The sequence below is a fragment of the Winogradskya humida genome (genome assembly GCF_016862215.1).
Classification (GTDB): domain Bacteria; phylum Actinomycetota; class Actinomycetes; order Mycobacteriales; family Micromonosporaceae; genus Actinoplanes; species Actinoplanes humidus.
In genome coordinates this window covers 1-105,049 of sequence record NZ_BOMN01000054.1, presented here as the reverse complement: position 1 = coordinate 105,049, position 105,049 = coordinate 1, and the positions used below count along the sequence as shown (strand labels likewise).

Below are 105,049 nucleotides of genomic sequence, written 5' to 3'. Positions count from 1 at the left end.
CGCGGGCGGGCGCGGGCGCGGTCAGGCGCGGGCGCGGGCGGGCGCGGGCGCGGTCAGGCGCGGGCGCGGTCAGGCGCGGGCGCGGTCAGGCGCGGGCGCGGTCAGGCGCGGGCGCGGTCAGGCGCGGGCGGTTGCGGCGGCTGCCAGCTCGCGGGCTGCTGCGGCGGCCTTCATGTCGCGGCGGAGCTCCTGGGGGAGGGAGAAGGTGAGGCGTTCCTCGGCGGTGGTGTATTCGGTGACCTCGCCGAAGCCGCGGTCAGCGAGGAACGCGAGGACCTCCATCACCAGGTCGTCCGGGACGCTGGCGCCCGAGCTGACGCCGACCGTCGAGGCGCCTTCGAGCCACTCGTCCTGGATCTCGGAGGCGTAGTCGACCAGGTGGCCGGCGCGGGCTCCGGCGCCGAGGGCGACCTCGACGAGGCGGACCGAGTTGGAGGAGTTGGTGGAGCCGACGACGATGACGACGTCGCAGTCGGGGGCGATCTCCTTGATCACGTGCTGGCGGTTGGAGGTCGCGTAGCAGATGTCGTCGCTGGGCGGGGACTGCAGCAGCGGGAGCCGGGTCTTGAGCCGGGCGACGGTTTCCATGGTCTCGTCGACCGACAGGGTCGTCTGGGAGAGCCAGACCACCTTCGACGGGTCGCGGACCACGACGTTCTCGACGTCGTCGGGGCCGTCGACCAGCTGGATGTGGGCGGGCGCCTCGCCGGCCGTACCGATGACCTCCTCGTGGCCCTCGTGACCGATGAGCAGGATGTCGTAGTCCTCGCTCGCGAACCGCTTGGCCTCGTGATGCACCTTGGTGACCAGCGGGCAGGTCGCGTCGATCGCCTTGAGGTTGCGCGCGCGGGCCTGCTCGTGGACCTCGGGGGCGACGCCGTGGGCGGAGAAGACGACGGTGGAGCCCTCGGGCACCTCCTCGTTCTCCTCGACGAAGATCGCGCCACGGGCTTCGAGCGTGCTCACCACGTGTTTGTTGTGCACGATCTGCTTGCGGACGTAGACGGGGGCGCCGTAGAGGGTGAGCGCCTCCTCCACGGTCTGGACCGCGCGGTCGACGCCGGCACAGTAGCCCCGGGGCTTGGCGAGGAGGACACGCTTCGCAGAAGTCACCCGGCAATGGTACGTGCAACCGGCCAGGAATCCGCGGGCAGCGATGAGCACCACAACCTGGTAGAAAGTCGCGATGCGCGCACTCCGGATCTTCCTCGGCGCCGTCACCCTGGTGCTCGGGCTGACCTGGCTGCTGCTGAACCTCACACTCGACGGCTTCGTCCGCGATCTGATCGTCGGTGTGGTGCTGGCCGCCGCCGGGCTGGTGCTGCTGATGCCGCACCGGGTCGCGCTGCCGCTGGTCCCGACGGCGGTGATCACCACCGGGGTGGCGCTGGTGGGTATGGCTGCCGGGTTGCTCGCCGTACGGTCCCAGTTGTCCGGTATGTGGGCCTTCAACACGTGGCGCGGCTGGCCGTACGAGTGGCTGAACAAGGGCGCGACGGCCGAGATGTCGGATGCCGCTCAGGACCTCGCGGCGAAGGCCAGCTGGGAGGTCCCGGATTTCCTGCACGTCCTCGGCGACCTGTACTTCTGGGCCATGGCGGGGTTACTGGTCGCCGCCGTGATCAACAAGCGGCGTTTCCGCACGTAACCGGACTGCCGGGCGCGATACTCGGGCGATGAGCGCCGTTGGCAACGTGGGTCCCGCCACCGACCACCCGGCGGCGGAGCCCGAGGAGGACGAGGAAGGCCCCGGCCTGTGGGGTTCCTTCGGCGTCGCGCTGCGGCTGATCGTCGGCTGGTTCTCGATCGCGATCGCCGTGCTCAACCTGCTCGTCGAGCTGGACCGCTCCGACGGCACGCCCGACGGCGCGTACGTCTTCTTCCATTTCATCGTCCTGGTCGGCGGGGTCCTGCTGGTCTCGCTCGCCTGGATCGGCGCCCGCCCGGGGATCCTGGGCTATGTCGTGGGGGCGGCCGTGATGGTCGCCGGGGTGGTGGTCAGCGCGATCCCCGCGAACGACACGGTCTGCTGCATGACTGCGTTCAGCGAGCGGCACGGATACCCGTTCACGATCCTGGCGCGCGACGCGGGCTCCCGGTGGCACGTCGACAGCCAGCACCTGATCGCCGACCTGCTCTTCTGGGGCTACCTGGGGCTCGTTGTGCTGCTGACCGTAGCCCTCACCCGCCGGGTAGCGGGGCTGGAGGACGACGAGAGCTGAACCCAGCGGGTGGCCGGCCTGGACGACGACGAGAGCTGAACCCGGCGGGTGGCCGGCCTGGACGACGACGAAAGCTGAACCCGGCGGGTGGCCGGGCTCGAGGACGAGGGAAGCCGAGCCCGTAGGGTGGTCCGGGTGACGGAGCCCGACGCCAAACCGACCGCCGACGAGCCGTGGCCCGTCCGGGTCGTGAGCCAGAAGGTGGGCGCCTGGGTGGCCCGCCTCGGCTGGGTCTGGGTGGACGGCCAGGTGGCCCAGATCAGCCGCCGCCCCGGTGCCAGCGTGGTCTTCCTGACCCTGCGTGACCCCTCGGCCGATCTCAGTCTGACCGTGACCGCGCACCGCGACGTGCTCGACGCCGGAGCTCCGGGGCTCACCGAGGGTGCCCGGGTAACCATGCACGCCAAGCCCGAGTTCTATCCCGCCCGCGGTTCGCTGAGCCTGCGCGCCGACGAGATCCGCCAGGTCGGCCTCGGTGAGCTGCTCGCGAGGCTGGAGCGGCTGAAGAAGCTGCTCGCCGCCGAGGGGCTGTTCGCCCGCGACCGCAAGCGGCGGCTGCCGTTCCTGCCGCAGCGCATCGGGCTGATCACCGGCAGGGCGTCCGCCGCCGAGCGGGACGTGCTGATGAACACCCGCCGCCGCTGGCCGAGCGTGGAGTTCCGCACGATCAACGTGCCGGTGCAGGGGCCGACCGCGGTGCCCCAGATCATCGACGCGCTCAAGGTCCTGGACAACGACGACACCGTCGACGTCATCGTGCTCGCCCGCGGCGGGGGCAGCGTCGAGGACCTACTGCCCTTCTCCGACGAGGCGCTCTGCCGGGCCGTGTTCGGCTGCCGCACCCCCGTGGTCAGCGCGATCGGGCACGAGACGGACGCGCCGCTGGTGGATTATGTCGCCGACCTGCGCGCCTCCACCCCCACCGACGCCGCCAAACGGATCGTGCCGGACCTCGACGAGGAGACCCAGCTGATCACCCAGGCCCGGCGGCGGCTGGACCGGGCGGTGATCACCCAGCTCGACCGGGAGGCGCACCGGCTGGAGTCCTGGCGCTCGCGGCCCGTGATGGCCCGCCCCGAGACCCTCGTCGACCAGCGGGAACGCGAGGTCGGGCAGCTGCGCGACCGGGCCACGCGGAGTCTGGAGAACAGGCTGCGCCGGGCCGACGACGACCTGCGGCACACCCTCGCCCGGCTGCGGGGGCTCTCGCCCAAGGCGACCCTGGAGCGGGGCTACGCGATCGTGCAGCGCGCCGACGGCCACGTGGTCCGGGCCGCGGACGAGGTCGCGGCGGGGGACGTTCTGCGCGTACGGCTGGCGGACGGCGAGCTGAGCACCGAGGTACAGGAGCAGAAATGAGCGACGAGAAGCTCAGCTACGAGCAGGCCCGTGGTGAGCTGGCCACGGTTGTCGAGAAGCTGGAGCAGGGCGGGGCCTCGCTGGAGGAGTCCCTGGCGCTGTGGGAGCGCGGCGAGAAGCTGGCCGACGTCTGTCAGCGCTGGCTGGACGGCGCCCGGGACCGAATCGAGACGGCCCGGGCAGCCCGCCCGGAACAGTGAGGCTCAGCCTTCGCCGTTGAGCATCTCGTAGGCCGATTCCGGCGCGTCGTCGACCTCGGCGGCCGGCGGGACCTCCGGCTTGGCCGAGGAGCCGTAACCGGTGAGGTCGACGGTCCACTTGCCGGCCGGCGTGTTCGTCACCTTCGGCATGTCCAGCACGAGCTTGGTGAGCCGGCCGTCCTTGTCGAGCGTGGCAACGTACGGAATCGCCTTGCCCTGAGCGGGGTCGAGTCCTTCGAAGGCGCTCTTGCCGAGGATCTGGGAGTCGCCCTTGATCCCGGTGAGGTCGACCGTGCCGGTGATGCTCTTGTCATCGCCCTTCGTCGTGGTCGCACCGGCGAGCAGCGCGGCAACGCCCGCGACGTCGGGATCGTCGGCGTTGAGCTGCAGATCCTCCGCCTTGACCTTCGTCAGGTCGAGCTTGAGCCACTTCTTGCCGCTGAACATGTCGGCGGTGGCCTGCACGCCCTCGTTGAACTTCTCGGCGTCGGGGCCGGTGCTGCCGAGCGCCTTGAGGGCCTCCAGCTGCTCATTGGCTTCGCTCGCGCCGGTGGTGATCTTCACGAAGCGGTCAGTGCCGACGACCCGGTAGCTGATCGTGGCCTTGGCGTCCTTGTCGACCAGCGTCTCGAAGTCGACCGACGCGGCGTGGCTCGGGGAGTCCACGACGCCCCTGGCGACGCTGTCGCCCGGGAGGGTGGTGGTGAACGTGTAGTTACCCGCCTTGATCCCCGAGGTCGACGACCCGATCGTCGGGGGGTCGTCGGTGCAGGCGGCGAGGCTGAGGCCGAGGAGGGGAACGAGAACGGCGGCGAACCGTCGATTCATGAAGGGTTACTCCGGAGGCAGTTCGAACGGGACTGCGGGAGCCTAAGGGATCGACGATGCCCGCGCTGTCCCATTACGGCAACGACGAGACCAGGTCCTCGAGGTGCTCCGAGCGGTCCGAGCCGACCACGATGATCGTCCGGCCCTTCTCGATCAGCACCAGGGCGACCTCGCCCTTGCGGGCGTCGTACTTCTGCCAGGCGCGGGCACCGGCGCGGATCGTGCCCGTGGCTTTGGGGGCGTTGCCCAGCTCGGCGGGGATCAGGGTCGCGGTGGCGACGTTGCTCTCGATCAGCTGCAGCGGCTTGTCGCCCGGGTCCACGTAGCCGAAGCGAAGGGTGCCGCCACCATCCCCCCGGCGGAACAGGGCGGTCTGCAGGTGCCAGTCCTTGCCGAGCCCCTGCGGCTCCGCGACCTCGAACAACGCCGCGTTACGGGCCTCTTGGAGCGCGGGCCTCGGATCGGCGGTCGCCGGCTTGTCGCCGTCCAGCACGAACCGGTAGAACAGCAGCAGCAGCGCGATCGGGATCAGCAGGATGGCGAGTGAGAAGGCCATGTCGCGGGGCCTGCGGTCGCCGCGCGTGCTCGGGGCCGGGGTTTCGGTGCTGGACACCTCTCCATTGTTAACCATGTCGCGTGTGCGGGACTTGGCGCAGGTCGACGTGTGAGGATCGGGACATCCGAATCCCCCGCACCGTCGCGAGGAGGCCCCCGCCATGCCCGCTGCAGCAAGCCCCCAGGACCTGGACCGCAATATCGCCCTCGATCTCGTCAGAGTCACCGAAGCCGCTGCCATGGCCGCCGGCCGCTGGGTGGGCCGCGGCGACAAGAACGGTGGTGACGGCGCTGCGGTCGATGCCATGCGCAAGCTGATCAACTCGATCCCGATGCAGGGCGTCGTGGTGATCGGCGAGGGCGAGAAGGACGAAGCGCCCATGCTGTTCAACGGCGAGCGCGTCGGTGACGGCACCGGTCCTGAGGTCGACGTCGCGGTGGACCCCGTCGACGGCACCACGCTGATGAGCAAGGGCATGCCGGGTGCGGTCGCCGTGCTCGCGGTCGCCGAGCGGGGCGCGATGTTCGACCCGAGCGCGGTCTTCTACATGGAGAAGATCGCGGTGGGCCCGGACTGCGCCGACGTGATCGACATCAACGCGGGGGCCACCGAGAACCTGCGCCGCATCGCCAAGGCCAAGCGCTCCGACGTCTCCGACGTCACCGTCTGCATCCTCGACCGGCCCCGGCACCAGGCCCTGATCCAGGAGGTCCGGGCGGCCGGCGCCAACATCAGGTTCATCTCCGACGGTGACATCGCGGGTGCCATCGCCGCGGCCCGCGAGGAATCCGACGTCGACGTCCTGATGGGCATCGGTGGCACGCCCGAGGGCATCACCGCCGCGTGCGCCCTGAAGTGCCTCGGCGGGGCGATTCAGGCCAAACTCTGGCCGCTGGACGACTCCGAGCGGGAGAAGGCGCTGGCCGGCGGCCACGACCTCGACCGCGTGCTCATGACCGACGACCTGGTCACCGGCGACAACTGCTTCTTCGTGGCGACCGGCGTGACCTCGGGCGACCTGCTCAAGGGCGTGCGTTACCGGGGCGGCGGCGCACACACCCAGTCGATCGTCATGCGCTCCAAGAGCGGCACGATCCGCGTGATCGACTCGTACCACCGGCTGGAGAAGCTCAAGCTCTACTCCTCGGTCGACTTCGACGGTCACCTGCCGGCGGTCTGGCCGGAGTCCGTGTGACCCAGGTCGTCGCGCCGCCGGCGGTCACCGCCGGGCGGCGCGCGGCGGGCGTCGTGCTCGCGGTGGTCGCCGGGGTCGCGCTCAGCGTGCAGTCCAGGATCAACGGCTAGCTTTCGGTACGCCTGGACGACCCGATCGGCGCCGCCCTGATCTCGTTCGGCTCGGGGCTGATGGTGCTCGCGGTGCTGGTGCCGCTGCTCCCGGCGGGCCGGTCGGGGCTGACAAGGCTTGGTGGCGGTGGCGGTAACAGTCCCTAGATATCGGTGAGCGTGGTCGTGTTGGGGTCGTAGAGCGCCGGGACCGGCCGGGGCCGGCGGCGCCGGAACGCGACCGCTGCGACCACACCCGCGAGCAGGCCGAACAGGTGTCCCTGCCACGAGATCGCCTCGTTCGTGGGCAGGATGTTGTAGATCTGGTACCAGTAGAGCAGCCCGATGAAGGCCGCGACGGCGAGGTTCCACCAGCTGCGCTCGACGAAACCGCGGGCGAAGAGCAGGCCGAGATAGCCGAAGACCACGCCGCTGGCGCCGACCACGACGCTGGACGGGTCGCCGACGAGCCACACCCCGAACCCGCTGACGAGCACGATCAGCAGGGTCGACCAGAGGAACCGGCGGGTGCCCCCGGCGAGCACGAACGTCCCGACCAGGATCAGCGGGATGCTGTTGCCATAGAGGTGGTCCCAGCCGGCGTGCAGGAACGGGCTGAAGATGACGCCGTCGAGCCCGTCGATGCGGCGGGGGATGATCCCGCCGGCGATGTCGAGCGTGCCGGCGCCCAGCCCCCGGTCGATCGCCTCGATGAGGAAGAGCACGGGGACAACCGCGCACATCACCACGAAGGCCCGGCCGATCGAGGCGAAGAAGGCCTCCGTGCCGAATTTGGTGCTCGCGTCGCTCTCGGGCCCCGGGTAACTCATCCTCCGATGGTTACCGATGGCCGCCACTCTCGCCAACTTCCCGTGCACGATCAGGCACGCTCAGCCCATCCGACCGCCCTTGGCCGGACTGGAGGTCACACTCATTTTCGCGGTCATCTTCTTGATCGCCGGCCGGAACTTCGAGAGCTGGGTGTAGACGCCCGGGTACTCCTTGCGGGCGCAGCCGAGTCCCCAGCTGACGATGCCCACCTGGATCCACCGGTGCCCGCTCACCCCCACGAGCGGGCCGCCGGAGTCACCCTGGCAGGTGTCGACCCCCGGCTTCCCGGCGCAGAGCGATTCGTCCCGGACCAGGGTCACACCGATCTTCCGGTACGCCCTGGCGCACGCGGCGTCGGGAATCACCGGCACGCTCGCGTACCGGAGGCGTTTCTCCTGCTTGACGGAGCTCTCGCTGGTCTGACCCCAGCCCACGATCGTGAACGGGCCCTTCTCGTTCGTGGCGCGCCCCAACTCGAGCGTCGGCAGGTCGAGTTCACGGTCCAGTTTGATCAGTGCCCAGTCGTCGCCGCGGGTCTCGTCGCGAAAGTTGGGGGCACGGACGACCTCGACCGAGTGGGCGGTGACCCGGTCGGCTGAGCGCAGGTCGGCGACGCCGGCGACGACCTCGATGTGGTCGTTCGGGCCGGTCTTGCCGACACAGTGCGCGGCGGTGAGGACGACGCTCGGCGCGGTCAGCGCGCCGCCGCACCCCATGGAGAGCCGGACCATCCAGGGAAACCGGCCGGCGGGCGCGAGGGTGCCACCGACGACGACGCGGGCTCTGTCCTGGGCGGACGCGCCGAGCGGGCTCACGGACAGGACGATCCCGAGCACGAGCAGGAGGGCGACTTTCCGGAGCATTAAGACATTTGACCACCACAAAAGACAGAAAATGGGGTACGCGCCGAAGCGCGTACCCCATTTATCACAAGTCTGTCAGTACCAGCCGACGCTCTCCGAGTGGTCCCAGGCGCCGCACGGGGTGTTGTAGCGGCCCTCGATGTAGCTGAGGCCCCACTTGATCTGGGTGGCCGCGTTGGTCTCCCAGTCGGAGGCGACCGAAGCCATCTTGCTGCCGGGCAGGGCCTGCGGGATGCCGTACGCGCCGGAACTCGCGTTGCTGGCCTTCTCGTTCCAGCCGCTCTCCCGGTTGAACAGCTTGTTCAGGCAGGGGAACTGGTCGATCCCGAAGCCCGCGTCGAGCATCAGGGCACAACCCGTGGCGCGGTTGCCGCTGAATTCGCTGCAGGAGGACGGGATCGGGCCCACCTCGGTCGTCGAGGAGCCGGAGGAGGACGACGACGAGGACGACTTCGCGGCGGCTTCCTCCGCGGCCTTCTCGTCGGCTTCCTTCTTCTCGATCGCCTTGGTCTCCTGCGTGAGCGCCTTGCTGGCGGCGCTCTTGGCGTCGGTGGCGACCTTCGAGGCCGCGTCACCCTCCGCCGCACGCTGGTATGCCCGAGCGGCCGCGTGCTGGCTGTGGCGCTCCTTGAGCAACGACATCTCGTCGAACTCCGTGCTCACGTCCGCCTGAACGACAAGCCGCGCCTGCGCCTGCGCTCCCTGCGGCTGGACATCCCGGCTCTGGCCGAGGTAGACCCCGCCGATCGTGCCCGCAACGAGCAGTCCCACAGAGGCCACACGGATTCCGACCCGGCTCCAGAGCCGATTCACGAAGAGTTTCCCTTCGTAGGGGGCAAGGACGCGACCGGCCCGTTCAGCCGGTCAGCATGGCCCGCGATCGATCTCCGACCGGCCGGGCCACGCCATTCATGCTCGCCAGCCACCATGGCTCACCGTGAAGGCGATGTGAAATAAGAATGCAACCTTGTGAAATGAATCACAGGATGTTTAACATTAAAACGGGGTGAATCGGCTCCATCCACCTCACCCGTACGATGTAGGCTGAGTGACTTTATGTAATTGAACCCACGCATGGCGTGAGGCGGGAACCCGGCCCGGGCGCCCGCCTCACGATGACTCAGGGTCAGAGCGGGATCTCCTCCAGCAGATCGGTGACAACCTCTGCGATGGGTGACCGCTCGGACCTCGTCAGGGTGACGTGGGCGAAGATCGGGTGGCCCTTCAGCGCCTCGATCACCGCCGTCACACCGTCATGCCGGCCGACCCGCAGGTTGTCGCGCTGGGCGACGTCGTGGGTCAGCACGACCCGCGACCCCTGACCGATCCGGGAGAGGACGGTCAGCAGCACGTTGCGTTCCAGCGACTGCGCCTCGTCCACGATCACGAAGGCGTCGTGCAGGCTCCGGCCGCGGATGTGGGTCAGCGGCAGCACCTCGAGCAGCCCGCGCGCCATGACCTCCTCGACGACGTTGGCGTGCGCCACCGCACCGAGGGTGTCGAAGACCGCCTGCGCCCAGGGCGACATCTTCTCCGACTCGCTGCCCGGCAGATAGCCGAGCTCCTGGCCGCCGACCGCGTAGAGCGGACGGAAGACGATCACCTTCTTGTGGCGCTGACGCTCCATCGTCGCCTCCAGGCCGGCGCAGAGCGCGAGCGCCGACTTGCCGGTGCCGGCCCGGCCACCGAGCGAGACGATCCCGATCGAGTCATCGGTCAGCAGGTCGAGCGCGATGCGCTGCTCCGCCGAGCGACCCCGCAGACCGAACGCCTCGCGGTCGCCCCGGACAAGCTTGACCGACTTGTCGGGGGTGACCCGGCCCAGCGCCGAACCCCGGGCCGAATGGATGACCAGGCCGGTGTGGCTGGGCAGGTTCTCCGCGGCCTCCAGCTCGAGCTCTTCGCCCGCGTAGAGGCTGCTGACCTCCTCCTCGTCGAGGGTGAGATCGGCCATGCCGGTCCAGGTCGGATCGCTGGCCTGGCCGTGCAGGTATTCGTCCGCGGTCAGACCCACCGCCGCGGCCTTGACCCGCAGCGGCATGTCCTTGCTGACCAGCGTGACGTCACGACCCTCCGCGGCGAGCCCGAGAGCCACCGAGAGGATCCGGGTGTCGTTGGAATCGTTGCGGAACCCCTGCGGCAGCACGCTCTGGTCGGCGTGGTTGAGCTCCACCCGCAGCGTGCCGCCCTCGTCGTTGCAGAGCACGGGCTGGTCGAGGCGGCCGTGCTTGATCCGCAGCTCGTCGAGCATCCGCAACGATTGACGGGCGAACCAGCCCAGCTCGGGATGGTTGCGTTTGCCTTCGAGCTCGGAGATCACCACCAGCGGCACGATCACCTCGTGATCGGTGAACCGGCGGAAAGCACCCGGATCGGAGAGCAGGACCGAGGTGTCCAGCACGAAGACCTTGCCGGTTGGAGCGGGCTCCGCGTCGGCGTGCCGGTCTCGGGAACGCCGCCCCGAGGAGGCGCGGCTGCTGGAGTCTTTGGCGGCCGGGATCTTCTGCGTTTCCCCGGCGTCATTACGGCGAGATGTCACAGGCCTGCTCCAGCGGGCGTGCAACCCGGCCGCCCGCGGTCCGCCACGTCCGGCGCCCGTCACTTTCACGGGGTCGGGTGCTGGCCCCGTGGCGCACTTGTCGCAGGTCCGGGCTATCGGATGGCCCGGGAGAACCCCGTGCCATACCTAGAACGCTAGCGGTCAACTAGCCCCCGCGGTAGTACCCGCGACATACGCCAATTCCAGGAAGCTCGCGCCGGGATGCATCGCGCCGTACGGCGGGTACGCTGGGTTTCGTGCCTGAGACCTCGCGCCCCGCGCACCCCCTCAGCGTCGACGAGGCATTGCGTTTCACCGCCTCGCGCGCTACGGACACAACATTCTTCTTCGATTTCGACGGCGTTCTCTCGCCGGTCACCGACGACCCCGATGCCTCGCAGCCCGTCCCCTCTGTTCTGGGCGTGCTCGAGGAACTGGCGTCGCGGGTGGCCCGCGTGGCGATCGTGTCGGCCCGGCCGGTGAACTTCCTCCGGTCGCGCTTCGGGTCGTTGGAGCACGTGGACCTCTACGGTCTCTACGGCCTGGAGGTGTGGCACGACGGCGATGTCGTGACCGAGCCCGCCGCGCTGCCGTGGGTGCCCGCGATGGCCGAGCTGGCCGAGCGTGCCAAGGCGGAGCTGCCCGAGGGCGTCTACGTCGAATACAAGCGCCTCTCGGTCGCCCTGCACTACCGCACGGCGCCGCAACTGGCGGGTGAGGTCGAGCGCTGGGGCCATGAGCAGGCCGAACGAGTCGGTCTGCGGATCCAGGGCGGCCGCATGGTGGTCGAGCTCAAGCCCCCGGTCGACCAGGACAAGGGCATGGTCATCAGCGACGCGGTGCTGGGTGCGGGTTGCGCCTGGTATTTCGGCGACGACATGTCCGACATCAAGGCGTTCGACGCACTGCGCGCCCGGGAGGCCGTCGACCCGGCGTTCTTCGGCGTCGCCGTGGCCGTGGCCAACCCGGAGACGGGCGCCGAGGTCTCCAGCGCGGCCGACCTCACCCTGGACTCCCCCGAGGACGTCGCCCGCTTCCTGGCCGACGCCCTATCCGTCCTCAGCGCCTGAGCCGTTCCACAGGCCGCGGGTGAGGGCCAGGAGTTCGTCCAGGTAGGCGGGTGGGTCGTCGCGCCACCAGGCGAGGCGCACCGAGATCGGCGGGGCCTGACGCAGGGCCCGATAGGCGACGCCCGGCCGGGGATACTGGTGTGCGGTCGCCTGCGCTGTGATCCCGACTGCCTGACCTGCGGCGATCAACGTCAGCCATTCGTCGATGCCGAGGGTTTCCCGGATCGTGCCGGGCCGGGCGTCCTGCGGGAAGAGGTCCAGCGACGTCGTCCCGGTGCGCTGGTCGATCGCCACGGTGTAGCGGGCAAGGTCCTCGAGGCGCAGGGTTCGGTGCCGGGCCAGCGAGCTGTCCGTGGCGACCGCGGCGTAACGGGCCTCCCTGCCGATCTCAGCGGTGGCGAAGCGGGGGTCGCCGAACGGGTGGCGGATCACCGCGACGTCCGCCAGGTCGCTGCTCAGCCCGGCGGAAACGTCGTTGACCTGTACGAACACCAGCGGATGGTCGGGGTGCGCGGCGGCCCACTCCTTCTGCAGGCGGCGGGTGTGCCGGCCCAGGGCGGCCCAGGAGAACCCGACCCGGATCTCGCCACGATCGGCGACCAGGTGGGCGAGGTGGGCCACCTCGCTCAGGATCCGGCGGGCCTGCGCGGCCACCCGTACGCCTGTCGGTGTGAGTTCCACGTGCCGGGTCGTGCGCCTGACCAGCCGGGCGCCGAGCTCCTTCTCCAGGGCGGCGATCGTCCGGGACACCGAGGCCTGCGAGATGCCGAGCGGGATCGCGGCGTCGGTGAAGGTGCCCGCGTCGGCGACCGCCACCAGCGCTCGGAGCTGCCCCAGCCGTACATCCATACGTAGAGCGTATAAGTGCGGCGTGGGACGTATTTCTCTTCGGGAGGCCCGCGACCGAGGCTGAGCGCATGAGATCACGCCGGTTGACCGGCATCGCCACGATGCTCGCGAGCGCCTCGGCCAATCAGGCCGGTGCCGCGGCGGGTGCGCACGCCTTCGCCACGATCGGACCGGCCGGGGTCGTCGCCGTGCGCCAGCTCGTCGCCGCCGCCGTCCTGCTGCCCATGGCGCGCCCCGACCCGCGCCGTTTCACCTGGTCACAGTGGTGGCCGACGCTGCTGCTCGCGGGTGTCTTCGCGGTGATGAACCTGAGCCTCTACTCGGCTGTCGAGCGGATCGGGCTGGGGCTGGCGGTGACGCTGGAGGTGCTCGGGCCGCTGGCGGTGGCGCTGCTCGGGTCGCGTACGCGAAAGGATCTGGTCTGTGCCGTTGCCGCCGGGGCCGGGGTCTACGTCCTGGTGCTGCCCGGGGCGTCGAGCGACTACGCAGGAATCGCGTGCGGGCTGGTGGCGGCCGGCTGCTGGGCGGCGTACATCCTGCTCAATCGTTTGATCGGGGCTCGGCTGCCGGGGGTGGAGGGGCTGGCCGTGGCTACGTCGCTCTCCGCGATGGGCTACCTACCCGTCGCAGTGATCCTTCTCATACAGGGCCGGATGACCGGGGCGGCGCTGGGTTGGGCGGCCGTCGCAGGGGTGCTGAGCGCGCTGCCCTACGCGGGTGACCTGATCGCGTTGCGCACCGTTCCCGCGCAGGTCTTCGGCATGTTCATGAGCGTGCATCCGGTTTTCGCCGCGGTCTTCGGGTTGCTGCTGCTCGGTCAGAACCTGCATGCGCACGAATGGGCCGGCATCGCCATCGTCATCAGCGTGCTGGGGGTGAGCAACCTGCCGTCGCGCTCCGCGGGCCGGCGCGGGGGAGATATCAAGCGCCGTAACGACGCTGACGACTCGCGTAGGAGCGCAGAGCCCGCAGGAAATCCGTCCGGCGGAAGTCGGGCCAGTTGGCGTCGTGGAAGTAGAACTCCGAGTGCGCCGACTGCCACAGCAGGAAGCCCGACAGCCGCTGCTCCCCGCTTGTCCGGATGACGAGGTCGGGGTCGGGCTGGCCGCGGGTGTAGAGGTGCTCCGCGATGTGCTCGACGTCGAGGATCTCGGCGAGCTCCTCCAGCGAGCGCCCGGCCGCGGCCTGCTCGTGCAGCAGCGAGCGGACAGCGTCGGTGATCTCCCGCCGGCCGCCGTAGCCCACCGCGAGGTTGACCTCGACGCCCTCGGTGCGGTCGCGGGTCTTCTCCTGCGCGGCCTTGAGGACGGCGGCCGTGTGGGCCGGCAGCAGGTCGAGCGCGCCGACGATGCGCAGCCGCCAGGGGTTGCCCTCCTCGGCCAGCTCGGTCGCCAGGTCCTCGATGATCGTGACCAGCGGGTCGAGCTCAGCCGCCGGACGCTGGAGGTTGTCGGTGGCCAGCAGATAGAGCGTGACGTGCCCGATCCCGGCCTGGTCGCACCAGCCGAGCAGCTCCTTGATGCGCAGCGCGCCGACGCGGTGGCCGTCGTTAGGGTCGACGAAACCCATCTCGCGGGCCCAGCGCCGGTTGCCGTCACACATGACACCGACGTGCTGAGGCACCGGCTTGCCGGCCAGCTTGCCGGCGAGTCGCCGCTCGTACAGGGAGTAGACCAGGGACCGCAGAGTCATCGCGGCCAAGCCTAGCGACCGGACGCTCAGGCTCAAGAGGGCGGCTGGGCGAAATGGAGCATCTCGGCCCCGATCCGGCCGATCGTCCGAAGATCGAAGACCCCGTCACCGAGGCCGAGATCCACCATCCGGCGGAAAACCCGGCCGTCCCGGCGGGCGGCGCGGACCGCGGCGTCGACCACCCATGTCTGCCTGGTGAGCAGCGCCGCCGTTCCGGAGTGCCGCAGATGCCGGCCGAGGCGGGCCCGCAGCGCCCGGGTGTATCCCGCGGCGGCCCGCTGCGGACCGGTGGCCGCGGCCGTACCGGCCAGCGACCCGGAGAGCACGGCGTAGAAAATTCCCTCCCCGGTGAACGGGTTGATCAGGGACAGGGCGTCGCCGGCGAGCAGCACCGGGCCGCGGGCAGGCGCCGGACGGTGGGTGGAAAGAGGCAGGTGGTGGGCCCGCATCCCGGTGGGGACGCTGCCGGGCAGCAGATCGGCAAGACGACCCGTCAGGTACGCCTTCGTGAGCGCCCGCCCCCGCAGCACCTCGCCGTACCCGATGTTGGCGGTGCCGTCCCCGAGCGGAAACGACCATGCGTACGCGGGCCAGCGCGCGCTCGTGGTCCGGATGAGCTGCTCGCTGCCGATGGCGGGCCCATAGCCCCGGATCGCGATGGCCAGGTGCCCGGGCGGGTTGGCCGGATGCCCGAGCCACCGCCGCACGACGGAGCCCGCGCCGTCCGCGCCGATGACAATCCGGGCCCTGATCCGCCCGTCAAGAACCACATCGCCGCGATCGTGTCGCAACTCACGAACCGCGTGCTGCCGCAGCTCCGCACCGCGGGCAACCGCCGCCTCGACCAGCAGTTCGTCGAACACGAGACGGGGGATGGTGTGTGCCGGGCGTGGCAGGGGACGGGCCACCTCGGCGCCGCTCGGGGCGACCAGACGCAGGGACCCGATCGGCGGGAACCCGTCCGCGATGCCGGTGACGCCGAGGTCGTCGAGCACGTCGAACGCCTCGGCGGCGATGCCGTCCCCGCACACCTTGTCGCGCGGAAACGCGGAACGGTCGAGCAGCAGCACCGACGCCCCGGCCCGTCGCGCGGCGATCGCGGCGGCCGAACCTGCGGGGCCGGCACCGACGATCACCACGTCATAGGTCATGCGGCTTTTTCGACCCGCGCCACGCGCCACAACGAATAGACGGTCAGCAGGGACGCGGCGACCAGCGGGGACCCGTCCCGGATCAGGCCATCGGTGCCCAGCAGCAGGTAGCAGAGCGGCAGGTCGATGACGAGGGACCCGATGGTGATCCAGATGAGGTGCGCGCGGGCCCAGGGCTTGCCCTTGAGCAGGAAGTAGGTCGCGAGGAGAACCGCGTAGCTGACGCCGATGCCGGCCGCGAACCAGAAGATGACCGCGAGCAGCCATTCGGGGCGGGCACCGAGCTCGCTGACCGAGATCAGCGCGGGCACGAGCATCAGCGGGCTGTAGGTGAAGGACGCGACCCGCGCGGTGATGGCCCAGGCGGCGAGCGGCGGGCGTTTCGGGGTCGCCTCGCGCCACTCGAACCCGTCGCGGGTCAGCACGATCTTGTTGGGGTGCCGGACCAGATGTTCCTGCACGGCCGGGTGCCGGTATAGCAGCACCACCACGGTCACGCAGAGCACGGTCAGGGCGGCGAACCCGAGGACACCGGCGGTCGGCGGGGTGCCCTCACGCGGGACGAGCAGGCGGCCGACCGCGAAGACGGTGGTGACGGCGAGGATCAGACCGAGGGGACGGGCCGCTGCCCTGCCGCGGCGCACATGCCAGATCAAGATCAGCCAGCCGACCGTACGGAGCAGAGCCCAGCCTGTTCGGACGGCGAGCCCGAAACCGTGCTCGGTCGCGTACCAGTAATTGAGGAGCTCGACCCCCGCGGTGGCCGCAGCCGTCGCGATCAGCAGCCCGGTCAGCACCCGGACAGCCACCGGTCGCCCGTAGTCGACGCCCGGGGTCACTGTCGCGCTCGTCATGACGTTGTTGGTACCCAGTCCGCGCCCGCCTCGAACTTTGTCGCGCGTGAGCGCGACGCAAGGCGGGCGCGGGGCATCACGCGGCGTTGAGGCGGGACTTGAGCGCGTCGAGCTCGGACCAGAGCACGGCCGGGAGCTTGTCGCCGAACTTGGCGAACCACTCCTCGACCTGCGGGATCTCGGCGAGCCACTCGTCGGTGTCGACGCTCAGCACCGCTCGCACGTCGGCCTCGTCGAGGTCCAGACCGGTCAGGTCGAGCGCTTCGGGCGTCGGCACGTGCCCGATCGGCGTCTCGATCGCCTCGCCCTCGCCGTCCAGCCGCTCGACGATCCACTTGAGGACCCGGGAATTCTCGCCGAACCCGGGCCAGAGGAACCGGCCGTCGTCACCACGGCGGAACCAGTTCACGTAGAAGATCTTCGGCAGCAGCTCCGCGTCGCCGGACGCCGCCTTACCCATCTCGATCCAGTGGTTGAAGTAGTCGCCGGCGTTGTATCCGATGAACGGCAGCATCGCCATCGGGTCCCGGCGCACCACCCCGACCTTGCCGACCGCCGCCGCCGTGGTCTCCGACGAGAGCGTCGCACCGAAGTAGACGCCGTGCACCCAGTCCCGGGCCTCGGTCACCAGGGGCACGGTCGTCCGGCGCCGGCCACCGAAGAGAATCGCATCGATGGGTACGCCGCGCGGGTCGTCGTATTCCGGCGCGAGGATCGGGCACTGGCTGATAGGCGTGCAGAAGCGGCTGTTCGGATGGCTGGACGGGCCGGGCGAATCGGGGGTCCAGTCCTCGCCCTTCCAGTCGGTCAGGTGCGCGGGCGGTTCACCCATGCCCTCCCACCAGATGTCGCCGTCGTCGGTCAGTGCGACGTTGGTGAACACGGAATTGCCGCGGGCGAGCGTACGCATCGCATTGGGGTTGGTGTGTTGATCTGTGCCCGGCGCGACGCCGAAGAGGCCGAACTCGGGGTTGGTGGCCCAGAGCCGCCCGTCCTCACCGAAGCGCATCCAGGCGATGTCGTCGCCGACGGTCTCCACCTTCCAGCCCGGCAGCGTCGGCTGGAGCATCGCCAGGTTGGTCTTGCCGCACGCCGAGGGGAACGCACCGGCCACGTAGCGGACCCGGCCCGCGGGTGAGGTCAGCTTCATGATCAGCATGTGTTCGGCGAGCCAGCCCTCGTCACGGGCGGCGACGCTGGCGATCCGCAGGGCGAAGCACTTCTTGCCGAGCAGGGAGTTGCCGCCGTACCCGGAGCCGTACGACCAGATCTCGCGGGTCTCCGGGAAGTGGGAGATGTACTTCGTCTCGTTGCACGGCCAAGCGACGTCCTCCTGTCCGTCATCGAGCGGCGCACCCACGGAGTGCAGGGCCGGGACGAAGTCGGCGTCGGCACCCATGGCGTTCAGCACCGTCGTACCCATCCTCGTCATGATCTTCATCGAGGCCACGACGTAGGCGCTGTCGGTCAGCTCCACGCCGAACATGGGGTTCGGCGCGTCGAGCGGGCCCATGCAGAACGGGACGACGTACATCGTGCGTCCACGCATGCAGCCCCGGTAGAGCCCGGTCATCGTCTGCATCATCTCGGCCGGCGCCATCCAGTTGTTGGTGGGGCCGGCGTCGGCGGGATCGGCGGAACAGATGAACGTGCGTTCCTCGACCCGGGCGACATCCCCGGGGTCGGTGCGGGCCCAGAACGAGTTGGGGCGGCGGGCGCGGTCCAGTCGGACGAGGGAGCCGGCGGCCACGAGCTCGTCGGTGAGGCGCGTCCACTCCTTGTCGGAGCCGTCGCACCAGACGATGCGGTCGGGCTGGGTGAGCGCCGCGGTCTCGTCGACCCAGGCGCGCAGTCGGGTGTGCGGTGTGGGATGGCTGGACATGTGATTCCCTCCGGTCGGCATGACCTGTGACGAATCAGGCCGGTTGTCCGGCCCTCACGTAACGGGGATCACGTCAGCCTAAGCCGATAAAACGTTGGTTTCGTCGGTCGATCCTGTGGAAGACCACACAATCTTCAGGCGTCATGCTCATTAGCGATTGATTCTTCGCTTCCTAGCGCAACTCCGAGCAGGGAGCGCTCCCACTTTCACAAAGTGGACAAAAGGGCATAAGCTGGCTGGTAGTTGGGTCTTTCCTCTCACTCCCCCCGCTTCAGGAGGCAGGAATGACGAACCCGGCAGGCTCGGGCTTGTCAGGCTCGTCGGCCGATGACGCTGACACCGAGTTGCTGGCTGCGGTGCGGGCGGGTAACACCGACGCCTACGGATTGCTCTACCAGCGGCACCGGTCGGCGGCGCGCGCGTTCGCCCACGGGCTGGTCACCGACCCCTCGGACGCCGATGACCTGGTCTCCGAGACGTTCGCCAAGGTGCTCGCCACGCTGCGGGCCGGGCGGGGGCCGATCGTGGCGTTCCGGGCCTACCTGCACACGACCCTGCGGCACGTTCTCTACCACCGGGCACGCCGGGACCGCCGGCTCGAGTTCACCGATGATCTGACCCGGTACGACGAGGGGCAGCCGTTTCTCGACCCCGCGCTGGAACGGCTCGAGCGGACGTACGCGGCGCGGGCGTACAACGCGTTGCCCGACAGGTGGCGTGACGTGCTCTGGCGTACCGAAATAGAAGGCGCGAGCCCCGCCGAGGTGGCGCCGCAGCTCGGCCTGACCCCCAACGCGGTCGCCGTGCTCGCCCACCGCGCGCGTGAGGGTCTTCGCCGGCTCTATCTGCAGCAGCATGTCGCCGTGGCCGACCCACCCGAGTGCCGCTGGGTCGGCGACCGGCTGGGCGGCCGCGTCCGGGGCCGGCTCGCGCATCGTGACTCCGTGCGCCTTGAGGCTCACGTGGCGTGGTGTACGGAGTGCCGGGCTCGATTGGCGGAAGTGACCGAAATCAACCAGCGTCACTACCGACCGTACAGACAGCGGAACCATGCGACCCCCGCGGATTAAGAGTCGCTCACGAAAACAGCAGCGGGTGACGGACGCCGGTACTCTCGAGGCTGTGCCTGCTGCCACGATCCTGCCCGCTCTGCGGGCACGCTTCGGGGCTTTGGTGCGCGAGGTCGGCAAATTCGGCACCGTCGGCGGCATCGCGTTCGCCATCGACCTCGTCATCTTCAACGTGCTGCTGCAGACCGGCGCCGAGTCACTGCTCGCCAAGACCGGCTCCACCCTGATCGCCACGTCCGTTGCCTTCGCCGGCAACCGCTACTGGACCTGGCGACATCGCGAGCACACCAACATGGCCCGCCAGTACACCGTGTTCTTCCTGCTCAACGGTGTCGGCCTGGGCATCGGTCTGGCCTGCCTCGCGATCAGCCACTACGGGCTCGGCTCCATCTGGCCCGAGTTCCAGACCCCGCTCGCGGACAACATCTCCGGCCAGCTGGTCGGCACCGCCGTGGGCACGCTTTTCCGTTTCTGGTCGTACCGCCGCTTCGTCTTCGGCGAGGCCCCGGTCCCGGCTCCGGCCCCTGCGGCCGCCCCGGCAGACCCGGCCCCGCCGGTCGCGAAGATGACGGCGCTCCCCACCCACAAGACGGCGCCGAGCGCCGTCCGGCGAATGTGACGACGAACCCCAGCTTCCGGTTCGGTTCGTCGTCTTATCCCTTCCCCCCTTAAGGTTGCCCAATGCCTTCAGCCCGCCCGCTGTCGGAACGCCTCCGCCACCTCGCCCCCGAGGCCCTGGCGTTCGGCGTTATCGGTGCAGCGAACACGCTCCTCTACATGGCGATCACCTGGGCACTGCTGCCCATCGGCGCCGTGAAGGCGAGCATCATCGCCACCGTCGTCACGACAACGCTGGCCTACCTCGCCAACCGCTTCTGGACCTACCGCAACCACACCCGCACCGCGTTGCGCCGCGAATACACGCTGTTCTTCGGCTTCAACCTCGCGGGCATGGTGATCCAGTCGGGCGCCGTCGGCATCGGCAAGTACGGCTTCGGCCTCAGCGAGGAGAAGGACGCCGTCCTGTTCATGGGCGTCACCCTGCTCGGCATCGCGGTCGCCACGGTGTTCCGTTTCTGGGCCTACCGCACCTTCGTCTTCCTCAAGCCCGCAGTCGACGGTCACGAGGCCAGCGTCGCCGGCATGGACGTCGCGGCCGGTCTGGCCGAGCTCAGCGCCGAGTCGGAGGGCCGCCTGGACGCGGAGATCGCCCAGGAGATCGACGCGCAACGCCGCGCTGTGTGACCACCGGCTCCTCCAGCACTTCCGCCTCATCGTCGTCGTCCGGCCGCAGCTCGCGGTCGGTCTCGATGAGCTCGTAGAGCGTCGTCTGCACCTGCTGCACGTGCGGCACCGACGCGAGCACGGCGGAGCGCTCCCCGATCGAATCCACGGTGAGCGTCCCGCACCCCAGCACCCGGTCGAGCAGGGACTGGGTCGCAACGTGGTCGTTGATCCGGTTGAGCGGCAGATCCCGCCGCTCCCGGGCCACGACCCCGTCCTGCAGCAGGATCCGCTCATCGGTGATCACGTAATGGGTCGTGCGCCACACCAGCAACGGCCACACCCCGCGGCGCACCGCCACGAAGAACGCCACCGCGCCGACCACGCAGACACCGATCAGCCCACCGGTATTCGGCGGCAACATCACCCACACCATGATCATCACGGCGAGGGCTGCGGCCAGCACCACGATCGGCAGCACCGCGGCCCGCGCATGCGGGTGAAGATGGAGGACGACCTCCTCCTCATCGGTCAGGACGTCGTCCGGAAAAGGCACGGCCTCAGCGTACGTGCAGGACGTCCCCAGCCGACACACGCCGCTCGGAGCCCGAAACCGCACGAACGATCAGTTGCCCGTCAGAATCGATGTCCGTAGCCGTGCCGACGAGCTCGCCCCCGTCGGGCAGCAGCACCCGGACCTCCCGGCCGATCGTGGCGCAGCCCTCCCGATAGGCAGCGAGCAACCCGCACATCTCGGCGTCACCACCGGCCTCCCGCCAGCCCGCATACCACTGGCCGAAACTACGCAGCAGAGCACGCAGCAGCGGGTCACGGTCGGTGCTCTTCGCCCCGGACAGCAGCAGCGAGGTCGCCGGCAACCCATTGGTCTCCGGCAGCTCCTCGGCACGGGTGCTGACATTCAGCCCGATCCCCACAACCACGGCATCCCCCGAGACCTCGGCCAGGATCCCGGCTGCTTTCCCCCACGCTGTGTCAACTTTGACCAGGAGATCGTTGGGCCACTTCAGCCCGGCGTCCACCTCGGCGACGCGCTGCACGGCCTCCCGGAGCGCCACCCCCGCGAGCAGCGGCAACCAGCCCCACGTGCGTTGCGGAGCCGCCGGCCAGTCTTTCTCTGCGACGGCGACCCCCGGCCGGAACACAACACTCAGCGTCAACCCCGCCCGAGCCGGCGAAACCCACTGCCGGTCCCGCCGCCCCCGCCCCGAAACCTGCTGCTCAGCAACAACAACAAGCCCCTCAGCCACCCCGTCGAGCGCAGCCCGCGCAGCATCGGCATTGGTCGACCCGGTCTCCCCCACCACATCAAGGCGCTGCCAGATCCCACCCGGAACAACCAGGGCCCGCTGCAGAGCCCGAACGCCCAAAGGCGGCCGAGTAAGGTCGGAATAGGGCGAGGAAACCATCCCCCCACCCTATCCGGCCAGCACTTTCACTGAGCCCCGGCACCAGCCCCACTACTCGGATCAGCCGCATGCCGACTCACATAAACGGTGCTCGACGAATCAGCCTGCCGCCGCCCCCGGTTCCCGATCTCCGGCAGCATCTGCGTGGGCGCATCCGTCGCACTCCGCTGCCTGCGAACCGGCTGCTCCCCCGGCGCCCAGCTCAAATCAGGAAGCACCGCATCAGGAAGATCCGGCACAGTCCAGATCGGCCCTTCCGCACTCTCCTCCCGCCCCGAATAGGCCCCCCGCCCACCATCGCGACTCACATCCCGGTAGACGGCCGGATTACCCCGGCCGGCGTCGTAAGCCGGCCTGTCATGGGGCTGGCTGTCATGAGGTGGCCTGTCATGGGGCAGCCTGTCATGGGGCTGGCTGTCATGAGGCGGCTTGTCGTAGGGCGAACTGTCGTAAGGCGAACTGTCGTAAGGCGGCCTTTCATACGGCGGCCGCTGCGCCGGCCCACCGAGCCTTGGCTCCTCCATCGACCCGCCACGCGCGGGCTCCTGGAACGACCCACTGCGGGGTGGCTGCTGCGTCGACTGACCGCGGGGTGGCTGCTGCGTTGACTCGTTCTGCGTGGGATACGGCCGCCTGCCACCTGTCGGCGGGTGTTGGTCATATCCCTCGGGCAGTCCTACCGGGGCGGCCCAGGGCGCCGACGCGGTTGGCGCGCTCCTGAACGCCGAACCAGCCGGGTTGGTCCGGTCAGCTTGGCCGGGTGGAACGTTCCGGGGTCCTTGACCGGTCGAGTTGTCCCGCTGGCCTTGGCCCGCCGGAACGTTCCCATGCCCTTGACGTGCCGGCGCATTCCGATGTGCTTGGCCCGCCGGAGCGTTCCGATGTGCTTGGCCCGCCGGAGCATTCCGCTGCCCTTGGCCTGCCGGGGCGTTCCGATGCGCTTGGCCCGCCGGAACGTCCCGCTGCGCTTGGCCTGCCGGAGCGTTCCGATGTGCTTGGCCCGCCGGAGCATTCCGGCCTCCCTGTCCAAGCGCAGCATTCCGGTCTCCCTGGCCGAACCCGGCACTCCGGGCTTCCTGACCAGGAGCAGTCCGATCTCCCTGGCCGGGTGGGGCGTTCCGCGGCGCCTGACCGGCCGGATTGTTCCGGGACGGCTGGCCGGACGGAGTATTCCGGAGCGGCTGACCTGCCGGATTGTTCCGGAGCGCCTGGCCGGGCGGGGTGTTGCGGACGCCCTGGCCGGGCGGGGTGTTGCGGACGGCCTGGCCGGGGGGACCGTACCGGGGATGCTGCTCGGGCATGTCGCCCTGGGGGTGGTTCGGTGTTGACCCGGACCGGGGTGGCTGTGGGACCTGGTTGGACTCGGGGCGCTGGAGGGCTCGGCCGAGTTGGGCCGGGCTGATCTGGAGGCGCTGGGTTACGTCGGCCGGGGGGTGTTGACGTGCGGGGCCTGTACGGGGTTGCTGGAGGGGCGTGGGTGGTTGCTGGACTGTGTCGGGCTGGGGTGGGTGGGGGCCGGCGGTGATCTGGCGGCGGTGTGGGGCTGATCCTGCTTGCGGTAGGTACAGGGCTGTTGCCGGTTGGGGCAGCAGGGATGCCGGGCCGGGTAGCTGCGGCGCGGAGGGTTCGGCGGGTGGGGCGGCCTGGGCTTCCTTTCGGGCTTGTTCCAGGCGGGCGAAGCTGGGGGCGTGCCAGCCCTCGGTGGCCCACTGCGGGAGGCCGCCCTTGACCGCCGGCGGGGCTGATTCGCTCTTCGGCTTCTCGGCTGCCACGTCTTCTGCGGACGGCGTCTTGTTGTCCTTGGCTGCGTCCGGCTCGGTGGTGCTCTCGGCCGGGGGTGGCGTTGCCTCGGGCGGTGTCAGCGCAGAGGTCGGATCGGCCTCCGGCGGAGAATCCGGGATGGGCTTCGACCGAGCAGCCGCACCCAACGTACGCCGGACGAGCTGGCCTGCGATCGTGCGCGGCTTGGCCTTCGCGCCCCGGGGGCGTTGCTCCTCGTCGGAGCTCGGCTTGCCGGCCGGGTCCGGTTCGGTGGCGGACTCGGACGCGGCGTTACGGCCACGCTTGGCGGATTTGCCGGCGTTGCCCTTACCGCGCTTCGGACGGTCGGCCCGGGTGGATCGCGACTTCGGCTCCTCGCCGGGTTGCGAGGTCTCGTCCTCGACGGGTGAGAAGAAGCCGGACGACGGCGAGTTCTGCAGCGAGTCACCGGCGTACGGCGGGGACGCCGGACGGTGGGAAACGGGAGGCGGCGGAACCGGGGCCTGGTTGACGGGAGCCGGGGCCACCGGGGGACGGTTCATCGGCGGTGGGGCCACCGGTTGGTGGTTGGTGGCATGGGGGAATGCGGGGCCCCGGTTTGCAGGCGGGAGGTCCATCGGTTGACGGGCACCGGACGTCGCCACCGGTGGGCGGACGGCGGGCGGGCGGGTGCCGAAGGGCGGCGCGGACGGGTTACGGCTACCGGCGGACGATGCGGACGGGTTACGGCTGCTGGCGGGTGGTCCGGCTGGGTGCCAGGGATCTGAGTACGAGTCTGCCGAGAACCGGGAGTCCCCGTAGTCGGCCGGATAGCTGGTGTCCTCTGATTGACCAGCGGAGTAGCGGCCGCCCGAAGTCGAATTGGGCGAGAAGCCGGCATCCGAGGACGGACCAACGGGATAGCGGCCGTCCGTAGGCGAGCCGGATGAGAATTCGGCGTCCGAAGACGGGCGACCCAGGTACCCGGCATCCGACGACGGTCCCACCGGATAGCCAGCCTCCGAAGACGAGCCAGGGGTGAAGCCGGCCGTCGAAGGCGGACCTGACGGGTAGGCGGCGTCGGAGGGTGAGGTGGACGGGGAGTAGGAGGTCGGGGGATAGCTGGGGAGTGGGGAGGTGGGGTGGCGGTGCTGGGGGAGGGGCTGGGTGGGTGGGGTGGGGGTTGAGGACGGGGGGCGGGTGTGGGGGGTGGCTGTGGGGGTGTTGGGGGTTGCGGGAGGCCAGGGGGGGACTACGAGGGTTGGTTCGGATTCGTGGTCGGGCGAGGGGGTGGGGGAGAGTTCGGGGAGGCGTTCTACCGGGGTTGGCCAGCCGTAGCTGGTTTCGGGGATCGGGGTCCAGTAGTCGCCGGATGGCGAGTCTTCGCGGTAGTGGGGGCGGATCCAGCCTTCGACCCGGTCGCCGTGGCGGGATTCGGTGCGCTCCGGGCGTACTGAATAGGGATCTTGAGGGGTGACCGGTTCGGTCGCTGAGAGATTGACCGGTGATGGGTCTGCCGGCCTGGTGCGGGCCGGCCATTGGGGGAAGCGGTCGGGTTCGATGTGTGGGGTTTCGAGGTGTTGGGGCTCGGTCCACGCCTCGTCGGGCTGCTCAGGCGGCCAGGTCTCGTCGGGGTGGTTGGTCCAGTGCTCGTCGGGTTGGCTCGCAGGCCACATCGGAGGCTGCCCTTCGGTGCGGTCGGTGGGATGGGAAGGGTGCTGAGCTGCTGATCGTTCGGATGGTTCCGGGCCGGGGCTCGTGGTCGGCCAGAGTTCCCGGGAGCTTCGGGGGTTCGGGACGACTGCCGCGGTTCTTGTGCCGGTGCGCTGGCGGATGGGTGTTGCGACATGGTCCGGAGAACCTGCGCGTTTGTTCGCGTTGGGTTCGGCGGCTGGGCCTTCCGTGCGGCGGGCCGTACCTCGCAGGTCGTCGGTCTTGCGGCGCTGGGCGTGTTCTCCCAGCTCCGCGGGGCCGCCGGCCGCGTCTTCGGTGCGGCCGAGCCCGAAAAGAGCCCGGCGGAAAACGATGAGCGTGGTGATGCCACCGACGATCAACGCCACCCCGACGGGGGTCATCCATGTCGTCACGGGGGTTGTAACGAATGGTGCATTAGGAACGAAACGCACGCGTACCGACGACTGGCGGGAGCGCGGTGCCGCGCGGGGCTGGATACGATCATCAGCAGCGCCGCGACACGGAGCGTGACCTCAGGACCCGCTCCGGGCGCGGCGGGCGGCGAAGATGTGGCTACTGGAGGTGCTGGGCAGTGACGACCGACATTCACACCACGGCCGGGAAGCTTGCCGACCTGGCACTCCGGGCCGAGGCGGCCACCCATGCCGGGTCCGATCGGGCGATCGAGAAGCAGCGCGCGAAGGGTAAGAAAACCGCGCGCGAGCGGATCGGGCTGCTGCTCGACGAGGGCTCCTTCGTGGAACTGGACGAGCTCGCCCGGCACCGTTCGACCAACTTCGGGCTCGACCGCAACCGGCCGTACGGCGACGGCGTGGTCACCGGGCACGGGACGGTCGACGGGCGGCAGGTGTGCGTCTTCTCGCAGGACTTCACGGTGTTCGGCGGTTCGCTCGGTGAGGTTTTCGGCGAGAAGATCGTGAAAGTGCTCGACCTGGCCATGAAGATCGGGTGCCCGGTGATCGGCATCAACGACTCCGGCGGCGCGCGCATTCAGGAAGGTGTGGTCGCCCTCGGTCTCTACGCCGACATCTTCTTCCGAAACGTACGAGCAAGCGGCGTCATACCGCAGATTTCGCTCATCATGGGCCCATGCGCCGGGGGTGCCGTGTACTCCCCCGCGATCACCGACTTCACGGTCATGGTCGACCAGACGTCACACATGTTCATCACGGGGCCGGACGTCATCCGCACGGTCACCGGCGAGGACGTGGGGATGGAAGAGCTCGGCGGTGCGCGTACGCACAATTCACGCAGTGGGAACGCGCACTATCTCGCGAGCGACGAAGAGGACGCGATCGACTACGTTCGCGCGCTGCTCGCGTACCTCCCGAGCAATAACCTCGACGAACCGACCACCTTCGACCAGCCCGCCGATCTTGCTCCGAGCGCCGCCGACCTTGATCTGGACACGCTGATTCCCGACTCGGCCAACCAGCCCTACGACATCCACACCGTCGTCGAGGCCGTTGTCGAGGACTTTCTCGAGGTCCAGCCGTTGTACGCGCAGAACATCGTCATCGGTTTCGGCCGGGTCGAGGGGCGCCCCGTGGGTGTCGTCGCGAACCAGCCGATGCACTTCGCGGGCACGCTGGACATTGCGGCTTCGGAAAAGGCTGCGCGCTTTGTGCGTACCTGTGATGCCTTCAATCTGCCTGTGCTCACTTTTGTCGACGTCCCCGGTTTCCTGCCCGGCACCGGCCAGGAATGGGACGGCATCATCCGGCGCGGCGCCAAGCTCATCTACGCGTACGCCGAGGCGACCGTTCCGAAAGTCACCGTGATCACGCGCAAGGCGTACGGCGGCGCGTATGACGTCATGGGTTCCAAGCACCTGGGCGCCGACATGAACTTCGCTTGGCCGACCGCGCAGATCGCCGTGATGGGCGCGCAGGGTGCCGTCAACATTCTCTACCGCGGCGAATTGGCTGCGGCGGAGGACCCGGCGGCGTTGCGGGCCTCGCTCATTCAGGAGTACGAGGACACGCTCGCCAATCCGTACATCGCCGCCGAGCGCGGTTATGTCGACGCGGTCATCAAACCGTCCGAGACCCGGGCGCAGGTCACGCGGGCTCTGCGGATGCTACGGACCAAGCGGGAAACGTTGCCGCCCAAGAAGCACGGCAACATTCCCCTTTAGCTTCTATGCCGCGCTGATGCTGGGCAGCCACTGGCCGGCGAGCATGAACCCACCCACGACCAGCGCCGTGAGGTCGACGACCAGGAACACCCCGACCCAGAACAGCGCCGGAATGTGCGTCACCCCGGCCAACTGATCGGCGTCCGACTCCGGCATCCGCCCGCGGCTGCGCAGCTTCTGCAACTCGAAGACCGGCCGGACCCCACCGAACAACAAGAACCAGACGCCCGCGTACGCGAAAGCAGCCTGAACCTGCGGCGTCGCGTACCAGGAAACCGCGAGAACGATCGCCCCGGTAACCACCAGCGACACCACACCGAACACATTCCGAATATTGATCAGCATGAGCAGCAGCAGCACGACGACCAGCCACAACAGCAGCGTGATCCGGTTCCCCCCGAGCAACCACGCCCCGCCGAGCCCCACCAGCGAAGGCGCGATATACCCACCCAGCAACGTGAACATCATCCCCGGCCCGGTAGGCCGCCCCGCCGAAAGCGTCAACCCCGACGTATCGAACTCCAGCCGGATCCCCCGCAGCTTCCGCCCGGTCAGCAACGCCGCAAGCGCATGACCACCCTCATGAGCAATCGTCACAGCATTGCGAGCGACCCGCCACAACGGCCGGAAACTGGCAACAACCAGCCCGATCACCGCCGTAACCAGCACCAGCAAGCCAGGAGGATCAGGCTGGGCGCCCATCAGCGTGTCCCAGAGGTCATTCACCGAGTCGATCGCCACAGCGCGGAAGCGTAGCGGATCAGCTTGTGGACTTCCCCCACAACTGACCCACACCAACCTCGAACTTCATCAACAACCGCCGCAAAAGCGGCAACGACAACCCCACCACATTCCCATGATCCCCCTCGATCCGCTCCACGAAGAACCCACCACGCCCATCAATGGTGAAAGCCCCAGCAACAAAAAGCGGCTCACCCGTAGCCACGTACGCCTCGATCTCGGCATCACTCACATCCGCAAAGTGGACGATGGTGCTCCCGACGGCCTCGGCACTTTGCCCGCTGCCCTGATCAATGAGGTGGTGACCGGTGTGCAGCACGCCGGCCCGCCCCCGCATGGCCCGCCACCGTGCCTTGGCGTCATCTTCGCCTGACGGCTTACCGAGGATCTCCCCGTCGAAGGCCAGGACGGAGTCGCAGCCCAGGACCAGGGTGCCTTGCTCTTCAGGGAGTTCGGAGGCCACGGCTTGGGCTTTCATCCGCGCCAGTGTCAGACAGAGCTCGGCCGCGTCGTCGGTCTTGACCACCGACTCATCCACGCCGCTGACCTGGACGGAGGGGTCCAGGCCGGCCGCTTTGAGCAGAGCAAGCCGCGCGGGGCTGGCGGACGCAAGTACAAGACGAGGCATGAGGGCGAAGGTACCGGGCCTGACTAGGAGGTGGAGCGCGACCTCGCCCGAAGAACAAAGAACAGAGCACCCGCGGCCACGAGGACGACGAGCACAATTCCGGCGATCAGCAGGCCTGAACCACTGCCGCTGGAATTCTCCGCCTCCGGCAGGGCCACAGAGTCCGAGGCGTTTGTGGAAGGGTCACTCGCAGAGCTGGTCGCACCTGCGGAAGGAGCACCGGCGCCAGGCCCACCAGCTTCGAGCGCAGCAACGATGTCAAGCACACCATGCCCGTACTCGTCATCAACGCCAGGTGCACCCTTGTCAACCGCAGTCGACTCCAGCCGCTCGACAACTTCCTTGGCACTCATCTCCGGATACTTGCTCCGCAGAAGCGCAGCAGCACCGGAAACAATCGCCGTGGAATCGGACGTCCCCGTTCCTACCCCGTAGGAGCCGTTTTTTCCCGGCCCTTCGATGTCTTCACCCGGCGCCACAATATCCAGCTCGGGGCCAGCAACTGAAACTTTTGAAATATTGCCTGACTTATTGGTGGCACCAACGGCTACAACGCGAGTAAGCCGCGCCGGAGAGGTAATCGATGAATCTTCAGGACTATTTCCGGCGGCTGCAACAATGACGACATCGGCATTGGCCGCGTCATTAACGGCCTTGTAAAGGTCTGCAGTGACACCCGCAGCACCTACGGACATATTTATGACTTTTGCACCATGCTTTACCGCATAATTAACCGCAGGACCAAAGTCCCTGGCTATGCCTTTCAAATCGAGCTGCACCTTAATAGGCATAATTTTGGCATCAGGAGCTATGCCAAGAGCGCCGCCTCCGCCTACGCCATGCCCCGCGATCAAACCAGCCATCTTCGTTCCATGGCCATCGGTGTCATTCTGACCCGAACCGCCAGGATCAACGAAGTCTGTTCCCTTAAGGATGCTTCCGTCCAGGTCAGGATGTTTACTAACGCCAGAATCGATAACTGCTACCGTAACGCCCTTACCCGTACTGAATCGGTGGGCCTCCGAGACCTTTAAATACCGAAGGTGCCACTGTTTATCACGAATCTGGTCAGCAAACGCTGGGCTGCCGAAAGCCGCGACGCTGGCGAAAGCCAGTGTCGCTGCTAGAACTGCAGTCGGTTTTCGGATCACCTGCGGTAACCGATTGCCGGGCCAGGATCGATCGGTCCAGACTCAGCAGTAGGCATGAGCACAGGATCGACACCCTCGTCAGTCACCCACGGATTATCCGGATCCCAGTAGGTTGCTTCTTCTCGCCCTTCGTTCTTCCGGGAAGAACGGCCCGGCTGGCCAGCCATGGTCCCGGAGGCGGAACGCGTCGAGCCTCCGACTCCCGCAGAACGAAGACCGCCTGCCTGCCGACCCCCGCCGGCGGAACCAGTTCGCCCATTGGCACCTGCTGCCGGCACTGAACCCTGCTGGCCGATGACGCCGCCAACAGGATTGACCCGGGCTGAACCACCAACACGGGATCCTCCGTTCCCGGCACCGGGCATCTGTCCGATAACACCGCTGCCTGGCCTGGCACCGATGACGCCTCCTGACGGCATAGCGGTCCGCGTGATGGGGGCTCCAAGAGCACCGGGCTTGGCAAAACCCCCGGGCGCGATGGTGCCACCCGGCGCCAGTCCGCCGGACGGAAGAAGGCCGGGGGTGGCCATTCCCGGCAGGCCACCCGATGCTCCACCAGGGAACGCCCCGGATGGGGACAGCCCACCCGACACTGGAGAGACCGTGGCAGGAGGGGTTGTAACAGAGCCTGGCCCGACGCCGCCAAGAACCGGACCTGACCCCGGAGTCGTGACCGTCGGTGTCGGACCAGGAGTGTTGACGATCGGACTGTGTCCGACCGGAACGCTGGTCGACGGTGTGACTGGCGTGGAAGCGTGTGTCGGAGTTACGGAAGAGCCCCCGGAACGACTGTTCTCTGCCGCAGAAGCACCAGATGCCGCAATGAAGCCGCCCGCCCCGACTCCGCTCGCCGGGTCATCACCATTGTTGCCGTGGCCTGTCTCTTTCTTGCCCCCGCCGGCCGGAACGTATTCCTTCGGCTCCTGCATCGCAGCGTGGCTACTCAGAACCGTGCTGCTCAGATTGAACATAATTACACGGGCTTGATTGTTCAACTGCTCTTGCTGGGACGACGAGACTGGCGGTGTCGGCGCAACCGGCGACGGGGCAGGGGAGGGGGAAGGCGTCGCTGACGGTGTCGGCGTTGCACTTGCGCTCGCCGCCGTCTTTTCGTTCTGCCAGGCCAGATTGAGCTTTTCGTTGGCCTCGTACTGTTCGAGGATCGGCTTCAGCTTGATCTGAGCCACGGCAAGGTCTTGCGCGACTACGCGAACCGCAGAGATGTTCTGCGACGTTGCGGTCAGCGTTTCCTGGAGGTGACCGATCAACTCGTCGAGACGGGCGATGTAGGCCTCTGAGGCCTTGCTCTTCCCCGGCGGCCAGGCAACCGCAAGATTGTCTCGATAGTCCTGAACGTGCGAGATGTGGGTGCTGATCAGTTCCGCGCTTCCCTGCCAACCTTTGGTCACAAGGTTGAAGTACGAATCGGTGTCATGACCCTCGACCGCCGACCACATGTACTTGACGTCAAAGCCGTTCCAGTCGGTGCCGCCGTAGCCGCCGCCACCGCCACTAGCTGCGAGCATCAGCCCTCCTCATCCAACGTCACAGGGCCTTTTTCCGTGTAAGCGAAGGCGGCTTGGACGTCCTTCACCGTCGCATGCGCAAAGGCGTCGGAGGACCTGTACTCCTGGCTGATCTTCGATGCCGCGTCCGCCGCCTGACCGGTGCCAGTGCCGAAGTTCAGCGTGTTGGTAGCCGTCACGTTCTTGATCGCGTTGTGCCGCTTGAAGAAAGAGCCGAGTTCCTGGAACTGGGGAAGGGCAACCGGTAGATCGACGGCCATCGCGTCGGCGACCTGGTTGGCGTGCGGGGCGTAGCCGTCCGCGACCTCTGCCGTGAGGCCCTTGGCGAAGTCTTCCATCTGTTGGATGTCGGCTTCGATGCTGCCGTAGTCGCTGAGCCAAGCTGGCCCGCGATCCTCCTCAGGAATCATCCGAGTCCCTCCCCCGAGCGTACGAATCTGGTTCGAGGGTAGACGGTGCGGCCTGCAAGTTTCGACCCCGTGTCCGGGGGGTGGGCAGCTGCGGCCGTACCGAGACCTGTCTATACGGGAGGGGGAGTCAGCGGGGGAGGCCCGATTCGCGCCAGGAGTCCGATCTTGGGGTTGGGCGGGCGCGGCGGGTCCAGAGGCTGGGGGAATGGGGGTGGGTGGGTGGTGTTGTGCTGGTCAGGGCTATGACCAGGGCGGCGACCTCTGCTGGGGTCGGATCTCCGTGTACGACGTTGACCAGCGGTTCCTCGTCCATTGATCAAGCGTACGGTCCTGGGGCGGTTACGCGGTGACACGGATCCCACACTCGGCTGATCGATTCGCTGCGGCTCGACATGACCGGGTATTTTCTGCGTGATGTCTACTTCCCCCCCGCTTGTTGTCGCTGATCGTTACCGGCTCGTCGCGCCGCTCGGTCAGGGCGGGATGGGTCGTGTCTGGCGGGCGACCGATGTCGTCCTGCATCGTGATGTTGCGATCAAGGAACTTGTGCCGCCGCCCGGGCTGACGCCTGAGGAGCGGCAGGAGATGCGTGAGCGTTCGTTGCGTGAGGCTCGGGCGATTGCCCGGCTGAACAACGTGAACGTGGTGCGCGTCTTCGACGTTCTGCGTACGGATGCTGATCCGTGGATCGTGATGGAGTACGTCCCGTCTCGGTCGTTGCAGGACATTTTGGCTGCTGACGGGCCGTTCAATCCGATCCGGGCGGCGGAGATCGGGCTGGGTGTGCTCGGCGCGTTGCGGGCTGCGCACCGGGCCGGCGTCGTGCACCGTGATGTGAAGCCGGGCAATGTGCTCATCGGCGAGGACGGCCGGGTCGTGCTCACCGACTTCGGGCTCGCGACGGTGCCTGGTGACCCCAACGTCACTCGTACGGGACTGGTGCTGGGCTCCCCCGCGTACATTGCTCCGGAGCGTGCCCGGGACGGCACAGCCGGACCCGGCGCTGATCTTTGGTCTTTGGGGGCGACGCTCTACGCGGCGGTGGAGGGGGCTTCTCCCTTCGCGCGGCCGTCGGCGATCGCGACCCTTGCCGCGCTGGCGACCGAGAACCCGCCGCCCGCCCGTAACGCAGGCCCGCTCAAGCCGGTGCTGAACGGTCTGCTGCGCAAGGATCCCGCGCATCGGATCAACGCCGAGGAAGCCGAACGGCTCCTGCTGCGTGCCGCGGGCCGCCGGTCGAAGCTGAGCTTCCCGATGAGCCCGACGATGCGCCGCCCCGGCGTGGGCCGCGAACGTCCTCCGGTCGTGCCGGGTGCGGCGGCCAGCGCGCCTGTGGTGCCTGGTCCCCGCCCGCCGGCGACTCCCCCCGTTACCCCGGGCCGTGGAACCGCTACGCCGCCCGGTCGCGCCGCTGCGACTCCTCCGGGTCACGTGGCAACTCCGCCGAGTCGCGGTTCGGCGTCGGCACCCCAGGGACGCGCTGCGGCGACGCCACCGGCAGCCGAGAACCAGCAGGGCCGTCCGATCTTCGCGCCGGGCAAGGCCAGCGTCGGTCGCGCACCGCGCCCGGCCGAAACCCGCATCGACACCCCCAAAACCCCCTTGGACGCCACCCGCCTGGACTCACCAGCGGTCGACCACACAGGTACGCCCAAAGCCAAGCGAACGCCCCCCGAATCCGGACTCGACGCCACCATGCGCGGCGCCGGCCCGCTGGGTTCGTTCACCGCCGCCGAGGTCGCAGCCGCCCGCAAACAGCCCACGCCGCCCCACCAGCCTGCGCCGCCCCACCAGCCTGCGCCGCCCCACCAGCCGAAGGCAGCGGCCTCCGCTCCAGCAATAACTCCCGAGAGCGCCCCCACAGCAATCACCCCAACCACATCCACGGGTACGCCGCCAGCCGCGGACGCCGTTCCCGATGCGGGCACGGTTGTGGAGGCTGGTTCGCAGGCAGCTCCCGCCGACGCTGAGAGCGTTCTCGTGGCGGATTCCGCGCCGAGCAAAGCCCCGGTCGAGCGGGACGCCGTCGGCACGGACAGCGCGGACGCCGAAGCCGCCACGCCGCCGGCCGCCGAGCCTGCCGGGGGCAGCGGCACGCCGGGCAACGTCGAGGATTCCGAGTCGGCTGCGGCTGACGGGCAGGCTGGTGCGGGCAAGGCCTCGCGTAAGAAGGTTCGTGGGCGCCAGGCCGCTTCGGTTACGGCGGTGGACAGCGATGACCTGGACACATCGAGCGAAGCGGCGGACGCGGTCACCAGCACGGGTGACAAGACGCTTGCCGGTTCGGATGTCGGGGCTGAGACCGCCGAGAGCGGAAGCGATGCCGCGGGTGACGACAGGGCCAAGCCAGAGACCACCGACGAGTCCGGCGCCGAAGACAACTCGAGCGTCAGGACCGACCGGGATTCCGACGAAGTACCCGTCGTCGAGAACGAGCTCGAGGCCAAGGACAAACCGGGTGCCCGGGACGAGCTCGCAGCTCAGGACAAGCCGGATGCCGATGAGCTCCGTGCTCAAGACAGGCCGGATGCCGACAAGATCAGTGCTCGGGATGAGGACGAGCTCAGTGCTCGGGATGAGCTCGGCACCGCGGACAAGCACGTTGCTCAGGACGGCGACAAGGACGAGGCGGGCACCGGGGTAGAGCTGGGCGCCGCTGCGTTGCCTGGTGCCAGGGACGAGCCGGGTAGTAAAACCGTAGACACGCCGGGCAGCGAAGCCGCAGATGTACAGGGCGCCAAGGACGGGCCGGCTGCGGTTGCGCCGGTGCGCACCACCGATGAGCCGGAGACGGTCGAGTCAGGCTCTGCGAGCAAAGCCGACCTGGCAAGCGCAGCCGACACGGTCGGCACGGCGAGCAAGCCCAGCCTGCCAAGCAAGGCCGGCGTGCCAAACAAGGCCGACGTGCCAAACAAGGCCGGCGTGCCAAGCAAGGCCGACGCGGCAATCGAACGCGACGCAGTCAACAAGGCCGCAGTCAACAAGGCCAGCGTGGCGAACAACGCCGGCGTGGCGAACAACGCCGGCGTGGCGAACGAAGGCGCCGCGGCGACCAGGGCCAACGTGGCAAGCGACGGCGACGCGGCGGCCGGGGCGACTGCGGTAGCAGGGTCGGGTGCGGTAGCAGGGTCGGGTGCGGTAGCAGGGTCGGGTGCCGCTGGAAGCGCGAGTGGCGCTGATGGGCGGGACGCTGCGGGAGAGCCGACCGCGGTTACGCCGGTGGATGAGTTCGGGGGGAATCGGACGAGGGTGCTTCCTCAGCCGAGCAACCGGCGTATCCCGGCGGGTCGGGCGTCCGATGAGTCGGTGGACGGCAGTAAGCCGCCGCGGCGGACGGCGCCGGTTTTGGGGGCTCCTGTGTCCGGGGCGCCTGTGTCCGGGGCTCCTGTGTCCGGGGCTCCTGGTTCGGGGGCGCCGGGGATGCCGAGCCGGCCGGCGTGGCAGCCGATGATGTTGCGGGAGCCTTCGGCTGGGCGGCGGGGGGTGACGGTTTTCGGGATTACGTTTACTCGGCAGCAGACGGTTATCGGGGCCGGGATTCTGGCTGTTGTGGTGCTGCTTCTTATTCTTGTGATTCCGAAGGCTTTCGGGAGCGACGACGACAAGGCTGCGGGTGGTGGCGGGGTTGGACCTGCGCCGACCACTGCTGCTGTGTCGCCGCAGAAGTCCGGTGGGGCTTCGGCTCCTGGTGGGGCGGCGCCCACGTCGGCGGCTACCAGTGCTCCGGCTGCCGCGCCTGTGACCACTCCTACCAGTAAGGCTCCGACGTCGGCGCCGGCCAGTAGCAGTGGGGCGTTCACGCTGCCGGCGGGCTGGAAGACGTATGGGAGCTCGGGTACCGGGTTCACTGTTCCGTTGCCCAGTGGCTGGTCCTCTGAGGTCCGGGGGGACGAGATCTACTTCCGGGGGGACAACCGGCTGCTGATCATCGCGCAGACCGATCAGCCGAAGCCCGATCCGCTCGCGGACTGGCAGCAGCAGGAGGCGTCGCGGTCGAACGGGACGTACAGGAATTATTCGCGCGTGAAGCTGCAGTCGGTCGACTACTTCCAGAAGGCTGCGGACTGGGAGTTCTACTACACGACGTCCAGCGGTAACAAGCAGCATGCCGTGAAGCGGAACTTCCTGACCAGCCCGAAGAAGGCGTACAGCATCAACTGGTACGTGTCTCCCGACGACTGGAAGGCCTCGCAGGCGGATCTGCAGAACATCTACAAGGGATTCAAGCCGCAGTCGTAACCCCCATTTATGAGGTGAGCGATGAACGGGTAGTTCATCGCTCACCACGGATGGAGGTGCACGAATGTTTCGCCGACACGGAACCAAACCCGCGCTCGCCCTCTGGATGCTCGTCGCAATCGCCGACGTGGCTCTGCTCGCGGCCGCTGCCGGGCCCGTCCTCTTCCTGCTCACGCTGGCCGGAGCGGGCCTGCTCACCGCAGCCGCCGCGGTCCTGATCACCCAGCGCCGAGCCACCCCGCAACCCCAACCGGCCCGCCGCCGCGCCTGACCCCGCCAGCAGGCACCAGGCACCCCGCCAGCAGGCACCAGGCGTCAGCGGATACTGCGGGCGAACAAGCGGGCGGCCCAGGCGACAGCGAGAGCGGCCAGGACCGCCATGATCGCCAACCCCTGCCAGACCGCCGGCGCGCCCAGATCCCCGCGGAAAAGCGCACGCACCCCGTTGACCGCCCAGGAGAACGGGTTCCAGTCGGCGATGCCCTGCAGCCAGCCCGGCGCGTACGTGAGCGGCAGCAGAATTCCCGACAGCAGCAGCACCGGCTGGGCGACCGTGTTCATCAGCGGGGCGAGCGCGTCCTCGCTCTTCACGGCGAGCGCGACCCCGTAGGAGACCGCCGAGGTCATCAACGAGATCAGGGCGAGCATCAGGTACGCCAGCAGCAGGTTGCCGATGAACACACGCAGGTCGAACGCGAGCGCGAGCAGCGTGATGATGACCGCCTGGGCGAGCAGGGACGCCGTGTCGCGCAGGGAGCGGCCGAGCAGCAGGGCGAGCCGGCTGACGGGGGTGACGCGGGATCTTTCGATGACGCCGGCGCGGAGTTCGGAGATCAGGCCGAAGCCCTGGAAGAGGCCGCCGAAGATCGCGAGGAGAACGAGCAGGCCCGGGACGAAGATCTCGTACGCCTCCGCATTGGTCTGCACCCCCAGCGCGGGTTTCAGCAGCGGCGCGAAGAGCAGCAGGTACATCACCGGCTGGAAGACGCCGACGAGGATCCAGACCGGGTTGCGGAGCAGAGCCTTGAACTGGTGCTGGAAGATCAACCAGGTGTCGCGGAGCATCAGTTCTCCCGCAGGGATCGGCCGGTCTTGGTCAGGAAGACGTCGTCGAGGCTGGGGCGGTGCAGTTCGATCGTGCCGAGCGCGACCCCGGCGCTGTCCAGGGCGCGGATGACCAGCGGGATGGCTGTGGCGCCGTCCTCGACGTAGAGACGCACACTGTCATCGTGGAGCTCGACACGCGAAAAACCCGAGAGCGCGGCGGCGGCAGCAGCGGGTAGAGCCACTCCGACGCGTACGACATCTCCGGATATCTCTTTTTTGAGCGCCGAAGGCGTCCCGGAGGCCACGATCGCGCCGTTGTCCATGATGGAGATTCGGTCGCAGAGGGCGTCCGCCTCGTCGAGGTAGTGCGTGGTGATGAAGATCGTCATGCCCTCGTCGCGCAGGCGGCGGACCTCGTCCCACATGTGGGCGCGGCTCTGCGGGTCGAGGCCGGTGGTCGGTTCGTCGAGGAAGACGACCTTGGGCTCATGGATGATGCCGAGCGCGATGTCGACGCGGCGTCGCTGGCCGCCGGAATACGTCTTGCACTTGCGTTCGGCGTAATCGGTGAGCTGGAAGCTGTCGAGGATCCGTGCGGTGCGGGCGCGGGCCTCGGACTTGCTGACGCCGTAGAGGCGGGCCTGGAGCACCAGCTCCTCGTGGGCGGTGGAGTCGTCGAGGGTGCTGCCGCCCTGCGCGACGTACCCGATGCGGCGCCGCACCTCGCCGGGGTCCTGGAGCAGGTCGACGCCCGCGATGCTGGCCTCGCCGCCGTCGGGTTTCATCAGCGTGGCGAGCATGCGGAGCGTGGTGGTCTTGCCTGCGCCGTTGGGGCCGAGGAAGCCGAAGATCTCGCCCTCGTCGACGGTGAGGTCGACGCCGCGGACGGCGTCGACGGTGCCGTGTCGGGTTGTGAACGACTTACGCAAACCTAGCGTTTTGATCACGCGGAGCAGCGTAGGTTATTCAAGTCTGACTAGTCAAACTTGACCATCTCGACGCCGGACTCGACCAGATCAGCGATCCGCCGGCACCAAGCGATCTCCGCCTCGGAGCGCGCCATCGTCAGCTCCCACATCCAGGTGACGTAGACCGGCTTGTTCTTGGCCCAGTCAGCGTCGATGGCGGCCCGCAACTGCTGATTACCGGCCTCCAGCTGGACAGCCCGGTTACGCAGAGCCGCGACAGCCTCCTCGCGCGGCAGCGCCGGAAGGAACGAGAAGCCGGCCAGAAACGGGTCGGGGGCCGCGGAGATGTTCCACCACGTGCCACGCAGCAGGGAGTCGAACTCGGCGACACCCTTGTCGGTGATCTCGTACGTCGTCCGCGCCGGCCGCGCCCCCACCTGCTCGGTCTTCACCTCGCGGAGCAACTCCTCCTCCGCCAGCTTGCGCAGCGCGTGGTAGATCGAACCGGGCTGGACGTTGGCCCATTTGTCGGCGCTCCAGCTCAGCAGCTCGCGACGCACGTCGTAACCGTGCACGGGCTGCATCCACTGGACGACACCGAGAATCATCATGCGGGTGGCGGACATACGGGTCAGCGTAATAGGCAAGTTTGACTACCACGCGAAGCGGGGCGGCTGAGGATAGGCTCAGGTCCGTGCTCAAGGTATTGATCGCCAACCGCGGCGAGATCGCCGTCCGTGTCCTCCGGGCGTGTGCCGATGCCGGCCTGGCCAGCGTCGCCGTCTACGCCGACAGCGACCGGGACGCCCCGCACGCCCGCCTCGCCGACGAGGCGTATGCGCTCGACGGGGAGACCGCCGCCGACACCTATCTGCGGATCGACAAATTGCTCGACGTCGCCGCTCGGAGCGGGGCCGATGCGGTCCACCCCGGTTACGGGTTCCTCAGCGAGAACGCCGAGTTCGCTCAGGCCGTACTCAATGCGGGCCTGATCTGGATCGGTCCTTCACCGACGGCGATCCGTGACCTGGGTGACAAGGTCACCGCGCGGCACATCGCGCAGCGGGCCGGCGCACCGCTCGTGCCCGGCACGGCCGAGCCGGTGGGCGACGCGGAGGAGATCATCGCGTTCGCCCGGGAGCACGGCCTGCCTGTCGCGATCAAGGCGGCGTTCGGTGGGGGCGGTCGCGGGCTGAAGGTGGCGCGCGAGTTCGAGGAGATCCCGGCGCTGTTCGAGTCGGCCACCCGGGAGGCGGTCGCGGCATTCGGGCGCGGCGAATGCTTCGTGGAGCGTTACCTGGACCGGCCGCGGCACGTGGAGGCGCAGGTCCTGGCCGACACGCACGGCAACGTCATCGTGGTCGGCACCCGCGACTGCTCCCTGCAGCGCCGGCACCAGAAACTCGTCGAGGAGGCGCCCGCGCCCTTCCTCACCGACGCGCAGCGCGCCGAGATCCACCGGAGCGCGAAGGCCATCTGCCGCGAGGCGGGCTACTACGGCGCCGGGACGGTCGAGTATCTCGTCGGGCAGGACGGCACGATCTCGTTCCTGGAGGTCAACACGCGGCTGCAGGTCGAGCACCCGGTCAGCGAGGAGACCACCGGGCTCGACCTGGTGCGCGAGCAGTTCCGGATCGCGGACGGCGAGGTGCTCAGGCTGACCGAGGACCCGGCGCCGCGCGGGCACGCCATCGAGTTCCGCATCAACGGCGAGGACGCCGGCCGCAACTTCCTGCCCGCGCCGGGCACGGTGACCACGCTGACCTGGCCGCACGGGCCGGGCGTCCGGGTGGACGCGGGGGTCGGGGAGGGCAGCGTGATCGGTGGCAACTTCGACTCCATGCTCGCGAAGATCATCGTCACCGGTGCCACCCGGCAGGAGGCGCTCGAACGGGCCCGGCGGGTGCTCGACGAGACGGTGATCGAGGGCATCGCCACGGTGCTGCCGTTCCACCGGCTGGTCGTGCGCGATGCCGCGTTCACGGCCGAGCCGTTCACCGTCCACACCCGATGGATCGAGACGGAGTGGGCGGGCGGGGTCCCGGCTTTCACCGGCACGTCTGCCCCGGCCGAGCCGGAAGCCCGGGAAACCATTGTGGTCGAGGTGGGTGGCAAGCGCCTGGAGGTGCGGCTACCCATGAGGGGTACGCCCAAAGCAGCCCCCGCTCCCCGCCGCGCACGAGCCGCCGCCCAGACCAAGGCCCCAGGAGGTGCGGCAGCGCTGACCGCTCCGATGCAGGGCACGATCGTCAAGGTCGCAGCGGCCAACGGCGACACCGTGGCCGAGGGTGACGTCATCGTCGTGGTCGAGGCCATGAAGATGGAGCAGCCCCTTCAGGCGCACCGCGCGGGCACCGTCAACGGACTGTCCGTGGAGGTCGGCGCAACGGTCACCGCCGGGGCGACCGTGTGCACCATCGATCAGGGCGACAGTTGACAGAGCGCGGCACTGAAATCAGGGCGACAGTTGACAGAGCTCGGGACTGACATCAGGGCGACAGTTGACAGAGCACCTCACGGGCGGCCGCTTCGGGCGTACCCGTGAGGTGGGAGAGAGCGCCACTGTTCCAGAGCGTGGCGAAGCCGTGCGCGATGGACCACCCACTCAGGCCGCCTTCCTTGAGCGCACCCCGCGCCTCGCCGCGCGCAGCGACCAGGCCCGCATCGTCGTCGTGGAACAGGTCGGGGCGGAACATCACCTCGAAGTGCGCCCGGTGGGTGACCGCGAAGTGGACATAGCAGACGCCCAGCTCCAGCAGGCTGCCGTCGCGTTCCCAGGACGCGTTGAGCGCGGCCGACAACTCCTCGAAGCCCTCGGTCGCCAGGACGGTGAGCAGGCCTTTCTTGTCACCGAAGTGATGCGTCGGCGCGGCGTGCGAAACCCCCGCGCGCCGGGCCAGGTCCCGCAGGCTCAGCGCGGCCGGCCCGGACTCGACGATCGCCTCGGCCGCCGCGGTGAGCAACGCCCGGCGCAGATCGCCGTGGTGGTACGCCATCAGCGCAGCCGGGTGATCGTGACTTCCACGTCCTGCCCGGTGCTGCCGGGACCCGCGTAGACGCCCTTCAACGGCGGCACGTCGCCGTACTCGCGGCCGCGGCCGACCACGACGTGACGCTCCCCCACCGGGATGCCGTTCGTCGGGTCGAACGCCGTCCAGCGCCCCACCCACCACTGCACCCAGGCGTGGCTCTGCCCGACGATGCTGTCCCCGATGGCCGCGGCCGACGACGGGTGCAGGTAACCCGAGACGTAACGCGCGGGCAGGCCCATCTCGCGCAGCAGCCCGACGGTCAGATGGCTGATGTCCTGGCAGACGCCCTTGCGCTGTTTCCACGCGTGCACGGCGTCGCTCTGCACCCCGGTCGAGCCCGGCTGATAGGTCACCTCACCGCGGACGAACTCACAGACCGCGAGCGCGGCGGCGTGCGGCGTGGCGTGGGCGGCACGGATGTCCGCGGCGATCGAGCTCAGTTCCTCGTTCATCACGGTACGCGGTGAGCTCAGCAGCAGCTCATACCACCGATCCACGCTCTCGGGCCGCGCGAGGTCCGCCCACGACGCACCTTCGCCGGGCTCGATCAGATCCCCGGGCGGCAGCGTCTCGACAGTCGAGGTAGCCGTCACGGTCAGCGCCTCATGCCTCGCATGAACGTCGAACGCCGTGACCACGGTCCCCCAGTAGTCCTCGTACCGATACGTCCGGGCCGGCGGCCACACCTCCACCCGAGCATCCAGCACCGCCTGATGCGTCTCGTTCCGCGGCCACATCCGCGCCTCGTTGTACGACGACGACACCGGCCCCGCGTAATCGAACCCACTCTTGTGCTGAACCTTCAACCGCCAACTATCAACACTCACGAGACGGCCCCCTTGACCCAGTTCACTGCCGTCGTCTGGCGAAAATACCGGCGGGAAACGGCGTCGTTGACCTGGGAGCAGGTGTGTTCCAGGCTGGACAGTACGGCCGAGAGGTCGTCGATCAGCTCGTCGGCGCCCCGGAATTCCAGGTTGGTGCGGGCGCGGCCGACGATGCGCTGCGCGTCCGTGGCCACCCCGGCGCGGCCCGGATCGGGCTCGAGGTCGGTCAGGCAGGACTCCGCGGTGGAGAGCGCGGCGAAGACCGAGCGTGGAAAGAGCCGGTCGAGCAGCAGAAACTCGGCGGCGTGCCGATCGTCCAGCGATCCCCGATAGGTACGCAGGAACGTCTCCCACGCACCGCTAGAACGCAGCAACGTCAGCCACGACGGGATGCTCCCGCCGGCCCGCTCGTGGGTGCGCAGCAGCCGCCCGGTCATGTCGACCCGCTCGATGCTGCGCCCGAGCACCAGGAACAGCCAGCCCTCGTCCCGGCTCATCGTGGCGTCGGTCAGGCCCGCCATCACCGCGCAGCGCTCCCGCACCCAGCGGAAGAACGCGTGCACCCCCTGCTGCTCCACCCGGCGCCGGGCGCTGGGCAGCCCGTGCCAGGTCGAGTTGAGGCACTCCCACATCTCCGACGACACCGTCTCGCGGGCACCGCGGGCGTTCTCCCGGGCGGCGGCCAGCGCCCCGACCACCGAGCTGGGGCTGCGCTCGTCCAGCCCGAGCAGGCCGATCACCTGGGCCGAGGTGAACTGCTCGTCCTCCATCGGCATGCCCATCACGCCGAGCAGCGACCGGCAGGCCTGGTCCTCGTCGGTCCACGGGTCGGCGAGGATGCGCTGCAGGTGCACGTCGAGGATGCGTGCGGTGTCCTCGGCGCGCTCGACGTACCGCCCGATCCAGTAGAGCGACTCGGCGATCCGGCTCAGCATCGCGGGCCTTCCTGTTGCTGCTGCTGTTGCTGGGACTCGCCGACACCCGCGGCCGGGCCGGGGACCGGGCTGGCCGCCGGGGGCAGCGGGGCCGCGTCGGCGGGCAGGTGCGGCACCTCGAACGGCGTGGTGTCGTCGGGATCGGCGAGCACCCAGGTGTCCTTCGAGCCGCCGCCCTGGCTGGAGTTGACCACGAGGGCGCCCTCGGGCAGCGCCACCCGGGTCAGCCCGCCCGGCAGCACCCAGATCTTCTCGCCGTCGTTGACCGCGAACGGACGCAGGTCGACGTGCCGCCCGCGCAGCCGGTTGCCGATCAGCGTCGGCACCATCGAGAGCTTCACCTCCCGCTGGGCGATCCAGCCCCGCGGGTCGGCGACGATCGTCTCCTTGACCACGGCGAGCTCTTCGTCGGTGGCCTGGGAACCGATGACGATGCCCGCGCCGCCGGCCCCGTCGACCGGCTTGATCACCAGCTCGTCGAGCCGGGGCAGCACGTGCTCGAGCACCCCGGGCTCGTCCAGCCGGTACGTGTCGACGTTCGGGAGCAGCGGCTCCTCGTTGAGGTAATAACGGATCAGATCCGGAACGTACGTGTAGAGCAGCTTGTCGTCCGCCACACCGTTACCGACGGCGTTGGCGATGGTGACCCGCCCGGCCCGTGCGGCGTTCAGCAGCCCGGCGACCCCGATGACCGAGTCGGCGCGGAAGTGCACGGGGTCGAGGAAGTCGTCGTCGATGCGCCGGTAGATGACGTCCACCCGCTGCTCGCCGGCGGTGGTGCGCATGGCCACGTCGTTGCCGACGCAGACCAGGTCCCGGCCCTCGACCAGCTCGACGCCCATCTCCCGGGCGAGCAGCGCGTGCTCGAAATACGCCGAGTTGAAGACGCCGGGGCTGAGCACCACCACGGTCGGATCACTGACACCCACGGGGGCGGCGGCGCGCAGGGCCCGCAACAACATCCCCGGGTACGACTCGACGGGCAGGATCCGGGTCGCCGCGAACACCTCGGGCAGCACCTGGGCCATGGCCCGGCGGTTCTCCATCACGTAGCTGACCCCGGACGGGATCCGTACGTTGTCCTCGAGCACCCGGAAGGTGCCCTGCTCGTCGCGGATCAGGTCGACGCCGGCCACATGGATGCGCACGCCGTTGGGCGGGTTGATGCCCGCCGCCGCCCTCAGGAAGTGCGCGCTGGTGGCGATGATCCGCCGTGGCACCACGCCGTCGGCGAGCACCTGCCCGGGGCCGTACACATCGGCCAGGAACGCCTCGAGCGCCCGGATCCGCTGCGCGACACCGAGCTCGACCGAGCGCCACTCCGCCGCGGCGATGATCCGGGGCACGATGTCGAGCGGGAACGGGCGCTCCACCCCCTTGAGGGCGAACGTGATGCCCTGGTCGAGGAAGGCACGGGCCAGCACCTCGGCCCGTACGCCCAGCTCACCGCTGGAAAGCGGCTGCAGCGTGGCATGCAGCGCCTCGTAGGTCTCCCGGGGCATGCCGGGCTCCGCGAACATCTCGTCCCAGCCGGGGCCGAGGCGGTATTCCTCAAAAAGATCCGCCATGGCCTGACCCTAAGGGCGGGTCATTGCGCACGGGTAACAAGAGTCACAGGCAGGAACTACGGCTGGTCTAGGTTCTGTTTCGTAGGCGGAATCTGGGCCCGCCGCAGCCCGGCCTCACCTACGAAACAGAACCTATGGGCGGGCCGCCGGTACGGGACCTACCGACGGCCCGGGCGCAGCACATCCGGCGAACCGGACGGGCGCCGCTGACCCGGCACACCAGGAACGGGGGACCCGGTGTTTCGGGACTGCTATCAAGGTACGCGTGTGACGACCGGACGAGTAGCTCACCATCGGGGCCCGGAACGGCCGGAAGGACAGATACCGGACGCGCGTCTTCGGCAGCGGGATCGCCGTCCAGCCCGTACCGTGTCGGGCATCACCGTCAGCGGAACCCCACCAGGGCGCATGCTGAACTCAGCGCTTTCACAGCTGCGCTGACAGACAATCCCGAGGTGGCCGAGCTCATGACCGAACTGTTGACCGTCCTGTCAACACCGGCGTGGGCCTACCTTGCCATCTACGGGTTCCTGGCCGTCGACGCGCTGGTACCGGTCGTGCCGATCCAGGCCATCATGATCACCTCTGGCGCGCTCACCGTCTACGGCAACCTGAGCCTGCCGCTGGTCATCCTCATCGGCGCGTTGGGCATGTTCACCGGCGACTCCATCGCGTTCGTGCTCGGGCGCTCCGCCGGGGGCCACTGGGTGAGCGGGCGGCTGACCGCGCTGCGCCGGCGCTTCATGCACAAGTCCGCCGACGAGGCCAGGCCCAAGCAGCAGTCCAAGACCAAGCGCGCCGCCGAGCGCTTCACCCGCGGCCTGCGCAAACCCGGCCCGCTGGTGCTGCTGCTCTGCCGCTTCGTCCCGGGCGGCCGGATGGCCGCCGGCTATCACGCCGGGCGCACCGGATACCCGGTCAAACTCTTCGTGCTCTACGACGGCAGCGCGGCGCTCGCCTGGGCCATGTACGGCGGGCTGGTCGGCCACGTCGGCGGCACCGCCATCACTCAGTCCGCCTGGCGGCTGTTCGCCATCGCCGCCACCGCCGCGGTCATCTTCGGCACGGCCGGATGGATCCTCGCCCTCTTCGGCGGGCGCAAGAACGCCGAGGAAGAGATCGCCCCGGACGCCGACGATGCCGCAGCCGAGGACGAGGTCGTGCCCAACGCCCCCGCGGGCTCCCCCTCCACACCGGAGGAGCCCGCCCGCCGGGCCGCTTACTGAACTTCGTGCTGCATGAGCTGGCGGGCTGCTTCGGCGATCGAGCCTGAGAGCGACGGGTAGATCGTGATGGTGTGGGCGAGCTGGTCCACCGTGAGGTTGTTCTCGATGGCCATCGTGATCGGCAGGATCAGCTCGCTGGCCTTGGGAGCGACGACGACGCCGCCGACGATCTGGCCGGTGGCGGGGCGGCAGAAGAGCTTGACGAAGCCGTCGCGCAGGCCGGACATCTTGGCGCGGGCGTTGCCGGTCAGCGGGAGCATCACCTGCCGGGCGGGGATCTTGCCCTGGTCGACGTCGTTCTGCGAGACGCCGACCGTGGCGAGCTCCGGGTCGGTGAAGACGTTGGCGGACACCGTGCGCAGGCGCAGCGGGGCGACGGCCTCGCCCATGGCGTGCCAGACGGCGATGCGGCCCTGCATGGCGGCGACGCTGGCCAGGGGCAGCACGCCGGTGCAGTCGCCGGCCGCGTAGACGCCCGGGACATTGGTGCGTGAGACCCGGTCGACCGTGATGTAGCCGCCCTGGGCGACATCGACGCCGTACTCGCGCAGGCCCAGGCCCGCGGTGTTGGGGACCGCACCGACAGCCATCAGGGCGTGGGAGCCGGTGACGACCCGGCCGTCCGCGAGGGTCACCACGACCTCGGAACCCGTGTTGACGACGGACTCGGCGCGGGACTGGTTGAGGATCGTCATGCCACGCTCGCGGAAGACGCGCTCGATGGCCATGGCGGCGTCGGCGTCCTCGTGCGGCATGACGCGCTCGCGGCTCGAGACCAGGGTCACGGCGACGCCCATCGCGAGGTAGGCGCTGGCGAACTCGGCGCCGGTGACGCCCGAGCCGATGACGATGAGGTGTTCGGGCAGCTCGGTGAGGTCGTAGACCTGGCGCCAGTCGAGGATGCGCTCGCCGTCGGGGACGGCGGTCTGGAGCACGCGCGGGGTGGCCCCGGTGGCCAGGAGGACGGTGTCGGCGTCGATCTCGTACATCTCGCCGCCGTGCGGGGTGATCAGCACGCGGTGGGTGTGGCCGAGGGTGTCCTCGCCGAGCAGCGCGTGCCCGTGCACGACGTCCACGCCCGACTTGACGAGCTTGGCCTGGATGTCGGCGGACTGCGCGAGCGCGAGGCTCTTCACCCGCTCGTTGACCGCCTTGGCGTCGATCGAGACGCCGTCGAGCCCGGCGGAGCGGATGCCGAAGCGCTCGTTGTGCCGGTAGCCGGTGACCACCTCCGAGCTGGCGATGAACGTCTTCGAGGGCACGCAGTCGAAGAGCACGCAGGCACCGCCGGCTCCGTCGGCCTCGACGAGGGTCACGTCCGCGTCGAGTTGCGCGGCGACCAGGGCCGCCTCGTACCCGCCCGGCCCACCGCCGATGATCACGATCCGGCTCACGACTTCCAACCTCCGTCAGGACGAGCGACATTGTCACGTTTCGTAGCGATGCGGCGGAACTGTGCCGACACGCTCGTCTCCTATTCTCCCTCACTGCCGGACGGGGCTATGGTCATCGCCGTGGGTCATTACGCGGCGTACGGCTCGAACCTGGATCCCGCCCGAATGCGGGCATATTGTCCGCATTCCCCGATGGTGGGGGTGGGCTGGGTCGAGGGTTGGCGCCTGACCTTCGCCGGCGAGGGCGACATGGGCTGGGAGGGCGCGGTCACCACGATCGTCGAGTCCCCCGGCGACCGGGTCTTCGTCTCGCTCTACGACGTGCACCCGTGGGACGCGTCCCAGCTCGACGAGGTCGAGGGCGTGGCGGCGGGTGCCTACCAGAAGGTCACCGTGCGGGTCTCCACGCTGGAGGGCGACCTCAGCGCGTGGGTCTACGTCTTCCACGGCTACGAGGGCGGCATGCCCACGGCGTGGTATCTCTCCGAGATCGCCAACGCCGCCGAGAAGGCCGGTGCGCCGGACGACTACGTCCACGATCTGCGCCAGCGCCCCACGCGTACCCAAGCTCCCGAGGTTTAGAGCTTGCTCTCCAAGTAGCGCTTCTCCGCGGCACTGAGCGTGCCCCGGGCCGCGGCCGCGTAGTGCTCCCGGGCCGCGGGCAGGTCGCCGGCCAGTTCCAGCAGGTGGGCGCGCACCGCGTCGATCCGGTGATGCCCGGTGAGCGCGGCTTCGTCCAGTGCGGCCAGACCCGCTCGCGGGCCCCGCGTCATGGCCAGGGCGACGATCCGGTTCAGGGTGACCATCGGGCCCGGTTCCAGCAGTGTCAGCAGGTCGTAGAGGCGCAGGATCTGCGGCCAGTCGGTGTCCGCCGCGGTCGCGGCCTCGTCGTGCACGGCCGCGATCGCCGCCTGCACCTGGTAGGGGCCGATCGGCGCGGATGCCAGCGTCGTGGTGATCAGGTCGATGCCGTCGGCGATCAGCGACGCGTCCCAGGCCGTGCGGTCCTGCTCGGCCAGCGGCACCAGGCCACCGTCCGCACGGGTCCGGGCCGGGCGCCGGGCATCGGTGAGCAGCATCAACGCGAGCAGACCCGCGACCTCGCCGTCGAGAAGATCGCCGGGTAGCCGGGCGTGCAGCTGCCGGGTCAGCCGGATCGCCTCCGTGGACAGCTCGATCCGGTGCAGCGACGGGCCTGAGCTGGCCGTGTAACCCTCGTTGAAGATCAGGTACAGCACGCGGAGCACGGCGGCGAGCCGGGTGGAGCGCTCCGCGGGCTCCGGCATCACGAACCGGGCGCCGGCCTCGCGGATCCTCTGCTTGGCCCGGCTGATCCGCTGGCCGATGGTCGCGTCCGGGACCAGCAGGGCCCGGGCGATCTCCGCGGTGCTCAGCCCGCCGACCGCGCGCAGGGTCAGTGCCACCTGCGACGACGTGGTCAGCGCCGGGTGACAGCAGAGGAACAGCAGCGTCAGCGAGTCATCGGTCTCGGGAACGGGGCCGGCCACGAAACCCGCCGCGGCCTCCTCACGCTGCCGCCGGGCCGTCTCGCTGCGCAGGATCTCGATCCGGCGACGGGCGGCCACGGTGATCAACCAGGCCTTGGGATCGTCGGGTACGCCCTCAGCCGGCCACTGCCGCGCCGCTGCCAGCAACGCCTCCTGCACCGCGTCCTCGCACCGGTCGAAGTCGCCGTAGCGGCGCACCACCGCGCCCAGGACCTGCGGCGTGGCGGCACGCAGCAGGTCCTCCAGCCCGGGGCCGCCCATCCCAGGGCCGCCCATCCCAGGGCCGCCCATCCCAGGGCCGCCCATCCCAGGGAGGCCCATCCCAGGGAGGCTCAGATCTCCCACCCGCTCATGTCCAGCACCGGGCGCACCTCCACGCCGATGGTCGCGGCGTCGGGCACCTTCGCGGCCCACTCGAACGCCTCCTGCGCCGAGTCGACGTCGATCAGGTAGAAGCCGGCGAGATGCTCCTTGGCCTCGGCGAACGGGCCGTCCGACACGACCGCCTGCCCGTCGCGCACGAACACCCGGCTGGCCCGGGCGGGATCGGCGAGGCCTTCACTGCTGACGCGTACGCCGGCAGCCTCCATCTCTTCGCTGAGCTTGCGATGCCCGCGGCCGAAGTCGATGCGCTGCTGTTCGCTCAGCGTCTCCCAGACCGCGAGTGACTTTTCGTTCGACTGGATGAGAATGAGGTACTTCATCCCCGGCTCCTCTGCTCGTCAAGAAATCTTCTCCCGGAACGTCGAAGCGGGTACGGCGGCTTCGACGTCCCCGCGAGAGAAACTTCCACGACAGGAGCACGCCATGGACGAGCAAGCGATCCGCGAGGTCATCGAGGGCCACGCCGCCGCGCTGGGCACCGGGCAGGTCAAGGACATCCTGCGGTACTACGCGGACGATGCGGTGCAGTTCACGCTCGCCCCGCCGCTGCGTCAGCCGGCGAGCGCGCAGGACCCCGAGCCGTTGGAGCACTGGCTGGCGACGTTCGAGCAGCCGCCCACGCTCGAGGTGACCGCGCTGGAGATCACGGCGGGGCCGGAGGTGGCGTTCGCGAGCAGCCTCCACTGCATGCGTGCCGTTCCGAAGGGCCAGACCGAGGCGTTCGAGCTCTGGCACCGGGTCACCCACGGCCTGCGCAAGATCGAGGGAACCTGGCTGATCACCCACGAGCACCAGTCCGTGCCGTTCGAGATGGACGGGTCGTTCCGGGCCTCGCTCGATCTCAAGCCGTGACGATCTCGCGCTCGTAGATGTCGGCCTCGTATTTCGGGTGCATGCCGACGGCCAGGTAGAGGCGCGCGGCCGAGGTGGGGTTGGCCATGTCGACCCCCAGGCCCACTTCGGTCCGTCCCTTGCCGGCGTAGGTCGCGAAGGCGCGGCGCAGGAGCGCCTCACCCACCCCCCTTTTCCTGTACGCCCGGAGCACGGCGAGCGCCCGCACCCAGCCCTGTCCGTCCGCGATCGAGTTGTCCGATGACTGCAGCACCCCGGCCCATTCGCCGTCCACGAACGCGACGAACCACTCGTCGTACGACACGCTCGACTCCCCGGCGATCCGCGCCTGCCAGGTCTCGTAGTCACTGGCGTGGTGATCGGTGTCCTCGAACGCGTCCGCGATCGTGGCCTGGAAGCGCCGCAGCTCGGCTTCGTCGTCCGGGTCGATCGCCCGGATGGTGATGCCGGCCGGCGGCTCGGGGGCGGTGTGCGGATGCCCGGTGAGCGGCATTGTCATCCGTGCGTGTTGCTTGAGGAACGTGAAACCGGCCTCGGTCAACGCCTCGATCCACGGCTTCTCCGTCGGGATCGCACCCGCCCGCAGCTTGTAGTTCCTGTGCCCGAACTCGGCGCCACGCTCGGCGGCCCGGGCCAGCAGCAGCTCCAGCAGCGGCCGGATCGTCCCCTCACCACGCCCGGGCCACACGAACACCTCGACGAAGTCGTGGTCCCCGCGGTTGGTGTTGTGCGGGAACGCCCAGCCGACGATCGCGCCGTCCGCGTCGAGGGCCACCCAGCTGTCCCGGGTCATGTCGGTATTGGGCCCGGTCAGCGCGTCACGCACCTCGTCGGGGGTGAAGTCGGGCTCGCCCACCGCGGCGATGTCGCACGCGTGCACCATGGCGAGGAGCTCGGCGGAGTCGTCGAGCGTAGGTCGGCGGATGTTCCCTATCGTCACTTCGCCCAGGGTGCCCTATCGCGCCAGCCGGTGCGACAGACTTTGCAGCAGGCCGATCAGCTCGATGCGCTCAGCGCGGTCCAGAGCGGCGTAGGCCTGCCCGGCCAGCGAGTCGGCGACCGACTCGGCCCACATGAGACGCCGCATGATCGGGCCGGCCTGCGGATAGGGCGGCTGCCAGCCGAACGCGACCGCGCCGGTCTCGCCCTCGGGCCCGGCGATGATGGCCTCCAGCGGGGTGAGGCCGCTGGCCCGCACCGCCACCACGTGGATGCCGAGCCGGTGCTCGTGCAGCAGATGCAGCATGAAGGCCGTCTGCGCCCCCGGCTCGTTCTCCGGCACCGGCATCGCCCGCCACGCCGCGAACAGCGGCAGTGCCGCCGCGTCCACCGCGGACACCACCCGTTTCGAGAGCTCCAGCAGGCGCGACAGCCGGGGGAAGCCACCCAGCTGCTCGACGCCCCAGCGGCACATCTCGCGCAGATGCCAGCTGGCGACCTCGACCGGTGGGGTGATCTTGGCAGCGCCCTCCCAGCCGTCGGTCACGGCCTCGGACGCGATGAAGCCGATGGCCGCCGCCACCGTCTCGGGGCGCACGTCGCCGAGCGCACCGGCCCGCGCGGAGACGTGATAGGCCCACCCGGACAGGCCCAGCACCCGTGCACGGCGCAGCGTCTGCGGAGACTCCGCGAACGCCCCGACGAGCGATGCGAGTCCCGGCCGGGCATTGGCGGCTGCCTGTTCGGGTGTCACCGCCCGATTCTGCTCTCCCTGACCGGTTCAGGAAAACCGACGACTAGCCCGGTTCCTCGGCGTCCAGGTCCTCGATGGCCGCCTCCACGTCGCCGACCTGTCGCCGAGCCGCCGATGCGTCGCGCTCGGCGGAGCGTCGTGCCAGCTTGCGCCGTGACAACTCAGCCTGCGCGTCGCCGCGCTGTCGTTCCAGCTCGGCGATCCGTTCCTCAAGTTCATCAATGGAGTGGCCTGCGTCACGTTCTGCGGTTTCGGCCTTTTCCAGCACGGATTGCGTCCTGTCCCGCGCGCGCTGGGCAACGCTCAGATCCCGTTGCAGCTCCCTGCGCTTCGCCGCACGCTCTCGCTCCTCTTTTTTCTCGTTCTTCCCGGGCTCGTTCTTTTCCGGCTCGTTCCCAAGCGTCGTCACCAGGCGCAGACGGGGGCGCGGAACCTCGCCGAAGCCCGCGTAGGTCGCCGCCTTGACCAACCGGCCGCTGCGGACCTGCTCGGCGATCTCCGGCTCGGCCATCGCGGCGGTCAGCGTCGCCTCGACCTCGGCCATCGGCAACTTCACCCTGCGCAGCGCCGGGTCGTCCTCGATCGCCAGCTTCTGCGCAGCGGCGACCAGCGCGGACACCACCTGCCGGCGCTGCGTGGACAACTCGCGCAGCTGCTCGCCCTGCAACCCCCGCTGGGCCTGGCGCAGCGCCTCCGCGAGCTCGACCAGGTCGGCGATGAGCTCCGGGCGGCGCAATGCGAGCAGGTTGACCAGCCACGCCGCGACCGTCGGCTTGCGCAGCGCGGCGAGCCGCTTGGCCAGGTCTTTGTCGCCGGTTTGCTTCGCCTCGGCCACGGCGGCGGCCCGGCCCGCGACGAAGCCGTCCGGCGGTTGTTCGTAGAGCCGCCGGATCAGCTCGTCGATGTCCTCCACGTCCCCCGCCTCAGGAAACGGTGGTGCCGGGGGCCAGCTGCGCGTACTTCGTGCCGCCGAACCGCTCCAGGTGGCCGTTGGAGATGCTCGCCCCGGTCTCGGTGAGCAGGGAGTCGTGCAGTGCGTACGCCCGCCCCGGCCGGACCGCCCGCACGAAGTCGATCGCCTCGCTGAGCTTCATCCACGGCGCGTTCAGCGGCACGAACAGCGTGTCCACGGACTCCTCCGGGACGGTGAACGAGTCGCCGGGCGTGTAGACCGAGTCGACGCCGTCCGAGATCAGGAAGCCCAGGTTCGCGATGCGGGGGAGCTCGGGGTGGATAACGGCGTGCTGGCCTCCGTACGCGCGAATCCTGAAGCCCGCGGCCTCGAACTCCTCGCCGGGCTCCACGGCCGTGACCACGTCGGCGAACGCCGTGAGTTTCGGCAGCACCTCGCAGTGGGCGTAGATCCTCAGTCCCGGCCGCCGGGCCAGCGCATCGGCGAGCGCATCCGGGTCCAGATGATCAAAATGCTCATGCGTGATCAGTACGGCGTCCGCGCCCGTGAGCGCCGACCGCTCGCTGAACGCCCCCGGATCGGCGACCAGAACGCCGTCGCCCTCGAGCCTCAGACATGCATGGGTGTACTTGGTAATCCGCACGTGTCGCCTCCGCTGCCAAATCGTGACCGCTACCGAACAGTCTGTCGGAACCGGGAGGCGCCCGCCGTACGTCCCAGCCGGGCAGACCGGAACGGGGAACGGGAGGATCCATGCGCACAGCACGATCCAGGACATACAGATGGTGGGCGGCCGCGGGGCTCGCCTCGGTGATAGCGCTGGCGGGTTGCGGCAGCGGCGACAGCAGCAACATGGCATCCGACTCGGCGGCCGCGCCGGCGGTTGGTCAGGCCGGCGCGGGGATCGCGGAGAAGCAGACGGAGCAGGACAGCACCGCCGAGGACAAGCAGAAGTCGCCCGATCTGGCGGTTGACCAGCGGGCGATCGTCTACACCGGGTCCATCACCGTGCGGGTCGACGACGTCAACTCCAAGGCCGCGCAGGTGACGGCCATCGCCACCGGGGCGGGCGGTTTCATCGGCGGCGACGACCGCAGCAGCAGCGGTGACAAGGGCTCGGCGCAGGCCACCCTGACGCTGCGGGTGCCCGCGGCGAAGTTCTCGAACGTCATCGACCAGCTCGCCGGGCTCGGCAAGGAGGAGCAGCGCGGGATCAGCACCGAGGACGTCACCGAGGAGACCGTGGATCTGGACGCCCGGATCCTCACCCAGACGGCCCGGGTGGACAGCGGGCGCAAGCTGCTCGCCCAGGCAAAGTCCCTCAGCGACCTGGTGATGCTCGAGCGCGAGGTCGCCACCCGCGAGGCGGATCTCGCGTCGTTGCAGGCCAAGAAGCGCCGGCTGGCCGATCTCACCGCTCTCTCCACGATCACGGCGGTGCTGCTCGACCCGAAGGCCGACGTGACACCCGTCGATGACGAGGACCCGGGCTTCCTCGACGGGCTGACCGCCGGGTGGCACGGCCTGCTCACCTCGCTGGGTGTGGCGCTGACGGTGCTCGGGTTCCTGCTGCCGTGGCTGCTCCTCATCGGCGTACCCGTCGGCTTCTGGCTCGTCCGCCGCAGGCGCCGCCGTAAGCCCGCGGCGGTGGCCCTAGAAAGCGCCGGTAGCTAGCGCGGCCAGCGCGGTGTGCACCATGACGCGGACGCCGTAGCCGATGCACCGCTCGTCCACGTCGAAGTTGGCCTGGTGCAGGTCGTAGCGGACCTCGGCGCCGGGCGTGCCTGTTCCCAACCGGATCATCGCGCCCGGCACGTGCTCCAGGTAGAACGCGAAGTCCTCGCCGCCCATGCTGATCTCGGCCTCGACCACCCGGTCGGCGCCGAGCGCGGCACCGGCGGCACCGGCGATGACGGCGGCGGCCATCCGGTCGTTGATCACGGGCGGGACGCCGCGGGTGTAGGTGACCTCCGCCTCGGCGCCGGTCGCCGCCACCACGTCGCGGATCAGCCGGGTGACCAGCTCGGGAGCCTCCCGCCAGGCCTCACGGTTGAGGATGCGGACGGTGCCGAGCGCCTCGCCCTCGCCGGGGATCGCGTTGAACGCCTTGCCCGCGTGCACGGCACCCCAGACCATGGAGACGCCGGCGCGCGGGTCGACCCGGCGGTCGAGCAGCGCGGGCACGTCCACGATCACCCGGCCGAGCGCGTGCACCAGGTCGGCGGTGAGATGCGGCCGGGCGGTGTGCCCACCGGGGCCGGTCAGGCGCACCCGGATCGTGTCGGCGGCGGCGGTGAACGGGCCGGAGCGGACCCCGACCAGCCCGGCGGGCAGCTGCGGGTAGCAGTGCAGGGCGTAGATCGCGGCGACGTCCTTGAGAGCCCCGGCGGCGATGACCCCGGGCGCGCCGGAGGGCACCGCCTCCTCGGCGGGCTGGAAGATCAGCCGGACCCGGCCGGGCAGCTCGCCGAGATCGTTCAGCTGGGCCAGCGCGAGACCGAGGCCGAGCAGGACGGTGGTGTGCACGTCGTGGCCGCAGGCGTGCGCGACCTTGGCGACCGTCGAGCGGTAGGGCACGTCCTTGGTGTCCTGCAGCGGCAGGGCGTCCAGGTCGGCGCGGAACGCGATCACCCGGTCGCCCTCGCCGATGTCACAGATCAGACCGTTGCCCTTGGGCAGCAGCTGCGGGGTCAGCCCGGCGACGGCGAGCTCGCGGGCGATCAGCGCGGCGGTCTCGAACTCCGAATACGACGGCTCCGGGTGCGAGTGGATGTGGCGGCGGATAGCCACCAACTCGGCGCCTCGCGCACCCAGCCAGCGGTCGAGCTGACCGGGCAGGGGTTCGGCGCCGGGTGGCGGGCCCGGGAACGTCGCCGTCTGGGCGCCCTCGGACGCCGTCGCTGCACTCGTCACGTTCGGTATCGCTCTCGTCCTTGAGTCCGGTGTCCGCAATCGCGAAAGCCTAGACCCCCGCCACCGGTTCCACCGGGATTAGAAATACACGCCCGGGTGATACGAGCCCCGGCGTCCGAAAAGTGCCACCGAAAGCGATGGTACGGCTACGTACCGTCGAGAGAACGAGAACACTCGGCGACCGACTTCCGGAAACCGGGTCGGACCGGGCAAGATAGCGGGGTTGGCCGACCGCCCCCTAGACCCCCTTCGGTGGCATCTCTGTGACTCAGATCCCGACGTGGAGCAGTGGCAACACCGCTTCGACCAGCGGACGCGCAGCCCCGGGCACGCTCATCGGTGGGCGTTACACGCTGCGCTCGGCCGTGGGTCACGGCGGTATGGGCACGGTGTGGCGCGCCGCCGACACGCTGCTTCGCCGCGACGTGGCCATCAAGGAGGTCATCCTCCCGCCCGGCCTGGCGCCCAGCGACCGTGACTCGATGTACGAGCGGACGATGCGCGAGGCCCGCGCCGCCGCCGCTCTGCAGCACCCGGCCGTCGTCCAGGTCTATGACGTCGTGCACGAGAACGGCCGTCCCTGGATCGTCATGGAGCTGCTCGAGGCGCGCAGCCTCGCCGACATGGTGATCGAGGACGGCCCGGTCGCCGCCCGCGCGGTCGCCAAGATCGGCATCGCGCTGCTGGGTGCGCTCGAGGTGGCCCACGCGCACGGCGTGCTGCACCGCGACGTCAAGCCCGCCAACGTGCTCATCTGCAACGACGGGCGCTGCGTGCTCACCGACTTCGGTGTCGCCCGGATGCCCACCGACGTGCAGCTCACCACGCCCGGCATGGTGCTCGGCTCGCCGCACTTCATCTCCCCCGAGCGGGCGATGGGCAGCGACTTCGGCCCGCCGAGCGACCTGTTCTCGCTCGGTGTGACGCTCTTCACCGCCATCGAGGGCCGGCCGCCGTTCGACAAGGGTGACCCGATCGAGACGATGCACGCCGTCGTCGAGGACCCGCCGACCCCCGCCGTGCGCGCCGGCTCGCTCACGCCGGTCCTGATGGGCCTGCTCGAGAAGGACCCCGCCCGTCGCTTCGACGTGACGACCGCCCGCACGATGCTGCGCCAGCAGCTCGCCGGGCCGCTGGCCAGCAAGGCCCCGCCGCACATGATGACGGACCCCTACTCGGTGGTCCCGTCGCAGCGCCCGCCGGCGGCCGAGACCCAGCAGATCCCGCCGCCCCAGCAGCCGAAGCCGTCCGGGCAGATCGGCGGCCGGGCCATGCTCGCCCCTGGCGAGTCGCTCTCCGGGCACCTGGCCAAGCTCAACAAGGACAACGCGCCGGGCCAGCAGCGGCGTGGTGCCGCGCCCGGCGCCGACCAGCCCACGGGTGCCTACCCGCCGCCTCCGCCCATGCCCGGCGGGGCCCGTGGTGGTGACCGCACCACCGTCATGCCGACCGCCGCCGGCGCCGGCCCGGGCAACGACACGACCAGCGTTATTCCGCCGCGCCGGCAATGGGACGGCAACCGCGCCGCCCGCGAGCCGATGAACTACGGCGGCGGCACGGTCACCATGAGCCCCGGCGCCAAGCGCAAGCAGATGATCGACAAGACGGTCACCACCGTCCGGCAGACCACCGACAAGGCGGTCACCACGGTCAAGGGCTGGCCGCGCAACACCCAGCTCGCCGCAGGCGGCGGTGCGGCGCTCGTGCTGATCCTCATCATGGTGCTGGTCTTCACGGGCGGCAACGGCGACGACAAGACCACGACGCCGGCCGCGCTGCCGCAGGCTTCGGAGCCCGCCGGCGCCAACTTCCCGACGGTCGCCTACAAGGGCCGCGGGACGAGCGTCTCGGTGCCCGAGGGCTGGACCAAGAAGAGCGGCGGCAGCTGGGTCGACTATGTCGACCCCGACTCCGACCGCAAGGTCCGGCTGCTGGTCGAGCCGGGCAAGGGCGAGGCGCAGGCCTTCCTGAAGATCGCCGAGAGCAATCTGAAGAAGAAGGGCTCCAGCTGCCCCAAGCCGTACAAGCAGGTCGGCCTCACCGACCAGGAGATCGACGGCAAGCAGGGCGCGGTCCTCGAATACACCTGCGACGGCACCCGGCACGGTCTCTGGGGCGCGCTGATCGAGGGCGGCAAGGCGTATTCGTTCTACATGACCAGCACCGAGGAGCAGTTCGCCGACAGCAAGCCGATCTTCGACGAGTTGGTCAAGAGCTTCACCCTCGACGGCCAGTAGGAGGTTGAGCCATGCTACGAACTGTGCATGGCAACAACTGACGAGCTTCGAGAGCTGGCCGAGACCTGGCTGGCGGACGACCCGGACCCGGCGGGCCGCGACGAGATCCGCGACCTGCTGGACCGGCTCCCGCAGACCGGGGATGAGCTGGCCGACCGGTTCGCCGGCCCGCTCACCTTCGGGACCGCCGGGCTGCGTGGCCGGTTGCGGGCCGGCCCCAACGGCATGAACCTGGCCGTGGTCACCCGCGCCGCCGCCGGGCTGGTCACCTGGCTCGCCGAGCAGGGCGGCACCGGCCCCCTGGTCATCGGCTACGACGCCCGGCACGGCTCGAAGGACTTCGCCGAACGCACCGCCCGGGTCGCCACCGCGGCCGGGCGCGAGGCCCTCGTGCTCCCCCGGCCGCTGCCGACCCCGGTCCTGGCCTACGCGGTCCGCAAACTCGACGCGGTCGCCGGCGTGATGGTCACCGCCAGCCACAACCCGCCCCAGGACAACGGCTACAAGGTCTACCTGGGTGCCCAGCTCGGCGGTCCGGCCGGCGCCGGCGCGCAGATCGTCCCGCCCGCCGACACCGGCATCGAGGCCGCCATCCGCGCGGTCGAGAAGGTCACCGCGGTCCCGCTGGGCGAGCCCGGCACGCTCCTCGACGACCAGATCATCCACGGGTACGCCCGGAGCGCCGCCGCCGTGGTCGCCGAAGGCCCGCGTGACCTGAGAGTCGCGTACACGCCCCTGCACGGCGTGGGCGGCCAGGTCCTCGCCGCAGCCTTCGCCGAAGCCGGTTTCGCCGCCCCGGCCATCGTCGCCGAGCAGGCCGAGCCGGACCCGGACTTCCCCACGGTCGCGTTCCCTAACCCGGAGGAGAGGGGCGCGATGGACCTGCTCCTCGCGCTCGCCGTCGAGACCGGAGCCGATCTCGCCATCGCCAACGACCCCGACGCCGACCGGTGCGCGGTGGCCATCCCGCTACGCCCCGACGGCGGCTGGCGGGCGCTGCGCGGCGACGAGCTCGGCGTGCTGCTCGCGGACCACCTGATCCGGCGCGGCACCCCCGGCACGTACGCCACCACGATCGTGTCGTCCAGCCAGCTCGGTGCGCTCTGCGAGGCCCGGGGCGTGCCCTACGCGGAGACGCTGACCGGCTTCAAGTGGATCGTCCGGGCCGCCGACGAACTGGCCTACGGCTACGAGGAGGCGCTCGGCTACTGCGTGGCCCCCGACATGGTCCGCGACAAGGACGGCATCACCGCCGCCCTCACCGTGGCGGAGCTCGCGGCCTCCCTGAAGGCGGAGGGCAAGACCATCCGCGACCGCCTCGACGAGCTGGACACCGAGTTCGGCGTCCACCGCACCGACCAGCTCTCCGTCCGCGTCGACGAACTCAGCGAAATCACCCGCATGATGACCCACGTACGAACAAACCCGCCGACCGAGCTCCTCGGCGTACCCATCACCGAGGTCGACGACCGCGCCCCCGACGCCGACGTCCTCACCCTGCGCACCGCACAGGCCCGCGTGGTCATCCGCCCCTCAGGCACCGAGCCCAAGCTCAAGGCCTACCTGGAGGTCGTCGAACCCCTCGGCACGGGCAAACTGATCAACGCCCAGTTCCGCTCCGGCACCTCCATGGCCACCCTCCGCCGCGAAATCAGCGACGCCCTCGGCCTGCCGTCCCCGCTCTGACCGTCTGCTCCGGGCGTCTGCTCCGGGCCGGCTGCTCCGGGCCGGCTGCTCCGGGCCGGCTGCTCCGGGCCGGCTGCTCCGGGCCGGCTTCACTTCTGGGCCGCGGCGCCGGTATGTCGTCCTCGTAGCCGATTTCACTCCGGTCCGGCTTCGCTTCCGGCCGGCTTCGCCTTTGAGCCGCTCGGGGCGGGGCCTCTCGGGGCGGGGCCTCTCAGGGCGGGGCCTCTCGGGGCCGGGCTCGCTTCCGGGCCAGCCGGGCCGCTAGGGGTGAGCTCCCAGGGCCTGCGGGCTGCTTGGGGTGAGCCTGCGGGCCAGTGGGCTGCTCGGGGTGAGCCCTGAGGGCCGGCAGGCCGCTCAGAGTGAGCCCGGCCGCTCGGACTGGGCCCTCCAGGCCAGCGGACCGCTCAGAGTGAGCCCCCGGGGCCAGCGGGCCACTTAGGGTGAGCTTGCCGGGCCAGCGGGCCACTTAGGGTGAGCTTGCCGGGCCAGCGGGCCACTCCGGGTGAGCTTCCGGGGCCCGGCCGGGCCGGGCGGAGTGTGGTCAGACGACGCGGGGGGCGCCCAGGGCGGCTCGGATGGCGTTGCCGAGGGTGGCGACGACCAGGGCGACGCTGGGGCGGACGATGGAGTTCTCGAGGTTGGCGTCGCCGGAGAAGCCGGCTCCGCTGGCGATCTTCTCGAGGCGTTCGTGGGCGCGGGCCGACTCTTCGGGGGGCAGGCGCAGGGCCGGCTCCATGCGGGTGGCGACCAGCAGGGTGCAGAGGGCGGCGGTGCGCTCGTCCGGGACGGCGTCGGTGATGAGGGCTTCGGCGAGGCGCTTGCGGATCTCGGCTTCGAAGGCCGGGTCGGTGGTCGGGTAGCGGTGCAGGTGGATGACGCCACCCATCTGGGTCTCGTCCTCGTCGCGGATGACGCCGCGGGTGATGAGGTCGTCGAGGACGTGCTGACGCAGGCGGTGGCGCAGGCGCTGGACCCACTGCGCGGGGGTGTGCGGGTCGTCCTCGGCGGCCTTCGCGAGGATCCGGTCGGCGATCGGGTCCCCGGTGGGCGTGGGGTCGTTGACGACCAGGTTTCCGGCGACGTACGCGATCCGCCCGGCCAGCGCGAGGTCGACCAGCACCGCCGCGGCCATGCCGAGGTCGAGCCCGATGCGGGAACCGGTCGCCTTGCCGGTCTGGTCGTCGTACGCGAGGAGGAGGAGCTCCTCAGCAAGGGCGATGGAGGTCATGAGGCAAACGATAGTGGCCGGTGTCACCGATGCAACGCCCGGAGGGGCGCCTCGCGTCTACTTCTTGACAACGTTGAGGGACTCGGGCCAGGCGCCGCCGGCGAAGACGTTCGCCCAGCTCTCGCTGATGTGGCCCATGTCGATGGCCCATCGGCCGCGCTGCGAGAGCCACGCCGCAACGAGCGTTCCGCACGGTCCGAGAGCAAGCAGGTACAGCTTGTCAGCTTCCCGTCTTTCCAATTCATTCTTCAGGCGGGACAGATCGGCGTAGGCGTCCTGCGGCGTTGAGTAGAGAAACTCGACCGACTTCGCGTTGTCGAACAGCGCCGGTTCCAGCTTGAAGCGGGACCCCTCGCCGGTGACGACGCAGATCCGCTGGCCGTCCCAGACGTCGCGCCACAGCTGTACGCCGCGCTCGCCGAGCTGGGCGAAGAAGACGGGCCGGGTGACGTGCGCGGAGCCGTAATGCACGTCCGGGTTGAGCAGGGGTTTCACCTCGGGCCAGAGGTCCAGCCAGACGCCGGTCCAGTGCACGTCACGAATCGTGTAGGGGAACGCGACCAGCAGGCGGTCCGGGTCGTAGCCGTCCATCTCCAGGACCGCGCGGAGCTCACCGGCGAGACCGGCGGACCAGGGCTGGAACTTCAGGCCGAACTGCGGGCGCAGCATGATCTTGAGCTCGCCATCGCCGAAGCGGGCGAGGCTGAGCCGCTCCTGGGCGACCCGGCGCATGGTCTCCTCGAAGCCGTATTGCCGGGCTTCGGTGAATTCGCGGATCTCGGCGTAGATCGGCGTCGACGCCAGCGCGCGGAAGCCTTCGAGGTATTTGCGCTGCTGTTTGAGCTCCCAGCGGATGTCCACGAGCAGCGCGTTGGTCTCGGTGGGCCGCGGGTCGGTGAGGCGGCGTCTGACGGCGCGCCAGGCCCGCTTGATCATGACAGCATCCGGTCGACCAGCCGGGCAGCCGCGTGGCCGTCGTCCAGGTCGCAGGCTTTGCGGGCGAACGCGCGGTAACGGTCGGCGTAGCGCGCGGCGATCGCGTCGACATCCCGGACCGCGTCGATCACCTCGGCCGACGTGGCGAGCAGCGGACCGGGCGCCTCGGCCTCGAAGTCGAAGTAGAACCCGCGCAGCTCGTCGCGGTAGTGCGCCAGGTCGTACGTGAAGAACAGGATGGGCCGGCCGGTGGCCGCGAAATCGAACATCACGGAGGAGTAGTCGGTGATCAGGATGTCGGCCGCGGCGAGCAGGTCTGCCATGTCCGGGTACGCGGAAACGTCGTGCACGAACCCGTCGCCCGGCAGCTCGTCGACCACGTTCGGGTGACGCCGGACCAGCAGCACATGGTCCGCGCCGAGCCGGTCCGCGGCCAGCCGGGTGTCGAGCCGCATGGACATCCGGTACGCGCCGCCGCTGTGCTCGTCGTCCCGCCACGTGGGCGCGTACAGAATGATCTTGCGTCCGGGCGGGACCCCGACCGCCGCCCTGACCCGCTCGGTGATCTCGGTGCGGTCCTGAAGCAGCACGTCGTTGCGGGGGTAACCGATCTCCAGCAGCTCCCCGCGGAAGCGGAAGGCCCGGCGCAGCAGCGGCGAGCTGAACGTGTTCGGCGAGACGAGGAAACTCCAGTTGGGGGTCTCCAGCGCGAGTTTCTCCAGGTAGCGCTTGTCGGTGAACTGCACGTCGGCGATGTCGAAGCCGATCCGCTTGAGCGGCGTACCGTGCCAGGTCTGCACGACGACCTGGCCCTCGCGGCGGCGGAACCATTCCGGCAGGTGCTGATTGGTGACGATGTAACGGGCCGTGGCCAGCGCCTCGTGCCACTCCCGGCTCCACAACGGCACCGGCTCGGCGGAGTGCGGCAGCGGCGCCTGACCGTCCACGGAGACCCACTGGTGTTCCAGCGGCAGGCCCCGGGCGAGCAGCTCCTCGTGCACGGCCCGGGGACTGTCGGAGTACTGGCGTCCGGTGAAGCTGTTGTAGAGCACCACGTCACGCAGCGGCGTGTCGCGCATCGCCGGGTAGTGGCGTTCCCGCAGCCTGGTCTGGTTACGCCGGCCACGGTCCTCGTCGGGCAGCGCGGAGCGGACCCGCAGCACCATCCGCTCGTCGGCCAGCCACTCCAGCGAGACCCGGGGCGCGTCGCCGGCCAGCGGTAACGGCAGGACGTTCAGGGCGGCGGGGGCTGCGGGCAGAGGCTCGACCGGGCCGGTTCCGCTGCGGCACAGGACGTGCCAGGTGCCGGCGCGCATGCGTACGGTGCTGCCGAAGTTCTCGACCGCGACCGGGTCGACCTCGACGGACCAGGTGTCGCCGTCCGCGCGTACCGGAAAGATCATGGTCTCCCGCGCACCGGCCGCGCGCAGCACCAGGCTGAAATCCGCGGGCCGGCCGTGCAGTTGCCCCGAAAAGTGGAAACGCCGGCCGGCGGTACTGACCTCGGTGAGCACCGGGCCGGTGGGGAGCGCGACCAGGACCGGATCGCCGTCGGCCCGTGGATGCACGTGGACGGTCCGGGGCCCGAGCTCGACCGGATCCCACTGCCCGTCCACCAGCGAGACACAGTTGATCTCGCCGCTGCGCTTGGCGCCGGTCGCCAGCCGGATCCGCCAGCGGTCCGAGGGCTCCCCGATCTTCAGCGGCGGGTACGCGGCCTCGTCCCGGCGCAGGTCGCAGACCGGGACGCGGAAGCTGAACCGCTCCCCCTCGACCCGCAGCGGATAGCGGCGCCAGGGCAGCCCCGGCACCCGGGACAGCGTCGCCGACGTGGGTCGCACACCCTCGACCAGGCCCTCCACCACCAGGCTGTCGTCGTCGCCGTGCATGCCGGTCAGGACCGCCGGCACCCGCTCCACGCGCAGCCGCAGCCGGCCCGCGTCGATGTACGGCACGACCCGGACGTCATCCAGGTACAGCGGCGTCAACCGGACCGGGGTCGCGGGCTGCCCGATCTCCAGCGAACCCTTGCTCCGGCTGCCCAGGCCGACCACCCCGACCACCACGGACCAGTCGTTGTCGCGCCAGCCCCCGTTCGGGGCACGCAACGACAACGGATCGATCAACACCTCGAAACCCGACCAGTCGTACGCCGTACGCGTCGACCCGTGATCCCCCGTCGCGTCCACACACCGGCGGTTCACCATCGGCGTACGCCGGGTCCGCCGTCCCCCGCTCTCCTTGAGCCAGATCAGCCGCGACGTGCTCCACGGGTGCGCCGCGGACTGCCCCGGGATGAACGCGTGACCCCGGATCCGCAGCTTCCCGTCGACCCATTCGACCTCGTGCACCTTCGTCCGCGGGCGTGGCGTACCCGCCGTGAACAGCTCGGCGGGCAGCTCCGGCAGCTTCTCGTGGTAGAGATCCATGTCGTGATAGCGGCGCAACCCGCGGCGGGCGATCCGGCGCTGGCGGCGCAGCGCCGGCACCAGCTCCAGGATCTCCGGCAGCATCCGGTTCCGGACCAGCGTCCAGAGGACCCGCTGGGTGGCCGGCAGCTCCAGGATCGCTTCCGGCTCCACCGTGTCGAGGTAGGCGTTCGTGCGCTCCAGGAACACGGACCGGTAATGCTCGTCGACCCGGGGCAGCACCCGCAGGAAGAGCATCAGGTCGTCCTTGAGCACGGACTCGTCGTACAGCCGCTTGATCGCGGGCTGGCTGGTCAGCATCCGGCTCACGCCCCAGCAGCTCTCCAGCCGGTCGAGGAACGCCGGGAGCTCCTCGCGGCGCTGGGTGATCGACTTGTCCGGCCCCTCGCGCTCCCGCCAGTAGTAGACCGGCGTCTCGAGCACGTCGACCGCCGTGGCGAGCACGTGCGCCGGGACGGTGACCAGGGCGTCCTCGTAGAGCACGCCCTCCGGGAACGCCAGCTCGTGCGCGTCGTAGAAACTGCGCCTGAAGACCTTGTTCCAGGCGGTCCGGTCACCCAGCAGGACAGGACGGCGACTGACGTGGGTACGCAGAAACGTGCCGGCGAACGCTGCCCGGTGCATCGGTGACTGGTGCAGGCCCCGCGTGTTCAGGCGCAGCACGTTCCCGCACGAGAAGTCGGAGCCGGTCTTCTCCAGGCTCGCGACCAGAAGCTCGGCGGCGTACGGCGCCAGCACGTCATCGCTGTCGACGAACATCAGGTATTCCCCGGTCGCGTGGCCGACCCCGGTGTTGCGGGCCGCGCCCAGCCCGCCGTTCTCCTTGCGGATCAGCCGGAACCGGGGGTCCTTCTCCGCGAACCGCTCAGCGATCGCGGCGCTGTCATCGGTCGATCCGTCGTCGACCATGATCACTTCGAGCGCGGCGCGGTACTGCCCGGCGAGCGATTCCAGGCACTCGCGGAGATACGGCGCGACGTTGTAGACGGGCACGACGACGCTGAGGATCGGACTCGCCATTTCGGCAGAATAGGCAGCGAACCGGCTGCCCCGGGCGTACATCGGTCGATTCGCACATCTAGGGTGACCGGCGTGCAGGCCATTATCGCGACGCTGGGTTATGTGCTTTCGGCCGACGGCCGGGAGGTGTTGATGATCCGGCGCGACACCCGCCCGGATGACATTCACTTCGGCTATTACAACGGGCTCGGCGGCAAGCTCGAGCCGGACGAGGACGTGGTCGCCGGCCTGCGGCGCGAGGTGCTCGAGGAGGCCGGGATCGAATGCGGCACCGTCGAGCTCGCGGGCACGATCTCATGGCCCGGTTTCGGCCGCGCCGGGGAGAACTGGTTCGGTTTCCTCTTCCGCGTCCCGTCCTGGAGCGGAACGCCGCTCGACGGCAACGACGAGGGCAGCCTGCACTGGATGCCGGTGGCGGACGTGCTGGCGGGCAAACTCCCGATGTGGGAGTCCGACCGCCATTTCCTGCCGCTCGTCTTCGCCGCTTCCCCGCGCGTCTTCCACGGGGTCATGCCGTTCTCGAACGGCCGCGCGCTCAGCTGGTCCGTTTCTTAGAAGCGGGGCATGCCACCGAACTGGCGGTCGCCGGCGTCGCCGAGGCCCGGGACGATGTACATCTTCTCGTTCAGGCCCTCGTCGATGCTGGCGGTGATCAGGCGCACCGGCAGGCCCGAGGTCCGCAGCCGCTCGACACCCTCCGGGGCGGCCAGCACGCAGCAGATGGTGATGTCGGTGGCACCACGGTCGACGAGCAGCTGCACGCAGTGCACGAGCGAGCCACCGGTCGCCAGCATCGGGTCGAGCACCAGCACCGGCAGACCGGCGAGGTCGCCCGGCAGCGACTCCATGTACGCCCGCGGCTCGTAGGTCGCCTCGTCGCGGGCCAGACCCACGAACCCCATCGACGACTCGGGCAGCAGCGCCAGCGCGGAGTCGGCCATGCCGAGACCCGCACGCAGCACCGGCACGATCAGCGGCGGGTTGGCCAGCCTGGTGCCCATCGTCGGCGCCACCGGGGTGGTGATCGGGTACTGCTCGGTGGCGAACGCGCGCGCCGCCTCGTAGACCACCATGGTGGTGAGTTCGTGTAGGGCTGCGCGGAAGACACCGGAGTCGGTCTCGGCGTTCCGCATAGCGGTGAGTCGGGTCTGGGCCAGCGGGTGATCAACGACGAGTACGTCCACGCCGATCAACCTACCGGGGTTCATCAAGATCAACTGCTGGTGGGCTGCGTAGAATCGATTTCATGACTGCGACGCTCGACCTCCGAGCCTCTCTCCACGGCCTGCCCGGGGTCGACAAGGTGGGCGTCGAGGCGCGGGCCGCCGCCCTCGCGACGCGATCGGTGAAGACGACCGCCAAGGCCGCCGCCATCGACCTGGCCATCCGGATGGTCGACCTGACCACGCTGGAAGGCGCCGACACCCCCGGCAAGGTCCGCGCGCTGGCGGCCAAGGCGCTGCGCCCCGACCCCGCCGACCCGACCTGCCCGCACGTCGGCGCCGTGTGCGTCTACCCCGCGATGGTTCCGTACGTCGCCGAGGTGCTGGCCGGTTCCGGCGTCCACCTCGCCAGCGTGGCGACGGCCTTTCCCTCGGGGCAGGCACCGCTCGACGTCAAGCTCGCCGACACCCGCGACGCGGTGGCCGCCGGCGCCGACGAGATCGACATGGTGATCAGCCGGGGCGCGTTCCTCGCCGGCCGCTACGACCACGTCTTCGAGGAGATCGTCGCGGTCAAGGAGGCGTGCGGCGACGCGCACCTCAAGGTGATCCTGGAGACCGGCGAGCTCGCGACGTACGACAACGTGCGCCGCGCGTCCTGGCTGGCGATGCTGGCCGGCGCCGACTTCATCAAGACCTCCACCGGCAAGGTCCCGGTCGCGGCGACACTGCCGGTGACGCTGGTGATGCTCGAAGCGGTCCGCGACTTCCGCGCCCGCACCGGCCGCCAGGTCGGGGTCAAACCGGCCGGTGGCATCAAGACCACCAAGGACGCCATCAAATACCTGGTGATGATCAACGAGACGGTCGGCGACGACTGGCTCGACCCGGCCTGGTTCCGGTTCGGTGCCTCCTCGCTGCTGAACGACCTGCTGATGCAGCGGACCAAGCTCACGACCGGCCACTACGCCGGCCCGGACTACTTCACCCTGGACTGATCAGAATGTTTGAGTACGCCCCAGCTCCGGAGTCCCGGTCGGTCGTCGACATCGCGCCGTCCTACGGGCTCTTCATCAACGGCACCTTCGAGGCTCCCGGCTCCACCGGCGGAGTCTTCAAGACCGTCAACCCGGCGACCGAGGAGGTCCTCGCGGAGGTCTCCGCCGCCGGCTCGGAAGACGTCGACCGTGCCGTCGCCGCCGCCCGCAGCGCCTTCGGGCCGTGGTCGGCGCTGCCCGGCGCCGAGCGCGCCAAATACCTCTTCCGCATCGCCCGGATAATCCAGGAGCGCTCCCGCGAGCTCGCCGTGCTCGAGTCGCTCGACAACGGCAAGCCGATCAAGGAGTCCCGCGACGTCGACCTTCCGCTGGTCGCCGCGCACTTCTTCTACTACGCGGGCTGGGCCGACAAGCTCGAATACGCCGGCTTCGGCGCCAGCCCCCGGCCGATCGGCGTGGCCGCCCAGGTCATCCCGTGGAACTTCCCGCTGCTGATGCTTGCGTGGAAGATCGCCCCGGCCCTGGCCACGGGCAACACCGTCGTGCTCAAGCCGGCCGAGACGACCCCGCTCACCGCGCTCTTCTTCGCCGACATCTGCCGCCAGGCCGACCTGCCCCCGGGGGTCGTCAACATCATCACCGGCGCCGGTGAGACCGGCCGCACCCTGGTCGAGCATCCCGGCGTCGACAAGGTCGCCTTCACCGGCTCCACCGAGGTCGGCCGGCAGATCGCCCGCTCGGTGGCCGGCACCGGCAAGCGCCTCACCCTCGAGCTCGGCGGCAAGGCGGCCAACATCGTCTTCGACGACGCCCCGATCGACCAGGCCGTCGAGGGCATCGTCAACGGCATCTTCTTCAACCAGGGCCACGTCTGCTGCGCGGGTTCGCGCCTGCTGGTCCAGGAGTCGGCCTACGACGAGGTGATGGAGTCGCTCAAGCGCCGGATGGCCACGCTGCGCCTCGGCGACCCGCTCGACAAGAACACCGACATCGGCGCGATCAACTCGGCCGAGCAGCTCGAACGCATCCGGGTCCTCACCGACGCCGGCTCGCAGGAGGGCGCCGAGCGCTGGTCCCCGCCGTGCGAGCTGCCCGCACAGGGCTTCTGGTTCGCCCCCACGATCTTCACCGGCGTGACCCAGGCGCACCGCATCGCCCGCGAGGAGATCTTCGGCCCGGTGCTCTCGGTGCTGACGTTCCGCACCCCGGCCGAGGCGATCGAGAAGGCCAACAACACGCCGTACGGGCTCTCCGCGGGCATCTGGTCGGAGAAGGGCTCGCTGATCCTGGCGGTCGCCGACAAGCTGCGCGCCGGCGTGATCTGGGCCAACACGTTCAACAAGTTCGACCCGACGTCCCCGTTCGGCGGTTACAAGGAATCCGGATACGGCCGTGAAGGCGGCCGACACGGCCTGGAGGCATACCTTGGCTAAGAAGCCGCCCGCCGTGACCGCCCCCGCCGCCCCCGTGCGGCTGGGCGTCCGGAAGACCTACAAGCTGTTCATCGGCGGGAAGTTCCCCCGCAGCGAGTCAGGACGGACCTATCTCGTGAACGGCGACAACGTCGCGCTCGCCTCGCGCAAGGACGCCCGGGACGCCGTCGTCGCGGCCCGCGCCGCCCAGCCGAAATGGGCCGGGGCCACCGCGTACAACCGGGGGCAGGTGCTCTACCGCATCGCCGAGATGCTCGAGAGCCGTCGGGATGAGTTCGCGGCTCAGGGCGTACCCGTGGCTGAGGTTGAAGCCGCGGTGGACCGCTGGGTCTGGTATGCGGGGTGGGCCGACAAGATCGCCCAGGTCCACGGCGGCGCCAACCCGGTCGCCGGCCCGTTCTTCAACATCTCGGCGCCCGAGCCGACCGGTGTCGTCGCCGTCGTCGCCCCGGCCTCGTTCCTCGGGCTGGTCAGCGTCATCGCCCCGGCGATCGTCACCGGCAACACCGTGGTCGTCCTCGCCGCCGGCCCGCAGGCCGCCGTCACCCTCGCCGAGGTGATCGCCACCTCCGACGTCCCCGGCGGCGTCGTGAACATTCTCACGGGCAACGCCGCCGAGACCGCACCCTGGCTCGCCTCGCACGACGACGTCAACGCCATCGACCTGGCCGGGGTCACCGACCTTGAGCTGGCCACCGAGCTGGAGCGCGCCGCCGCGGGCAACCTCAAGCGGGTTTTGCGGCCAGGTGATCCGGAAAACGACTTCACAGCGGATCCCGGGCTGAAGCCCATGGTCGCGCTGCTGGAGACTAAGACCGTGTGGCACCCGAAGGGTTTCTGACCGCGGTCGGGCCGTTCCCAGGAGCGACCACTAAGGTGTGTGCCCAGACTCACCCCGTCCGAACAGCTCGAGAGAACCAACCCGGAGGTCAGAGTGGCCAGCCAGTCGCCCGAAGAGGAACTTGCGACGGCCCAAGAGGGCCTCTCGGGCCGTGAGCTCTGGGACGAGGTCCGGATCCGGCCGGTCGAGATCGCCATGCCCGGCGGAGTCGGCCTGACGCTGCGTGCATACCGGAAGGCCTCCGAGCTGACCCCCACCGAGGTGGAGGTCGACGAGGACGACCCGTTCGAGGCACGTGAGCGGGCCCGCGAGGCGCGCGAGGCCGTCGAGGCCGATGCCGTCGTCGACGACGAGTTCGCGGCGCTTGTCACCGAGGGTGACCCCGACCCGAAGGACAGCAAGACCGGCACGATCCGCGACGAGAACGGCGATCTGGTCGCCGAGCCCGACCCGGAGGACTTCAAGGACGACGAAGCGGACGAGGCCGCCGCGGAGGCGGAGGACGAGGAAGTGCCCGTCTTCCTGAGCAACCGCGGCAAACTGCTGGCGTTCAAGACGCCCGAGTCGCTGGTCTCCTTCATTCAATCGGGTGCTCCGCACGACCTCGCGCAGCTCGACACCTGGGCCACCGTCGCCGAGCGGGTAGAGTCTTCGGACGTCGACCCGCTGCCGGACGACCGCTACGAGCTCGACCTCGTGGTGGAGAACCTGCGCGGCGGTCACGACACGTGGGATCTGTCGTTGCTCATCGCGGCGGGAGAGGTGGCCCGAGACCTGGGTCACGCGTTGCGTCTGAAGCCGGTCATCCTGGCTCTGTCGCCCGGATCGCCGCTCGACGACCTCGACGAGTCCCTGCGGTCGGCCGAGAGTGGCGGAATGGGCGGTTTCTTCGGACGCCGCAAGCTCCGTAAAATCGGGGCACAGCAGGCGAGTCTGGGGTGGCGTTCGGTAATCGGCAAGATCTCTGCCGCCGTGGACTGGCGCGACTGACCCCTCACCAGGGACCATCAGTCCTTGGCCGAAAACAGAAGTCCCGGGGAGGAGGACGACGCCGTGGCGCTCGTGCGCGTGTACTGCGGTCTGGCGTCGGCTGATGAGAAGGTGCATTCGGCTCCGGCCGGAGCGGCACTGACCATCGCCGTGGTGGACGACGCAGGCCGGCTGCTCGGAGTCCATGAGATCAGCGACGACCCGTCTGGCTATGCCCAGCTGGGAACGCTGCTCGTGGAACGGACCAGCGGATTCGCCGAGGCCGCGGTGGCTGCGGACAGCGACGACCACATGGTCACCTCGCTGCTGACCGCCGCCGGTCGTCCCCTCGTCGTAGCCGACGATGACTCCGCTGACAACTTCGCGAAGCGTTTCGGCGACGACAGCTCCCCGGGAGAGCTGAACGCGCCGCCGGCCGCCCGCCGCGCCGTGGGCCTGGCCCGCGCGCTGCAGGCGGGGGCGATCGCCGCCGTCACCATCCCCGCCCCGCGCGAGCTCGTGACCTACAAGCCGGTGCTCGCGGCGCACGTCACGATGCTCAAGGGCCGTTTCGCCGCGGCGTCCGCCCTGCAGGAAGTCCTGCGAGAGCTCTATCCCGCTGCGCTGCGGGCCTACCCCGACCCGGCCCACCCGCTCGCCCTGGCCGTGCTCGACGCCCTGCCCGAGCCCGGCCGCCTCATGGCGCGCGGCGGCTCCCCGGAGCAGATGGCCGAGGAGATCGCCCGCGAGCTGACCCGCGCCGGAGCGGGCACCGAGGACCAGGTCGTCTCCGCCGTCACCGCCCTGGTGGTGGCCATCAACGACTCGCCCCGCCGCGGCGGCGTCAACAAGTCGCTCGCAGCGGCCGCCGCCGACACCGTGCGGCACGCGATCGGCGCCGTGAAGTCCTGCGACGCCGCCTGCGAAGCCCTCGTCGGCACCCTCGCCGAGCGCGCGAGCCAGGCCACCGGCGTCGCGGGTGGCCGCCGTCAGGCAGGCTCCCGCCGCGCCCCCGAGTCGGCCGCCTCCTCCGTCTCCGCGATGCCCGCCCCCGGCGGCATGGGCTCCCTGCGCCCCTCCGACACCGGCGTGGGCCTCGGCTCTTCGCGCCCGTCCGACACCGGTGGGGGCCGGGGCTCTTTGCGGCCGTCCGACACCGGCGTGGGCCTCGGCCGCCGTGGTCGCCCCGAGCCCGCCGTCGCCGGTAACGGCCCGGCCATGCCGCGCCCGCTCACCAGCCCCCCGGTGGCACCCAACCCGCTGATGCCGCCGCCGCTGGCGCCCAGCCCCATGAGTTCCCCGCCGATGGCCCCGGCCGCCAGCCTCCCGACCCGCACGTCGGGCTCGTCGAGCCGCCCGGTCTCCGTGCCGCCGCCCCCGCCGGGCATGACGCCGATCACCCCCGGCTCGCGCCCCTCCTCGGTGCCGCCGGCCGACTCGGGACAGCCATTCCGCCCGACCCTCACCACCGCCGCCATGAGCAGCGCCCGCGCCGAGCGCCAGCGCACGGTCATCCCGCCGCGCCCGAGCACGCCCCGCAACGGCAACAGCGCCCCGGCCGCCACCGACTTCTCCCTGCCGATGCCGACGGCATCGCGCACCAACGGCGACCTGCCGGAGCCCGGCTCCCGAGCCAACTGGCCCCTGCTCAACACCGGCGACGACCCGCTCACCTCCGGTGCGGTCAGCAGCCCGCCGTCGGACGGCCGGGTCCGCCCCCCGTGGCAGGACATGCCCAAGGAGCCCCCGTCTCTGCGCCTGGTGGACGGTCTCGGCGCCCTCGACAAGCCCGCGGACCCGTCCGACCCGCCGTCACTGCGCCTGGTCGAAGGCCGCAACGGCCGAGGCGCCCGCCGCGCCCCGGCGTTGACAGCCCTCGACCGCAGCAGCACCCCGCCCGTCCCCGCCGAGGGCGACGGCGACCTGCTGATCTTCGCCGCGGCCCGCTCCGCGTGGTTCACCGGCCACAGCGACGCCGAGACCGCCACCTCCGACCTCGACTGGACCAGCCCGATGGACACCGGCTGGCGCGCAGCCGAAAAGGCATCGGCCCCCGAGGTCTCCGCGTCGACCACCGCCGGCCTGCCCAAGCGCGTCCCCCAGGCCAACCTCGTGCCGGGCTCGCCGCTCCGCGAGGAACGCCCGAGCCGCATCGTCCGCGACGCCGCCAGCATCGCCGCCCACACCACGGGCTACTTCCGCGGTTGGCGCCGAGGCCAGGAAATCGGCGGCTACGCCATCGGCGGCCGCCCGGGCCGCGAATCCGCCGGCGGCTGGGACTTCAGCCGCGAGGGCCAACCCGAGGACGACTTCCGCAACGCGGGCTACCCCAGCCGCTGAACACCGCACCAACGGGCGGCCGCTGAGCACCAGACCACCTGGCGGACGCTGAACACCGCACCAACCGGCGGACGCTGAGCACCGGACCACCCGGCGGACGCTGAGCACCGGACCACCCGGCGGACGCTGAGCACCGCACCGCCCGCCGCCGCTGAGCGCCACGGGCCAGCCCCGCCGGTGACAGCACGGCGGCTTTTCGGCCGCTCAGAGCAACGCTGCTCGCCCCGGTCGCTTCAGCGGTGCAGGCCCAGGCTGACTGTCGCTTTGCGGCCTCCTGGGGCCGGTTGGCTCCGACAGGGCGGAAGTCCGGGGCCTGGCGGGTTCCTCGGGTGCGAGTTCGCGATCCGCTCTGGTCGTGGGAGTCGCGGCGGCGATGCCCGCCGGTTCGTCCAGTTCAACGAGACGGGCGCGTTAATCCCGAGTTCGCTGACGCGCCGCCTGCCCGAGCCGACGCCGTAGTGGCATTAGACTCCCCGGCCATGGGAGCGCTCATCTTCAGCCTCAATGTCACCCTGGACGGTTGCGTCGACCACCAGGAGGGGATCGCCGACGACGAGACGCACGCCTTGTTCACCCGTCTCATGGACGAGGGCGGCGCGATGCTGTGGGGTCGTGTCACCTACGAGATGATGGAGAGCTACTGGCCGGCCGTCGCCCGCGGCGACGTGCAGGCGCCGCCGGCCCTGCTCGAGTGGGCGGTCAAGCTGGAGGCCAAACCCAAGTACGTGGTGTCGTCGACGCGCAACGACTTCCCGTGGGCCAACAGCCACCACATCGCCGGCGATCTGCGTGAGGGCGTGCAGAAGCTCAAGGATGAGACCCCGGCCGGGGTCCTCCTCGGAAGCGGCAAGCTCGCGACCGAGCTCGAGCGGCTGGACCTGATCGACGAGTACCAGCTGCTCGTCCAGCCCAGGATCGCCGGCCACGGCCCGACGCTGCATCAGGGCGGGCTACCCGCCACACGCAAGCTCGAGCTGCTCTCGGCTGAGCCACTCCGCAACGGCGCGGTGGCCATGCACTATCGCCGCGCGGGCTGAAGCACAGAAGTGCTCACCGGCTACGCGGCGAGCCAAGCAACCGCTCGACGGTGTCGGCCAGGTCCGCAACTGTGCGCCGGCCGTCGAGCTCCAACGTGGCGCCGCGACGCAGCAGCGGCTCGACCTCGGCCACATAGCGCTTGATCTCCGCCTGCTGCGCGGCAGTCCTGCCGTACGGATCGTTCGTACGCCGCGCGACCCGCTCGAGAAGGACGTCCAGCGGTGCGCTGAGCAGAACGACCTCGTCGAAACGGTCGTAGAAGCGGCCCTGATTACTCACCGTCCCCGACACCACGACGTGGCCCGGCTCGGCGAGCAGGGCCGTCATGCGGGGCTCGTCCCAGGTCCCGTCCGGCAACTCCCACCCGTCGTAATCGGTGTCGACGGTGGTGACACCTCGCCGGGCCAGCTCGCCGAGCAGCGTGGTCTTGCCCGCGCCCGACATGCCCGTCACCAGCACCCGCGTCACACCGGCCCCCTCAGGCCTGGCGGCGGGTCCAGGGGTTCCTGACCGCGAGCAGGCCGAAGACCACGCCGACGACGGCGGGGGTGCCGATCATCACCACGGTCTCCGCGTCGTGATCGATGTAGGGCTCGTCCAGGACCAGGGTGTAGAGCAGCCAGCCGCTGATGACCACCAGGGTGGCTGCCAGACCGATCAGCGTCGCGCGCCGCGCGGCCAGCATGCCCCACACGACCACGGCGGCAACGGCGGCGACCACCCCGAGATGCCAGTACTGGAAGACCATGTGCGGCACTCTAACAACGGCACGCCCACGACCTCAGTATTCGCCGAGCTCAGCGGCGAGGATGAGCTGTTCGGCGGGTGTCAGTACGACGGCGCGGGCCCGTTCGAGCAGCTCCGCCGACGGTTCGCCGAGCCCCTCGGCGAGCTCGGCCCGGTAGACCAGTGCCCGTACGAGAGTGACCGGGTCATCCGAGCCCCTGCTCAGCGCACCGTCGAGGATCTTCGCGGCCTGAGCGGGTGCGCCCCGCCCGTCGCCCTGCACCACCGCGTTGTCCAGCGCCACCGCGAGCCGATCACCGACGGCTGCGTGAGGAGGAGCAGGTTGAGCCGTGGGCGCCGCCGTGGGCGCCGCCGTGACGCGGATCCAGTTGCCGCCCGGGTCGACGAGGCTGAAGCCGGTCACGCCGTCCATGTTCTTCCTGGGCCGTGGCCGGGTCATCCGCGGCAGGCCGGCGACGGGCACCTTGCCGAAGCGCGACCGCATCCCCGCCGCGAACGCCGCGTGCAGCCCGGCGACATCCTGGCTCAGGACCAGGCAGGGTGCCGTACGACGTGGCCGCGTCGAAATCGGGCATGCCGAAGAAGTGCAGGTGCAGATCCTCGCGCCGGATCGCGACGTAGGGGTTCGGCTTCGTCTGCCGGTAGGTGACCTCGAAGCCGAGGGCCTGATAGAAGTCGGCGATGTCGTCGATGGAGCCGCAGGGCAGTAACGGGACAGTCACCTCGTGTGCCATCCGTATTGTCTAGCGCAGAATCTGGACACGCAAAAGTCCCGCTCTGTCGAACAGAGCGGGACTTGAACGACCTGTCAGGCCGGCGCTACCGCGCGCGAGCGACGCATGGTCAGGACGTACTCGACCAGAGAGATCAAGACGTTCTTCGTCGACTCGCGGTTACGGGCGTCACAGCTCACCACGGGGACGTCGGACGAGATCGCAAGCGCGTCCCGCACGTCCTGAGCGTTGTGATACTGCATGCCATCGAAGCAGTTTATGGCGACCAGGTACGGCAGCCTTCGGTGCTCGAAGAAGTCGATGGCGGCGAAGCAGTCGGCGAGCCGACGCGTATCCACCATGACTACCGCACCGATGGCACCTCGTACGAGCTCGTCCCACATGAACCAGAAACGTGTCTGGCCCGGTGTTCCGAACAGGTACAGGATGAGGTCCCTGTCGATGCTGATGCGGCCGAAGTCCATCGCCACCGTGGTCGTCGTCTTACCCGGCACCTGCCGGTTATCGTCGACACCCACGCCGGCGGAAGTCATGATCGCCTCAGTGGTCAGTGGGGTGATCTCCGAGACGGACCCCACCAGCGTCGTTTTACCGACGCCGAACCCACCGGCGATAACAATCTTCGCCGATGTAACGCGCCCGGCCGTTGGCCGCCGCGACATGTCAGAGCCTGCGAAGTCCACTCAGCACCCTTTCCAGCAGATCCGTACCCACCGCGTCGGTTTCATCTTCAAGCGATGTCGGCTCGTAGACCGCCACCAGCCCGTCGTGGGCCATGTCGGCGACGATCACTCGGGCCACCCCGAGCGGTAGTTGCATGCGTGCTGCGATCTCTGCCAGCGACTGGACTCTGCCGCCGTCACACATCGCCGCGATGTACTGGTGTTCGCTGCCGCCCCTGCCCGGCCCCGTACTTCGGCCACGAACGGTGGTCTCGACAAGCGCTTCCAGCGCTATCTCCAGCTTGGGCCGAGTTCGGCCACGGGTCACGGCGTATGGTCTGACCAACGCGCCGGTCGGCTCATCGCGTTCAGGCATCGTCACCGCTCACCCCATCCCTCGGCCCATAGAAGTTTCTCTCGTCATCAAGCATTTGGACAGATACCGGACGGATCCGGTCCACCATCCGTTCAGCCGAGGACTCCGGCCGCGGAGCGGGCGTCAGAGCCTCACCCACGCGGTCCACCAGGAGGGCCATCTCGTAGCCCACCTGACCGACGTCACAGCTGCGAGCGGCGAGCACGGCGAACGACGAACCGTCGGAGATCGACATCAGGAAGAGGAACCCGTTGTCCATCTCGACGACCGTCTGCAGCACTGCACCACCCTCGAAGCACCGTGCGGCGCCCTGAGTCAGGCTGACCAGGCCGGAGGCGATGGCCGCCAGCTGGTCGGCACGGTCGCGGGGAAGGTCCCGCGAGGCCGCGAGCAGCAGACCGTCGGCGGAGACCGCGATCGCGTGCGCCACCCCGGGAACGCGGTCGGCAAAGTTGGCGAGGAGCCAACCCAGATCCTGCGTACTTGTCATGCCTCATGCTCCTTGCCAGCCTGCGAGGACAGCTGCCCTCCCGGAGTCTCCTCCGGGTTGGTCGAATTTTCCTTCGTGCGACCCCGGTGCACACCGCGGTGGTACGCGGACAGAAGCCCACGGACCGACTCGGGAGTGCGGCGTTGTACGGAGGTCTCGGCGCGGTCGACGCCACCCGGGACCAGCTGGGCCATCGGCGTACGGCGCGGAAGACCGGCCGTCGTAGTCAGGTCCACCGGTGCCTCGGCAGCCTTGCGGGCCGCCTGCCAGCCATCATCGGCCGCCGTCTGCCACGGGTGGTTCCCGTTGCCGTTGGCCGCGCCGTTGACAGCACCGTTAGACGCTACCGCGCCGACGGGCTCCGGCTCCCGCTCAATGGTGAGTCGTTCCGTCGGGGCGGCCTGCTGGGGCACGCTGGCCGTTCGGATCGGCTCGCCGGTCGGGATGCGCTGAGAAACCACTGCGTCGTCATTCTGCACGACGGGCGTCGGCTTCGGCTCGGCCGCAGGTGCCGGCTTGGTCTCAGCCGGACGGGCGGTCATGAACCAGGCCGACTCGAGCTCCCGGAAGATCGGCAGCTCCATCGTCTCGTCGGCGAACTGGGACTGACCGTCACCGGCCCGCTGACGTGCGGCGGACTGCGCGGCGGCGATCTGCGCGGCTGCGGTCGCCTGGGCGACTGCGGCCTGCTTGGTGGCCACCTCGTGGGCTGCCTCGGCGGCCGCCGCGGAACGATCGGCCTCCCGGCTGGGAGTCCCGTTCTGCGGGTTGGTCGGCGGGGCGACCTGCGGCTGCGGACCCGTGCCGTTGCCGTTGGGCCGGTAGCGCGGCAGCTCCGCGGTCATGTCCAGGGCGGCCGCGAGGCTCTCCGGGACGTGCGGGGCTGCCTGCTCCCGATCCCCCGACACCGGCGGCCAGGCCGGCGGTGCGGACGGAGCGGACTGGGGCTGCACGAACGCGTTCGGAGCGTAACTCGGCTGACCGTTCGCCGGCGGAGCCGACTGCGGCCGGGCCGGGGGCGCCGAAGCCGGCTGACTCCCGAAGGGCGGAGACGAGACCGGGCGACCGTACGACGGCGGCGCGGAGGTAGGCGGCACCGGGGGTGCCGAGACCGGCGGCACGAACGACGTCCGGTTCTGCGGCTCCGGGCTCGGCGGCAGCTGCCGCGGAATCGTGGCCCCGAAGGCTGCCGTCTCGTCCGGGCGAACGTTCTCGCCGTTGCGACGCTGCGGCAGGTTCTCGTTGCCACCACCGAAGTTCTGCTGACCCGGCTGCGGGATCGGCGGGATCGGCTCGTTGCTGCGCGGGCCGTGGAAGCCGTTGGGGCCACCGCTGCCGTTGCTGCCGTTGCTGAAGCCGTTGGAGGGCCCGCCGAAACCGTTGGAGGGTCCACCGAAGCCGTTGGAACCGCCGCCGTTGAAGCCGTTGGCGGGCTCGAAGCCGTTGGACGACTCGAAACCGTTCGTCGGCGCACCGGTCAGGTCGGACCAGGCAGGCGCCTGGCGGCCGTTACCGGCACCGAGCATGCCACCGTTGGGCATCGGCGGGTTCGGGTCGAACGGGCGGCTGCCGCCGAACACGTTGGCGGAGCTGCTCTCGAGCGCCAGCGGGGGCTCGGTGAACTGCGGCCGGGCCTGGTGGTCCTGCCCGTACGCCGAGATCCCGGCCTGCTGACGGCCCGCGATGCTGTTGTTGGCGACCATGACGCCCACGGGCAGCCCGACATCGGCAACCGTGCCGCGCTCGCTGTCGGCCGGCCGGAGCTCGACCCGCACACCGTGCCGGTTCGCCAGCCGGGCGACCACGACCAGGCCCATCATCCGGGAGACGGCGACGTCCACCATCGGCGGGTTGGCCAGGCGCTCGTTGAGGTCACGCAACTGCTCGCGGCTGATGCCGATGCCGCGGTCCTCGACCGAGAGAACCGCACCGTCGCCGAGGCGGCGAGCCTCGACCACGACGTGGCTGTTGGGCGGCGAGAACGCTGTCGCGTTGTCGAAGAGCTCGGCGACCAGGTGGACCATGTCGTTGACCGCGTGAGCGGACACCTCGATGTCCCGGTCGATGACGCCGAACTCGATGCGGGTGTAGTGCTCGACCTCGGACTGGGCGGCGCGGAGCACGTCGATCAGAGCGGCGGGCTCGCGCTGCACACGGGTCGAGTCGGCGCCGGCGAGAACCAGGAGGTTTTCGTCGTTACGGCGCATTCGGGTGGCGAGGTGGTCGAGCTGGAAGAGCTCGGCCAGCCGGTCCGGGTCCTCCTCGCCGCGCTCCAGGCGGTCCAGGTGACCGATGAGCCGGTCGACCAGGATCTGGGAACGACGGGCGAGGTTGACGAACATCGTCGCGACCGAGGCCCGCAGGGCGGCCTGCTCGGCGGCCGTACGCACGGCCTCGAGGTGAACCGCGTTGAACGCCTCGGTCACCTGCCCGAACTCGTCCCGGCTGCGCACCGGCAGCGGCTCGGCGATCTGGTCGGCCACCTGGGCCGGGGTCAGCGAGCCGGAAACCGCCGGGTCACGCAGCCGCTCGACCGCCTGGGGCAGGCCGAACTGGGCGACGTTGAGCGCACCCTGACGCAGCTCCCGCAGCGAGCGGGCCATCGACCGGGCGACGAGCCAGGCGAAGACGATCGCGAGCAGCAGGAGGCTGAGCAGCAGGCTCGTCTGGATGAAGACGTCGCGCTGCACGTCGTCGCGGATGGTGGTGGCCTGGGCCACGATCTCGACGTCGAGCTTGTTCTCCACGGAGCGGAACAGGTCGTTGTAGCCGACCATCGCCGTTTCCCACGTGTCCCGGGTGAACGGAATCGTCTTCGTGTTGGCACCGCTCAGGGAGTTCAGCGGCTCGGTCAGGTTGGTCGCGGCCCGCTTGGCGGGACCGTTGACCACCTTGTCGACCAGCGCGCGGTCCTCAGGGGTGCCGACCTGACGCATCGTGGAGTCGGCGATGTCGTAGCCCGCCTCCGTGGTCAGGAACGACTTGCGCAGGGCCTCGGTGAACTCACCGGCACCGAGCACCTCGTGACCGACGTCGCGCTGCTGGGAGATGTAGTCCTTGGCCCGGGCGACGGAGGCGACCACGCGCAGCCGGTCGCTCAGGTCGGTGTTCGTGGCCAGCTGAGCGGAGACGTCGCGCACGTTGAGCAGGTCGTCGATCAGCAGGTCGTAGGCGTCTTCGACGTCACCTGACTTGAACTTGCCGTTCGCGGTCTGGCTGCGGATCGACGGCAGTTCTTCGAGGTTCCGGTCGAGCCGCACGAGCAGCGTGGTGACCGTGTCGGGAACGTCCTCGAGTGCGGACTTCTGCTGCGAGTAGGGCAGCTTCGCAGCGTCGACCTTGGGGTGTTCGCGGCTGTAAGCCGTCTCGCCGGCCTCACGGTCGGGAGTGTTCGGCTTGGTCGTCGCGATCATCACGCCGTAGGCGCGTTCGTTCTGCAAGTGGTCTACGAGTCCACCGGCGGCTTGGGAAAGCACGGACAGCGTGCGGGCACGTTCGGCGTTGCTCGCCTGGCCGATCTGGTCGATGAGGCTGCTTGTTCCGACGACGATCGTCGCCAGCGTCGGCACGAGCATGATCAGCCCGAGCTTCGACCAGATCGGCATATCCCGCAGCCGGCTTGCCGGCCGGCGGAGACGCGACATGACCGCGTTCGCCGTCTGGGGGCGCTTGCTCACGTCACCGTCCTCCTGATTCGGACCCGGCGTTCGGATCGCCGGGCACCGCACACGGCCGACACACCGGGTCGGGCCCCCGAGATTCCATCACGACGAGTGTCAAAGAGAAAGAGCAGCCTGACCCGGACCGTTTGTGTGATGCGAAGTCGCGTCCTAAGACGGGAGCCTCACCGGTCGGCCATCACTGCTCGTATAGGGGTACATCTCTTAACGTCACTCACTCCGGTCGGCGCGACGGGGTCTCCGTGCTTGCCGATCCGACCGGACCAACCTGCGATCGCGGCAGCACAGACGATTGCTCGCACGCGGCCGCACGGCAAGGCAAGATGCCGGATTGTGCAGTGTTTGTAGAGAGGAGACTGTCCGAACGGCTGAGTCGGCTAACCGAATCGGCAGTTTCGGCGGCCGAAAGTACGCACGTGTCCTACATGACGGTCAAAAAGGGATTTCTCTACAGCAACTTCGCGTACGCCGGCTTGATCACATCGTTGATGAGCGCCAGCCGCTCGTCGTACGGGATGAACGCGGATTTCATCGCGTTGATCGTCAGCCACTGCAGTTCACTCCAGCCCCAGCCGAAGTTCTCGGCGAGCAGCGCCATCTCCCGTGACATGGAAGTTCCGCTCATGAGCCGGTTGTCCGTATTGACCGTGACCCGGAACCGCAGGTCGCGGAGCAGCCCGATGGGGTGCTCGGCGATCGAGGGGGCCGCGCCGGTCTGCACGTTCGACGAGGGGCACAGCTCCAGCGGGATGCGCTTGTCCCGGACGTATGACGCGAGCCGGCCGAGCTCGGAGCCGTTGATGTCGTCCACGATCCGGACGCCGTGCCCGAGCCGGTCGGCCCCGCACCACTGAATCGCCTGCCAGATCGAGGGCAGCCCGAACGCCTCGCCCGCGTGGATCGTGAAGTGGAAATTCTCACGCTGCAGGTACTCGAACGCGTCGAGGTGCCGGGTGGGCGGGAAGCCCGCCTCCGCCCCAGCGATGTCGAAGCCCACCACGCCCTGGTCGCGGTAGCGGACGGCCAGCTCGGCGATCTCCTGCGAGCGCGCGGCGTGGCGCATCGCGGTCATCAGGGTGCCGATCCGGATGACATTGCCCTGGCTCGCCGCCTCGGCGCAGCCCTCCTGGAATCCCGCGTGCACCGCGTCGACCACGGCGTCGAGGGTCAGACCGCGCTCGAGGTGCTGCTCGGGGGCATACCGGACCTCGGCGTAGACCACGCCGTCGGCGGCCAGGTCGAGCGCGCACTCCCGGGCGACCCGGCGCAGACCCTCCTCGGTCTGCATGACCGCGACGGTGTGCGCGAACGTCTCCAGGTAGCGTTCCAGCGACCCCGAATCGGCGGCCGCGACGAACCACGCGCCGAGCCGCTCCGGATCGGTCTCGGGCAGCACGTGCCCGATCGCGCCGGCCAGCTCCACGATCGTCGCGGGGCGCAGGCCGCCGTCGAGGTGATCATGGAGCAGCGCTTTGGGGGCCCTGACGATGTCGGCGTGGGAGATGGCGACCATCAGCAGATGCTAGAGGGAAGCAGCGAATGATCGACGGAGCATTGCCGTACCTGACATGCCCAGTGTGTGGCGAAACACTGTCGATGCCCGACGAGCGCTCGCTGCGCTGCCCCCGGGGGCACGCCTTCGATGTCGCCCGGCAGGGATACGTGAACCTCACCACAGGCCGCTCGCCCCATTCCGGCGACACCGCCGAGATGATCGCGGATCGCGACGCCTTCCTGGAGAAGGGCCACTACGACTTCATAACAAAGGCACTTCAGGAGGGGGTACGCCCGGAGCCCGGCCTGATCCTCGACGCCGGCACGGGAACCGGCCGCTACCTAGCCAAGCTCCTCGACACCCTGCCGGACACCCCCGGTCTCGGCATCGACGTCTCCAAGCCGGCCCTGCGCCGCGCCGCCCGCGCCCACCCGCGGGCCGGGGCTGCCCTGGCCGACCTCTGGGGCCCGCTCCCCCTCGCCGACGCGTCGGTCGCGCTGATCCTCAACGTCTTCGCCCCGCGCAACGGCCCCGAGTTCCGCCGGGTCCTGCGCCCCGGTGGCCTGCTCGCGGTCGTCACGCCCGCCCCGGACCACCTCGCGGAGCTGATCGCCGCGCACAACCTGCTCCGGGTGGACCCCGGGAAGGCCGACCGGGTCGCCGAGTCGCTGGGGGCCGCGTTCACCGTCGTCGGCAGCGCCACCCATCGCCGTACGCTCGATCTGACGGCCGCCGAGACCCGCACCCTGGTCGGGATGACCCCGAGCGCGCGTCACGTACCCATGGAAGGCATGACGGCCCGCAAAGTGACCGCAGCGGTCGACGTGACCGTTTACAAGCCTGCCTTCCAAAAAGCGACAAGAGGGCCGGCCTAGACCGAGAGATCCACTTCTTCCCATTCGGGCGGGTCCTCGTGGTACGGCCCCGTGAAGGTGACCGCCCATTCGAGGGCCCAGCGGCGCTGGCCGATCGCGTTGCTGTCGACCTCGCCGGGCAGCTCCACACCCAGCTTCTCGGCCTCCTGGAACGCCCAGTCGAGGCAGTAGTAGAGATCCAGCAGCACCACGGCGTCCGTGGCGTCGCGGGGTGCGACCAGAGCCCGCGACCGCCACGCGTTGAACAGCTCGCCGGCCGGCAGATCCGGCATCTGGCTCATCATCCGTTCCTCCGGCGGCGCGGTCGCGTCGAGGTGACCGCTGAGCCCGAGCAGCCAGGAGAGCGCGAAGACGGCGTCGTGGTGCAGCACGAACGAGCGATGGTCGCCCTTGGCCCCGGCGACGAACTGCCACTCGGGCGGGGTGACGAAGTCGACCAGCTTGGAGTTGAGCAGCCAGCTCATCGCGGCCTCGGTCGGCATGCCGAAGCAGCGGGCGACGACCACGTGCAGGACGGCCGCCCGCGCCTCGAGCTCGCCCGTCGGGCGCAGCTCCACCTCGTCACCGGGCTCCCAGACGAGCGGGAACGACGGCGGTGGCAACGGCAGTGCGAGGCGTTCCAGCTCGTCGAGGCTGGCGTCGCGCACCGCCCTGGGGTCGGGGGCGGCCTTCATGACCGCTCAGGCTATGCGGTCGATCAGCAATGGCCCATGGGTGGGCACGCCCTGCGAGATCGTCACGGCCCGCTGCGCGTCCGCCAGGGCCGCGGGGATCCTGCTTCCATCATCGGTACGCAGCTCGAGCAGCACGTCACCAGCACGCACCGCGTCGCCAGGTCGCTTCTTGAGGAGCACACCCGCGCCGAAGCTCACCGGGTCCTCCTTGCGGGCCCGTCCGGCACCGAGACGCCACGCGGCGAGACCGATGCCGAGCGCGTCCAGCGAGCCGACCACGCCGTCCTCCGTGGCCCGCAGCACCTCGGTCTCGCGGGCACCCGGCAGCGGCGCGTCCGGGTCGCCGCCCTGCGCCCGGATCATCGCGCGCCACGTGTCCATGGCAGCGCCCGACTCGAGGACCTTGGCCGGGTCGGCGTCGATGCCGGCGGCGTCGAGCATCTCCCGGGCCAGCGCCACGGTCAGCGCGACCACGTCGGAGGGGCCGCCACCGGCCAGCACCTCCAGCGACTCGGCCACCTCGATGGCGTTGCCGACGGCCAGCCCGAGCGGGGTGTTCATGTCGGTGAGCAGGGCGACCGTCTTCACGCCGTGCGCCTTGCCGAGCTCGACCATGGTGCGGGCGAGCTCGCGGGCGTCGTTCTCGTCCTTCATGAACGCGCCGGTGCCGACCTTCACGTCGAGGATCAGTGCGCCGGTGCCCTCGGCGATCTTCTTGCTCATGATGGAGCTGGCGATCAGCGGGATGGCCTCGACGGTGCCGGTGACGTCGCGCAGGGCGTACAGCTTGCGGTCGGCCGGGGCCAGGCCCTCGCCGGCCGCGCAGATCACCGCGCCGACCTCGCTGAGCTGGCGGACGAACTCGTCGTTGCTGAGCGTGGCGCGCCAGCCGGGGATCGACTCGAGCTTGTCGAGCGTGCCGCCGGTGTGGCCGAGCCCGCGGCCGGACAGCTGCGGGACGGCAGCGCCGCACGCGGCGACCAGCGGGGTCAGCGGCAGGGTGATCTTGTCGCCGACGCCGCCGGTGGAGTGCTTGTCCACGGTCGGGCGGGGCACCGCGGACAGGTCCAGCCGCTCGCCGCTGGCGATCATGGCCGCCGTCCAGCGGGCGATCTCGCCGGGCGTCATGCCGCGCAGCAGGATGGCCATGGCCAGCGCGGACATCTGCTCGTCGGCGACGACACCCTTCGTGTACGCGTCGAGCACCCAGTCGATCTGTGCGTCGGACAGCACGTGCCCGTCCCGCTTCGCCCGGATGACGTCGACAGCCGCGAACTCGCTCATGAGGATTGCTCTTCCCACTTGGTACCGATGCCTTCCGGCGGTTCTCCCTCGCCGGCCCAGGACAGCGCGCCGGCGGCGTCGACCACGACGATCCGGGAGGTACGCGTCCGCCCCCAGGTCACCGCCGCGGTCGCGGTCGCGAAGTTGGGGCCCTCCTCGAGGACGCCCTTGTCCGCGTCGGTCTCGTCCGGGCTGCCACCGGAGCGTTCCCAGTACCCCGTCCAGACCTGCTCGCCGCCGGAGAGGTCCGGGTGCACGAAGACGGTGCCGCGCCCGCGCCACTTGGCGAGCTGGGCGGGCACGGCCGGCACCGCGGACGGCCCGGTCACCTTCTCCAGGTCGGCGGGGCCGAACGCGTGCGGCAGCAGCTCACCCATGGTCAGCGGGCGGGGCAGCAGCTCGACGAGGCATTCCGCGCCGCCGTGCTCGTAGAGCAGCTGACGGCAGCGCCCGCACGGCATCAGCGGCTGCCCGTTGGCGTCGACGCAGGACACGGCCACGAGCCGGCCGCCGCCCGTCGCGTGCAACGAGCTGACCAGCCCGCACTCCGCGCACAGCCCGATGCCGTAGGACGCGTTCTCGACGTTGCAGCCGACGATCACCCGGCCGTCGTCCACCAGTGCGGCCACCCCGACGGGAAAGTCGGAGTAGGGCGCGTACGCGTGACGCATGGCCTCGATGGCCGCGGCCCGCAGTGATCCCCAGTCGATCTCCATGCGCCGATTGTGCCTGACCGCCCGTCCGGTCCGGACGGGCTCCCCTTAACGGCTACTAGCTCTTCACGTACGGCTGCCCGGCAGCGGCCGGGCCACGGACCCGGCCGACGAGCCCGGCCACTGCCACGATCGTCGCGAGGTACGGCAGCATGTTCAGGAACTGGCTCGGCACCGGGCTCCCGGCGACGCTGAGGTAGGTCGCCAGTTTCTGCGCGAACCCGAAGAACAGGGCCGCGCCGAGCGCGCCGAACGGCGTCCACCGGCCGAAGATGAGGGCGGCCAGGGCGATGAAGCCCGCGCCCGCCGTCATGTTCTTGTTGAAGCTGCCCGTCGAGACCAGCGTGAAGTACGCACCGCCGGCACCGGCGATGACGCCGCCGATCAGGACGTTCAGGTAGCGCAGGCCGCGGACCCGGATGCCCACCGTGTCGGCGGCGGTCGGGTGCTCGCCGACGGCCCGGGTACGCAGGCCCCAGCGGGAGCGCGTCAGACCGAAGTGCAGCGCGAAGACCAGGATCAGCGCGAGCCAGACCAGCAGGTTGGTGTCGAAGAGCACCGGGCCGACCACGGGGATGTCGGCGAGGCCGGGGATGCGCCACTCGGGCATCTTCGGGGGCTCGTTGTACGACTGCGCGTCGGGCTGCATCAGCCGCTCGTAGAGGAAGCCGGTGATGCCGAGCGCGAGCAGGTTCAGCACGATGCCGACGACCACCTGGTCGACGAGGAACCGGATCGCGAGCACGGCCAGGATCGCCGCGATGAGCACGCCGCCGAGGGCCGCGCTGAACAGCCCGGCCCAGACGCTGGTGGCCATCGTGCCTACCAGCGCCGCGAAGAACGCGCCCATCAGGAACTGGCCCTCGATCGCGACGTTGACCACGCCGGAGCGTTCCCCGAGCACACCCGCGAGCGCGCCCAGGATCAGCGGCACGGCGAGCTCGAGGCTGCCGCTGACCGTGTCGACCAGCGGCAGGAACTTCCCGGCCACCTGCCAGCACAGGAACGACAGGACGAATGCGAGGATGCCCAGCACCAGGATGGTGGTCTGGTATTTCCGCAGTAGCCCGGCGAGCAGCACCGAGCCGGCCGCGATCGCGATGATGCCGAAAAGGATCGCGCCGAGCTGGCCGTTGATGGACAGCGCGGCACCCTCGGCGTCCTCGCTGAGCGTGAAGCGCGCGGTCTGCGAGGGCGCGAGCGCTCCGAAGAGGATCGCCGCCACCAGGCCGATCAGGGTCACACCGACGCCCAGGCGCCGCTGGCGGTCCATGAACCTGGCCGGCGCCACGGTCACGGGCGCTTCCTGCACTGTCGCCGTGGACACCCCGGTCACCAGCCCTTCGCCATCGAGGCACCGAGCCGCGCGGTGCGGGCTGCCCGGAGATGGAAGATCGTCTTCACCAGCGCCGGGGCGGCGATGAAGATGACGATGAGTGCCTGGAGCACGGTTACCAGCTCCAGAGAGATGCCGGAGTACGACTGCATACGGTTACCGCCGGCGCGCAGTGCACCGAACAGCAGCGCGGCTGCCAGCGTGCCCCACGGGCGGTTGCGCCCGAGCAGGGCGACCAGCAGGCCGTCGAAGCCGATGTTGCCGGCCACCTGGGTGGTCAGCGCGTGCGCGGTGCCGAGGACCTGGGTCGCGCCACCGAGCCCGGCCAGGCCACCCGCGGTCATCATCAGCAGCGTGTACGTCTTGGCGACGCTCATACCGGCCGTACGCGCGGCAGGCGGGTTGGCGCCGACCGCACGCAGCTCGAACCCGAACGCCGAGCGGTTGAGCAGCCACGCGACCCCGGCGGTGGCGAGCACGGCGAGCACGATGCCGAGGTTGGCCCGCAGCTCACCGCCGAACGACGGGAGCGTGGCCGAGCTGTCCACGGTCTTGCTGATCGCGTCGCTGCGGCCGGGCTGCTGGATGCCCTTCTGCAGGATCAGCCAGCTCAGGAACAGGTTGGCCGTGTAGTTCAGCATGATCGTCACGATGACCTCGTGGGCACCGGTGCGGGCCTTGAGGATGCCCGGCACGAAGCCCCAGAGCATGCCGCCGAGCGCGCCCGCCGCCAGCGCGGCGATCAGGTGGATCACCGGCGGCAGCGGCAGCAGGAAGCCCGCCAGCCCGGCCGTGATCGTGCCGATGATCGCCTGGCCCTGGCCACCGATGTTGAACAGGCCGCCGCGGAACGCCAGCGCCACCGACAGGCCGGTGAAGACCAGCGGGGCGGCGTACGTGAGGGTCTCGGAGATCGGGAAGAACACCTGCCGCCAGGTGCCGCTGCCGTTCGCCCAGGCCGTGATCGTGGCCGGGTCGACGATCGCGCCCTTGAACAGGTCCGCGTACGCGCTGCTGACGACCGTCCAGCTGCTGCTGAACGCGTCGCTGGGGCGGGCGGTGATGTAGCTGAACGTGTCCAGCACCGCCGGGTCGGATAGCACGATCAGGACCGCGCCGACGAACGCGGCGAGCACGATCGAGAGCAGCGTCACCGTGACCGTATTGGCGGCCCACAAGTTGTGCAGGAAGTGACTCAGGAAGGAATCGGATTCTTCCTTGGGCGGCGCCGCAGGGGGTGGAGGTGCGGCCTCCGCGACTGGCGCGTCGACCGGTCCGTCGGTGCTCACTTCGTCCCCTTCTCATCAGAACCCGAACCCGGGGCAGCATCCGAACCCGGGGCAGCATCCGAACCCGGGGCAGCATCCGAGGCCGGAGCCGAACCCGGAGCGGCAACGGCCTGCGGCCCGGTGATGCCGGCCATCAGCAGGCCCAGCTCCTCGCGCGGCGTCGTCGGCGGGACGATAGCCAGGATCCGGCCGCGGTACATGACCGCGATCCGGTCGGCGAGCGCGACCACCTCGTCCAGCTCGCTCGAGACCACCAGGACCGCGGTGCCGACGTCGCGTTCGTGCACGATGCGGCCGTGGATGAACTCGATCGAGCCGACGTCCACGCCGCGGGTCGGCTGGGCGGCGATGAACAGCCGCAGCGGCCGCGACATCTCCCGCGCCACGACGACCTTCTGCTGGTTGCCGCCGGAGAGCGTGCTGACCGCGGAGGCGGGTGAGGACGTACGGATGTCGAACTGCTCGACGCGTTCGCGGGCGGCGGCATCGATGGCGGCCGGGTTGAGCCGGAACGCGTTGCCGTACGGCGGCCGGTCGTACTGGTCGAGGACGAGGTTCTCAGCGACGGAGAATTCCTTGACCACGCCGTCCAGGCTGCGGTCCTCGGGCACGTAGCCGATGCCGGAGCGCAGGATCTGCTTGGTGGTCATGCCGGTCAGGTCCTCGTTGTCGACCTTGATCGTGCCGGTGAGCGCCTCGCGCAGCCCCATCACGGCCTCGACCAGCTCGGTCTGCCCGTTGCCCTGCACACCCGCGATGCCGAGCACCTCACCGGCGCGGATCTCCAGGTCGACGCCGTCGACGGCGCGCACGCCCCGGTCGTCGTCCACGCACAGGCCGGAGATCGTGAGCACCTCGCGACCGGGCTTGGCGTGCTCCTTGCTGACCTCGAGGGTGACCGCGCGGCCGACCATGAGGGCGGCCAGCTCGTCCTCGGGGGTGTCCGGGCTCGCCGTGCCGACGGTCTGCCCGCGCCGGATGACCGTGATCCGGTCGGCGATGGCCTTGACCTCTTTGAGCTTGTGGGTGATGAAGACGATGGACTTGCCCGCGTCGCAGAGCCCCCGCATGACGGCGAGCAGCTCCTCGGTCTCCTGCGGGGTGAGCACCGCGGTCGGCTCGTCCAGGATCAGCAGGTCGACGTCGCGGGTGAGCGCCTTGACGATCTCGACCCGCTGCTGGGCGCCGACGGGCAGGTTCTCGACCACGGCGTCCGGGTCGACCGGCAGCCCGTACCGTGCGGAGACCTCGAGGACCTCGCGGCGGGCCCGGCGCCGGTCGAGGAAGCCGGCGCGGGTCTTCTCGGCGCCGAGCGCGATGTTCTCCGCGACGGTGAAGACGGGCACGAGCATGAAGTGCTGGTGGACCATGCCGATGCCGGCGGCGATCGCGTCGCGGGGGCTGCGGAAGGTGCGCGCCTCACCGTCGACGAGGATCTCGCCCTCGTCCGGCTGGAGCAGGCCGTAGAGCTGGTTCATGAGGGTGGACTTGCCGGCCCCGTTCTCGCCGAGCAGGGCGTGGACCTCACCCGGTTCGACGGTGAGGTCGATGTGGTCGTTGGCCACCAGGTCGCCGAAGCGCTTGGTGATGCCGCGCAGCTCGAGTCTCAGCGGAATCTCCTGCAGACGAGATGGTGGATAACGCGAGGGACGTTATAACAGCCCGGAGCAGAGCCGCCGCGCAGGTCACAACGTGACTGCGCGGCGGCCGGAAACTACTCGGTCTCCCGGTGGGTCACTTCGGCGCGTTGGCCGACTCGACCTTCACGGTGCCCGCGATGATGTCCGCCTTCAGCTTGTCGATCTCGGCCTTGAGACCGGCGTCGACCTTGCTGTCGAACTGGTTGTACGGCGCGAGCGAGACGCCGTTGTTCTCCAGCGTGCCCAGGTAGCCCGGGGTCGAGCCCAGGGTCTTGCCCTGCGCGCCGTCGGTGACGGCCTGCTTCACGGCGTCGGTGATGTTCTTGACGACCGTGGTCAGGAACACGTCGCAGTACTGCTCGGCGCTCTTGCAGCCGTCCTGGTCGACCCAGATGACCGAGACCTTGCCGCCGGACGCCTTGGCGACGTCCGCGGTGCCCAGGCCGGTGCCGCCGGCGACCGGCATGATCACGTCGGCGCCCTGGGCGACGAACGTGCTCGTGATGGACTTGCCCTTGGCCTGGTCGCCGAAGTTGCCGGCGATGGTGCCGTTCTGCTTGGCCTTGTCCCAGCCGAGCACCTGGACGTTCTTGCTCTTCTGGGTGTTGTAGTAGGCCACACCGTCGGCGAAGCCGTCCATGAAGACGGTGACCGGCGGGATCGCCAGGCCGCCGTACGTGGCGACCTTGCCCGTCTTGGAGTAGCCCGCGGCGAGGTAGCCCGCGAGGAACGCGGCCTCGTCGGTGGCGAACTGCATCGGGTAGACGTTCTTGGCGTCCGCGATGCTGCTGTCGACGATGCCGAACTGCGAGTCCGTGGCGGTCGCCGCGACAGCCTTCGTCGAGTCACCCATGAGGCCACCGACCGCGAGGATGAAGTTGCACTTCTGCGTCACGAACTGGCGCAGGTTGGGCTCGTAGTCAGCCTCGGCGGTCGACGCCACGTACTTCGGGTCGACGTTGCTGGCGGCTTCCTTGGCAGCCTGCATGCCGGCCCACGCGGAGGCGTTGAACGACCGGTCGTCGATGCCGCCGGTGTCCGTGACCATGCATGCCTTGTATGCCGCCGCAGCGCTCGCGCCGGAACCACTCGGAGTGTCCTCAGGGGCGTCGCCACAGGCCGCGGCGGCAAGCGTCAGCCCACCCGCCGCGAGAATCGCAACGATTCGCTGACCAGTTACTGGGCGCAACACGCCCTCCTTCCACAGCGCACCGACTACGCGCGGTGCATCACAGCCGGGAGCGTAGCCGCAGGCCACGGCGGCGTCCGGAAATCGCGCCGGACCGTTGGCGCACTGTTATCTGGCCGCAACCGCACGACACGCTGAACGATGGGTAACCGGGAGAAGGTAGGGAATTGCCCGTTTCTCGCGTAACGCGCCGTTAATCTTTCGGCGATCCCGCGCCGACAGCCGCTGAATCTTCGGTAACACGGCGTGTCGTCGCGGCTCGCCACCCACGAACGCCGAGCACCCCCACGACCGTGCCGATGATCAGCGACGCCGTGATCAACAGCGCGTGCACCCAGAGGAAGGCCGTCGGGGTCCCGTCGCTGAACGCGCGGTCGTCCTTCCAGATGGCCAGCCCGAACCGGGGCCAGATGAGCCAGCTCCACACACCGACCGCGACCAGAAAGGCGGACCACCGCCGGGAGAGCACCACGCGCCAAGTATGCCCGTCACCTTTCCTCCGGCCCGGTCCGGCTCAGACCGCCCCTCCCGCTCAGAACCAGGATCAGACCCACGATGGCGTACGCCGAGAGCACCGCAACCTGCATCCCAGCGCCCCGCCCGCCGAAGTACGCATCGGAGCGCAGCACCGTGGCCCCGGCCCCGATCGGCAGGAACTGCCCGACGGCGCCCCACGGCTGCGGCAGCAACTCCGGCGCCGCGCTGACCCCGGACAGCGCGTTGCCGACGAGGAAGAACGTCACCGCGCCGACCCCGAGCCCTTCCCGCCCGATCAGCGCCCCGAGCCCCGCCACAGCGGCGGACAACGCCAGCACGAAGAGCCCGATCCCAGCGGCGATCGCCAGATAGTCACCGGGCAGCGTCCCCAGCCAGAACCGCTGCACGGCCGCACCCGCGAACCCGGCGAGCACCGCGAACGCCCCGATCGCCAAAACCCGCGCCGCCACCCGTTTGACCAGGAAGAACGTCAGCACCCCGGCGAGCATCGCGGTGATCGCCATGGGCAGGAACGCCGCGCCGAAGGCGGCACCACGCGGGTCGTCCGGGTCGGTCGGGACGACGTCCACGACGGGCACGGGTCCGCCCTGGCCGAGCTCGGCGGTGGCCTGGGTGAGCAGCGTCGCCACGGTAGGGCTCGCCGCGGAGGCGATGTGCAGCGAGGGGCCGGCGGCACCGAGGACCACGGCGCCGTACACGTCACGGTCGCGGATCGCGGCATCCGCGTCCGTGACCACCCGCACGTCGAAGGCTCCGGGCCGCGCGGCCGTCAGCTTGGCGGCCAGTTGCCCGGCGGCGGGTTGCGGCCCGGCGACGGCGATGGGCAGGTCGCGGGGCTCGAGGTGCGAGGCGGGCCCGACGAAGAGGGGGACGAGCAGCACCTGCAGTGCCACGGCGGCGACCGCGATGAGCAGCGCGAGCCGGACCGGTGAGAGCCTCGACATCATGTTCTCCTAAAACGAACACTCGTTCTTTATCAGCCTCAGGGTCCATGTCGCGACCGCCGCTGTCAAGAACGAGCGTTCGTTTTAGAATGGTGACGTGCCCCGCGTCTCCGAGGACCACCTGAATGCCCGCCGGGAGCAGATCCTGGTCGCCGCTCGCGCCTGCTTCATGCGCAAGGGCGTCCACAACACGACGATGCAGGACCTGATCCACGAGGCCGGGCTGTCGGTCGGCGCCGTCTACCGCTACTTCAAATCCAAGGACGAGATCATCAACGCGATCTCCGAGACCGTCGCGGGCAGCCTGGTCCTGCGGCTGCACGCGGTCGCCGAGAACGAGACGCTGAGCCTGATCGAGGCGATGGGCCAGGTGGTCGACGTGATCGACGAGCAGGCGCGCCCCGGCGGCAACTTCCCGATGGGTCTGCAGGTCTGGTCCGAGGCGACGCTCGACCCGGCGATCGGCGCGATCGTGCGCGACCGCTTCCACGAGATGCGCGCGTTGTTCACGACACTGGCCGAGCGGGCCGTGGCCCGGGGCGAGGTGGCGGCCGGCTCCGATCCGGACGCGGTGGCCGCCGCACTGTTCGCCCTCATGCCCGGCTACGCGGTGCAGGTGGTCCTGACAGGCTCCCCCGGCAAGGAGGCCTACCTCGCGGGCCTGCGGGCGCTACTGGTCCGCTGAGGTCAGCTCGCGGGCCGCGGGGCTCATTGGTCCGCTGAGGTCAGTTTCGCGGGCCGCGAGGCTCACTGGTCCGCTGAGGTCAGTTTCGCGGCGATGCGGGCGAACCCGGCGCGCACCTCGTCCCCCGTGGGCGGCCGGCCCGGGGTCGTGCGGCGCGGCCCGTCGTCGAAGTGCTCGGCTTCCAGGTCGTCGGTGCTGGCTCCGTCGTCCAGGCCGGACTTCGCGAGCTCGACCTCGGCCCGGATCGCGTCGGCGTCGGCGAGCGGCAGCAGCGGCTCGACCACCGCCATCAGGTCCTCGTCCGCGACGACAGCCTGCGCCAGGGCGAGCGCGTGCGGGCGCTCGTAGGGGCCACAGACAAGCGGCTCCCAGTCCTCGTCGTCGTTCAGCGCGCCGATGGTGATGATCCACGGCAGGTTCTCCACCGGGGAGTCCGGCGGCAGGTGCAGCGTCACGAGAGTGCCCACGGCCTCATCATTCCGGGCGGTCGTGCCGAATCCAGGTGTTTTGTCCGACCGGGGCGGTTTTATCGTCGGCGGACAGGTCCACTACCCTGCCGTGCGGGCTCGTTGCCGCCCACGCCGCCCCGAACAGCAACAACTGGTTGAAGACATAGAGATAGAACAATACGCCTACGGCGCTGGCGACCAGACCGTACGCCGGATTGCGCTCGATCAGCCCGACGAACGACTTGCCCACGGTGTTGAGCAGGTAGATGCCGATGCCGACCTGCAGGACCGGGGGCACCATCCGGCGTACGGTCATCCGCAGCCTTGGCACCGCGGCCAGCAGCGCCGCCGCCAGGAGCATGTCGAGGCCCAGCGTGAGGATCGTGCTGACCAGCGAGAGCAGGAACCCGGCCCGGCCGTCGGTGAGCCACTCCAGCAGCGTCTCCAGCCCGTAGACGGCGGCCACCGTGACGATCAGCAGCAGCAGGATGCCGATCAGCACGAGCAGGTCCACGACCTGGCGGATGCCGATGTACCCGGGCTGCTCGTTGAGCCGCCAGATCAGCCGCTGCGACGAGCGGATCGCCTCGATCCAGCCGATGCCGGTGAAGACCAGGCCGACGATGCCCACGATCCCGACGGTCCTGCCGCTGGTGAGGATGGCCTCCACGTCGAGGAACGGCAGGTTGTCACCGAGGAACTCCTGGACGATGTCGAACAGCGCGGTGTTCGACTTGAGCAGGAACCCGAAGATCGAGTAGCCGATCAGGACGAGCGCGAAGATCGCGAAGAAGCCGTAGTAGGCGATCGCGGCCGCGAGCCGGCCACCGAGGACCTGCTCGTAGCGCAGCCAGGCACGGGCGAAGTGGTCGAAGTACTTGGAACGGACTCGCAGCGCCAGAATCCGGGACTCGACCGCCGCGTACGCCCGGTCGATGGCGTTCACGCCGCAGACCGTACCCAAAAGCTCTGCTTCTTTAGCGCAGGCCACCCAGGCGGTAATCGCGGCGGCGTCGCCAGGGGCCCTCGCCGGCGCCCGCGACGTCGTGCGAGAACAGGGTGAAGGCGGGCACGTGGAAGCGCGCGTCGAACTCGGACAGGTCGTCGAAGACCGCGTCCAGGGCATCTCCGGGCACGTCCTGGGCGACGGTCACATGCGGGTGGTACGGGAACCGGGTGTCGCGGTGGATCCCGTCGGTGGCCGTGATCGCGGCGGCGAGCAGCTCGCACTCGCTGATCCCCACGGCCAGCGTCACGAAGACCACCTCGGTGATCGGCCGGAACGTGCCCGTGCCGCGCAGGTGGATCGTGAAGGGGTCCTGCGCCGACGCGACCGACTCCAGGTGCTTCTCGATCTCCGGCAGCGCCGCGCTCGCGACCTCGGTCGGCCCGAGCAGGGTCACGTGCGCGGGCGTGTAGGCCGCCTGCGGGTCGCCCGCGTCGGCCCGGCGCCGGGTGAGCAGGGCTCCCCACGGCTCCGGGATGTCGATCGCGACCCCGATGCGCGTCGCGGCCTCGCCCGTCTGTGCCGCCACCGGTGTCAGGCCCCGCGGGAGGGGCTGAGGAAACCGATGTTCTGGTAGGCCTGGGCCAGAGTCACCGCCGACACGGCGCGGGCCTTGTCGGCCCCGATCGCGAGGATCTTGTCGAGGTGCGCCGGGTCCTCCAGGTAGGCGCGGGTGCGCTCCTGGATCGGCTTGACGAACTCCACCACGATCTCGGCGAGGTCCTTCTTGAGGTCGCCGTATCCGTGGCCGTCGTACTGCTCGAGCAGCTCGTCTATGGTCCGCCCGGTCAGCGCCGCGTAGATGGTCAGCAGGTTGCTGATGCCGGGCTTGTTCACCTCGTCGTAGAGGATCTCGCGGCCGGTGTCGGTGACCGCGGACTTGATCTTCTTGGCCGAGCGGGCGGGCTCCTCGAGCAGCTCGATGATGCCGCCGGGCGAGGACGCCGACTTGCTCATCTTCGAGGTCGGGTCCTGCAGGTCGGTGATCTTGGCCGTGTCCTTCACGATGTACGCGGAGGGCACGGTGAACGTCTGCCCGAAGCGCGAGTTGTAGCGCTGCGCCAGGTCGCGGGTGAGCTCGAGATGCTGGCGCTGATCCTCGCCGACCGGCACCGCGTCTGCCTGGTAGAGCAGGATGTCGGCGGCCTGCAGGATCGGATAGGTGAACAGCCCGACGCTGGTGCTGTCGGAGCCCTGCTTGGCCGACTTGTCCTTGAACTGCACCATGCGCCCGGCCTCGCCGAAGCCGGTGATGCAGCTCAGCACCCAGGCGAGCTGGGCGTGCTCGGGGACGTGCGACTGGACGAACAGCGTGCAGCGCTCCGGGTCGAGCCCGAGCGCGAGCAGCTGCGCGACGGAGAGCCGGGTCCTGTTCCGCAGGGCCACCGGGTCGTGCCCCGCCGTGATGGCGTGCAGGTCCACGACGCAGTAGAACGCGTCGGCGGTGTCCTGCATGGCGACCCAGTTGCGAACCGCGCCGAGATAGTTGCCGAGGTGGAACGAATCGGCGGTCGGCTGGATGCCGGAGAGCACCCGGGGGCGGCGAGCGGCGTCGGACATGAGCGCCATTCTGTCAGGAATACGGACCGGTAGGCCAAGCCGCCCCCGCCTCCCTCCCCGCCGCCGCCCGCACGAGCCACCCTTTCAGGGCCCTCTTCCAGTTCCATCTAAAGGGGCCGAATGTTCGACCATGTTGACTTTTGCGCGATTGTGATGGAATCTACTGGCACAGGCAGGCCGCCTAGGCTGGCGGTGGTAGGTGCCCGCGCAACGGAGGTCTTCACCGTGAAACTGCTCGTCACCGGAGGTGCCGGCTACGTCGGCAGCGTCACCAGCAGGCTGTTGCTCGACGCCGGGCACGAGGTCGTCGTGCTCGACAACCTCAGCACCGGCTTCCGGGAAGCGATCGCCCCCGACGCGACCTTCGTGCAGGCCGACATCGCCGACGCCGGGACCGTGCTGACCCCGGAGGCCGGGTTCGACGCGGTGCTGCACTTCGCCGGTCTGATCGCCGCGGGCGAGTCGATGCACAAGCCGGAGCTCTACTGGGACCACAACGTGCAGCGCTCGCTCGCGCTGCTCAACGCCGTAAGGGCCGCCGGGGTTCCGCGCATGGTGTTCTCCTCCACCGCGGCGGTCTACGGCAACCCCACCGAGCTGCCGATCACCGAGACGGCGACGAAGGCCCCGACCAATACGTACGGTGCGACGAAGCTCACCTTCGACTTCGCCCTGACCTCCGAGGCGTTCGCGCACGGGCTGGCCGCCGTCTCCCTGCGCTACTTCAACGTGGCCGGCGCGCTGATCCGTGAGGACGGCACCGCCATCGGGGAGCGGCACGACCCGGAGACCCACCTCATCCCGATCACGTTGCAGGTCGCCGCGGGCAAGCGCGAGAAGCTGCAGATCTTCGGCGACGACTACCCGACCGCCGACGGCACCTGCGTGCGTGACTACATCCACGTGCAGGACCTGGCCCGCGCCCACCTGCTGGCGCTGGACGTGGCGGCCCCCGGCGAGCACAAGATTTTCAACCTGGGCAACGGCAACGGCTTCTCCAACCTCGAGGTCGTCGAGGCGGCCCGTCAGGTCACCGGCGCCGAGCTGCCCGTCGAGATCGCCCCGCAGCGCCAGGGTGACCCGGCCACGCTGGTCGCCGGTTCGCAGAAGGCCCGTGACGAGCTGGGCTGGATCCCGCAGAAGAACACCCTGACCGACATGATCGGGGACGCCTGGGCGTTCTACCGGTCGCACGTGGCGTGATCTGATCATCGTCATGAGTGTCGCCACCTCGGCCGCTGCGGCCTTCCAAAGCAATTACGGCTCCGACCCCGCCGGCCTCTGGGCGGCACCCGGGCGGGTCAACCTGATCGGTGAGCACACCGACTACAACGACGGCTTCGTGCTGCCGTTCGCGATCCCCCAGCACACCGTGGCGGCCGTGGCGCCGTCCACCGAGCCGGGCTGGACGGTCTGCTCGGACCTCGTCAACGAGTCGGTGAGCTTCGGCACCACCGGCCCCGGCGAGGTCGAGGGCTGGGCCGGATACGTCGCCGGCATCGTCTGGGCGCTGCAGGACGCGGGCTTCGACGTGCCGCCCGCCCGGATCGCGCTGTCCTCGGACGTCCCGCTCGGCTCGGGGCTGTCGTCCTCGGCCGCCCTGGAATCGGCCGTGCTGACCGCCCTCGTCGAGCTCGGCGGCATCGACCTGCCCGTCGAGAAGCGTCCCGGGCTGGCCCAGCGCGCCGAGAACGTCTACGTGGGCGCGCCCACCGGGATCATGGACCAGTCGGCGTCGATCCGGTGCGAGCAGGGCCGGGCGCTGTTCCTCGACTGCCGGTCCCTGGAGGTCGAGCAGATCCCGTTCGACCTGGCCGCCGAGGGCCTGGCCATCCTGATCATCAACAGCAACGCCCCGCACCAGCACGTCGACGGCGAGTACGGCGCCCGGCGCAAGTCCTGCGAGGAGGCCGCCCGGATCCTGGGTGTGCCGGCCCTGCGTGACGTGGCGGTCGACGAGCTCGACGCGGCGCTGGCCAGGATCGACGACGAGGTGACCCGCCGCCGGGTGCGCCACATCGTCACCGAGGACCAGCGGGTGCTCGACACGGTGGCGCTGCTGCGCGCCGGGCAGGTCCGCGAGATCGGCCCGCTGCTCACCGCGTCGCACGTCTCGATGCGCGACGACTTCGAGATCACCGTCGCGCAGGTCGACGTCGCCGTCGAGGCGGCGCTGGCGGCCGGGGCTTATGGCGCCCGGATGACCGGTGGCGGTTTCGGGGGCTGCGTGCTGGCGCTCGTCGACGCTGCCAGGGCCGACGAGACCACGGCTGCTGTGCTCCGGGCGTACGAGGAGAAGGGTTTCACCGCTCCCACGATCTGGCCGGCGACGGCCGCTCAGGGTGCCCAGAAGATCTGACCTACCGAAAACGGCCCGCCCAGCTTGCGCTGGGCGGGCCGTTCTCTGTGGTCCTACGACGCTTCGATGATCATGCCGGCGCCAACCGTGCGGTTGGTCGACTCGTCGATCAGGATGAAGCCGCCGGTGGTGCGGTTGCGGCGGTACTCGTCGGCCAGCAGCGGGATCGTGGTGCGCAGCCGGACCCGGCCGATCTCGTTGAGGCCCAGCTCCGGGGCGCCCTCGTCGCGGTGCAGCGTGTTCACGTCGAGGCGGTACTGCAGGCCGCGGACAACCGCCCGGGCCGTACGCGTGGTGTGCTTGATGGTGTATTTCGTGCCGACCCGCAGCGGGGCCGTCTCGTCCATCCAGCAGATCATCGCTTCGACGTCCTGGGCGACCGCCGGCGCGTTGTGCGGGCGGCAGATCATGTCACCGCGCGAGATGTCGATCTCGTCGGTCAGCCGGACCGTCACCGACATCGGCGGGAACGCCTCGTCGACCGGGCCGTCCGCGGTGTCGATCGCCGCGATCTTGCTGGTCAGGCCCGAGGGCAGCACCAGCACATCGTCGCCGGGTTTGAGCACACCTGAGGCGACCTGGCCCGCGTAGCCGCGATAGTCGGTCACCGTGGTCGACTGCGGACGGATCACATACTGCACCGGGAACCGTACGTCGACCAGGTTGCGGTCCGACGCGATGTGCACGTGCTCGAGGTGGTGCAGCAGCGACGGGCCCTCGTACCACGGGGACTTCTCGGAGCGGGTGGCGATGTTGTCGCCCTCCAGCGCCGAGACCGGGATGATCGTGAGGTCGGTGATGTCGAGTTTCGCGGCGAATGACGTGAACTCGTCGGCGATCTTGTCGTAGACCGCCTTGTCCCAGCCGACGAGGTCCATCTTGTTGACGCACAGCACCAGGTGCGGCACCCGCAGCAGGCTCGTCAGGAACGCGTGCCGCCGGGACTGCTCGACGAGGCCCTTGCGCGCGTCGACCAGGATCAGCGCCAGGTCGGCCGTGGAGGCACCGGTGACCATGTTCCGGGTGTACTGGATGTGCCCCGGGGTGTCCGCGATGATGAACTTGCGCCGCGGCGTGGCGAAGTAGCGGTACGCCACGTCGATGGTGATGCCCTGCTCCCGCTCGGCCCGCAGGCCGTCGGTGAGCAGCGCGAGGTTGGTGTATTCGTCGCCCCGCGCGGCGCTGACCGCCTCGACCGCTTCGAGCTGGTCGGAGAAGAGTGACTTGGTGTCGAACAGCAGCCGCCCGATCAGGGTCGACTTGCCGTCGTCCACGCTACCCGCGGTGGCGAACCGGAGCAGGTCCATCTGCCGGGCAGGCGCTGCCTCGGGCTCCACAACTGCCTGGCTCATCAGAAGTAACCTTCCCGCTTGCGGTCTTCCATCGCGGCCTCGCTGACCTTGTCGTCGCCCCGGGTCGCACCACGCTCGGTGATCCGGGTGGCGGCCACCTCGTCGATGACCTTGTCGACGGTGTCCGCCTCGGAGAGCACCGCGGCGGTCTGCGACGCGTCACCCACCGTGCGATAGCGCACCATGCGGGTCTCGACGGTCTCGCCGGCCTTCGGGACGATGAACTCGTTCACCGCGTAGAACATCCCGGCGCGCTCCACGACCTCGCGCTCGTGCGCGTAGTAGATGCTCGGCAGCGGGATCTGCTCCTTGGCGATGTAGTGCCACACGTCCAGCTCGGTCCAGTTGGACAGCGGGAACACGCGGATCGACTCGCCCGGGTGGTGCCGGCCGTTGTAGAGCGACCACAGCTCGGGCCGCTGGTTCTTGGGGTCCCACTGGCCGAACTCGTCGCGGAAGCTGAACATCCGCTCCTTGGCGCGGGCCTTCTCCTCGTCGCGGCGGGCGCCGCCGAAGAGGGCGTCGAAGCGGTACTTCTCGACCGCGGCGAGCAGCACCGGCGTCTGGATCCGGTTACGGGTGCCGTCGGGCAGCTCGCGCACCGTCCCGGAGTCGATCGCCTCCTGCACGCTGGCGATCACCAGGTTGAGCCCGAGCTCGGCCACCCGCGAGTCGCGGTATTCGAGGACCTCGGGGAAGTTGTGACCGGTGTCGACATGCATGACCGGGAACGGCACGCGCGCGGGGGCGAACGCCTTCTCGGCCAGCCGCAGCATCACGATCGAGTCCTTGCCGCCGGAGAAGAGCAGCACGGGGCGCTCGAACTCGGCCATGACCTCACGCATGACGAAGATGCTCTCGGCTTCGAGCGCATCGAGATGGGAGACCCGGTAGGGCTTCGTCTGGCTCACGGAATCCCAGACCTTTCGGTATCGCTGGTGCAGGGGGTCAGATTAGGGGAGGTGACGCTGCAACGCTGCAAGCAACCGAGGTGCGAGATCCTTACGACAGACCACCAGGTCAGGCAACTTGGGGTCCGCCTGGTTGTATTTCAACTCACTCCCGTCGATGCGGGAAGCGTGCAGACCTGTGGCCAGGGCCACAGCCACGGGCGCCGCGCTGTCCCATTCGTACTGCCCTCCGGCGTGGATGTAGGCGTCGGTCTCGCCGCTGATGACCGAGGCGATCTTTACTCCGGCGGATCCCATGGGAACCAATTCTGCCCCGATGCCCTGTGACAATTCTGTGACAAAGGCGGGCGGGCGGGTGCGGCTCGCCGCGATCCGGATCGGCCCGCCGGTCGCGGCGGCAAGCGGCAGCGGAGGGTACGCGGGGACGTGATCGGTGGCCATCGTCCGGTGCTGAGCCGGCATCGCCACCGCGCCGGCCGCGAGACAGCTCGGGCTGGAGCAGTCCGCGGTCCAGAGCGCCACATGCACGGCCCAGTCGGCGCGGCCCTCCTCGGAGAACTCCCGGGTGCCGTCCAGCGGGTCGATGATCCACACGCGGGACGCGTCGAGCCGGTCGGGGCGCAACGTATCGCGCTCGCCGTCCTGCCACGCGACCCGCGAATGGTCGTCCTCCTCCGACAGCACGGCGTCAGCCGGGCGCCAGCGGGCCAGCTCGGAGCGCAGCAGCTCGTGCGCGGCCTGGTCTCCGGCGGCCTTGAGCGCCTTGCCGTCGGAGTAGCCCACGTCCTGGCGAACCTGGAGCAGCACCTGGCCGGCGCGGTCGGCCAGCCAGCGGGCGAACGCGGAGTCGTTCACCGGTGGAGTGCCGCTGACCTCCGGCTCCCGCTGACCCGCAACCCGCGCCGACGTCCCTGTCTGCTCGCTCATCGCCTCGCCTCTCCTCACTCAGTAAGCCCCCGACGACCGGACCACCGCGGTCATGGTCCGCAAAAGGATCACCAGGTCCAAACTCAGCGACCAGTTCTCCACATAGCGAAGGTCGAGCCGGACCGCTTCCTCCCATGGGAGATCCGAACGTCCGGAAACCTGCCACAGGCCCGTCATGCCGGGTTTGACGGCCAGCCGACGGCGGACGTCATCGGCGTAGACGGCAACCTCCGACGGCAGTGGCGGACGTGGCCCGACCAGCGACATCTGGCCCAGCAGGACGTTGAGCAGCTGGGGCAGCTCATCCAGCGAGAGCCTGCGCAGCCACCGTCCGACCGGGGTGACTCGCGGGTCGTCGCGGATTTTGAAGAGCACACCGTCGTGCTCGTTGAGATGACCGAGCTCGGCAAGCCGCGCCTCGGCATCGACAAACATGCTGCGGAACTTGAAGATGCGGAACTCGGACCCATCCCGCCCTACCCGAACCTGACGAAAGAGTACCGGTCCGGCAGAGGTGCCCCGGACCGAGAGTGCGACGCCTAACAGCAACGGCCCGCAGAGAACCAGCAACGCCAGCGCGCCGCACCGATCGAAGAGATCCTTGACGAACCGTGCACCGCCGTGCAGCCGGGGGTGCTCGACCTGCATCATCGGCAGACCGTCGAACGGGCGGATCGTGGTCCGCGCCCCCGCGACGTCGATCAGCGCGCTGGCCACGATCAGGTCGACCTCGTCGCGCTCCAGCCGCCACGCCAGCCGCCGCAGCGCCACGCCGTCCAGCTCCGGGCAGCCCAGCACCACCACGGTGTCCGCGTCAGCAGCGTCCACCGCGTTGGCTACGTCGTCGAACGTCCCGAACACCGGCAGGTCCACCGCGCCGTCGTGCTGAGCGGGCAGGCACGCCCCGACGACCTCCAGGCCGTGATAACGCTCCCGGCGCAGCTGCCGGGTGATCCCGATGACCGACAACTCGTGACCGACCACCAGCACCCGGCGCAGGCTCTCCCCGCGGGCCCGGCGCAGATGCAACTGCTTGCGCAGCCCGAACCGCAGGACCACCGCCACGGCGAAAGCGGTCGGCAACGCCGCAAGGACATAGGAGCGGGCCAGATCCAGATCCAGCGCGTACGACACCAGCGCCGCACCCGCGATCAACCCGACCCCGGCTCGGAACACTCGCTGGTACTCGTCCGTGCCGACGAACAGAAAACGACGCTCGTACGCGCGGCTCACCACCAGCACCGCCAGCACCGCCACCGGCAGCAGGGCGGACAGAACCAGATACCAGAGGTTGTACGCCGTCACCTCGTCGCCGAACCGCAGGCCGAACGTGGCCCCGCCCGCGACCGCACCGGCCAGCAGATCACTGCCGATCAGCGCGCGTACGTAACGACGTTCCCACCGTTGACGCCGGGACATCGCGGCGTGCTTACCGCGTACCCGCCGGGTTGAAGGGGTGGGCTTCTGCTCCAGTGACCGGTAGCGATCGTTCGTGCGCGGCCGCGGCGGCGCCGGGATCTTGTTGTTGCGGGCCCGCTCGCGAAAAGGTGCCGGCCGGGTCGGCCGCGGACCATGGTTCGTCGGCGGATACGTCGCCGGCCCCTCGACGGCGCGCCGGGGAATGCTCAGGATCACCGTCGTCTCGTCCAGCTTCGCCTGATGGCTCCTGGACAGGTCCTGTGTCACCCGGCCTCCCCACGCCGCTGAGTACCGCACCATTTCGGCGCGCTACGTGACCAACGGACTAAAGGGGGAGGTCGTCACGGGACCGATAGACGGACAAAAGGAGATATAAGAGATTCATCCATTTGCCTGCCAAACATTAACTACCGTGGTATTTGTTCTGGGCCCATTCGACACCCTCGCCGACCACAGCTTCGACCACATCCGCGGCCCGATCCACAAGAAACTCCAGCTCCTTGCGCTCCACCCCGGAAAAATCAGCGAGCACAAAATCGGCCGGATCCTGACGCCCCGGCGGACGCCCGATCCCGAACCGGACCCGCGCGTACTCCTTCGAAGCCAGCGACTTCGACATCGAACGCAGCCCATTGTGGCCACCCTCACCACCGCCGCGCTTCACCCGCACCTCGCCGTACGGCACATCGAGCTCGTCGTGCACGGCGATGACCTGCTCCACCGGCACCTTGAAGAACTGACAGAGCGCCACCACGGGCGCCCCCGACAGGTTCATGAAGGTCAACGGCTTCACCAGGATCAGCTTCGGGCCGCCGAAGCCCATCCGCCCCTCGGCGACCTCGGCCACCGCGCGCTTCTGGCGCCCGAACTTGCCACCCACCCGCTTCGCCAGCAGATCAGCCACCATGAACCCGACATTGTGCCGGTTGGCCGCATGCTCCCGGCCCGGATTACCCAGGCCGACAACGAGCCAGGGAGCGTCCTCGGTCATCGCTACTCGTCTCCTACGAAAAACTCGTCCCCTACGAAAAACAGGGAAAGCGCCACCGGCGCTCTCCCTGTTTCGGTTGGTTCCTAGCTTCAGCTGGCGGCGGCCTCAGTCGGCTCGGCCTCGGCCTCGGCGGCGTCGCCCTCGCCACCCTCCATCTGCTCAGCGGTCTGCGCCTGAGTGATGAACGCGATGACGAAGTCGGCGTCGACGGCGAGCTCGCTGCCCTCGGGCAGGACCACGTCGCCGGCGGTGATCTGCGAACCGGCCTCGAGGCCCTCGATCGACACGTCGATGCTCGACGGCAGGTGCATCGCCTCGGCCGTGATCGACAGCGTGGTGCTGTCGTTCTGCACCAGCGTGTTGCGGGCAGCCTCGCCGACCAGGTTGATCGGAACGTCGACCTGGACCTTCTCGCCACGCTTGACGATGATCAGGTCGACGTGCTCGTAGGTGTCCTTGATCGGGTCACGCTGGATCGCCTTCGGCAGCGCCAGCGTCGCACCGGTGCCACCGGCGACGTCGATCGTGAAAACCTGGTTGAGCCCACCATGACGAATCGCGGCGGCGAACTCACGCGCGGGCAGCGCGATGTGGACGGGGGCCTCGCCGTGACCGTAAAGCACGGCGGGCACGAGGCCGGCCCGGCGCGTGCGGCGGGCACCACCCTTGCCGAACTCGGTACGGGGCTCGGCGCTGATCTTTACCTCGGACACGGGGAAACTCCTGAAACTCTGATCGGGCTGCGTCTAAGTCTGCGGGCTACGAGCTGTGCGATCGGCGGAGCCGAGCGGTCTGTGGTGCACAATCTGCTCGGCTAGGGGCGCGCGGGCACAAGCCCGGAGCACCGCGTCGATCACGGTGCCTCAAGCGAACTCCGCAAACCTGCAGCAGACCGCGTGGCACCCTCGCCGTGGCAACCCCACCAGCTTACCTGCTTAGCGCACGCGCCCACCGGCGGGTCCCACCAGCTCACCCTCAACGCCAAAAATTAACCCGCACGATGCAACTTGCATCACCCCGCTCGGGGCCGGCCGGCACAGCCCGTGAGCGATTTCAGCTCAGACCGCCTGAGCGGGGC

At 69.6% G+C, this 105,049-nt stretch carries 96 protein-coding genes and 3 pseudogenes; 32 read left to right on the top strand and 67 right to left on the bottom strand.

What is annotated here, in order from left to right:
* Window positions 1–117 precede the first annotated feature (117 nt).
* The gene (locus Ahu01nite_RS21450) at window positions 118–1,164 is read right to left on the bottom strand and encodes a 4-hydroxy-3-methylbut-2-enyl diphosphate reductase (protein ID WP_438874807.1); all 1,047 of its coding nucleotides are present in this window, start codon (window positions 1,162–1,164) and stop codon (window positions 118–120) included.
* 22 nt (window positions 1,165–1,186) lie between these two features.
* On the opposite strand from Ahu01nite_RS21450, the gene Ahu01nite_RS21445 reads away from it, so the two are divergent.
* From Ahu01nite_RS21445 to Ahu01nite_RS21430, 4 genes are all read left to right on the top strand, one after another.
* Window positions 1,187–1,648 carry a hypothetical protein gene (locus tag Ahu01nite_RS21445; protein WP_203838355.1) on the top strand — a complete coding sequence of 154 codons (462 nt, stop codon included), beginning with the start codon at window positions 1,187–1,189 and terminating at the stop codon, window positions 1,646–1,648.
* A gap of 28 nt (window positions 1,649–1,676) precedes the next feature.
* On the top strand, window positions 1,677–2,222 hold the full coding sequence (locus Ahu01nite_RS21440) for a hypothetical protein (RefSeq protein ID WP_203838354.1): 546 nt from the start codon (window positions 1,677–1,679) through the stop codon (window positions 2,220–2,222).
* A gap of 135 nt (window positions 2,223–2,357) precedes the next feature.
* Window positions 2,358–3,581, top strand: a complete 1,224-nt coding sequence (gene xseA / locus Ahu01nite_RS21435; protein ID WP_203838353.1) for an exodeoxyribonuclease VII large subunit — start codon at window positions 2,358–2,360, stop codon at window positions 3,579–3,581.
* The gene (locus Ahu01nite_RS21430; RefSeq protein WP_203838352.1) at window positions 3,578–3,781 is read left to right on the top strand and encodes an exodeoxyribonuclease VII small subunit; all 204 of its coding nucleotides are present in this window, start codon (window positions 3,578–3,580) and stop codon (window positions 3,779–3,781) included. The genes xseA and Ahu01nite_RS21430 overlap by 4 nt, the downstream gene beginning before the upstream one ends.
* A gap of 3 nt (window positions 3,782–3,784) precedes the next feature.
* Here Ahu01nite_RS21430 and Ahu01nite_RS21425 read toward each other — a convergent pair whose 3' ends face one another.
* Together Ahu01nite_RS21425 and Ahu01nite_RS21420 are read right to left on the bottom strand one after the other, a co-directional pair.
* The gene (locus Ahu01nite_RS21425; protein ID WP_203838351.1) at window positions 3,785–4,609 is read right to left on the bottom strand and encodes a hypothetical protein; all 825 of its coding nucleotides are present in this window, start codon (window positions 4,607–4,609) and stop codon (window positions 3,785–3,787) included.
* A gap of 73 nt (window positions 4,610–4,682) precedes the next feature.
* Complete coding sequence (locus tag Ahu01nite_RS21420; RefSeq protein ID WP_203838350.1) at window positions 4,683–5,222, bottom strand: DUF4245 domain-containing protein; 540 nt, start codon at window positions 5,220–5,222, stop codon at window positions 4,683–4,685.
* A 103-nt stretch (window positions 5,223–5,325) separates the two neighbouring features.
* Here Ahu01nite_RS21420 and glpX point away from each other — a divergent pair, with 103 nt between their 5' ends.
* Window positions 5,326–6,360, top strand: a complete 1,035-nt coding sequence (gene glpX / locus Ahu01nite_RS21415; RefSeq protein WP_203838349.1) for a class II fructose-bisphosphatase — start codon at window positions 5,326–5,328, stop codon at window positions 6,358–6,360.
* A 253-nt stretch (window positions 6,361–6,613) separates the two neighbouring features.
* Here the strand turns inward: glpX and Ahu01nite_RS21410 are convergent, their stop codons facing one another.
* The 4 genes from Ahu01nite_RS21410 to phoH2 form a co-directional block, all read right to left on the bottom strand.
* Window positions 6,614–7,279, bottom strand: coding sequence for a rhomboid family intramembrane serine protease (locus tag Ahu01nite_RS21410; protein ID WP_203838348.1), 666 nt, complete (start codon window positions 7,277–7,279; stop codon window positions 6,614–6,616).
* 60 nt (window positions 7,280–7,339) lie between these two features.
* A complete protein-coding gene (locus Ahu01nite_RS21405; RefSeq protein ID WP_203838347.1) occupies window positions 7,340–8,143 on the bottom strand; it encodes a S1 family serine peptidase in 804 nt (267 codons plus the stop codon).
* 75 nt (window positions 8,144–8,218) lie between these two features.
* Window positions 8,219–8,956: an aggregation-promoting factor C-terminal-like domain-containing protein gene (locus tag Ahu01nite_RS21400; RefSeq protein WP_203838346.1), complete on the bottom strand. Its 738-nt coding sequence runs from the start codon at window positions 8,954–8,956 to the stop codon at window positions 8,219–8,221.
* A gap of 313 nt (window positions 8,957–9,269) precedes the next feature.
* Window positions 9,270–10,682, bottom strand: a complete 1,413-nt coding sequence (gene phoH2 / locus Ahu01nite_RS21395; protein ID WP_203838345.1) for an RNA 5'-3' helicase PhoH2 — start codon at window positions 10,680–10,682, stop codon at window positions 9,270–9,272.
* 257 nt (window positions 10,683–10,939) lie between these two features.
* On the opposite strand from phoH2, the gene otsB reads away from it, so the two are divergent.
* On the top strand, window positions 10,940–11,752 hold the full coding sequence (gene otsB / locus Ahu01nite_RS21390) for a trehalose-phosphatase (protein WP_203838344.1): 813 nt from the start codon (window positions 10,940–10,942) through the stop codon (window positions 11,750–11,752).
* Here the strand turns inward: otsB and Ahu01nite_RS21385 are convergent.
* Entirely contained in the window at window positions 11,732–12,601 is an 870-nt protein-coding gene (locus Ahu01nite_RS21385; RefSeq protein WP_203838343.1) for a LysR family transcriptional regulator, read from the bottom strand. The two genes, otsB and Ahu01nite_RS21385, sit on opposite strands and share 21 nt — an antisense overlap.
* Window positions 12,602–12,669: 68 nt before the next feature.
* Between Ahu01nite_RS21385 and Ahu01nite_RS50510 the strand changes: the two are divergent.
* Window positions 12,670–13,455: pseudogene (locus tag Ahu01nite_RS50510) on the top strand (EamA family transporter); the annotation flags it as partial.
* Between the two features lie 67 nt (window positions 13,456–13,522).
* Here Ahu01nite_RS50510 and Ahu01nite_RS21375 read toward each other — a convergent pair.
* The 4 genes from Ahu01nite_RS21375 to Ahu01nite_RS21360 all read right to left on the bottom strand — a co-directional run bounded on the left by Ahu01nite_RS21375 (window position 13,523) and on the right by Ahu01nite_RS21360 (window position 18,201).
* Window positions 13,523–14,293: an isoprenyl transferase gene (locus Ahu01nite_RS21375; protein WP_203838342.1), complete on the bottom strand. Its 771-nt coding sequence runs from the start codon at window positions 14,291–14,293 to the stop codon at window positions 13,523–13,525.
* Between the two features lie 32 nt (window positions 14,294–14,325).
* Window positions 14,326–15,444 carry an NAD(P)/FAD-dependent oxidoreductase gene (locus Ahu01nite_RS21370; protein ID WP_203838341.1) on the bottom strand — a complete coding sequence of 373 codons (1,119 nt, stop codon included), beginning with the start codon at window positions 15,442–15,444 and terminating at the stop codon, window positions 14,326–14,328.
* Complete coding sequence (locus Ahu01nite_RS21365) at window positions 15,441–16,298, bottom strand: hypothetical protein (RefSeq protein WP_203838340.1); 858 nt, start codon at window positions 16,296–16,298, stop codon at window positions 15,441–15,443. The genes Ahu01nite_RS21370 and Ahu01nite_RS21365 overlap by 4 nt, the downstream gene beginning before the upstream one ends.
* Before the next feature lie 76 nt (window positions 16,299–16,374).
* Window positions 16,375–18,201 carry a phosphoenolpyruvate carboxykinase (GTP) gene (locus Ahu01nite_RS21360; protein WP_203838339.1) on the bottom strand — a complete coding sequence of 609 codons (1,827 nt, stop codon included), beginning with the start codon at window positions 18,199–18,201 and terminating at the stop codon, window positions 16,375–16,377.
* Window positions 18,202–18,464: 263 nt separating this feature from the next.
* On the opposite strand from Ahu01nite_RS21360, the gene Ahu01nite_RS21355 reads away from it, so the two are divergent.
* The 3 genes from Ahu01nite_RS21355 (at window position 18,465) to Ahu01nite_RS21345 (ending at window position 20,495) form a co-directional block, all read left to right on the top strand.
* On the top strand, window positions 18,465–19,250 hold the full coding sequence (locus Ahu01nite_RS21355; protein ID WP_203838338.1) for a sigma-70 family RNA polymerase sigma factor: 786 nt from the start codon (window positions 18,465–18,467) through the stop codon (window positions 19,248–19,250).
* Window positions 19,231–19,869 carry a GtrA family protein gene (locus tag Ahu01nite_RS21350; protein WP_203838337.1) on the top strand — a complete coding sequence of 213 codons (639 nt, stop codon included), beginning with the start codon at window positions 19,231–19,233 and terminating at the stop codon, window positions 19,867–19,869. The genes Ahu01nite_RS21355 and Ahu01nite_RS21350 overlap by 20 nt, the downstream gene beginning before the upstream one ends.
* Window positions 19,870–19,931: 62 nt before the next feature.
* Entirely contained in the window at window positions 19,932–20,495 is a 564-nt protein-coding gene (locus Ahu01nite_RS21345) for a GtrA family protein (protein WP_203838336.1), read from the top strand.
* Here the strand turns inward: Ahu01nite_RS21345 and Ahu01nite_RS21340 are convergent.
* Together Ahu01nite_RS21340 and Ahu01nite_RS21335 are read right to left on the bottom strand one after the other, a co-directional pair.
* Entirely contained in the window at window positions 20,422–21,030 is a 609-nt protein-coding gene (locus Ahu01nite_RS21340; protein WP_203838335.1) for a PH domain-containing protein, read from the bottom strand. The two genes, Ahu01nite_RS21345 and Ahu01nite_RS21340, sit on opposite strands and share 74 nt — an antisense overlap.
* 4 nt (window positions 21,031–21,034) lie before the next feature.
* On the bottom strand, window positions 21,035–21,901 hold the full coding sequence (locus Ahu01nite_RS21335; protein WP_203838334.1) for a biotin--[acetyl-CoA-carboxylase] ligase: 867 nt from the start codon (window positions 21,899–21,901) through the stop codon (window positions 21,035–21,037).
* Window positions 21,902–22,890: 989 nt separating this feature from the next.
* On the opposite strand from Ahu01nite_RS21335, the gene Ahu01nite_RS21330 reads away from it, so the two are divergent.
* Both Ahu01nite_RS21330 and Ahu01nite_RS21325 read left to right on the top strand, forming a co-directional pair.
* A complete protein-coding gene (locus Ahu01nite_RS21330) occupies window positions 22,891–23,229 on the top strand; it encodes a hypothetical protein (protein ID WP_203838333.1) in 339 nt (112 codons plus the stop codon).
* 2,678 nt (window positions 23,230–25,907) lie between these two features.
* A complete protein-coding gene (locus Ahu01nite_RS21325; RefSeq protein WP_203838332.1) occupies window positions 25,908–27,473 on the top strand; it encodes an acyl-CoA carboxylase subunit beta in 1,566 nt (521 codons plus the stop codon).
* A 3-nt stretch (window positions 27,474–27,476) separates the two neighbouring features.
* On the opposite strand, the gene Ahu01nite_RS21320 is transcribed toward Ahu01nite_RS21325, so the two are convergent.
* From Ahu01nite_RS21320 to Ahu01nite_RS21295, 6 genes are all read right to left on the bottom strand, one after another.
* Window positions 27,477–28,175, bottom strand: coding sequence for a M50 family metallopeptidase (locus Ahu01nite_RS21320; RefSeq protein ID WP_203838368.1), 699 nt, complete (start codon window positions 28,173–28,175; stop codon window positions 27,477–27,479).
* Between the two features lie 58 nt (window positions 28,176–28,233).
* Entirely contained in the window at window positions 28,234–28,842 is a 609-nt protein-coding gene (locus Ahu01nite_RS21315; RefSeq protein WP_203838331.1) for a Maf family protein, read from the bottom strand.
* Window positions 28,843–28,865: 23 nt separating this feature from the next.
* Window positions 28,866–29,993 (bottom strand): type VII secretion-associated serine protease mycosin, encoded by a 1,128-nt coding sequence (gene mycP / locus Ahu01nite_RS21310; RefSeq protein ID WP_203838330.1) that lies wholly within the window; start codon window positions 29,991–29,993, stop codon window positions 28,866–28,868.
* On the bottom strand, window positions 29,990–31,519 hold the full coding sequence (locus Ahu01nite_RS21305; protein ID WP_203838329.1) for a hypothetical protein: 1,530 nt from the start codon (window positions 31,517–31,519) through the stop codon (window positions 29,990–29,992). The genes mycP and Ahu01nite_RS21305 overlap by 4 nt, the downstream gene beginning before the upstream one ends.
* Window positions 31,519–31,929, bottom strand: coding sequence for a hypothetical protein (locus tag Ahu01nite_RS21300; protein ID WP_203838328.1), 411 nt, complete (start codon window positions 31,927–31,929; stop codon window positions 31,519–31,521). The genes Ahu01nite_RS21305 and Ahu01nite_RS21300 overlap by 1 nt, the downstream gene beginning before the upstream one ends.
* 127 nt (window positions 31,930–32,056) lie before the next feature.
* Window positions 32,057–32,242: an acyl-CoA carboxylase subunit epsilon gene (locus Ahu01nite_RS21295; protein WP_203838327.1), complete on the bottom strand. Its 186-nt coding sequence runs from the start codon at window positions 32,240–32,242 to the stop codon at window positions 32,057–32,059.
* Between the two features lie 101 nt (window positions 32,243–32,343).
* Between Ahu01nite_RS21295 and Ahu01nite_RS52045 the strand changes: the two genes are divergently transcribed.
* Together Ahu01nite_RS52045 and Ahu01nite_RS21285 are read left to right on the top strand one after the other, a co-directional pair.
* The gene (locus tag Ahu01nite_RS52045) at window positions 32,344–36,168 is read left to right on the top strand and encodes a serine/threonine-protein kinase (RefSeq protein ID WP_438874806.1); all 3,825 of its coding nucleotides are present in this window, start codon (window positions 32,344–32,346) and stop codon (window positions 36,166–36,168) included.
* A 64-nt stretch (window positions 36,169–36,232) separates the two neighbouring features.
* On the top strand, window positions 36,233–36,439 hold the full coding sequence (locus Ahu01nite_RS21285; protein ID WP_203838326.1) for a hypothetical protein: 207 nt from the start codon (window positions 36,233–36,235) through the stop codon (window positions 36,437–36,439).
* A 44-nt stretch (window positions 36,440–36,483) separates the two neighbouring features.
* Here the strand turns inward: Ahu01nite_RS21285 and Ahu01nite_RS21280 are convergent, their stop codons facing one another.
* From Ahu01nite_RS21280 to Ahu01nite_RS21270, 3 genes are read right to left on the bottom strand one after another with little or no spacing between them, the layout of a single operon-like run.
* On the bottom strand, window positions 36,484–37,233 hold the full coding sequence (locus tag Ahu01nite_RS21280) for an ABC transporter permease (protein ID WP_203838325.1): 750 nt from the start codon (window positions 37,231–37,233) through the stop codon (window positions 36,484–36,486).
* On the bottom strand, window positions 37,233–38,162 hold the full coding sequence (locus Ahu01nite_RS21275) for an ATP-binding cassette domain-containing protein (RefSeq protein ID WP_203838324.1): 930 nt from the start codon (window positions 38,160–38,162) through the stop codon (window positions 37,233–37,235). Before Ahu01nite_RS21275 ends, Ahu01nite_RS21280 begins: the two co-directional genes overlap by 1 nt.
* 29 nt (window positions 38,163–38,191) lie before the next feature.
* Window positions 38,192–38,749, bottom strand: coding sequence for a PadR family transcriptional regulator (locus Ahu01nite_RS21270; protein ID WP_239159028.1), 558 nt, complete (start codon window positions 38,747–38,749; stop codon window positions 38,192–38,194).
* A gap of 68 nt (window positions 38,750–38,817) precedes the next feature.
* On the opposite strand from Ahu01nite_RS21270, the gene Ahu01nite_RS21265 reads away from it, so the two are divergent.
* Window positions 38,818–40,560, top strand: coding sequence for an acetyl/propionyl/methylcrotonyl-CoA carboxylase subunit alpha (locus Ahu01nite_RS21265; protein ID WP_203838323.1), 1,743 nt, complete (start codon window positions 38,818–38,820; stop codon window positions 40,558–40,560).
* A gap of 52 nt (window positions 40,561–40,612) precedes the next feature.
* Here the strand turns inward: Ahu01nite_RS21265 and Ahu01nite_RS21260 are convergent, their stop codons facing one another.
* Genes Ahu01nite_RS21260 through Ahu01nite_RS21245 form a run of 4 tightly spaced genes read right to left on the bottom strand, consistent with a single transcriptional unit; the run spans window position 40,613 to window position 44,485 of the window.
* A complete protein-coding gene (locus tag Ahu01nite_RS21260; RefSeq protein WP_203838322.1) occupies window positions 40,613–41,119 on the bottom strand; it encodes a TetR/AcrR family transcriptional regulator in 507 nt (168 codons plus the stop codon).
* The gene (locus Ahu01nite_RS21255) at window positions 41,119–41,961 is read right to left on the bottom strand and encodes a transglutaminase family protein (protein ID WP_239159027.1); all 843 of its coding nucleotides are present in this window, start codon (window positions 41,959–41,961) and stop codon (window positions 41,119–41,121) included. The genes Ahu01nite_RS21260 and Ahu01nite_RS21255 overlap by 1 nt, the downstream gene beginning before the upstream one ends.
* A 17-nt stretch (window positions 41,962–41,978) precedes the next feature.
* The gene (locus Ahu01nite_RS21250; protein ID WP_203838320.1) at window positions 41,979–42,917 is read right to left on the bottom strand and encodes an alpha-E domain-containing protein; all 939 of its coding nucleotides are present in this window, start codon (window positions 42,915–42,917) and stop codon (window positions 41,979–41,981) included.
* Window positions 42,911–44,485, bottom strand: coding sequence for a circularly permuted type 2 ATP-grasp protein (locus tag Ahu01nite_RS21245; RefSeq protein WP_203838319.1), 1,575 nt, complete (start codon window positions 44,483–44,485; stop codon window positions 42,911–42,913). The genes Ahu01nite_RS21250 and Ahu01nite_RS21245 overlap by 7 nt, the downstream gene beginning before the upstream one ends.
* A 467-nt stretch (window positions 44,486–44,952) precedes the next feature.
* Between Ahu01nite_RS21245 and Ahu01nite_RS21240 the strand changes: the two genes are divergently transcribed.
* A complete protein-coding gene (locus Ahu01nite_RS21240; protein ID WP_203838318.1) occupies window positions 44,953–45,711 on the top strand; it encodes a DedA family protein in 759 nt (252 codons plus the stop codon).
* On the opposite strand, the gene Ahu01nite_RS21235 is transcribed toward Ahu01nite_RS21240, so the two are convergent.
* The gene (locus Ahu01nite_RS21235; protein WP_203838317.1) at window positions 45,705–47,105 is read right to left on the bottom strand and encodes an NAD(P)H-quinone dehydrogenase; all 1,401 of its coding nucleotides are present in this window, start codon (window positions 47,103–47,105) and stop codon (window positions 45,705–45,707) included. The genes Ahu01nite_RS21240 and Ahu01nite_RS21235 overlap by 7 nt on opposite strands.
* 120 nt (window positions 47,106–47,225) lie before the next feature.
* Here Ahu01nite_RS21235 and Ahu01nite_RS21230 point away from each other — a divergent pair, with 120 nt between their 5' ends.
* Entirely contained in the window at window positions 47,226–47,687 is a 462-nt protein-coding gene (locus Ahu01nite_RS21230) for a gamma-glutamylcyclotransferase (RefSeq protein WP_203838316.1), read from the top strand.
* Here the strand turns inward: Ahu01nite_RS21230 and Ahu01nite_RS21225 are convergent.
* Both Ahu01nite_RS21225 and Ahu01nite_RS21220 read right to left on the bottom strand, forming a co-directional pair.
* The gene (locus Ahu01nite_RS21225; RefSeq protein WP_239159026.1) at window positions 47,684–48,889 is read right to left on the bottom strand and encodes an RNA polymerase sigma factor; all 1,206 of its coding nucleotides are present in this window, start codon (window positions 48,887–48,889) and stop codon (window positions 47,684–47,686) included. The genes Ahu01nite_RS21230 and Ahu01nite_RS21225 overlap by 4 nt on opposite strands.
* Before the next feature lie 56 nt (window positions 48,890–48,945).
* Window positions 48,946–49,317, bottom strand: coding sequence for a YciI family protein (locus Ahu01nite_RS21220; protein ID WP_203838315.1), 372 nt, complete (start codon window positions 49,315–49,317; stop codon window positions 48,946–48,948).
* Window positions 49,318–49,420: 103 nt separating this feature from the next.
* On the opposite strand from Ahu01nite_RS21220, the gene Ahu01nite_RS21215 reads away from it, so the two are divergent.
* Window positions 49,421–49,849 (top strand): YybH family protein, encoded by a 429-nt coding sequence (locus Ahu01nite_RS21215; protein ID WP_203838314.1) that lies wholly within the window; start codon window positions 49,421–49,423, stop codon window positions 49,847–49,849.
* Here the strand turns inward: Ahu01nite_RS21215 and Ahu01nite_RS21210 are convergent.
* Genes Ahu01nite_RS21210 through Ahu01nite_RS21195 form a run of 4 tightly spaced genes read right to left on the bottom strand, consistent with a single transcriptional unit; the run spans window position 49,839 to window position 53,098 of the window.
* A complete protein-coding gene (locus tag Ahu01nite_RS21210) occupies window positions 49,839–50,789 on the bottom strand; it encodes a GNAT family N-acetyltransferase (RefSeq protein WP_239159025.1) in 951 nt (316 codons plus the stop codon). The genes Ahu01nite_RS21215 and Ahu01nite_RS21210 overlap by 11 nt on opposite strands.
* A 15-nt stretch (window positions 50,790–50,804) precedes the next feature.
* Complete coding sequence (locus tag Ahu01nite_RS21205) at window positions 50,805–51,542, bottom strand: SCO6745 family protein (protein ID WP_203838313.1); 738 nt, start codon at window positions 51,540–51,542, stop codon at window positions 50,805–50,807.
* Between the two features lie 43 nt (window positions 51,543–51,585).
* Window positions 51,586–52,455, bottom strand: coding sequence for a hypothetical protein (locus Ahu01nite_RS21200; protein WP_203838312.1), 870 nt, complete (start codon window positions 52,453–52,455; stop codon window positions 51,586–51,588).
* A 10-nt stretch (window positions 52,456–52,465) separates the two neighbouring features.
* Complete coding sequence (locus Ahu01nite_RS21195; protein WP_203838311.1) at window positions 52,466–53,098, bottom strand: MBL fold metallo-hydrolase; 633 nt, start codon at window positions 53,096–53,098, stop codon at window positions 52,466–52,468.
* Between the two features lie 110 nt (window positions 53,099–53,208).
* Here Ahu01nite_RS21195 and Ahu01nite_RS21190 point away from each other — a divergent pair, with 110 nt between their 5' ends.
* The gene (locus Ahu01nite_RS21190; protein WP_203838310.1) at window positions 53,209–54,129 is read left to right on the top strand and encodes a DUF4349 domain-containing protein; all 921 of its coding nucleotides are present in this window, start codon (window positions 53,209–53,211) and stop codon (window positions 54,127–54,129) included.
* Here Ahu01nite_RS21190 and Ahu01nite_RS21185 read toward each other — a convergent pair.
* A complete protein-coding gene (locus tag Ahu01nite_RS21185; RefSeq protein WP_203838309.1) occupies window positions 54,109–55,368 on the bottom strand; it encodes an amidohydrolase in 1,260 nt (419 codons plus the stop codon). The genes Ahu01nite_RS21190 and Ahu01nite_RS21185 overlap by 21 nt on opposite strands.
* Before the next feature lie 263 nt (window positions 55,369–55,631).
* Here Ahu01nite_RS21185 and Ahu01nite_RS21180 point away from each other — a divergent pair, with 263 nt between their 5' ends.
* Both Ahu01nite_RS21180 and Ahu01nite_RS21175 read left to right on the top strand, forming a co-directional pair.
* Entirely contained in the window at window positions 55,632–57,605 is a 1,974-nt protein-coding gene (locus Ahu01nite_RS21180; RefSeq protein WP_203838308.1) for a serine/threonine-protein kinase, read from the top strand.
* Window positions 57,606–57,632: 27 nt separating this feature from the next.
* Window positions 57,633–59,291: a phospho-sugar mutase gene (locus Ahu01nite_RS21175; protein WP_203838307.1), complete on the top strand. Its 1,659-nt coding sequence runs from the start codon at window positions 57,633–57,635 to the stop codon at window positions 59,289–59,291.
* Between the two features lie 541 nt (window positions 59,292–59,832).
* Here Ahu01nite_RS21175 and Ahu01nite_RS21170 read toward each other — a convergent pair.
* The 3 genes from Ahu01nite_RS21170 to Ahu01nite_RS21160 are packed head-to-tail and all read right to left on the bottom strand — an operon-like array spanning window position 59,833 to window position 64,904.
* Window positions 59,833–60,519 (bottom strand): GOLPH3/VPS74 family protein, encoded by a 687-nt coding sequence (locus Ahu01nite_RS21170; protein WP_203838306.1) that lies wholly within the window; start codon window positions 60,517–60,519, stop codon window positions 59,833–59,835.
* Between the two features lie 57 nt (window positions 60,520–60,576).
* A complete protein-coding gene (locus Ahu01nite_RS21165; protein WP_203838305.1) occupies window positions 60,577–61,455 on the bottom strand; it encodes a GT-D fold domain-containing glycosyltransferase in 879 nt (292 codons plus the stop codon).
* The gene (locus Ahu01nite_RS21160) at window positions 61,452–64,904 is read right to left on the bottom strand and encodes a bifunctional glycosyltransferase/CDP-glycerol:glycerophosphate glycerophosphotransferase (protein ID WP_203838304.1); all 3,453 of its coding nucleotides are present in this window, start codon (window positions 64,902–64,904) and stop codon (window positions 61,452–61,454) included. The genes Ahu01nite_RS21165 and Ahu01nite_RS21160 overlap by 4 nt, the downstream gene beginning before the upstream one ends.
* Before the next feature lie 63 nt (window positions 64,905–64,967).
* On the opposite strand from Ahu01nite_RS21160, the gene Ahu01nite_RS21155 reads away from it, so the two are divergent.
* Complete coding sequence (locus Ahu01nite_RS21155; protein ID WP_239159024.1) at window positions 64,968–65,459, top strand: NUDIX hydrolase; 492 nt, start codon at window positions 64,968–64,970, stop codon at window positions 65,457–65,459.
* Here Ahu01nite_RS21155 and upp read toward each other — a convergent pair.
* Window positions 65,456–66,088 (bottom strand): uracil phosphoribosyltransferase, encoded by a 633-nt coding sequence (gene upp / locus Ahu01nite_RS21150; protein WP_203838303.1) that lies wholly within the window; start codon window positions 66,086–66,088, stop codon window positions 65,456–65,458. The genes Ahu01nite_RS21155 and upp overlap by 4 nt on opposite strands.
* A gap of 62 nt (window positions 66,089–66,150) precedes the next feature.
* Here upp and deoC point away from each other — a divergent pair, with 62 nt between their 5' ends.
* The 6 genes from deoC (at window position 66,151) to Ahu01nite_RS21120 (ending at window position 73,685) form a co-directional block, all read left to right on the top strand.
* Window positions 66,151–67,065, top strand: coding sequence for a deoxyribose-phosphate aldolase (gene deoC, locus Ahu01nite_RS21145; protein ID WP_203838302.1), 915 nt, complete (start codon window positions 66,151–66,153; stop codon window positions 67,063–67,065).
* Window positions 67,066–67,070: 5 nt separating this feature from the next.
* Complete coding sequence (locus Ahu01nite_RS21140) at window positions 67,071–68,498, top strand: aldehyde dehydrogenase family protein (RefSeq protein WP_203838301.1); 1,428 nt, start codon at window positions 67,071–67,073, stop codon at window positions 68,496–68,498.
* Window positions 68,499–68,511: 13 nt separating this feature from the next.
* Entirely contained in the window at window positions 68,512–69,339 is an 828-nt protein-coding gene (locus tag Ahu01nite_RS21135) for an aldehyde dehydrogenase family protein (RefSeq protein ID WP_239159023.1), read from the top strand.
* Window positions 69,340–69,432: 93 nt separating this feature from the next.
* A complete protein-coding gene (locus Ahu01nite_RS21130; RefSeq protein WP_203838300.1) occupies window positions 69,433–70,329 on the top strand; it encodes a SatS C-terminal domain-containing protein in 897 nt (298 codons plus the stop codon).
* A gap of 24 nt (window positions 70,330–70,353) precedes the next feature.
* A complete protein-coding gene (locus tag Ahu01nite_RS21125; protein WP_203838299.1) occupies window positions 70,354–72,648 on the top strand; it encodes a transposase in 2,295 nt (764 codons plus the stop codon).
* A 479-nt stretch (window positions 72,649–73,127) separates the two neighbouring features.
* On the top strand, window positions 73,128–73,685 hold the full coding sequence (locus Ahu01nite_RS21120) for a dihydrofolate reductase family protein (protein ID WP_203838298.1): 558 nt from the start codon (window positions 73,128–73,130) through the stop codon (window positions 73,683–73,685).
* A gap of 13 nt (window positions 73,686–73,698) precedes the next feature.
* Here Ahu01nite_RS21120 and Ahu01nite_RS21115 read toward each other — a convergent pair whose 3' ends face one another.
* The 9 genes and pseudogenes from Ahu01nite_RS21115 to Ahu01nite_RS21075 form a co-directional block, all read right to left on the bottom strand.
* Window positions 73,699–74,154 (bottom strand): AAA family ATPase, encoded by a 456-nt coding sequence (locus Ahu01nite_RS21115; RefSeq protein ID WP_239159022.1) that lies wholly within the window; start codon window positions 74,152–74,154, stop codon window positions 73,699–73,701.
* 10 nt (window positions 74,155–74,164) lie between these two features.
* Window positions 74,165–74,434 carry a hypothetical protein gene (locus tag Ahu01nite_RS21110; protein ID WP_203838297.1) on the bottom strand — a complete coding sequence of 90 codons (270 nt, stop codon included), beginning with the start codon at window positions 74,432–74,434 and terminating at the stop codon, window positions 74,165–74,167.
* Window positions 74,435–74,467: 33 nt separating this feature from the next.
* Window positions 74,468–74,941 (bottom strand): DUF8817 family protein, encoded by a 474-nt coding sequence (locus Ahu01nite_RS21105; RefSeq protein ID WP_498370801.1) that lies wholly within the window; start codon window positions 74,939–74,941, stop codon window positions 74,468–74,470.
* Window positions 74,942–75,041: 100 nt separating this feature from the next.
* Window positions 75,042–75,167: pseudogene (locus tag Ahu01nite_RS52135) on the bottom strand (DUF8817 family protein); the annotation flags it as partial.
* Window positions 75,168–75,241: 74 nt separating this feature from the next.
* The gene (locus tag Ahu01nite_RS21095; protein ID WP_041832917.1) at window positions 75,242–75,829 is read right to left on the bottom strand and encodes a GTP-binding protein; all 588 of its coding nucleotides are present in this window, start codon (window positions 75,827–75,829) and stop codon (window positions 75,242–75,244) included.
* A 1-nt stretch (window position 75,830) separates the two neighbouring features.
* Complete coding sequence (locus Ahu01nite_RS21090; protein ID WP_203838361.1) at window positions 75,831–76,205, bottom strand: DUF742 domain-containing protein; 375 nt, start codon at window positions 76,203–76,205, stop codon at window positions 75,831–75,833.
* A gap of 109 nt (window positions 76,206–76,314) precedes the next feature.
* Window positions 76,315–76,695 (bottom strand): annotated as a pseudogene (locus Ahu01nite_RS21085) (roadblock/LC7 domain-containing protein); the annotation flags it as partial.
* Window positions 76,692–80,372 (bottom strand): sensor histidine kinase, encoded by a 3,681-nt coding sequence (locus Ahu01nite_RS21080; RefSeq protein ID WP_203838294.1) that lies wholly within the window; start codon window positions 80,370–80,372, stop codon window positions 76,692–76,694. The pseudogene Ahu01nite_RS21085 and the gene Ahu01nite_RS21080, both read right to left, overlap by 4 nt.
* 451 nt (window positions 80,373–80,823) lie before the next feature.
* Window positions 80,824–81,888, bottom strand: coding sequence for an adenosine deaminase (locus tag Ahu01nite_RS21075; protein WP_203838293.1), 1,065 nt, complete (start codon window positions 81,886–81,888; stop codon window positions 80,824–80,826).
* A 26-nt stretch (window positions 81,889–81,914) separates the two neighbouring features.
* Between Ahu01nite_RS21075 and Ahu01nite_RS21070 the strand changes: the two genes are divergently transcribed.
* Entirely contained in the window at window positions 81,915–82,745 is an 831-nt protein-coding gene (locus Ahu01nite_RS21070; RefSeq protein ID WP_203838292.1) for a putative RNA methyltransferase, read from the top strand.
* Here the strand turns inward: Ahu01nite_RS21070 and Ahu01nite_RS21065 are convergent.
* The 9 genes from Ahu01nite_RS21065 to Ahu01nite_RS21025 form a co-directional block, all read right to left on the bottom strand.
* Entirely contained in the window at window positions 82,742–83,419 is a 678-nt protein-coding gene (locus Ahu01nite_RS21065) for a DUF4272 domain-containing protein (RefSeq protein ID WP_203838291.1), read from the bottom strand. The two genes, Ahu01nite_RS21070 and Ahu01nite_RS21065, sit on opposite strands and share 4 nt — an antisense overlap.
* Window positions 83,420–83,425: 6 nt before the next feature.
* Complete coding sequence (locus Ahu01nite_RS21060; protein ID WP_203838290.1) at window positions 83,426–84,703, bottom strand: thymidine phosphorylase; 1,278 nt, start codon at window positions 84,701–84,703, stop codon at window positions 83,426–83,428.
* On the bottom strand, window positions 84,700–85,419 hold the full coding sequence (locus Ahu01nite_RS21055; RefSeq protein ID WP_203838289.1) for a cytidine deaminase: 720 nt from the start codon (window positions 85,417–85,419) through the stop codon (window positions 84,700–84,702). Before Ahu01nite_RS21055 ends, Ahu01nite_RS21060 begins: the two co-directional genes overlap by 4 nt.
* Before the next feature lie 55 nt (window positions 85,420–85,474).
* The gene (locus Ahu01nite_RS21050) at window positions 85,475–86,743 is read right to left on the bottom strand and encodes an ABC transporter permease (RefSeq protein WP_438874805.1); all 1,269 of its coding nucleotides are present in this window, start codon (window positions 86,741–86,743) and stop codon (window positions 85,475–85,477) included.
* Window positions 86,744–86,748: 5 nt separating this feature from the next.
* The gene (locus tag Ahu01nite_RS21045) at window positions 86,749–88,041 is read right to left on the bottom strand and encodes an ABC transporter permease (protein WP_203838288.1); all 1,293 of its coding nucleotides are present in this window, start codon (window positions 88,039–88,041) and stop codon (window positions 86,749–86,751) included.
* Window positions 88,038–89,606 (bottom strand): ABC transporter ATP-binding protein, encoded by a 1,569-nt coding sequence (locus tag Ahu01nite_RS21040; protein ID WP_307794534.1) that lies wholly within the window; start codon window positions 89,604–89,606, stop codon window positions 88,038–88,040. Before Ahu01nite_RS21040 ends, Ahu01nite_RS21045 begins: the two co-directional genes overlap by 4 nt.
* A 169-nt stretch (window positions 89,607–89,775) precedes the next feature.
* A complete protein-coding gene (locus Ahu01nite_RS21035; protein ID WP_203838287.1) occupies window positions 89,776–90,870 on the bottom strand; it encodes a BMP family lipoprotein in 1,095 nt (364 codons plus the stop codon).
* 193 nt (window positions 90,871–91,063) lie between these two features.
* A complete protein-coding gene (locus Ahu01nite_RS21030; RefSeq protein ID WP_203838286.1) occupies window positions 91,064–91,342 on the bottom strand; it encodes an SCO4848 family membrane protein in 279 nt (92 codons plus the stop codon).
* A gap of 16 nt (window positions 91,343–91,358) precedes the next feature.
* On the bottom strand, window positions 91,359–92,312 hold the full coding sequence (locus Ahu01nite_RS21025) for an ABC transporter permease (protein WP_239159021.1): 954 nt from the start codon (window positions 92,310–92,312) through the stop codon (window positions 91,359–91,361).
* Window positions 92,313–92,409: 97 nt separating this feature from the next.
* On the opposite strand from Ahu01nite_RS21025, the gene Ahu01nite_RS21020 reads away from it, so the two are divergent.
* Window positions 92,410–92,997 carry a TetR/AcrR family transcriptional regulator gene (locus Ahu01nite_RS21020; RefSeq protein ID WP_203838284.1) on the top strand — a complete coding sequence of 196 codons (588 nt, stop codon included), beginning with the start codon at window positions 92,410–92,412 and terminating at the stop codon, window positions 92,995–92,997.
* 62 nt (window positions 92,998–93,059) lie between these two features.
* Here Ahu01nite_RS21020 and Ahu01nite_RS21015 read toward each other — a convergent pair whose 3' ends face one another.
* Genes Ahu01nite_RS21015 through trpS form a run of 4 tightly spaced genes read right to left on the bottom strand, consistent with a single transcriptional unit; the run spans window position 93,060 to window position 96,012 of the window.
* The gene (locus Ahu01nite_RS21015; RefSeq protein ID WP_203838283.1) at window positions 93,060–93,464 is read right to left on the bottom strand and encodes a hypothetical protein; all 405 of its coding nucleotides are present in this window, start codon (window positions 93,462–93,464) and stop codon (window positions 93,060–93,062) included.
* A gap of 7 nt (window positions 93,465–93,471) precedes the next feature.
* On the bottom strand, window positions 93,472–94,392 hold the full coding sequence (locus Ahu01nite_RS21010; RefSeq protein WP_203838282.1) for a YihY/virulence factor BrkB family protein: 921 nt from the start codon (window positions 94,390–94,392) through the stop codon (window positions 93,472–93,474).
* A 31-nt stretch (window positions 94,393–94,423) separates the two neighbouring features.
* Window positions 94,424–94,981, bottom strand: coding sequence for a 2'-5' RNA ligase family protein (locus Ahu01nite_RS21005; RefSeq protein WP_239159020.1), 558 nt, complete (start codon window positions 94,979–94,981; stop codon window positions 94,424–94,426).
* Between the two features lie 5 nt (window positions 94,982–94,986).
* Complete coding sequence (trpS, locus tag Ahu01nite_RS21000; protein ID WP_203838281.1) at window positions 94,987–96,012, bottom strand: tryptophan--tRNA ligase; 1,026 nt, start codon at window positions 96,010–96,012, stop codon at window positions 94,987–94,989.
* Between the two features lie 225 nt (window positions 96,013–96,237).
* On the opposite strand from trpS, the gene galE reads away from it, so the two are divergent.
* Together galE and galK are read left to right on the top strand one after the other, a co-directional pair.
* Window positions 96,238–97,215 carry a UDP-glucose 4-epimerase GalE gene (gene galE, locus Ahu01nite_RS20995; protein WP_239159019.1) on the top strand — a complete coding sequence of 326 codons (978 nt, stop codon included), beginning with the start codon at window positions 96,238–96,240 and terminating at the stop codon, window positions 97,213–97,215.
* Window positions 97,216–97,228: 13 nt separating this feature from the next.
* On the top strand, window positions 97,229–98,371 hold the full coding sequence (gene galK / locus Ahu01nite_RS20990) for a galactokinase (RefSeq protein ID WP_203838279.1): 1,143 nt from the start codon (window positions 97,229–97,231) through the stop codon (window positions 98,369–98,371).
* Window positions 98,372–98,424: 53 nt separating this feature from the next.
* On the opposite strand, the gene Ahu01nite_RS20985 is transcribed toward galK, so the two are convergent.
* From Ahu01nite_RS20985 to Ahu01nite_RS20960, 6 genes are all read right to left on the bottom strand, one after another.
* Window positions 98,425–99,723 carry a sulfate adenylyltransferase subunit 1 gene (locus Ahu01nite_RS20985; RefSeq protein WP_203838278.1) on the bottom strand — a complete coding sequence of 433 codons (1,299 nt, stop codon included), beginning with the start codon at window positions 99,721–99,723 and terminating at the stop codon, window positions 98,425–98,427.
* Window positions 99,723–100,634 (bottom strand): sulfate adenylyltransferase subunit CysD, encoded by a 912-nt coding sequence (gene cysD / locus Ahu01nite_RS20980; RefSeq protein WP_203838277.1) that lies wholly within the window; start codon window positions 100,632–100,634, stop codon window positions 99,723–99,725. Before cysD ends, Ahu01nite_RS20985 begins: the two co-directional genes overlap by 1 nt.
* A 42-nt stretch (window positions 100,635–100,676) precedes the next feature.
* Window positions 100,677–101,561, bottom strand: coding sequence for a 3'(2'),5'-bisphosphate nucleotidase CysQ (locus tag Ahu01nite_RS20975; protein ID WP_203838276.1), 885 nt, complete (start codon window positions 101,559–101,561; stop codon window positions 100,677–100,679).
* 18 nt (window positions 101,562–101,579) lie between these two features.
* Window positions 101,580–102,980 carry a sugar transferase gene (locus Ahu01nite_RS20970; RefSeq protein WP_203838357.1) on the bottom strand — a complete coding sequence of 467 codons (1,401 nt, stop codon included), beginning with the start codon at window positions 102,978–102,980 and terminating at the stop codon, window positions 101,580–101,582.
* Window positions 102,981–103,383: 403 nt separating this feature from the next.
* Window positions 103,384–103,971: an aminoacyl-tRNA hydrolase gene (gene pth / locus Ahu01nite_RS20965; protein WP_203838275.1), complete on the bottom strand. Its 588-nt coding sequence runs from the start codon at window positions 103,969–103,971 to the stop codon at window positions 103,384–103,386.
* Between the two features lie 89 nt (window positions 103,972–104,060).
* Complete coding sequence (locus Ahu01nite_RS20960; protein WP_203838274.1) at window positions 104,061–104,684, bottom strand: 50S ribosomal protein L25/general stress protein Ctc; 624 nt, start codon at window positions 104,682–104,684, stop codon at window positions 104,061–104,063.
* Between the last annotated feature and the right edge of the window lie 365 nt (window positions 104,685–105,049).

Bases quoted from the DNA above. Each gene is read 5' to 3' on its own strand.
- trpS (WP_203838281.1), bottom strand. From the start codon at position 96,012: ATGTCCGACGCCGCTCGCCGCCCCCGGGTGCTCTCCGGCATCCAGCCG.
- Ahu01nite_RS21365 (WP_203838340.1), bottom strand. From the start codon at position 16,298: ATGACGAGCGCGACAGTGACCCCGGGCGTCGACTACGGGCGACCGGTG.
- Ahu01nite_RS21025 (WP_239159021.1), bottom strand. From the start codon at position 92,312: ATGTCGAGGCTCTCACCGGTCCGGCTCGCGCTGCTCATCGCGGTCGCC.
- Ahu01nite_RS21090 (WP_203838361.1), bottom strand. From the start codon at position 76,205: ATGCCTGAACGCGATGAGCCGACCGGCGCGTTGGTCAGACCATACGCC.
- Ahu01nite_RS52045 (WP_438874806.1), top strand. From the start codon at position 32,344: ATGTCTACTTCCCCCCCGCTTGTTGTCGCTGATCGTTACCGGCTCGTC.
- Ahu01nite_RS21075 (WP_203838293.1), bottom strand. From the start codon at position 81,888: ATGGTCGCCATCTCCCACGCCGACATCGTCAGGGCCCCCAAAGCGCTG.
- Ahu01nite_RS21170 (WP_203838306.1), bottom strand. From the start codon at position 60,519: ATGACCTCCATCGCCCTTGCTGAGGAGCTCCTCCTCCTCGCGTACGAC.
- Ahu01nite_RS21065 (WP_203838291.1), bottom strand. From the start codon at position 83,419: ATGAAGGCCGCCCCCGACCCCAGGGCGGTGCGCGACGCCAGCCTCGAC.
- galK (WP_203838279.1), top strand. From the start codon at position 97,229: ATGAGTGTCGCCACCTCGGCCGCTGCGGCCTTCCAAAGCAATTACGGC.
- Ahu01nite_RS21445 (WP_203838355.1), top strand. From the start codon at position 1,187: ATGCGCGCACTCCGGATCTTCCTCGGCGCCGTCACCCTGGTGCTCGGG.
- Ahu01nite_RS21425 (WP_203838351.1), bottom strand. From the start codon at position 4,609: ATGAATCGACGGTTCGCCGCCGTTCTCGTTCCCCTCCTCGGCCTCAGC.
- Ahu01nite_RS21060 (WP_203838290.1), bottom strand. From the start codon at position 84,703: ATGAGCGAGTTCGCGGCTGTCGACGTCATCCGGGCGAAGCGGGACGGG.
- Ahu01nite_RS21280 (WP_203838325.1), bottom strand. From the start codon at position 37,233: ATGCTCCGCGACACCTGGTTGATCTTCCAGCACCAGTTCAAGGCTCTG.
- Ahu01nite_RS21215 (WP_203838314.1), top strand. From the start codon at position 49,421: ATGGACGAGCAAGCGATCCGCGAGGTCATCGAGGGCCACGCCGCCGCG.
- Ahu01nite_RS21345 (WP_203838336.1), top strand. From the start codon at position 19,932: ATGCCTTCAGCCCGCCCGCTGTCGGAACGCCTCCGCCACCTCGCCCCC.
- deoC (WP_203838302.1), top strand. From the start codon at position 66,151: ATGACTGCGACGCTCGACCTCCGAGCCTCTCTCCACGGCCTGCCCGGG.
- Ahu01nite_RS21055 (WP_203838289.1), bottom strand. From the start codon at position 85,419: ATGGAGATCGACTGGGGATCACTGCGGGCCGCGGCCATCGAGGCCATG.
- Ahu01nite_RS20985 (WP_203838278.1), bottom strand. From the start codon at position 99,723: ATGAGCCAGGCAGTTGTGGAGCCCGAGGCAGCGCCTGCCCGGCAGATG.
- Ahu01nite_RS21320 (WP_203838368.1), bottom strand. From the start codon at position 28,175: ATGGGCGCCCAGCCTGATCCTCCTGGCTTGCTGGTGCTGGTTACGGCG.
- Ahu01nite_RS21175 (WP_203838307.1), top strand. From the start codon at position 57,633: ATGGCAACAACTGACGAGCTTCGAGAGCTGGCCGAGACCTGGCTGGCG.
- Ahu01nite_RS21120 (WP_203838298.1), top strand. From the start codon at position 73,128: ATGGGAGCGCTCATCTTCAGCCTCAATGTCACCCTGGACGGTTGCGTC.
- Ahu01nite_RS21245 (WP_203838319.1), bottom strand. From the start codon at position 44,485: ATGGCGGATCTTTTTGAGGAATACCGCCTCGGCCCCGGCTGGGACGAG.
- Ahu01nite_RS21225 (WP_239159026.1), bottom strand. From the start codon at position 48,889: ATGGGCGGCCCTGGGATGGGCGGCCCCGGGCTGGAGGACCTGCTGCGT.
- Ahu01nite_RS21375 (WP_203838342.1), bottom strand. From the start codon at position 14,293: ATGACTCTGCGGTCCCTGGTCTACTCCCTGTACGAGCGGCGACTCGCC.
- Ahu01nite_RS21440 (WP_203838354.1), top strand. From the start codon at position 1,677: ATGAGCGCCGTTGGCAACGTGGGTCCCGCCACCGACCACCCGGCGGCG.
- Ahu01nite_RS21165 (WP_203838305.1), bottom strand. From the start codon at position 61,455: ATGATCAAGCGGGCCTGGCGCGCCGTCAGACGCCGCCTCACCGACCCG.
- glpX (WP_203838349.1), top strand. From the start codon at position 5,326: ATGCCCGCTGCAGCAAGCCCCCAGGACCTGGACCGCAATATCGCCCTC.
- Ahu01nite_RS21370 (WP_203838341.1), bottom strand. From the start codon at position 15,444: ATGACCTATGACGTGGTGATCGTCGGTGCCGGCCCCGCAGGTTCGGCC.
- Ahu01nite_RS20970 (WP_203838357.1), bottom strand. From the start codon at position 102,980: ATGTCCCGGCGTCAACGGTGGGAACGTCGTTACGTACGCGCGCTGATC.
- Ahu01nite_RS21240 (WP_203838318.1), top strand. From the start codon at position 44,953: ATGACCGAACTGTTGACCGTCCTGTCAACACCGGCGTGGGCCTACCTT.
- pth (WP_203838275.1), bottom strand. From the start codon at position 103,971: ATGACCGAGGACGCTCCCTGGCTCGTTGTCGGCCTGGGTAATCCGGGC.
- Ahu01nite_RS21305 (WP_203838329.1), bottom strand. From the start codon at position 31,519: ATGCTCGCAGCTAGTGGCGGTGGCGGCGGCTACGGCGGCACCGACTGG.
- Ahu01nite_RS21410 (WP_203838348.1), bottom strand. From the start codon at position 7,279: ATGAGTTACCCGGGGCCCGAGAGCGACGCGAGCACCAAATTCGGCACG.
- Ahu01nite_RS21285 (WP_203838326.1), top strand. From the start codon at position 36,233: ATGTTTCGCCGACACGGAACCAAACCCGCGCTCGCCCTCTGGATGCTC.
- Ahu01nite_RS21355 (WP_203838338.1), top strand. From the start codon at position 18,465: ATGACGAACCCGGCAGGCTCGGGCTTGTCAGGCTCGTCGGCCGATGAC.
- Ahu01nite_RS21140 (WP_203838301.1), top strand. From the start codon at position 67,071: ATGTTTGAGTACGCCCCAGCTCCGGAGTCCCGGTCGGTCGTCGACATC.
- Ahu01nite_RS21160 (WP_203838304.1), bottom strand. From the start codon at position 64,904: ATGGCGAGTCCGATCCTCAGCGTCGTCGTGCCCGTCTACAACGTCGCG.
- Ahu01nite_RS21295 (WP_203838327.1), bottom strand. From the start codon at position 32,242: ATGGACGAGGAACCGCTGGTCAACGTCGTACACGGAGATCCGACCCCA.
- Ahu01nite_RS21430 (WP_203838352.1), top strand. From the start codon at position 3,578: ATGAGCGACGAGAAGCTCAGCTACGAGCAGGCCCGTGGTGAGCTGGCC.
- Ahu01nite_RS21190 (WP_203838310.1), top strand. From the start codon at position 53,209: ATGCGCACAGCACGATCCAGGACATACAGATGGTGGGCGGCCGCGGGG.
- Ahu01nite_RS21385 (WP_203838343.1), bottom strand. From the start codon at position 12,601: ATGGATGTACGGCTGGGGCAGCTCCGAGCGCTGGTGGCGGTCGCCGAC.
- Ahu01nite_RS20975 (WP_203838276.1), bottom strand. From the start codon at position 101,561: ATGAGCGAGCAGACAGGGACGTCGGCGCGGGTTGCGGGTCAGCGGGAG.
- Ahu01nite_RS21260 (WP_203838322.1), bottom strand. From the start codon at position 41,119: ATGGCGTACCACCACGGCGATCTGCGCCGGGCGTTGCTCACCGCGGCG.
- Ahu01nite_RS21095 (WP_041832917.1), bottom strand. From the start codon at position 75,829: ATGTCGCGGCGGCCAACGGCCGGGCGCGTTACATCGGCGAAGATTGTT.
- Ahu01nite_RS21335 (WP_203838334.1), bottom strand. From the start codon at position 21,901: ATGGTTTCCTCGCCCTATTCCGACCTTACTCGGCCGCCTTTGGGCGTT.
- Ahu01nite_RS21350 (WP_203838337.1), top strand. From the start codon at position 19,231: ATGCGACCCCCGCGGATTAAGAGTCGCTCACGAAAACAGCAGCGGGTG.
- Ahu01nite_RS21070 (WP_203838292.1), top strand. From the start codon at position 81,915: ATGATCGACGGAGCATTGCCGTACCTGACATGCCCAGTGTGTGGCGAA.
- Ahu01nite_RS21300 (WP_203838328.1), bottom strand. From the start codon at position 31,929: ATGATTCCTGAGGAGGATCGCGGGCCAGCTTGGCTCAGCGACTACGGC.
- Ahu01nite_RS21220 (WP_203838315.1), bottom strand. From the start codon at position 49,317: ATGAAGTACCTCATTCTCATCCAGTCGAACGAAAAGTCACTCGCGGTC.
- Ahu01nite_RS21315 (WP_203838331.1), bottom strand. From the start codon at position 28,842: ATGCCTCGTCTTGTACTTGCGTCCGCCAGCCCCGCGCGGCTTGCTCTG.
- Ahu01nite_RS21110 (WP_203838297.1), bottom strand. From the start codon at position 74,434: ATGGTCTTCCAGTACTGGCATCTCGGGGTGGTCGCCGCCGTTGCCGCC.
- Ahu01nite_RS21250 (WP_203838320.1), bottom strand. From the start codon at position 42,917: ATGCTGAGCCGGATCGCCGAGTCGCTCTACTGGATCGGGCGGTACGTC.
- Ahu01nite_RS21330 (WP_203838333.1), top strand. From the start codon at position 22,891: ATGTGCTTGGCCCGCCGGAGCATTCCGGCCTCCCTGTCCAAGCGCAGC.
- Ahu01nite_RS21270 (WP_239159028.1), bottom strand. From the start codon at position 38,749: ATGTCCGCCACCCGCATGATGATTCTCGGTGTCGTCCAGTGGATGCAG.
- Ahu01nite_RS21360 (WP_203838339.1), bottom strand. From the start codon at position 18,201: ATGCCGACCGGAGGGAATCACATGTCCAGCCATCCCACACCGCACACC.
- Ahu01nite_RS21405 (WP_203838347.1), bottom strand. From the start codon at position 8,143: ATGCTCCGGAAAGTCGCCCTCCTGCTCGTGCTCGGGATCGTCCTGTCC.